107 protein-coding genes and 2 pseudogenes (1 of these 109 only partly in view) are annotated in these 111,459 nt (G+C 71.3%); 31 read left to right on the top strand and 78 right to left on the bottom strand.

All coding sequences use genetic code 11. The annotated features are described in order from the left end of the window. The 7 genes and pseudogenes from cobT to ACFYZZ_RS31180 form a co-directional block, all read right to left on the bottom strand. On the bottom strand, positions 1-3,312 hold the 5' portion of the coding sequence (gene cobT, locus ACFYZZ_RS31210) for a nicotinate-nucleotide--dimethylbenzimidazole phosphoribosyltransferase (protein ID WP_389182968.1). It extends 570 nt beyond the left edge of the window; the window shows 3,312 of its 3,882 coding nt (coding positions 1-3,312); it begins with the start codon at positions 3,310-3,312; its stop codon lies beyond the left edge, outside the window. A 345-nt stretch (positions 3,313-3,657) separates the two neighbouring features. Then, positions 3,658-4,896 (bottom strand): precorrin-6y C5,15-methyltransferase (decarboxylating) subunit CbiE, encoded by a 1,239-nt coding sequence (cbiE, locus tag ACFYZZ_RS31205; RefSeq protein WP_389182965.1) that lies wholly within the window; start codon positions 4,894-4,896, stop codon positions 3,658-3,660. Positions 4,897-5,032: 136 nt separating this feature from the next. After that, positions 5,033-5,671 (bottom strand): GNAT family N-acetyltransferase, encoded by a 639-nt coding sequence (locus ACFYZZ_RS31200; RefSeq protein ID WP_389182962.1) that lies wholly within the window; start codon positions 5,669-5,671, stop codon positions 5,033-5,035. Between the two features lie 160 nt (positions 5,672-5,831). After that, positions 5,832-6,668, bottom strand: a complete 837-nt coding sequence (locus tag ACFYZZ_RS31195) for a MetQ/NlpA family ABC transporter substrate-binding protein (protein ID WP_389182959.1) — start codon at positions 6,666-6,668, stop codon at positions 5,832-5,834. Positions 6,669-6,752: 84 nt separating this feature from the next. After that, positions 6,753-7,475 (bottom strand): methionine ABC transporter permease, encoded by a 723-nt coding sequence (locus tag ACFYZZ_RS31190; RefSeq protein WP_389183492.1) that lies wholly within the window; start codon positions 7,473-7,475, stop codon positions 6,753-6,755. A 20-nt stretch (positions 7,476-7,495) separates the two neighbouring features. Then, positions 7,496-8,539: a methionine ABC transporter ATP-binding protein gene (locus tag ACFYZZ_RS31185; RefSeq protein ID WP_389182956.1), complete on the bottom strand. Its 1,044-nt coding sequence runs from the start codon at positions 8,537-8,539 to the stop codon at positions 7,496-7,498. Between the two features lie 328 nt (positions 8,540-8,867). Further along, a pseudogene (locus ACFYZZ_RS31180) lies at positions 8,868-9,491 on the bottom strand (HAD-IA family hydrolase); the annotation flags it as partial. A gap of 57 nt (positions 9,492-9,548) precedes the next feature. Here ACFYZZ_RS31180 and ACFYZZ_RS31175 point away from each other — a divergent pair. Both ACFYZZ_RS31175 and ACFYZZ_RS31170 read left to right on the top strand, forming a co-directional pair. Next, complete coding sequence (locus tag ACFYZZ_RS31175; protein ID WP_386574801.1) at positions 9,549-9,908, top strand: hypothetical protein; 360 nt, start codon at positions 9,549-9,551, stop codon at positions 9,906-9,908. Between the two features lies 1 nt (position 9,909). After that, a complete protein-coding gene (locus ACFYZZ_RS31170) occupies positions 9,910-10,329 on the top strand; it encodes a hypothetical protein (RefSeq protein WP_389182953.1) in 420 nt (139 codons plus the stop codon). Between the two features lie 93 nt (positions 10,330-10,422). On the opposite strand, the gene ACFYZZ_RS31165 is transcribed toward ACFYZZ_RS31170, so the two are convergent. The 3 genes from ACFYZZ_RS31165 to ACFYZZ_RS31155 form a co-directional block, all read right to left on the bottom strand. Further along, positions 10,423-10,920 (bottom strand): GNAT family N-acetyltransferase, encoded by a 498-nt coding sequence (locus ACFYZZ_RS31165; protein ID WP_389182951.1) that lies wholly within the window; start codon positions 10,918-10,920, stop codon positions 10,423-10,425. Between the two features lie 45 nt (positions 10,921-10,965). After that, positions 10,966-11,472 carry an RNA polymerase sigma factor gene (locus tag ACFYZZ_RS31160; RefSeq protein WP_389182949.1) on the bottom strand — a complete coding sequence of 169 codons (507 nt, stop codon included), beginning with the start codon at positions 11,470-11,472 and terminating at the stop codon, positions 10,966-10,968. 102 nt (positions 11,473-11,574) lie between these two features. Next, positions 11,575-12,765: a glycerophosphodiester phosphodiesterase gene (locus ACFYZZ_RS31155; protein ID WP_389182946.1), complete on the bottom strand. Its 1,191-nt coding sequence runs from the start codon at positions 12,763-12,765 to the stop codon at positions 11,575-11,577. Between the two features lie 358 nt (positions 12,766-13,123). Here ACFYZZ_RS31155 and ACFYZZ_RS31150 point away from each other — a divergent pair, with 358 nt between their 5' ends. Further along, the gene (locus ACFYZZ_RS31150; RefSeq protein WP_386574796.1) at positions 13,124-13,795 is read left to right on the top strand and encodes a lysophospholipid acyltransferase family protein; all 672 of its coding nucleotides are present in this window, start codon (positions 13,124-13,126) and stop codon (positions 13,793-13,795) included. A 110-nt stretch (positions 13,796-13,905) separates the two neighbouring features. On the opposite strand, the gene ACFYZZ_RS31145 is transcribed toward ACFYZZ_RS31150, so the two are convergent. The 6 genes from ACFYZZ_RS31145 to ACFYZZ_RS31120 form a co-directional block, all read right to left on the bottom strand. Next, a complete protein-coding gene (locus tag ACFYZZ_RS31145) occupies positions 13,906-15,429 on the bottom strand; it encodes an MFS transporter (protein ID WP_389182943.1) in 1,524 nt (507 codons plus the stop codon). Next, on the bottom strand, positions 15,426-15,977 hold the full coding sequence (locus tag ACFYZZ_RS31140; RefSeq protein ID WP_389182940.1) for a TetR/AcrR family transcriptional regulator: 552 nt from the start codon (positions 15,975-15,977) through the stop codon (positions 15,426-15,428). Before ACFYZZ_RS31140 ends, ACFYZZ_RS31145 begins: the two co-directional genes overlap by 4 nt. An 85-nt stretch (positions 15,978-16,062) precedes the next feature. Next, positions 16,063-17,034 carry an aldo/keto reductase gene (locus tag ACFYZZ_RS31135; RefSeq protein ID WP_389182937.1) on the bottom strand — a complete coding sequence of 324 codons (972 nt, stop codon included), beginning with the start codon at positions 17,032-17,034 and terminating at the stop codon, positions 16,063-16,065. A 91-nt stretch (positions 17,035-17,125) separates the two neighbouring features. Next, positions 17,126-17,944 (bottom strand): alpha/beta fold hydrolase, encoded by an 819-nt coding sequence (locus tag ACFYZZ_RS31130; RefSeq protein ID WP_389182934.1) that lies wholly within the window; start codon positions 17,942-17,944, stop codon positions 17,126-17,128. 195 nt (positions 17,945-18,139) lie between these two features. Then, positions 18,140-19,570: an argininosuccinate lyase gene (gene argH / locus ACFYZZ_RS31125; protein WP_389182931.1), complete on the bottom strand. Its 1,431-nt coding sequence runs from the start codon at positions 19,568-19,570 to the stop codon at positions 18,140-18,142. A 57-nt stretch (positions 19,571-19,627) separates the two neighbouring features. Beyond that, the gene (locus tag ACFYZZ_RS31120; protein ID WP_389182928.1) at positions 19,628-20,830 is read right to left on the bottom strand and encodes an argininosuccinate synthase; all 1,203 of its coding nucleotides are present in this window, start codon (positions 20,828-20,830) and stop codon (positions 19,628-19,630) included. 168 nt (positions 20,831-20,998) lie between these two features. Between ACFYZZ_RS31120 and ACFYZZ_RS31115 the strand changes: the two genes are divergently transcribed. From ACFYZZ_RS31115 to ACFYZZ_RS31105, 3 genes are all read left to right on the top strand, one after another. Next, positions 20,999-21,859 (top strand): hypothetical protein, encoded by an 861-nt coding sequence (locus ACFYZZ_RS31115; RefSeq protein ID WP_389182925.1) that lies wholly within the window; start codon positions 20,999-21,001, stop codon positions 21,857-21,859. 123 nt (positions 21,860-21,982) lie between these two features. Beyond that, positions 21,983-22,570, top strand: coding sequence for a pyridoxamine 5'-phosphate oxidase family protein (locus ACFYZZ_RS31110; RefSeq protein WP_389182922.1), 588 nt, complete (start codon positions 21,983-21,985; stop codon positions 22,568-22,570). A gap of 3 nt (positions 22,571-22,573) precedes the next feature. Next, positions 22,574-23,272: a L,D-transpeptidase gene (locus ACFYZZ_RS31105; RefSeq protein ID WP_389182919.1), complete on the top strand. Its 699-nt coding sequence runs from the start codon at positions 22,574-22,576 to the stop codon at positions 23,270-23,272. Here the strand turns inward: ACFYZZ_RS31105 and ACFYZZ_RS31100 are convergent. Then, positions 23,259-24,755, bottom strand: a complete 1,497-nt coding sequence (locus tag ACFYZZ_RS31100) for a sensor histidine kinase (protein ID WP_389182916.1) — start codon at positions 24,753-24,755, stop codon at positions 23,259-23,261. The two genes, ACFYZZ_RS31105 and ACFYZZ_RS31100, sit on opposite strands and share 14 nt — an antisense overlap. Next, positions 24,752-25,492 (bottom strand): response regulator transcription factor, encoded by a 741-nt coding sequence (locus tag ACFYZZ_RS31095; protein WP_389182913.1) that lies wholly within the window; start codon positions 25,490-25,492, stop codon positions 24,752-24,754. The genes ACFYZZ_RS31100 and ACFYZZ_RS31095 overlap by 4 nt, the downstream gene beginning before the upstream one ends. 154 nt (positions 25,493-25,646) lie before the next feature. Between ACFYZZ_RS31095 and ACFYZZ_RS31090 the strand changes: the two genes are divergently transcribed. The 8 genes from ACFYZZ_RS31090 (at position 25,647) to ACFYZZ_RS31055 (ending at position 33,630) form a co-directional block, all read left to right on the top strand. Continuing rightward, positions 25,647-26,999, top strand: coding sequence for a ferric reductase-like transmembrane domain-containing protein (locus ACFYZZ_RS31090; RefSeq protein WP_389182910.1), 1,353 nt, complete (start codon positions 25,647-25,649; stop codon positions 26,997-26,999). A 34-nt stretch (positions 27,000-27,033) separates the two neighbouring features. Further along, positions 27,034-27,492 carry an FMN-binding protein gene (locus tag ACFYZZ_RS31085; protein ID WP_389182907.1) on the top strand — a complete coding sequence of 153 codons (459 nt, stop codon included), beginning with the start codon at positions 27,034-27,036 and terminating at the stop codon, positions 27,490-27,492. Between the two features lie 59 nt (positions 27,493-27,551). Next, positions 27,552-28,934, top strand: a complete 1,383-nt coding sequence (locus ACFYZZ_RS31080; RefSeq protein WP_389182904.1) for a ferric reductase-like transmembrane domain-containing protein — start codon at positions 27,552-27,554, stop codon at positions 28,932-28,934. 17 nt (positions 28,935-28,951) lie between these two features. Continuing rightward, complete coding sequence (locus ACFYZZ_RS31075; RefSeq protein ID WP_389182902.1) at positions 28,952-29,773, top strand: FMN-binding protein; 822 nt, start codon at positions 28,952-28,954, stop codon at positions 29,771-29,773. Positions 29,774-29,828: 55 nt separating this feature from the next. Further along, positions 29,829-30,569 (top strand): FAD:protein FMN transferase, encoded by a 741-nt coding sequence (locus ACFYZZ_RS31070; RefSeq protein ID WP_389182899.1) that lies wholly within the window; start codon positions 29,829-29,831, stop codon positions 30,567-30,569. A gap of 132 nt (positions 30,570-30,701) precedes the next feature. Continuing rightward, positions 30,702-30,872: a hypothetical protein gene (locus ACFYZZ_RS31065; RefSeq protein ID WP_389182896.1), complete on the top strand. Its 171-nt coding sequence runs from the start codon at positions 30,702-30,704 to the stop codon at positions 30,870-30,872. A gap of 74 nt (positions 30,873-30,946) precedes the next feature. Beyond that, positions 30,947-32,767 carry an ABC transporter ATP-binding protein gene (locus ACFYZZ_RS31060; RefSeq protein ID WP_389182893.1) on the top strand — a complete coding sequence of 607 codons (1,821 nt, stop codon included), beginning with the start codon at positions 30,947-30,949 and terminating at the stop codon, positions 32,765-32,767. Beyond that, positions 32,764-33,630, top strand: a complete 867-nt coding sequence (locus tag ACFYZZ_RS31055; RefSeq protein WP_389182891.1) for a serine/threonine-protein kinase — start codon at positions 32,764-32,766, stop codon at positions 33,628-33,630. The genes ACFYZZ_RS31060 and ACFYZZ_RS31055 overlap by 4 nt, the downstream gene beginning before the upstream one ends. 24 nt (positions 33,631-33,654) lie before the next feature. Here ACFYZZ_RS31055 and ACFYZZ_RS31050 read toward each other — a convergent pair whose 3' ends face one another. From ACFYZZ_RS31050 to ACFYZZ_RS31005, 10 genes are all read right to left on the bottom strand, one after another. Further along, on the bottom strand, positions 33,655-34,431 hold the full coding sequence (locus tag ACFYZZ_RS31050; RefSeq protein ID WP_389182888.1) for a hypothetical protein: 777 nt from the start codon (positions 34,429-34,431) through the stop codon (positions 33,655-33,657). Beyond that, on the bottom strand, positions 34,421-35,008 hold the full coding sequence (locus ACFYZZ_RS31045) for an RNA polymerase sigma factor (protein ID WP_389182885.1): 588 nt from the start codon (positions 35,006-35,008) through the stop codon (positions 34,421-34,423). Before ACFYZZ_RS31045 ends, ACFYZZ_RS31050 begins: the two co-directional genes overlap by 11 nt. Positions 35,009-35,104: 96 nt before the next feature. Next, positions 35,105-35,650 (bottom strand): arginine repressor, encoded by a 546-nt coding sequence (locus ACFYZZ_RS31040; RefSeq protein ID WP_386574773.1) that lies wholly within the window; start codon positions 35,648-35,650, stop codon positions 35,105-35,107. 7 nt (positions 35,651-35,657) lie between these two features. Next, a complete protein-coding gene (locus tag ACFYZZ_RS31035) occupies positions 35,658-36,875 on the bottom strand; it encodes an acetylornithine transaminase (RefSeq protein ID WP_389182883.1) in 1,218 nt (405 codons plus the stop codon). After that, on the bottom strand, positions 36,872-37,786 hold the full coding sequence (argB, locus tag ACFYZZ_RS31030) for an acetylglutamate kinase (RefSeq protein ID WP_389182880.1): 915 nt from the start codon (positions 37,784-37,786) through the stop codon (positions 36,872-36,874). The genes ACFYZZ_RS31035 and argB overlap by 4 nt, the downstream gene beginning before the upstream one ends. Beyond that, positions 37,783-38,934 (bottom strand): bifunctional glutamate N-acetyltransferase/amino-acid acetyltransferase ArgJ, encoded by a 1,152-nt coding sequence (argJ, locus tag ACFYZZ_RS31025; RefSeq protein WP_389182877.1) that lies wholly within the window; start codon positions 38,932-38,934, stop codon positions 37,783-37,785. The genes argB and argJ overlap by 4 nt, the downstream gene beginning before the upstream one ends. Beyond that, a complete protein-coding gene (gene argC, locus ACFYZZ_RS31020) occupies positions 38,931-39,959 on the bottom strand; it encodes an N-acetyl-gamma-glutamyl-phosphate reductase (RefSeq protein WP_389182874.1) in 1,029 nt (342 codons plus the stop codon). Before argC ends, argJ begins: the two co-directional genes overlap by 4 nt. 45 nt (positions 39,960-40,004) lie before the next feature. Then, entirely contained in the window at positions 40,005-40,376 is a 372-nt protein-coding gene (locus tag ACFYZZ_RS31015; protein ID WP_389182872.1) for a GtrA family protein, read from the bottom strand. Further along, a complete protein-coding gene (locus ACFYZZ_RS31010) occupies positions 40,373-41,323 on the bottom strand; it encodes a glycosyltransferase family 2 protein (protein ID WP_389182869.1) in 951 nt (316 codons plus the stop codon). The genes ACFYZZ_RS31015 and ACFYZZ_RS31010 overlap by 4 nt, the downstream gene beginning before the upstream one ends. A 22-nt stretch (positions 41,324-41,345) precedes the next feature. Beyond that, a complete protein-coding gene (locus tag ACFYZZ_RS31005; protein ID WP_389182867.1) occupies positions 41,346-44,144 on the bottom strand; it encodes a YfhO family protein in 2,799 nt (932 codons plus the stop codon). Positions 44,145-44,442: 298 nt separating this feature from the next. On the opposite strand from ACFYZZ_RS31005, the gene ACFYZZ_RS31000 reads away from it, so the two are divergent. Next, on the top strand, positions 44,443-44,883 hold the full coding sequence (locus ACFYZZ_RS31000) for a carboxymuconolactone decarboxylase family protein (protein ID WP_389183489.1): 441 nt from the start codon (positions 44,443-44,445) through the stop codon (positions 44,881-44,883). Here ACFYZZ_RS31000 and ACFYZZ_RS30995 read toward each other — a convergent pair. Together ACFYZZ_RS30995 and ACFYZZ_RS30990 are read right to left on the bottom strand one after the other, a co-directional pair. Next, complete coding sequence (locus ACFYZZ_RS30995) at positions 44,870-45,106, bottom strand: alpha-L-arabinofuranosidase C-terminal domain-containing protein (protein WP_389183486.1); 237 nt, start codon at positions 45,104-45,106, stop codon at positions 44,870-44,872. The two genes, ACFYZZ_RS31000 and ACFYZZ_RS30995, sit on opposite strands and share 14 nt — an antisense overlap. Positions 45,107-45,138: 32 nt before the next feature. Continuing rightward, positions 45,139-45,546: pseudogene (locus ACFYZZ_RS30990) on the bottom strand (alpha-N-arabinofuranosidase); the annotation flags it as partial. Positions 45,547-45,670: 124 nt separating this feature from the next. On the opposite strand from ACFYZZ_RS30990, the gene ACFYZZ_RS30985 reads away from it, so the two are divergent. Beyond that, complete coding sequence (locus ACFYZZ_RS30985) at positions 45,671-46,114, top strand: DUF6314 family protein (RefSeq protein ID WP_389182864.1); 444 nt, start codon at positions 45,671-45,673, stop codon at positions 46,112-46,114. Here the strand turns inward: ACFYZZ_RS30985 and ACFYZZ_RS30980 are convergent. From ACFYZZ_RS30980 to ACFYZZ_RS30970, 3 genes are all read right to left on the bottom strand, one after another. Further along, complete coding sequence (locus ACFYZZ_RS30980) at positions 46,096-46,689, bottom strand: histidine phosphatase family protein (protein WP_389182862.1); 594 nt, start codon at positions 46,687-46,689, stop codon at positions 46,096-46,098. The two genes, ACFYZZ_RS30985 and ACFYZZ_RS30980, sit on opposite strands and share 19 nt — an antisense overlap. 62 nt (positions 46,690-46,751) lie before the next feature. Next, positions 46,752-47,189 (bottom strand): GNAT family N-acetyltransferase, encoded by a 438-nt coding sequence (locus tag ACFYZZ_RS30975; protein ID WP_389182859.1) that lies wholly within the window; start codon positions 47,187-47,189, stop codon positions 46,752-46,754. Between the two features lie 41 nt (positions 47,190-47,230). After that, positions 47,231-48,694 (bottom strand): PLP-dependent aminotransferase family protein, encoded by a 1,464-nt coding sequence (locus tag ACFYZZ_RS30970; RefSeq protein WP_389182856.1) that lies wholly within the window; start codon positions 48,692-48,694, stop codon positions 47,231-47,233. On the opposite strand from ACFYZZ_RS30970, the gene ACFYZZ_RS30965 reads away from it, so the two are divergent. Together ACFYZZ_RS30965 and ACFYZZ_RS30960 are read left to right on the top strand one after the other, a co-directional pair. After that, the gene (locus ACFYZZ_RS30965; RefSeq protein WP_389182854.1) at positions 48,693-49,604 is read left to right on the top strand and encodes a DMT family transporter; all 912 of its coding nucleotides are present in this window, start codon (positions 48,693-48,695) and stop codon (positions 49,602-49,604) included. The two genes, ACFYZZ_RS30970 and ACFYZZ_RS30965, sit on opposite strands and share 2 nt — an antisense overlap. 16 nt (positions 49,605-49,620) lie before the next feature. After that, positions 49,621-49,818, top strand: a complete 198-nt coding sequence (locus ACFYZZ_RS30960; RefSeq protein ID WP_389182851.1) for a DUF1918 domain-containing protein — start codon at positions 49,621-49,623, stop codon at positions 49,816-49,818. A 1-nt stretch (position 49,819) separates the two neighbouring features. Here ACFYZZ_RS30960 and ACFYZZ_RS30955 read toward each other — a convergent pair whose 3' ends face one another. Continuing rightward, positions 49,820-51,064, bottom strand: a complete 1,245-nt coding sequence (locus ACFYZZ_RS30955) for a glycoside hydrolase family 10 protein (RefSeq protein WP_389182849.1) — start codon at positions 51,062-51,064, stop codon at positions 49,820-49,822. Between the two features lie 167 nt (positions 51,065-51,231). On the opposite strand from ACFYZZ_RS30955, the gene ACFYZZ_RS30950 reads away from it, so the two are divergent. Next, complete coding sequence (locus ACFYZZ_RS30950; protein ID WP_389182847.1) at positions 51,232-52,107, top strand: 3-hydroxybutyryl-CoA dehydrogenase; 876 nt, start codon at positions 51,232-51,234, stop codon at positions 52,105-52,107. A gap of 193 nt (positions 52,108-52,300) precedes the next feature. Next, entirely contained in the window at positions 52,301-52,558 is a 258-nt protein-coding gene (locus ACFYZZ_RS30945) for a hypothetical protein (protein WP_389182844.1), read from the top strand. On the opposite strand, the gene ACFYZZ_RS30940 is transcribed toward ACFYZZ_RS30945, so the two are convergent. From ACFYZZ_RS30940 to infC, 10 genes are all read right to left on the bottom strand, one after another. Next, the gene (locus ACFYZZ_RS30940) at positions 52,555-53,091 is read right to left on the bottom strand and encodes an NUDIX hydrolase (RefSeq protein WP_389182841.1); all 537 of its coding nucleotides are present in this window, start codon (positions 53,089-53,091) and stop codon (positions 52,555-52,557) included. The genes ACFYZZ_RS30945 and ACFYZZ_RS30940 overlap by 4 nt on opposite strands. Before the next feature lie 81 nt (positions 53,092-53,172). Further along, a complete protein-coding gene (locus tag ACFYZZ_RS30935; RefSeq protein WP_386574752.1) occupies positions 53,173-54,513 on the bottom strand; it encodes a transcriptional regulator in 1,341 nt (446 codons plus the stop codon). A 165-nt stretch (positions 54,514-54,678) separates the two neighbouring features. Further along, positions 54,679-55,722 (bottom strand): PP2C family protein-serine/threonine phosphatase, encoded by a 1,044-nt coding sequence (locus ACFYZZ_RS30930; RefSeq protein ID WP_389182838.1) that lies wholly within the window; start codon positions 55,720-55,722, stop codon positions 54,679-54,681. 185 nt (positions 55,723-55,907) lie between these two features. After that, the gene (pheT, locus tag ACFYZZ_RS30925; RefSeq protein WP_389182835.1) at positions 55,908-58,421 is read right to left on the bottom strand and encodes a phenylalanine--tRNA ligase subunit beta; all 2,514 of its coding nucleotides are present in this window, start codon (positions 58,419-58,421) and stop codon (positions 55,908-55,910) included. After that, the gene (gene pheS / locus ACFYZZ_RS30920; protein ID WP_389182833.1) at positions 58,421-59,566 is read right to left on the bottom strand and encodes a phenylalanine--tRNA ligase subunit alpha; all 1,146 of its coding nucleotides are present in this window, start codon (positions 59,564-59,566) and stop codon (positions 58,421-58,423) included. The genes pheT and pheS overlap by 1 nt, the downstream gene beginning before the upstream one ends. Positions 59,567-59,694: 128 nt before the next feature. Beyond that, positions 59,695-60,834, bottom strand: a complete 1,140-nt coding sequence (locus ACFYZZ_RS30915) for an ATP-binding protein (RefSeq protein ID WP_389182830.1) — start codon at positions 60,832-60,834, stop codon at positions 59,695-59,697. A 50-nt stretch (positions 60,835-60,884) separates the two neighbouring features. Next, positions 60,885-61,745 carry a TrmH family RNA methyltransferase gene (locus ACFYZZ_RS30910; RefSeq protein WP_389182827.1) on the bottom strand — a complete coding sequence of 287 codons (861 nt, stop codon included), beginning with the start codon at positions 61,743-61,745 and terminating at the stop codon, positions 60,885-60,887. Positions 61,746-61,838: 93 nt separating this feature from the next. After that, positions 61,839-62,222, bottom strand: coding sequence for a 50S ribosomal protein L20 (gene rplT / locus ACFYZZ_RS30905; RefSeq protein WP_055492778.1), 384 nt, complete (start codon positions 62,220-62,222; stop codon positions 61,839-61,841). 98 nt (positions 62,223-62,320) lie between these two features. Next, positions 62,321-62,515: a 50S ribosomal protein L35 gene (gene rpmI, locus ACFYZZ_RS30900; RefSeq protein ID WP_004933563.1), complete on the bottom strand. Its 195-nt coding sequence runs from the start codon at positions 62,513-62,515 to the stop codon at positions 62,321-62,323. A gap of 111 nt (positions 62,516-62,626) precedes the next feature. Further along, positions 62,627-63,298, bottom strand: a complete 672-nt coding sequence (gene infC / locus ACFYZZ_RS30895) for a translation initiation factor IF-3 (protein ID WP_389182825.1) — start codon at positions 63,296-63,298, stop codon at positions 62,627-62,629. A 360-nt stretch (positions 63,299-63,658) separates the two neighbouring features. On the opposite strand from infC, the gene ACFYZZ_RS30890 reads away from it, so the two are divergent. Continuing rightward, entirely contained in the window at positions 63,659-64,015 is a 357-nt protein-coding gene (locus ACFYZZ_RS30890; RefSeq protein ID WP_145881329.1) for a DUF1844 domain-containing protein, read from the top strand. A gap of 42 nt (positions 64,016-64,057) precedes the next feature. Here the strand turns inward: ACFYZZ_RS30890 and ACFYZZ_RS30885 are convergent, their stop codons facing one another. Further along, positions 64,058-64,789, bottom strand: a complete 732-nt coding sequence (locus ACFYZZ_RS30885) for an SseB family protein (protein ID WP_389182822.1) — start codon at positions 64,787-64,789, stop codon at positions 64,058-64,060. A 150-nt stretch (positions 64,790-64,939) separates the two neighbouring features. On the opposite strand from ACFYZZ_RS30885, the gene ACFYZZ_RS30880 reads away from it, so the two are divergent. After that, positions 64,940-65,896 carry a serine hydrolase gene (locus tag ACFYZZ_RS30880; RefSeq protein WP_389182819.1) on the top strand — a complete coding sequence of 319 codons (957 nt, stop codon included), beginning with the start codon at positions 64,940-64,942 and terminating at the stop codon, positions 65,894-65,896. Here ACFYZZ_RS30880 and mycP read toward each other — a convergent pair. Next, positions 65,893-67,080 (bottom strand): type VII secretion-associated serine protease mycosin, encoded by a 1,188-nt coding sequence (mycP, locus tag ACFYZZ_RS30875; protein ID WP_389182816.1) that lies wholly within the window; start codon positions 67,078-67,080, stop codon positions 65,893-65,895. The genes ACFYZZ_RS30880 and mycP overlap by 4 nt on opposite strands. Continuing rightward, positions 67,077-67,958 (bottom strand): hypothetical protein, encoded by an 882-nt coding sequence (locus tag ACFYZZ_RS30870; protein WP_389182813.1) that lies wholly within the window; start codon positions 67,956-67,958, stop codon positions 67,077-67,079. Before ACFYZZ_RS30870 ends, mycP begins: the two co-directional genes overlap by 4 nt. 1,576 nt (positions 67,959-69,534) lie before the next feature. Here ACFYZZ_RS30870 and ACFYZZ_RS30865 point away from each other — a divergent pair. After that, positions 69,535-70,737, top strand: a complete 1,203-nt coding sequence (locus tag ACFYZZ_RS30865; protein ID WP_389182810.1) for an amino acid deaminase/aldolase — start codon at positions 69,535-69,537, stop codon at positions 70,735-70,737. Between the two features lie 15 nt (positions 70,738-70,752). On the opposite strand, the gene ACFYZZ_RS30860 is transcribed toward ACFYZZ_RS30865, so the two are convergent. From ACFYZZ_RS30860 to ACFYZZ_RS30845, 4 genes are read right to left on the bottom strand one after another with little or no spacing between them, the layout of a single operon-like run. Beyond that, on the bottom strand, positions 70,753-71,985 hold the full coding sequence (locus ACFYZZ_RS30860) for a haloacid dehalogenase-like hydrolase (RefSeq protein ID WP_389182808.1): 1,233 nt from the start codon (positions 71,983-71,985) through the stop codon (positions 70,753-70,755). A gap of 25 nt (positions 71,986-72,010) precedes the next feature. Then, a complete protein-coding gene (locus ACFYZZ_RS30855; protein ID WP_389182805.1) occupies positions 72,011-72,793 on the bottom strand; it encodes a 3-oxoacyl-ACP reductase in 783 nt (260 codons plus the stop codon). Beyond that, positions 72,790-74,163 (bottom strand): aldehyde dehydrogenase family protein, encoded by a 1,374-nt coding sequence (locus ACFYZZ_RS30850; RefSeq protein WP_389182802.1) that lies wholly within the window; start codon positions 74,161-74,163, stop codon positions 72,790-72,792. The genes ACFYZZ_RS30855 and ACFYZZ_RS30850 overlap by 4 nt, the downstream gene beginning before the upstream one ends. A gap of 11 nt (positions 74,164-74,174) precedes the next feature. Beyond that, a complete protein-coding gene (locus ACFYZZ_RS30845; RefSeq protein WP_389182799.1) occupies positions 74,175-75,539 on the bottom strand; it encodes a glutamine synthetase family protein in 1,365 nt (454 codons plus the stop codon). Between the two features lie 95 nt (positions 75,540-75,634). On the opposite strand from ACFYZZ_RS30845, the gene ACFYZZ_RS30840 reads away from it, so the two are divergent. Both ACFYZZ_RS30840 and ACFYZZ_RS30835 read left to right on the top strand, forming a co-directional pair. Beyond that, positions 75,635-76,387: a FadR/GntR family transcriptional regulator gene (locus ACFYZZ_RS30840; protein ID WP_389182796.1), complete on the top strand. Its 753-nt coding sequence runs from the start codon at positions 75,635-75,637 to the stop codon at positions 76,385-76,387. Between the two features lie 52 nt (positions 76,388-76,439). Continuing rightward, on the top strand, positions 76,440-77,126 hold the full coding sequence (locus ACFYZZ_RS30835; RefSeq protein WP_389182793.1) for a gamma-glutamyl-gamma-aminobutyrate hydrolase family protein: 687 nt from the start codon (positions 76,440-76,442) through the stop codon (positions 77,124-77,126). A 2-nt stretch (positions 77,127-77,128) separates the two neighbouring features. Here the strand turns inward: ACFYZZ_RS30835 and ACFYZZ_RS30830 are convergent, their stop codons facing one another. Beyond that, complete coding sequence (locus ACFYZZ_RS30830; protein ID WP_389182790.1) at positions 77,129-78,058, bottom strand: LysR family transcriptional regulator; 930 nt, start codon at positions 78,056-78,058, stop codon at positions 77,129-77,131. Positions 78,059-78,128: 70 nt separating this feature from the next. On the opposite strand from ACFYZZ_RS30830, the gene ACFYZZ_RS30825 reads away from it, so the two are divergent. Next, a complete protein-coding gene (locus ACFYZZ_RS30825) occupies positions 78,129-79,277 on the top strand; it encodes a TDT family transporter (RefSeq protein WP_389182787.1) in 1,149 nt (382 codons plus the stop codon). On the opposite strand, the gene ACFYZZ_RS30820 is transcribed toward ACFYZZ_RS30825, so the two are convergent. The 4 genes from ACFYZZ_RS30820 to ACFYZZ_RS30805 all read right to left on the bottom strand — a co-directional run bounded on the left by ACFYZZ_RS30820 (position 79,189) and on the right by ACFYZZ_RS30805 (position 83,751). Next, positions 79,189-79,908 (bottom strand): helical backbone metal receptor, encoded by a 720-nt coding sequence (locus ACFYZZ_RS30820; protein ID WP_389182784.1) that lies wholly within the window; start codon positions 79,906-79,908, stop codon positions 79,189-79,191. The genes ACFYZZ_RS30825 and ACFYZZ_RS30820 overlap by 89 nt on opposite strands. After that, positions 79,908-80,480 (bottom strand): helix-turn-helix domain-containing protein, encoded by a 573-nt coding sequence (locus tag ACFYZZ_RS30815; RefSeq protein WP_386574729.1) that lies wholly within the window; start codon positions 80,478-80,480, stop codon positions 79,908-79,910. The genes ACFYZZ_RS30820 and ACFYZZ_RS30815 overlap by 1 nt, the downstream gene beginning before the upstream one ends. A gap of 387 nt (positions 80,481-80,867) precedes the next feature. Further along, complete coding sequence (locus tag ACFYZZ_RS30810) at positions 80,868-82,682, bottom strand: ABC transporter permease/substrate binding protein (protein WP_389182780.1); 1,815 nt, start codon at positions 82,680-82,682, stop codon at positions 80,868-80,870. After that, positions 82,675-83,751: a glycine betaine/L-proline ABC transporter ATP-binding protein gene (locus ACFYZZ_RS30805; protein ID WP_389182776.1), complete on the bottom strand. Its 1,077-nt coding sequence runs from the start codon at positions 83,749-83,751 to the stop codon at positions 82,675-82,677. The genes ACFYZZ_RS30810 and ACFYZZ_RS30805 overlap by 8 nt, the downstream gene beginning before the upstream one ends. Positions 83,752-83,890: 139 nt before the next feature. Between ACFYZZ_RS30805 and ACFYZZ_RS30800 the strand changes: the two genes are divergently transcribed. The 3 genes from ACFYZZ_RS30800 (at position 83,891) to ACFYZZ_RS30790 (ending at position 86,805) form a co-directional block, all read left to right on the top strand. After that, complete coding sequence (locus ACFYZZ_RS30800) at positions 83,891-84,811, top strand: 5'-3' exonuclease H3TH domain-containing protein (protein ID WP_389182774.1); 921 nt, start codon at positions 83,891-83,893, stop codon at positions 84,809-84,811. A 113-nt stretch (positions 84,812-84,924) separates the two neighbouring features. After that, on the top strand, positions 84,925-85,773 hold the full coding sequence (locus tag ACFYZZ_RS30795; RefSeq protein WP_389182771.1) for a siderophore-interacting protein: 849 nt from the start codon (positions 84,925-84,927) through the stop codon (positions 85,771-85,773). 78 nt (positions 85,774-85,851) lie between these two features. After that, positions 85,852-86,805, top strand: coding sequence for an RluA family pseudouridine synthase (locus ACFYZZ_RS30790; protein ID WP_389182768.1), 954 nt, complete (start codon positions 85,852-85,854; stop codon positions 86,803-86,805). 15 nt (positions 86,806-86,820) lie between these two features. On the opposite strand, the gene ACFYZZ_RS30785 is transcribed toward ACFYZZ_RS30790, so the two are convergent. The 16 genes from ACFYZZ_RS30785 to ACFYZZ_RS30710 all read right to left on the bottom strand — a co-directional run bounded on the left by ACFYZZ_RS30785 (position 86,821) and on the right by ACFYZZ_RS30710 (position 103,278). Next, positions 86,821-88,314 carry a cytochrome P450 gene (locus tag ACFYZZ_RS30785; protein ID WP_389182765.1) on the bottom strand — a complete coding sequence of 498 codons (1,494 nt, stop codon included), beginning with the start codon at positions 88,312-88,314 and terminating at the stop codon, positions 86,821-86,823. A gap of 46 nt (positions 88,315-88,360) precedes the next feature. Beyond that, a complete protein-coding gene (locus ACFYZZ_RS30780; protein ID WP_386574722.1) occupies positions 88,361-88,981 on the bottom strand; it encodes an ATP/GTP-binding protein in 621 nt (206 codons plus the stop codon). Further along, complete coding sequence (locus tag ACFYZZ_RS30775; RefSeq protein ID WP_389182761.1) at positions 88,962-89,378, bottom strand: DUF742 domain-containing protein; 417 nt, start codon at positions 89,376-89,378, stop codon at positions 88,962-88,964. Before ACFYZZ_RS30775 ends, ACFYZZ_RS30780 begins: the two co-directional genes overlap by 20 nt. Then, a complete protein-coding gene (locus tag ACFYZZ_RS30770) occupies positions 89,375-89,779 on the bottom strand; it encodes a roadblock/LC7 domain-containing protein (RefSeq protein ID WP_145882813.1) in 405 nt (134 codons plus the stop codon). The genes ACFYZZ_RS30775 and ACFYZZ_RS30770 overlap by 4 nt, the downstream gene beginning before the upstream one ends. Next, positions 89,776-91,443 (bottom strand): sensor histidine kinase, encoded by a 1,668-nt coding sequence (locus tag ACFYZZ_RS30765; protein WP_389182758.1) that lies wholly within the window; start codon positions 91,441-91,443, stop codon positions 89,776-89,778. The genes ACFYZZ_RS30770 and ACFYZZ_RS30765 overlap by 4 nt, the downstream gene beginning before the upstream one ends. Positions 91,444-91,840: 397 nt before the next feature. After that, a complete protein-coding gene (locus tag ACFYZZ_RS30760; RefSeq protein ID WP_389182755.1) occupies positions 91,841-94,693 on the bottom strand; it encodes a DEAD/DEAH box helicase in 2,853 nt (950 codons plus the stop codon). 84 nt (positions 94,694-94,777) lie between these two features. After that, on the bottom strand, positions 94,778-95,722 hold the full coding sequence (gene tatC / locus ACFYZZ_RS30755; protein WP_389182752.1) for a twin-arginine translocase subunit TatC: 945 nt from the start codon (positions 95,720-95,722) through the stop codon (positions 94,778-94,780). A gap of 48 nt (positions 95,723-95,770) precedes the next feature. Then, positions 95,771-96,070, bottom strand: coding sequence for a Sec-independent protein translocase subunit TatA (tatA, locus tag ACFYZZ_RS30750; RefSeq protein ID WP_389182749.1), 300 nt, complete (start codon positions 96,068-96,070; stop codon positions 95,771-95,773). Positions 96,071-96,284: 214 nt separating this feature from the next. Beyond that, complete coding sequence (locus ACFYZZ_RS30745; protein ID WP_386574713.1) at positions 96,285-96,479, bottom strand: hypothetical protein; 195 nt, start codon at positions 96,477-96,479, stop codon at positions 96,285-96,287. 20 nt (positions 96,480-96,499) lie between these two features. Next, positions 96,500-96,760 (bottom strand): hypothetical protein, encoded by a 261-nt coding sequence (locus ACFYZZ_RS30740; RefSeq protein ID WP_386575014.1) that lies wholly within the window; start codon positions 96,758-96,760, stop codon positions 96,500-96,502. Between the two features lie 92 nt (positions 96,761-96,852). Continuing rightward, the gene (locus ACFYZZ_RS30735) at positions 96,853-97,896 is read right to left on the bottom strand and encodes a helix-turn-helix transcriptional regulator (RefSeq protein WP_389182745.1); all 1,044 of its coding nucleotides are present in this window, start codon (positions 97,894-97,896) and stop codon (positions 96,853-96,855) included. Between the two features lie 19 nt (positions 97,897-97,915). Then, positions 97,916-98,893 carry a helix-turn-helix transcriptional regulator gene (locus ACFYZZ_RS30730; RefSeq protein WP_389182742.1) on the bottom strand — a complete coding sequence of 326 codons (978 nt, stop codon included), beginning with the start codon at positions 98,891-98,893 and terminating at the stop codon, positions 97,916-97,918. A 146-nt stretch (positions 98,894-99,039) separates the two neighbouring features. Then, positions 99,040-99,411: an FKBP-type peptidyl-prolyl cis-trans isomerase gene (locus ACFYZZ_RS30725; RefSeq protein ID WP_386574710.1), complete on the bottom strand. Its 372-nt coding sequence runs from the start codon at positions 99,409-99,411 to the stop codon at positions 99,040-99,042. A 94-nt stretch (positions 99,412-99,505) separates the two neighbouring features. Beyond that, entirely contained in the window at positions 99,506-100,504 is a 999-nt protein-coding gene (locus tag ACFYZZ_RS30720) for an FKBP-type peptidyl-prolyl cis-trans isomerase (protein WP_389182739.1), read from the bottom strand. A gap of 143 nt (positions 100,505-100,647) precedes the next feature. Further along, on the bottom strand, positions 100,648-102,009 hold the full coding sequence (gene pafA, locus ACFYZZ_RS30715; protein WP_381668611.1) for a Pup--protein ligase: 1,362 nt from the start codon (positions 102,007-102,009) through the stop codon (positions 100,648-100,650). 9 nt (positions 102,010-102,018) lie between these two features. Next, the gene (locus ACFYZZ_RS30710; RefSeq protein ID WP_389182736.1) at positions 102,019-103,278 is read right to left on the bottom strand and encodes an MFS transporter; all 1,260 of its coding nucleotides are present in this window, start codon (positions 103,276-103,278) and stop codon (positions 102,019-102,021) included. A 90-nt stretch (positions 103,279-103,368) separates the two neighbouring features. Between ACFYZZ_RS30710 and ACFYZZ_RS30705 the strand changes: the two genes are divergently transcribed. Then, positions 103,369-104,385 carry a LacI family DNA-binding transcriptional regulator gene (locus ACFYZZ_RS30705; RefSeq protein ID WP_389182733.1) on the top strand — a complete coding sequence of 339 codons (1,017 nt, stop codon included), beginning with the start codon at positions 103,369-103,371 and terminating at the stop codon, positions 104,383-104,385. Between the two features lie 59 nt (positions 104,386-104,444). Here the strand turns inward: ACFYZZ_RS30705 and prcA are convergent, their stop codons facing one another. From prcA to arc, 6 genes are all read right to left on the bottom strand, one after another. After that, positions 104,445-105,209, bottom strand: coding sequence for a proteasome subunit alpha (gene prcA / locus ACFYZZ_RS30700; RefSeq protein ID WP_389182730.1), 765 nt, complete (start codon positions 105,207-105,209; stop codon positions 104,445-104,447). Between the two features lie 61 nt (positions 105,210-105,270). Continuing rightward, positions 105,271-106,116, bottom strand: a complete 846-nt coding sequence (prcB, locus tag ACFYZZ_RS30695; RefSeq protein WP_389182727.1) for a proteasome subunit beta — start codon at positions 106,114-106,116, stop codon at positions 105,271-105,273. Then, positions 106,097-106,579 carry an endonuclease VII domain-containing protein gene (locus tag ACFYZZ_RS30690; RefSeq protein WP_389182725.1) on the bottom strand — a complete coding sequence of 161 codons (483 nt, stop codon included), beginning with the start codon at positions 106,577-106,579 and terminating at the stop codon, positions 106,097-106,099. The genes prcB and ACFYZZ_RS30690 overlap by 20 nt, the downstream gene beginning before the upstream one ends. A gap of 121 nt (positions 106,580-106,700) precedes the next feature. Then, the gene (locus tag ACFYZZ_RS30685; protein WP_030608326.1) at positions 106,701-106,919 is read right to left on the bottom strand and encodes a ubiquitin-like protein Pup; all 219 of its coding nucleotides are present in this window, start codon (positions 106,917-106,919) and stop codon (positions 106,701-106,703) included. Between the two features lie 172 nt (positions 106,920-107,091). Next, positions 107,092-108,603 carry a depupylase/deamidase Dop gene (gene dop, locus ACFYZZ_RS30680; RefSeq protein WP_389182723.1) on the bottom strand — a complete coding sequence of 504 codons (1,512 nt, stop codon included), beginning with the start codon at positions 108,601-108,603 and terminating at the stop codon, positions 107,092-107,094. A gap of 232 nt (positions 108,604-108,835) precedes the next feature. After that, positions 108,836-110,602 carry a proteasome ATPase gene (arc, locus tag ACFYZZ_RS30675; protein WP_389182720.1) on the bottom strand — a complete coding sequence of 589 codons (1,767 nt, stop codon included), beginning with the start codon at positions 110,600-110,602 and terminating at the stop codon, positions 108,836-108,838. A gap of 441 nt (positions 110,603-111,043) precedes the next feature. Here arc and ACFYZZ_RS30670 point away from each other — a divergent pair, with 441 nt between their 5' ends. Then, the gene (locus tag ACFYZZ_RS30670) at positions 111,044-111,346 is read left to right on the top strand and encodes a ferredoxin (protein ID WP_389182717.1); all 303 of its coding nucleotides are present in this window, start codon (positions 111,044-111,046) and stop codon (positions 111,344-111,346) included. Positions 111,347-111,459: the final 113 nt, after the last annotated feature.

The following is a 111,459-nucleotide window of genomic DNA, read 5'->3' as shown; positions in this document are numbered from 1 at the left end:
GCGGGCGGTCTCGATGCCCACCTCGATGGCCGCCTTGGCCTCCTCGCGGGTCATCGCGGGACCGGTGGTCATGTCGGACGTGCCGCCGCGGATCTTGCGGGGCAGCAGACCCGGCGTGGCCGGCAGGTCGGCGGCGACACCGACGTCCACGACGCACACCTCGGCGCCGACCTGGTTGGCGAAGGCGTTGCAGACCGCTCCGCCGCCCAGGAAGTTGGCCACCATCTGGGCGGTGACCTCCTGCGGCCAGGGGGTGACGCCCTGGGCGTGGACCCCGTGGTCGCCGGCGAAGATGGCGACGGCTGCGGGCTCCGGGATCGGCGGCGGGCACTGCCGGGACAGGCCCGACAGCTGTGCGGAGATGATCTCCAGCATGCCGAGCGCGCCGGCCGGCTTGGTCATGCGCTTCTGGCGCTCCCAGGCCTCGCCGAGCGCCTTGGCGTCCAGCGGGCGGATCTGTGCGACGGTCTCGGCAAGCAGGTCGTGGGGTTCCTCTCCGGGCAGGGCGCGGCGGCCGTACGTCTCCTCGTGCACCACCCAGGACAGCGGGCGCCGCTTGGACCAGCCGGCCTGCATCAGCTCGGGCTCGTCCGGGAACTCGTCGACGTACCCGACGCACAGGTAGGCGATGACCTCCAGGTGCTCGGGCAGACCGAGGGCTCGGACCATCTCGCGCTCGTCGAAGAAGCTGACCCAGCCGACGCCGAGGCCCTCGGCGCGGGCGGCGAGCCACAGGTTCTCGACGGCGAGCGCCGCGGAGTACGGCGCCATCTGGGGCTGGGTGTGCCGGCCCAGGGTGTGGCGGCCGCCGCGGGTCGGGTCCGCGGTGACGACGATGTTCACCGGGGTGTCGAGGATGGCCTCGATCTTCAGTTCCTTGAACTGCTTGGCCCGGCCCTTGGGCAGCGACTTGGCGTACGCCTCGCGCTGGCGCATGGCCAGTTCGTGCATGGTGCGGCGGGTGTCGGCGGACCGGATGACGACGAAGTCCCAGGGCTGCGAGTGGCCCACGGAGGGCGCCGTGTGGGCGGCCTCCAGGACGCGCAGCAGGACCTCGTGCGGGATCGGGTCGCTGCGGAAGCCGTTGCGGATGTCGCGCCGCTCGCGCATCACCTTCAGGACGGCCTCGCGCTCGGCGTCGTCGTAGGCCGGAGCGGCCGGTCCGGTGGACTGTCGTGCCTCTTCCACTGCGGCCGTGCTCTCTTCCTGGTCGGCGGCCCTGGTCTCCAGGTCCTCCGCGTGCTGTACGACGTCGGGGGCGTGCTCGGCGTCCGAGGTGTCCGGTCCGGCGGCGGGCTCGGCCTCGCGCGGCGCGGGCACCGTGGCGACGGGCTCCTGCTGCTCCTGGGCGGGCAGGACGAGGGGGTGCGGCGGGGTCGGCGCCAGGTGCGGGGTGGTCGGCACCTGGCCCTCGACGGGCACGAACTGCCCGAGCGGCTGCTCGGGGTGCGGCTGCAGCGGAACGCTGGAGGGCAGCGGCTCGGTGGCGCCTGCGGGGGTGGACTGCGCGGCCTCCGCGGCCGGGTCCGGCCCGACGGCCGGCGCGGGCGGCGGCACGGCCTCGGCCTCGGGCGCCACCGGAGCGGCCTCGGCGGGCTGGAGCTGCGGGCCGGCGGGTGCGGCGAAGCCGTTGTCCGGGGCCGGTGCCACCACGGCCTGCTCGGCGGCGGCCGGCGCCTGGGGCTGCGGCAGCGGCTGCTGCGGGGCGGTCGGGGCATCGCCGTCCTGCGGGACGGGACCCGCGAGCTGCGGGCCCTGGGCCTGCAGGAGGGCGGGCTCGGACGCCTCGGGCATGGCCTCCGGAAGCGGTACCTGTACGACGTCCTGCGCCGGGGCGAGGGGCTCCGGGGACTCGACCGGTTCGGCTGCGTTCGCCGGCACCGGGGTCGGTACCTGCTCGGCGGCCGCCACGGGCTCGGGCGCCTGCGCCGGCTCGGTGGTGGGCGGGACCTGGGCGGCAGCAGGGGCGGCGGGGTCGGGGACGGCGGCGGGCTGGGCCTCGACGGGGCCGGCTGCGTGCGGGGCGGGCTGGGCCGGAGCGACCGGGGCGACTTCGGTGACGCCCTGAGCGACGGCGGCGTCGGCTTCCTCGGCCACAGCCTGCGCCGGAGCGGCGACGACAGCCTCGGCCGGCGCGTCCACAGCCGCGGGGACCTCCGCCTGTACGGCGTCGGCGATGGGTGCGACCTCGACCGGCTGAACGGACTCGGCCTGCTGAACGGGCTCCGGCTGCTGGACGGGCTCGGAAACCTGGACGGGCTCCGCGACCTCCGCCATTGGCGCGGCCTCCACGACCGGCGTGACCGGCGCGGCCTCCGGCGCCAGGACCGGTACGGCCTCGCCCTGTGCCTGCTGAACCGGAGCGCCCTGCTCCACCACGTCAGCCGCGGGAGCCAGCTGGCCGGTCTCCGCGGCATGAACCGCCTCGGCGACCTCGGCCTCGGGCGCGGGGACGACCCCGCCGTCGGCGGCCCCGCCGGCAGCGGCATCAACCGCTGCGGCTGCGTCCTCGGGCCCCTGGCCCAGGTCCAGATCCCCCTGGGGGACGTACACACCGTCGTGACCGTGTACCGGCTGCACCCCGTCATGACCGTGCACGGCCTGCGCCTGGACCGCCTCGCCGGGTACCTGCGCGACCGCCTGCGCGGCCAGGCGGGTCATCGTGGCCTGGGCGGCGTCGGGCACGTCAGCGACGGCCTCGGGGGCCGCGGCCGGAGCAGCCGTTTCGGCGGCCGGGGCTTCCGTGCCGACCTGGGCCACGGCGACCGGCGCGGCGCCCCAGGGGGCCGCGTTCTGCGGGGCCAGGTCGCCCAGCGGCTGGGCGTCGAGGTACTCGGGTCCGGTCATGGCCGGTCCCGGCTGCCGTACCGGCGCGCCGGCGGGCCCGCGGTCGGCGAGGGAGCGGACCGGGCTGGCGGTGGTGTTGGGGATCGGCGGACCGAGATGCAGCGGCCGGCGCGCCTGCTGCTGCGCGGCCGCCGCGTCGTGCGGGGCCGAGAGGATGGGCGACGGCGGCACGGACGCCGGCGTCGGATTCGGCAGCCGGACGCCGCTGAGGTCGACGGAGCCGCTGTCCCGGCCGGCCGTCTCGTGCGGGCCCGGCTGGTGGACGGCCTCGACGACCGGTTCCGGGGCGGGGGGCTGCACCTCGTTGCCCCATGCGCCCTGGGCTCCCGGCAGCAGCAGGTCTTCGTCCTCGGCGGGTGCCTCGGAGAGGTAGGTGTACGCGCCGTGCGCGGGGGCGCCCGGCTGTTCCACCATGCCTGCGCTCTCCGGCTGTCCCTCGCCCGGGACCTGGCCGGTGTCGGTCATGCGTACCCCTCGCCCATCGGTTAGTGCTTCTACGACCAGCTCACCCGGAACGGCGCACCGACCGCCCCGTAGTGAAGAACGAGCGTGCGTGCCCAGCGGCACGAACGACCCACCCAAAAAAGGCGACAAAGCCATTCAGTGGCATTGTCCCGGCCGTTCAGCCGTCGCGACAGCATGATCCGCGACAGTCCGCTGTGGACTGCGCCACGTTGCGCGTCCTCAGGTTCTGCCGTACCACACCCACCCCAAAACGGGCACGCTTTCCGGACATTGGCGAACGAAGTTCCGGGCCACCGATGCGGTACAACGATCGGCCAGCCTACCGCGCGCAGTACGACAACAGGATCAGGGGGCGCGATCCGGGACAACTCCGCTGAGCAGGAACGCAACGTTCCGCTCGGTCTCCGTCCAGGCTCTGGTGTCGAGTTCGACGGACTGCAGCAGGGCGCACTCGACCTGGTATCCGTGTTCGGTCAGGCCGCGGCCGACGAGTTCGGCCTCGTCGCGGGTCGCGGCGTGGGTCACGATGCGCTGCGGGCGGCGGTCGGCGACCGCGGAGACCACGGCCGCTCCCCCGCCGCCGACCCGTACGACGTCCGGTTCGGGCAGGTTCTCCAGAACGTGCGGGGCGGTGCCCTGCACCACCTGGAGCTGGACGCCGAAGCGGCGGGCGGCCGCCTCGGTCCGGGCGCAGGCGTCGGACAGCCGGTCGACGGCGATGACGGCGGCTCCGGCGCGCGCGGCCTCGGTGGCGAAGGCGCCGCTGCCGCAGCCGATGTCCCAGACGAGGTCGCCGACCCGGGGGCCGAGACGGGCGAGTTGGGCGGCTCGGAGCAGCTGGGTCTCCCCTTCACCGAGGCCGCCGCCGGGCGCGCCGTACGCCCCGTGCGCCGCGTATGCCTCGTCCGGCTGCACCCAGCCGCGCGGTCCGGCACCCGGGTCGCGTCCGGCGATCCAGCCGCCGCCCTCGGCGGCGCCGACCGGGCCGCCGATGACGATGACGACGTTCGGGTCGCGCCAGGTGTGGTCGGGAGCCTTGTCGGAGGTGACGACGGAGACCTGCTCGCGTTCGGTGCCCAGTTCCTCGCAGATGACGAAGGTCCGGTGGATCCCGTCCATGAGCAGACCCAGTTCGGCGGGGCCGGCGCCAGGTGAGGTGAGGACGGCGACCTTGGTGTGGGCACGGCACACGTTCACGGCGCGGCGCAGGGTGCGCCGGTGGGCGACGACCACCTGGGCGTCGTCCCAGGGCATGCCGGCGCGGGCGAAGGCGGCGGCCACCGAGGAGACGGCGGGGACGACCTCGACCTCCAGGCCGAACTCCGGTGCGTGCAGGGCCCGTACGACGCCGAAGAAGCCGGGGTCGCCGTCCGCGAGCACGACCGCGGTGCCGCGGTGGGCGGCGATGCGGCGGGCGGCCAGCGCGAGGCTGCCGAGGCGGATGCGCTCGGCGGTGGGCGGGACCTCGGGGAGCGCCAGGTGGTGGGCCGCGCCGGCCACGAGCGTGGCGGCGCCGAGGGCGGCGCGTGCCGTGGCGGTCAGCGGCGAGCCGTCCCAGCCGATCACCGTGACCCGGTCGGCCATCGTCGTCAGTCTCCAGGTTTTCGCAGCTCGTTAGGGGTACGGGCCCGTTGGGCGGGCTCCGTGAGAGTACCTGGTGAAGGTAGCGGACGCGCGGCGCGGCGGGGCCGTGCGCGAATCCGGGTGTGCCTCGCCGGGGTCAGTTCCAGTCGGCGTACGAGGTGAAGCCGCCGGCGTCGGCGACCTGCCCGTCGGCGCCTTCGAGGTCCTCCGGGAGGAGGCTCCACACGATGAAGTCCGTACGCAGGTCGGTCCAGGTGCCGTCCTCGGCGCGGACGTGGACTATGCAGGCGTTGCGCAGAACGCCCTCGCTGATGCAGCCGATCTTCTGGGCGACCTGCTGGGAGGCCGTGTTGTCGGCGGCGGTCCGGATCTCTATGCGCTCGAACTTCTGGTCGCCGAAGAGCCACTGGGCGGTGGCGAGGGCGGCCTCGGAGGCGTAGCCCTCGCCGCGGGCCCAGGGGGCGACGATGAAGGACAGTTCGCTGGAGCGGATGTGCCAGTTCGTCTTGCCCAGTTGGACGATGCCGACGAGGCGCTGGGTGAGGAACTCGGTGACGGCGAGGTCCAGCCCGCGGCCGGCGGTGCGCTCGGTGGGCGCGTACTCGGTGATCCAGTGCCGGGCGTCGTCCTGGGTGAACGGCTGGGGGACGTCGGTCCAGGCGCCGATGTGCTCGTCGTTCATCATCTCGGCCAGGGCGGGCACGTCGTCCTCGTCGAGGGGACGCAGCACCAACCGCTCCGTGCTGATGGAGATGTTGGGGAAGGTGCTAGTCATGCGCCGCTCCGTAACCGTTGACAAACCTTCGGTGCCTGCTGAACTGCCCAGCATGCAGCATGAAACCACTGAACGACACGAGGGGGCCCACCCCGGGTGAGGGAGTGGACCCCGTGCGTGGCGATACGCCGTATACGTGCCGTCGGACGAGCCGTCAGGTTCAGAAGGACGGGATGACCGAGCCGTCCTGGTACTTGTCCTCGATGAACTTCTTGACCTCGGGCGAGGTGAGGAGCTTGGCGAGCTTCTTCACCCGCGGGTCCTTCTCGTTGCCCTTCTTGACCGCGAGGAAGTTGCCGTTCGGGTTGTTCTTCGCGGGCTCCAGGACGAGGGCGTCCTGCGCGGGCTTGAGGCCGGCGGAGAGCGCGAAGTTGCCGTTGACGACGGCGGCGTCCACGTCGTCCAGGGAGCGCGGGGTCTGGGCCGCCTCGACCTCCTTGAACTTGAGGTTCTTGGGGTTCTTGACGATGTCCTGCGGGGTGGCCTCGGTGCCGACGCCGTCCTTGAGGGTGATGAGGCCGCCCGCGGCGAGCAGCTTCAGCGCGCGGGCCTCGTTGACGGAGTCGTTCGGGACGGCGACGGTCGCACCGCTCTTGAGGGCGTCGGTGCTCTTCACCTTGTGGGAGTAGAGGCCGAGCGGCTCCAGGTGCACCGTGACGACGGGCACGATGTGGGTGCCGCGCTTCTTGTTGAAGTCGTCCAGGTACGGCTGGTTCTGGAAGTAGTTGGCCCCGACCGAGCCGTCCTCGGTCGCCGTGTTCGGCGTGATGTAGTCGCTGAACTCCTTGACCTCGAGGTCCAGGCCCGCCTTCTTCGCCAGGTTCTGCTTGACGAAGTTCAGGATCTCGGCGTGCGGGGTCGGGCTCGCGGCGACGACCAGCGGGCCGCTGTAGTCGGCGGAGCCGGCGGAGTCGTTGCCGGAGCCGCAGGCGGTGAGCCCGAAGGTGAGGGCTCCGGCGGCGAGGACGGCGGTGGTGAGCTTGGCGGTGTTACGCACGAAAAGTGCCTTTCCTTAAGGGTGGTGCGACCCCGTGATGGGTGTACGGGGAGTCTTTGGGGGGCGCCCAGGGCCGAGCGGCGTTCAGGCGACCTTGGCGATGTCGGCGGCCTCGGGCTCCTCGGCCTTCAGCAGGCGCAGCTTCGGAGCGGGGCCGGAGCGGGCGCCGCGGTGGTGCAGGGCGCGGGCCGCGTAGTCGCCGGCGAACTGGATGAGCGAGATGACGACGGCGAGGATCGCGACGGTGATCCACATCAGCTCGGTCTCGAAGCGCTGGTAGCCGTAGCGGACGGCGAGGTCGCCGAGGCCGCCGCCGCCGACCGTGCCGGCCATGGCGGAGTAGCCGATCAGGGCGATGATCGTGGTGGTCGTGCTGGCGATCAGCGAGGGCAGGGCCTCCGGGACGAGGACCTTGCGGACGATCGTCCAGGAGCTGCCGCCCATTGCCTGTACGGCCTCGACGAGACCGTTGTCCACTTCGCGGACAGCCGTCTCGACCAGGCGGGCGAAGAAGGGGATGCCGCCGATGGCGAGCGGCACGATGGCGGCGGTGGTGCCGATCGTCGTCCCGGTGACCCAGCGGGTGAAGCTCATCAGGGCGACCATCAGGATGATGAACGGCATCGACCGGCCGACGTTCACGACCTGGCCGATCACCTTGTTGGCGACGACGTTCTGCAGCAGGCCGCCCCGGTCGGTGAGGACGAGGAGGACGCCGAGCGGAAGGCCGGCGGCGACGGCGATCAGGGTGGACCAGGCCACCATGGCGAACGTCTCGCTACACGCCTGGGACAGCAGCGGCTGCATCGCAGACCAATCAGTCCAGGTCACTTGGCACCTTCCTTCACCAGCACGGGCTCCTGGGCCGTGTGGTCGACGACGTCGATCTGCAGGCCCTGCTCGCGCAGGAAGCCGATGGGCACCACGTTGTCCTCGTAGCGGCCGGGCAGTTCGATGCGCATGCGGCCGATCTGGAGACCGCCGACGGTGTCGATGGCGGCGCCGAGGATCGAGATGTCGATGTTGTAGGTGCGCGAGAGCTGGGAGATGACCGGCTGGGTGGCGGCCTCGCCGTGGAAGGTGACGTCGAGGACGGTCCGGTCGGCGCCCGTGGCCTCGCCGCCCACCGGGAACAGGGCGGCGGCCAGCTCGGAGCCGGGGGTGGCCAGCAGTTCGCTGACCGTGCCGGATTCCACGATCCTGCCCTTCTCCATGAGGGCGGCGGAGTCGCAGATGGACTTCACGACGTCCATTTCGTGCGTGATGAGCAGGACGGTCAGGCCCAACTGCCGGTTCAGGTCGCGCAGCAGCTGGAGGATGGAGCGGGTGGTCTCCGGGTCGAGGGCGCTGGTGGCCTCGTCGGAGAGCAGCACCTTGGGGTCGCCGGCCAGCGCGCGGGCGATGCCGACACGCTGCTTCTGGCCGCCGGAGAGCTGGGCGGGGTAGGCCTTGGCCTTGTCGGCGAGGCCTACCAGGTCGAGGAGTTCGAGCGCCTTGCGGGAGCGTTCCCTGCCCGACGTGCCGAGGATCTCCAGCGGCAGCTCGACGTTGTCCTGCACGGTCCGCGAGGACAGCAGGTTGAAGTGCTGGAAGACCATGCCGATGCGGCTGCGCGCCCGGCGCAGTTCCTTGCCGGCACGTGGGCCGCGCCCGGCGAGCGCGGTGAGGTCCTGTCCGGCGACGCTCACCGTCCCGGATGTCGGACGCTCGAGCAGATTGACGCAGCGGATGAGCGAGGACTTTCCGGCGCCGGACTGGCCGATGACGCCGTAGACCTCGCCTTCGCGGACGTGGAGATCGACGCCGTCGAGGGCGGTGATCTCGCGGCCGCGGGAGCGGTAGACCTTGGTCAGGCCCGATGTGGTGATCACAGGGGTTTCCGTCACTGTCGAGTACGCGGGCGTGGGTGTGCCCGGGCACGGGTGCAGTTGCATTCGTTCAGGGACGCGGCACGGTTCTCGCTCAGGCAGTGAACCGGGAGAACGTCATGTGCGCGGGGCGGCGTCAGTCACGCAGGCCGGGGATCCGGCGTGGGACAGGCCACGGCTCTCGCTTCGGGGCGCGAGGCTCAGGTGGTGCGGGGGCCCTCTAGAAGGCGCACATTCGGCGCGTACACATACAACGAGCACCGGGCGTCAGGGTCGCCTCGGTCGCAAGGGTGCGGCAGCTCGTCGTGGTCATGCGATCAGTAAACCAGACCTACGGTGCTGACCGGCCGCCACTGTCCGCATGCTGGACAGCGGCGGACAGTTCTCGGTCGCGAACGGTGATTTCCACTCCGGCATCGGTGACCAGTGCGGACAAGCCCGACAGGTCCCTCACCACCAGGTCGGCGTCCAGCTCCTCGGCCCGGTGAGTTGTGGCCAACGCCACGGTGGTCATGCCGGCCGCGCGGCCCGCCTGGAGTCCGGCGCGGGCGTGCTCGAAGACGACACAGTGGGCCGGGTCCACGCCGAGCTGCCGGGCGGCGAGCAGACAGGGCTCGGGGTCGGGCTTGCCGCGGGTGATGTCGTCGGCGGCGACGAGCGTCTTGGGCACGATGCCGACGGCGTCGAGGCGGGTCTCGGCGAGCCGCCGGGTGGCGGAGGTGACGACGGCCCAGCGGTCGGCGGGGAGCGAGTCGAGGAAGTCCCGGGTACCCGGCAGGAGCTGCACGCCTCCGTCGGGTACGTCCTCCACCTCCAGCTGTTCGACCCGGGCGACCGCCTCCGGCACGAGGTGGGCGGGCAGCAGGTCGCCGACCATCTCGGCCGCGGGCCGCCCGTGCAGTGCCACGCACCGGAACTCCTCGGCGGTGATGCCGTACTCCCGCGCCGTGGGGGTCCCCCCCGCGACGGGGTCGGCTGCGTCGGACCATTTCGGCCGTAATAAGGTCACCGCATGCTCAACGCCCTGACGCTGGTGACCGGAGTCGCCGCGCTGCTGCTCGCCGCCTGGTGCGGCTGGGCCGCCTACCGGGACCAGCCGACCAAGGACTGGCACTTCATCGGCATGGCCGTGGTGTCGCTGCTGGCCGTGATCCAGCTGGTGGCCGGGATCGTGCTGCTGGCCCGGGGCGAGAAGCCGGAGCAGGGCACGACCATCTTCGTGGCGTATCTGCTGGGCGCGTTCGCGTGCGTGCCGGCGGCGGGCTTCATGTCCCTGGCCGAGCGGACCCGCTGGGGCTCGGTGACGGTGGCGGCGGGCGGCGTGGTGCTGGCCGTGCTCGAGGTACGGCTCTACGACATCTGGGGAGGCTGAGATGACGGCTGTCGAGGAGAAGCCGACCCGGCTGATCAGCGGGCCGGGGATGCTGCTCGTCTGGTTCTACGGCGTGATGGTGGTCGGCGCGGTGTCGCGCTCGGCGTACCAGATCGCGACGGACTTTCAGCGGGCGCCGCTCGCCTACTCGTTGTCGGCGGTGGCGGGTGTCGTGTACGGGTTCATCACGTACACGCTGATCCGTGGCGGCGAGACGGCCCGCAGGGCGGCGCGGGTTTGCTGCGCGGCTGAGCTGGTGGGTGTGCTGGTCGTCGGCACGTGGACGCTCGTGGAGCCCTCGGCGTTTCCCGACGCGACCGTGTGGTCGGACTACGGGATGGGCTACATCTTCATCCCCGTGCTGCTGCCGCTTTCTGCCATGTACTGGCTGCGGAAGGCGCGCATTCAGCAGGGCGCCTGAGGAGCGCGGGCGACTGCGCGGCGGTCGTGGCGGTCGCGCCCACGCGGCAGAGCCGCATATCAATACAGCCCCGCGCCCCTTTGGGGGCGCTCCTCACGCGGTGGTTGCGTAAGTACCGGCCGGCTTCTCCAGGATGATCATCTCCACGCCGTCCGCGCCCTTGGACCTACCCACCGTCTCGTAGCCGGACCGGCGGTACAGGCGGAGGTTGCCCTCGCTGCGGTGGCCGGTGAAGAGGCGGAACTTGGTGGCGCCCCGCTCCCCCTCAAGCGCCGCTTCGGCCGCGCGCAGCAGCCGTGCGCCGATGCCGTGGCCCTGGAGGCGCGGGTGGACGCAGAGCCTGCCGATGGCGGCGGCGCCGTCCTCGGTCACCTTGCCGCGCACCGCGCCGACCACCTCGTCGCCGAGCCGGGCCACGAAGACGCAGTCGGCGACGACCTCCTGACGGACCGAGTCGAGACTCTGGACGAGCGGGTCGATGCGGTAGTTGCCGTACAGCGCCGCCTCGCTCTGGAAGCACAGGTACTGGAGCTTGAAGATCTGCTCCGCGTCCTGCTCGGTCGCCACCGAGATGGTCACGCTCATGCCCATGTGCGCATGCCTCCCGCTCACCTGATCGCCTGTCGTTCCCCACTCCTATCCCCGCACTTCGCGGGCCGCAACCTCCGGCGTGAGCAATCGACGCAGACATCCCAGACATCTGGAACGTTCCGGTCCGAGACTGCCCTGTGAGATACCCAACTCCCCCGCGATCTCCCGGTATGTCAGGTCCTTCGGGGAGAGCAGCGCCTCGATGAGCCGGGGGCAGCGGCCGGGCAGCCTGCGGGCCGCGTCGCGCAGGGCGCGGTACCGGGCGGCCGTGAGCGCCAGCTGTTCCGGGTCGGGGCGGCTGTCGTCCACCGGCTCGGTACCGTACGGGCGTTCGAGGCGGATGGTGCGACGGCTGCGGCGGGCCTCCGCGCGGACGGCCTTGCGCAGCCAGCCCTGCGGGTCGGACGGCGGCCCGGTGGTCTCCAGACGCTCCAGGAGACGGAGCCAGACGGCCTGCTCCAGATCACCCGGCTCACCCCCGGAGGCATATGCCTCGGCGGAGGCCTCGGCGGCGAGGAGCGGGCGCAGGGTGACCACCAAGTCGTGCGTCATATGCGGAACGACGCGCCGCCCCGGCGGCAGGTTTCCGGGGCGGCGCGGAGTCACCCGTAAAGGGGTGCGGTACGACCTTGGTGTTGACGAGGGCGGCGCGGCTCAGCCGGCCACGAAGTCGGCGCGGGCCAGCACACCGGTGTCGGCGTTGTCGGTGAAGACGCCGTCGATGCCGGTGGCGAAGTACGTCTTGAAGGCGCCGAAGACATCGCCGTAGGCGTCCGCGGCGCTGCCCTTGCGGTACTCGGCCGGGAGGAAGGGGTTCTCGTTGCGCATGGTGTAGGGGTGCAGGACGAGACCCACCTTGTGCGCGTCGGAGACCAGCGCGGTCGGCTGGGCCAGGGTGCCGTCGGCGTTCTTCGGGATGATCAGGTCCAGCGTCGGGCCGATGCCCTGCGCGTAGCCGGCGATCTCCCGCAGCCCCTTGGGCGTGATCAGGTCGGCGACCGTGCGCGGGTCGCCCGCCTCGACGAAGTCGTAGGGGCGGCTGGTGGCCGAGGAGAGCAGCACGACGAGCGGGTTGTCCACCAGCTGGTTCAGCTTCTGGATGCTGCTCGGCTCGAAGGACTGCAGGATGACCGGCGAGTTCCGGCCGTCCTTGCCGTACTTGCGCAGCAGCTTCGCCACCCGCTCCTCCAGGCCCAGGCCCAGCTTGCGGAAGTAGGTGGGGTGCTTGGTCTCGGGGTAGATCCAGACCTGCTTGCCGCGCTTGCGGGTCTGCTCGTCCTGCCACTTCAGGACCTCTTCGAACGTGGGGATCTCCCAGCGCCCGTTGTAGAGGGTGTTGTGCGGACGGTTGGCCGGGATGCGCTCGACCGCGCGAAGCGTCTTCAGCTCGGCGAGGGTGAAGTCCTCGGTGAACCAGCCGGTGACGGGCACGCCGTCCAGGACCTTGGTGGTCTTGCGGTCGGCGAACTCGGGGTGCGAGGCGACGTCCGTGGTGCCGCCGATCTCCGGCTCGTGGCGGCAGACGAGGTGTCCGTCCTTGGTGGGGACCAGGTCACCCGCCTCGACGACGTCGGCGCCGAGGTCGAGGGCCAGGTTGTACGAGCCGAAGGTGTGCTCGGGGCGGTAGCCGCTGGCACCCCGGTGGCCGATGATCGTCGGCACCGGCAGGCTCTTCAGCCCCCGCCCGCCGTACCCGGCCGTCCGGGCGTCGGCCGTCCGGGCGTCGGCCGCTCGGGCGGTTCCGGGCAGCCCGAAGACCGCCCCGCCCGCGCCGAGCACCGCTGCGCCGAGGAGCGCCCGCCGTCCCGTGCCCTGCGTCTGTTCGTTCGTCTGGTCGCTGTCCATGAGCGCCCTCCCGCTGTCCTGCCTCTGCGTCCTGCCTCTTCAATGCGCGCCGATCGTAGGGGCGTACACATGACCGACGGGAGACCTCGGTTCGAACACACGGGTGACGCCGTCTGTCGTGTGTGAGGCGGGACATGACGGCCCGTCGGCTTCGGCCGCGGGCGTTTCGCGCGACCTCCGTCACACTGTCGCCGTACGTCACTGACGGGCACCGGGGCGTCACCGCAGGTAAACCAGTGTCAACAGTGCGTAAGACCTCGGTGAACCGGCCGCACCCGATGTGCGCATCCCCCGGGGCCGCGAGTAATGTCCTCACCTGCACAGACACATATCGCTTCCCTCGACATCGGAGGACCCGTTGTCCCGCTTCGCGCTCATCAAGGCAGTGCTCGGACCGATCATGCGCCTGATGTTCCGCCCACAGGTGGAGGGCGCGGAGCACATCCCCGGGGACGGGCCGGTCATCCTGGCCGGCAACCACCTGACCTTCATCGACTCGCTGGTGCTGCCGCTGGTCACCAAGCGGCAGGTGTACTTCATCGGCAAGGACGAGTACGTCACCGGCAAGAGCCTCAAGGGCCGGCTGATGGCATGGTTCTTCACCGGCGTCGGCATGATCCCGGTCGACCGGGACGGGGCCAACGGTGGCGTCGCCGCGCTGATGACCGGGCGGCGGATCCTGGAGGAGGGGAAGGTCTTCGGGATCTACCCCGAGGGGACGCGGTCGCCCGACGGCCGGCTGTACCGGGGGCGCACCGGTATCGCGCGACTGACGCTGATGACCGGTGCGCCGGTGGTTCCGTTCGCGATGATCGGCACGGACAAGTTGCAGCCGGGTGGGGCGGGGATGCCGCGGCCCGGGAAGGTCACCGTTCGCTTCGGCGAGGCGATGGAGTTCTCGCGGTACGAGGGGATGGACCGGGACCGGTATGTGCTGCGGGCTGTGACCGATTCTGTGATGGCTGAGGTCATGCGGCTGTCTGGGCAGGAGTACGTGGACATGTACGCCACGAAGGCCAAGGCCGCCTAAGCGCCGTAGGGGTTCCTGCCGTCTTGCGGGCGCGGGATGCGTTGTGGCTTGTCGCGCCCACGCGGCGGAGCCGCAAATCGAAACAACCCCGCGCCCCTGAGGTACTCACCTCACCCAGTGCTTTCCAGTTTCTGCCCCCTCAGCAAGAACCACGCTGCCGCCGCCGTTGCCAGCAGGACTGCTGCTCCTGCGCCGGAAGCTAGCTGCAGGCCCCGGACGAAGGAGCCGGTGGCCGCGTCCAGGAGGGACTCCGCCGCGTGCGGGGGCATCTTCGTCGAGGCCTCCACCGCCGCTCCCAGTGACTCGTGGGCGGCTGCCGGGGTTCCGGCCGGGCCCGTGAAGTCGCGGTAGACGCTGGTCACGATCGTGCCGAGCAGGGCGATGCCGAGGGCCGCGCCCAGTTCGTACGCCGTCTCGGAGACCGCGGAGGCGGCGCCCGCCTGGTCCTTGGGCACGCTGGAGAGGATCACGTCGGCGGTCACCGTGAAGGAGAAGCCGGCGCCGATGCCGACGACCAGGAGTGCGGCGCCGAGGAGCGGGTAGCCCGTCGACCTGCCCACGGTCGTGAGGACGGCGAGGGCGATGCCCACGGCGGCCAGACCGCCCGAGACCACGGCCCGTACCGAGAAGCGGCGGGCCGCGCGGCCCGCGATCAGGCCGGCCGTCACCGCGCCGACGGCGGCGGGCAGTTCGGCCAGGCCCGCCTCGAAGGGGCTCCTGCCCTGGACCAGTTGCAGGAACTGGGAGAGGAAGAACACCAGGCCGGACATGCCCAGCACGGTCAGCAGGTCGGCGAGGACCGCTCCGCTGAAGCCACGGCGCCGGAACAGGCGCATGTCCAGCAGCGGGGCCGGCATGGTGAGCTGGCGGTGCACGAAGCCGTAGAGGGCCGACGCGCCCAGCAGGGCCGTGGCGAGCGTGGGCCAGGTGAAGCCGTGGGTGGCGGCCTCCTTGACCGCGTACACCAGGCCGATCATGCCGACCAGCGACAGGACGACGCTGATCAGGTCCCAGGGGCCGGGGTTCGGGTTGCGGGACTCGGGCAGCGAGCGGATGCCGACGAGTACCAGGACCGCCATCACCGGCAGGTTGATCAGGAAGACCGAGCCCCACCAGAAGTGCTCCAGCAGGAAGCCGCCGACGATGGGGCCCACGGCCGTGCCGGCGGAGGCGGTGGCGCCCCAGATGCCGACGGCGAGGCTGCGCTCGCGCGGGTCGTGGAAGAGGTTGCGGATCAGGGCGAGGGTGGCGGGCATCAGGGTCGCGCCGGCGACGCCGAGCAGGGCCCGCGCCAGGATCATGAGTTCAGGGGTGGTCGCGTACGCGTTCAGGACGGATATCGCGCCGAACGCCGCAGCGCCGACCAGCAGGATGCGCTTGCGGCCGATGCGGTCGCCGAGGCTGCCCATGGAGACCAGCAGACCGGCGATGACGAAGGAGTAGACGTCACCGATCCACAGGAGCTGGGTGCCGGAGGGGTTGAGGTCTTCGCTGATGTACGGGGTCGCGAGGCCGAGGACGGTGGCGTCGACGGCCACCAGCAGCACGGCCAGGACGAGGACGGAGAGCGCGAGCCAGCGGCCCGGGCGCTTCTCCACCTCCACCGCAAGTGCCGGCTGCAGGGTGCTGGTCATGATTCCTCTCTTCGTAGTGCGCCGCCGAGCAGCAGCTCGACGATCATGTGGGTGAAGTCCTTTGGGGCGACTCGGCCTTCCGAGACCGCCCAGGCGCCGGAGGCCAGCAGGCCGTACAGCGCCTCGGTGAGCCAGGCCGGGGTGAGGTCGATGCGGAACTCGCCGTTCTCCTGGCCGCGCCGGAACAGGGCCGTGACGCGCTCGTCGATGCGGGCCCAGCCCTGGTTCTGTTCCTCGCCCTCGAACAGCTGGTTCTCGGTGTAGAGGAAGGCGAGCAAGGCGGCCGAGGGTTCGACCGCCCGGACCAGGCGGTGCACGGCCTCGCCCGCGGAACCCTCGTCCAGGCGGGCCGTGTCCAGGGCCGCCTCGCACTCCGCGATGCCGAGCGCCTCCAGCGCCCTTACGAGCGCGTCGCGCCCGGCGAAGTGGCGGTGCAGTGTGGCCCGGCTGATCCCGGCGGCCTTGGCGACCTCGTCCATGGTCGCCGTGGACTTACGGGTCAGCAGGGCGGCTGCGCTGCGCAGCACGTGGTCACGATCCAGGGCCATGAGACAACCATAGCCCATCTGAGACATCTTTGTCTCATCATAGGCGTGCACGACTCATAGATGCTGGTCAGCAGGGGGTGATCAGTCAGTGCCAGGGCAGCTGTGCGCGCCGCTCCCAGTAGGCGCCCGGGTCCTCAACCAGCGTGGCGAGGCGGGTCAGCTGGTCGGCGTCCAGGTCCACGACGGGCGCGTGGAGGTTGGAGGCGAGCTGCGTGACGGTCGCGGCGCCGGAGAGGACGACACCCGCCCAGGGCCGGCGCAGGATCAGGGCCAGGGCGACGGCGTCGCAGCCGAGGTCGGTCTCCTCGGCCACGGCCTTCAGCGCGTCCGGGGCGTGCTGCGCGGAGAGGCGGCCGTTGGCCATGCCCTCCTTGACGATCACGGTCAGTCCGGCGTCGTGCGCCTCGGCGAGCGCGGGTTCGGCCGAGGTCTCCAGGGCGTTGTACGTCGACTGGACGGTACGGAAGAGGGGCTCGCCGTCGACCTGCACGGCGAGAGCGGCGCGGATCGCGTCCGCCTGGGCGGGGCCGCTGGTGGAGAAGCCGATGGTCAGGCCGCCGGCCGCGGCCTCGGCGAGTGCGGCGTGGAGTTCCTTGTCGGTGAGGGCAGGGCTGTCCGGGGTCAGCGAGTGGATCTGGTAGAGGTCGAGCCGGTCGCCGAGCAGCGCGTCGGTCTCGGCGCGCTGGCGTTCGTACGTCGCCAGGCTGTGGTCCTTCACCTCGTGCTGCGCGGCGTCGGTGGACCAGCCGGCGGTGTAGGTGTAGCCCCACTTGCTGCCGACGACCACGTCGTCGATGTCCGGGCGGGCGTTCAGCCAGTCGGCGAGGAACTCCTCGGAACGGCCGTAGGAGCGGGCGACGTCGAAGTACCGCACGCCCTGGGCGTAGGCGGCGTCGAGCAGGTCATGGGTGCGGTCGCGCAGGGCGTCGACGCTGCGGACCGGCGGGAGGTCCTCCTCGCGGCCAAGGTTGATGTAGCCGGGGCGGCCGACGGCGGCGAGGCCGAGGCCGATGTGCGCGGTGGGCGTGGTCGCGTGGGCCAGGCGGCTGAAGGGCATGGCGACTCCCTGCACGATCGGCGGCGGAGATCCCGCACCAGGAGCGGGAATCTCGCACCAATCTACCCAGCCCCGTACGGTTCAGCCCGCCCTAGACACAGCGCGGCACGAAGGCGGGGTCGGCCGGTCCGTCGTGCTCCAGGGCGTTGAGCACCCACCGCTGGACCAGCGGCGACTTGGGCGCCTGGTCGTGTTCGGTGATGTCGAGCGGACAGCGGTCCTGCAGGAGGACGTTGGTCACGTACGAGTCCCGGCCTTTGAGGAAGGCGCTGGTGTAGGGCACCACGACCTCGTCGTACTTGGTGGCGATCGCCGTGTAGTCGGGGCCCACCGGGGTCTCCGGGTCGGAGTTGAGCTTCTGCAGGAAGTCCGAACCGGCGGTCTGGTCGACGCAGGAGGGGCAGACGGTGGCGCCGGCCGCGAGGGCGAGCGGGTTGGTGGTGCCGTGGTTGGAGGGCACGATGCCCACGAGGTCGTCGACCTTGGTCGCGCCGCCGAGGTACTTGACGTAGTAGCGGGGCATCATGCCGCCCTGACTGTGTCCGACGATGTCGACCTTCTTCGCGCCGGTCGCGCCGAGCACGGCGTTCACGAAGTCCCGCAGTTCGGCCGCCGAGTCCGGGATCGGGGCGGTCTCCAGGTCGCCGTACTCGAAGGAGAAGACGCAGTAACCGGCGTTCGCCAGCGCGGGCGACAGGGTCAGCCAGTTCTCGTACGACGTCTTGAAGGTGCCGTTCACCAGGACCACAGGCTGCGGGTGGGCGGAGTCCGGCTTGCAGGACCAGTCGTTGGCGCCGGGCGGCGGGGTGCCGGCGGCGCTCGCGGGGGCTGTGAGGCCGAAGGAGCACAGCGCCGCTACGGCGGTGACGGCGAGAAGGCGGGCCGTTCGTTTTGTACGTCGTGCGCGCATGACGTCCCTTTCATGCTCGGCTGCGATCGACCGGCGTTCGGCATTGCCGACCGGGTGACCGGAATACTTACCTCCGAGTAAGGGCAAGTCAAGGTTTCGGCCAGTGGCCGAATTCCATCCGTTATCGAGCGGTCCGGACAGCAGGCAGGGCCCGGACGCGATGTCCGGGCCCTGCTGTCCACTGCGGTCCGGCCGTCAGGCCTGCTTGGCCGTGGCCCACCCGTGCTGTGCCGCCACGTCCGCCTTGACCTCGGTGAGCTGGACGGCCACCGCGCTGGGTGCCGTACCGCCGCGGCCGTCGCGGGAGGCGAGGGCGCCGGGGACGTTGAGGACCGTGCGGACCTCGGGGGTCAGATGGGCGGAGATCTTCGCGAACTGCTCGTCGGTCAGCTCGTCCAGCTCCTTGCCGTCGGCCTCCGCGACCTTCACGCACTCCCCCGCGACCTCGTGGGCCACGCGGAACGGTACGCCCTGCTTGACCAGCCACTCGGCGATGTCGGTGGCGAGCGAGAAGCCGGCCGGGGCCAGCTCCTCCATGCGCTCGCGGTTGACCGTGAGCGTGGCGATCATGCCGGTGAAGGCGGGGAGCAGGATCTCCAGCTGGTCGCAGGAGTCGAAGACCGGCTCCTTGTCCTCCTGGAGGTCGCGGTTGTAGGCGAGGGGCAGCGCCTTGAGCGTGGCCATGAGACCGGTCAGGTTGCCGATCAGGCGGCCCGACTTGCCGCGCGCCAGCTCGGCGATGTCCGGGTTCTTCTTCTGCGGCATGATCGACGAGCCCGTGGAGAACGCGTCGTGCAGGGTCACGAAGGAGAACTCCTTCGTGTTCCAGATGATGATCTCCTCGGAGATCCGGGAGAGGTTCACGCCGATCATCGCGGTGATGAAGGCGAACTCGGCGACGAAGTCACGGGAGGCCGTGCCGTCGATGGAGTTGCCGACGCTGCCGTGCTCGAAGCCGAGGTCCTCGGCGACCGCCTCCGGGTCCAGGCCGAGGGAGGAGCCCGCGAGGGCGCCGGAGCCGTACGGCGACACGGCCGTCCGCTCGTCCCACTGGCGCAGCCGCTCGGCGTCCCGGGACAGGGACTGGACGTGGGCCAGCACGTGGTGGGCGAAGAGCACCGGCTGGGCGTGCTGGAGGTGGGTGCGGCCGGGCATGGCCACGTCCGGGTGGGCCTCGGCGAGGCCGATCAGCGCGTCCTGGAGGTCGGCGATCAGGCCGCCGATGATCCGGGCATGGTCCCGCAGGTACATCCGGAAGAGGGTGGCGACCTGGTCGTTCCTCGACCGGCCCGCGCGCAGCTTGCCGCCGAGGTCGGGGCCGAGTCGCTCCAGCAGGCCCCGCTCCAGGGCGGTGTGGACATCCTCGTCGGCGATCGTGCCCACGAAGGAGCCGTTCGCGACGTCCGCCTCCAGCTGGTCGAGCCCGGCGATCATGCGGGTCAGCTCGTCCTCGGAGAGCAGCCCCGCCTTGTGCAGCACGCGCGCGTGGGCGCGTGAACCGGCGATGTCGTAGGGCGCGAGCCGCCAGTCGAAGTGGACGGACGCGGACAGCTTCGCCAGGGCCTCGGCGGGTCCGTCGGCGAAACGGCCGCCCCAGAGCCGTACGTCACCGCTGTTGCTGCTCACTTGCGCTGCTCCTAGAGAAGGTGTGGATGTCCGAACCGTACTCAGGCCAGGTAGGCGTCAGGCTCCGCCGGCGAGATCACGCCGTGCCGCGATCTTCGACGACAGGCTGTAGATGTCGATGAAGCCCTTGGCCGCCGCCTGGTCGAAGGTGTCGCCGGTGTCGTAGGTGGCGAGGTTGAAGTCGTACAGGGACGAGTCCGAGCGCCGGCCGGTGACGACCGCGCGGCCGCCGTGCAGGGTCATCCGGATGTCGCCGGAGACCTGCTGGCTGGCCTCGTCGATGAAGCCCTCCAGGGCGCGCTTGAGCGGGGAGAACCACTGGCCGTCGTAGACCAGCTCGCCCCAGCGCTGCTCGACCTGCCGCTTGTAGCGGGCCAGCTCGCGCTCGACGGTGACGTTCTCCAGCTCCTGGTGGGCGGTGATCAGGGCGATCGCGCCGGGAGCCTCGTACACCTCACGGGACTTGATGCCGACGAGGCGGTCCTCGACCATGTCGATGCGGCCGATGCCCTGGGCGCCGGCGCGCTCGTTGAGCTGCTGGATGGCCTGCAGGACGGTGACCGGCTTGCCGTCGACGGCCACGGGGACGCCCGCCTCGAAGGTGATGATCACCTCGTCGGCGTCGCGGGCCACGGCCGGGTTCTGCGTGTACTCGTAGATGTCCTCGATCGGCGCGTTCCAGATGTCCTCCAGGAAGCCCGTCTCGACCGCGCGCCCGAAGACGTTCTGGTCGATGGAGTACGGGGACTTCTTGGTGGTGGCGATCGGGAGCTGCTTCTCCTCGCAGAAAGCGATCGCCTTGTCCCGGGTCATCGCGTAGTCGCGGACCGGGGCGATGCACTTCAGGTCGGGGGCGAGGGCGACGATGCCGGCCTCGAAGCGGACCTGGTCGTTGCCCTTGCCGGTGCAGCCGTGGGCGACCGTGGTGGCGCCGTGCTTCTTGGCGGCGGCGACGAGGTGCTTGACGATCGTCGGCCGGGAGAGTGCGGAGACCAGCGGGTAGCGGTCCATGTAGAGGGCGTTGGCCTTGATCGCCGGGAGACAGTACTCCTCGGCGAACTCGTCCCTGGCGTCCGCGACCTCGGCCTCGACAGCACCGCAGGCGAGGGCGCGCTTGCGGATGACGTCCAGGTCCTCGCCGCCCTGGCCGACGTCCACCGCGACGGCGATGACCTCGGCGCCCGTCTCCTCGGCGATCCAGCCGATGGCGACGGAGGTGTCCAGACCGCCCGAATAGGCGAGTACGACGCGCTCGGTCACGGGTTTCTCCTCACACTGCACTTGCTGACATGCATGAGTATGCAGAGGTCTGCATGATTCGTCAATTCTCGGACCGCTTGAACAATGGCAACCGCTTTCTCGTACTCCCCACCGAACGCCGGCGCCACGTTGATCACAACCCACTCCTGACCCAAGTGAGGCAGTCGCATGTCCAGGGCACTTCCGAAGTACAACAAGCGTCGTGTGGCGATCATCGGCGGCGCTGCCGCCGTGGTGCTCTCCGGCGCGGTGATCGCCGGTTCCGCCCTCGCCGGGACGCCCGCCAAGAGCAACGGCGCCGCGAACGCCCGCACCCTCGCGAGCCCCGGCACCATCACCTGCCCCGACGTGAAGTCGAAGCTGCCCGCGGTTCCGGCCTCCGCCCAGGCCGAGGTCGACCGCAACCTCGCCCTCCTCCAGACCCAGATCCAGGAGGCCAACACGCGGCTGAAGAACACCGTGGGCCAGGGCGGGCCCAACTTCGTCAACAACGCGATCCTCGGCCCCCTCAAGGACAAGCGCGTCTCCACCATCGACCGCATCGCCATCTCCATCGGCCGCAAGGGCACCAAGCCGACGGGGCTGGACGCGCTGGCGCCCTGCACTCTGAACGCGGGCGGGGTCGGGGGCGGTGGTGCGAACGCGGGCGGCGGCCGGGCGTCCGCCTCCACGGCCCCGGGCACCGCGGCCGGCCGGCAGTCGGGCGGCGGGGCCGCGGCGGGCGGGAGCACCGCGGCGGGCACGATCACCTGCCCGGACGTGGCCTCCAGACTGCCGGCCGTCCCGGCATCCGCGAAGGCCGAGGTCGACCGCAACCTGGCCCTGCTGCAGACGCAGATCCAGGAGGCCAACACGCGACTGAAGAACACCGTGGGCCAGGGCGGGCCCAACTTCGTCAACAACGCGATCCTCGGCCCGCTGAAGGACAAGCGGGTCTCGACCATCGACCGCATCGCCATCTCCATCGGCCGCAAGGGCACCAAGCCGACGGGGCTGGACTCGCTGGCCGCCTGCACGCTCACCAAGTGAGATGACCGGCAGCCGTGGCCGCCCCGTCGGACAGCGCCGGCCGGGGCGGCCGCGGCGAATCCGGTCGAGCGAATCCGGCAATTCCTTAGACAGCCGAACGACTACCGTCAATAATCGTTAGACATGGGAAAGATCTATGAGCGCATAGACGGAAGGCTCCGGACGTTCATCGAGGAGCAGCCACTCTTCTTCACGGCGACCGCGCCACTCTCCGCAGAGGGCACGGTCAACCTCTCCCCCAAGGGTCTCAAGGGCTCGTTCGTGGTGCTGGACGAACTCACGCTGGCGTACCTCGACTTCGCCGGGTCCAACGCCGAGACCGTCGCGCACCTGCGGGAGAACGGGCGCATCACCCTCATGTGGTGCGCCTTCCAGGGCCCGCCGAACATCGTGCGGGTGCACGGCCGGGGCGAGGCGGTCTTCCGGGACGACCCGCGCTTCCAGGAACTGGTCGCCCGCTTCCCGGACATCGACCCGAGCCTGCACGGCCTGCGCGCGGTCATCGTCGTCCACGCCGAACTGGTGCGGGACAGCTGCGGATACGCCGTCCCCCATATGGCCTACGAGGAGGACCGCGATCTGCACGCCAAGCGGTTCGCCCGCGAGGACGACGACTCGCTGAGTGCCTATTTCACCAAGAAGGAGCACATCGCGACCAGCCTGGACGGACTGCCCGGACTGCCGTTGCCGCTCCCTCCGTCTACCGTCTGAGCCATGCGCCCCAGTGCCGTCGTCGCCCTCGTGTCCGCGTCCGTCTGCCTGCTCGGCTTCATGCCCGGGCAGGCGCCGGTTCCGTTGCCCGCGCAGCTGGCGGACACCGGGGGCGGCACCCAGCTGATCACCGCTCAGGCGCCGGACACCGACGCGACGTCCGGCACGCTCACGTGGTGGGACCTGCGGGACGGCCAGTGGGTCCAGGCCGGGTCCGCGCCCGCGCGGTTCGGGGCGAACGGGCTGGTGGAGGGGCAGTCGCGGACGCAGGGCACGAAGACCACGCCGACCGGGCTGTACCGCCTTCCGTTCGCCTTCGGCATCAAGGCGGCGCCGAGCGGGACGCGGTTCGAGTACCGGGCGGTGAAGGGGAGTTCCTGGTGGTGCGAGGACCCCGACTCGACCGCGTACAACCGCTGGGTGGATCCCCTTCCGGCCGACTGCCGGGCCGCGGAGTCCGAGCAGCTCAGCTCCTACGGGACGTACGCGTACGGGCTTGTCATCGGGTTCAACTACGACGAGCCGGTGCGGGGGCGGGGCGCCGGGATCTTTCTGCACGTCAACGGGAAGGCGGCCACCGCCGGTTGCGTGTCCGTACCCGAGGATGCGATGCAACGGATCCTGACGTGGGCGGACCCCGACAGGAAGCCGCATGTAGCGATCGGCACCACGGACGGCGCCACGGCCATCACGCGTTACTGACCTCGCCGAGGGGCAGCCGTACGGTGAACGTCGTCGACCCCGGCCTGCTCTCCAGCCCGACGCTCCCCCCGTGCGCCTCCACCACCGCCGCCACGATCGACAGGCCGAGGCCCGCACCTCCGCCGGGGGCGTCCCGGCGGCGGCGGTGTTCCGCGCGGGTGAAGCGTTCGAAGACGCCCGGCTGGACTTCCTCGGGGACGCCGGGGCCGTCGTCGTGGACCGAGAGGTGGGCCGAGCCGTCCCCGGTTTCCAGGGTCACCGTCACCTTGGTGCCAGCGGGTGTGTGCACACGCGCGTTGGCCAACAGGTTGGCCAACACCTGTTGGAGGCGGTGGGTGTCGCCCGTGACCGTGACCGGTTCCTCCGGGAGGTCCAGGGTCCAGCGGTGGTCGGGGCCGGCGGCCCGGGCGTCCGTCACCGCGTCCAGGACCAGATGGGTCAGGTCGACCGGGCGGCGCTCCAGCGGGCGGCCCGCGTCGAGGCGGGCCAGCAGGAGCAGGTCGTCGACCATCTCGCCCATGCGGGAGGACTCGGCGGCGATGCGCTCCAGGGCGCGGGTCACCTCCGGTGGGACCGGCCCCGGGTGCAGCAGGGCCAGCTCGGCGTGGCCGCGGACCGAGGCGACCGGGGTGCGCAGCTCGTGGCTGGCGTCGGCGGCGAAGCGGCGCAGCCGCTCCTCGCTCGCGTGGCGTTTGGTCAGGGCATCCTCGACATGGCCCAGCATGCGGTTGAAGGCGGCCGCGACCCGGCCGACCTCGCTGCGGGTGTCGGGTTCCGGGGCCCGGGGCGGCAGGGCCACCTCGCCGCTGGCGAGCGGCAGTTCGCTGACCCGGGTGGCGGTCGCCGCGACCCTGCTGAGCGGGCGCAGCGACCAGCGGACCCAGAAGGCCCCGGCCACGCCGGTCGCCACCAGCGCGAGGCCGAAGACGATGCCGGCCACCAGTTCCAGACGGTGGACGGCGGCCTGGACGGGCTCCAGCGGCAGGCCGACGACCAGGACGTCACCGTCCCGGCCCGGGGTGGCCACGACCCGGTAGTCGTCCAGGGCGGAGAGTTCGACGGTGTGCGGTCTGCCGTCGGCCGGTACGGCGGCCAGCCGCTTCCGGTCCCTGGCGGTGAGGTCGACGCCCAGGTCTGCGGACGGGTCGCCGGAGCGGATGAGGCCCTTGCTGGTGACCTGACCGTTCAGCAGGCGGGCGCCGAAGGTGCCGGTGGCCAGGCGGCGGGTGTCGCCGTGCTCGTCGCCGTCGTGGTCGTCGGGCACCCGGCCGTCCTGCCCCGGGCCCGGGTGCTCCAGGCTCTCCGGGAACCGGGTGCCGACCTGGGTGAGCTGCTCGTCGAGACGCTGGGTGAGGAAGCCGTTCAGCTCGACGACCGCGGCGAGTCCCACGGCCGCGCAGCTCACGGCGAGCAGGATCACCAGGGCGAAGGTGAGCCGGGCGCGCAGGGTGCGGGGCCGGGGCAGGCGTCGTACGGGCCTCACCGGGGCACCGGCTTCATGACGTATCCCGCCCCGCGGACCGTGTGGATCATGGGTTCGCGGCCCGCGTCCACCTTTTTGCGCAGGTAGGAGATGTACAGCTCGACCACGTGGGCCCGGCCGCCGAAGTCGTACGACCACACCCGGTCGAGGATCTGCGTCTTGCTCAGCACCCGGCGCGGGTTGCGCATCAGGAAGCGGAGGAGTTCGAACTCGGTGGGCGAGAGTTCGATCAGCTCGCCGTTCCGGGTCACCTCGCGGGCCTCCTCGTCCATGACCAGGTCGCCCACGGTCAGCCGCGGCCCCTCCTCCAGCTGGCGGGCCATGCCGGCGCGGCGCAGCAGTCCGCGCAGCCGGGCGACGACCTCCTCCAGGCTGAAGGGCTTGGTGACGTAGTCGTCGCCGCCCGCCGTGATGCCGGCGATGCGGTCCTCGACCGCGTCCCGGGCGGTGAGGAAGAGCACGCAGACGTCCGGCTTCACCTCGTGCAGGCGGCGCAGCACGGCGAAGCCGTCGGTGTCCGGGAGCATCACGTCCAGGACGACGGCGTCGGGCAGCAGCTCGCGCGCGGCGGTGACCGCCGAGGCGCCGTCGCCGGCCGCGCGCACCTCCCAGCCCTCGTAGCGCAGGGCGCCGGTGAGCACCTCCGCGAGGTCGGGGTCGTCGTCGACGACGAGGACGCGCAGCGGGGTGCCGTCGGGTCGGGTGAGGGCGGGGCGGCCGGAGCGGGTGGTGTTCATCGCGTCTCCCAGCATCGCTCGTGCGCGGGCCGGCCGGCCGCCCGGGCGGCTCTGAGTTTCCTCTGAGTCGGCTGGGTACGGCGCCCGCTCAGAGGTCCCTCAGAGCTTCGGACCGCACAGTGGCCTGGCACGACGGACGAAGGGACGACCATTCATGAGCACCGTGGACGCGGGGCGGGCGACACCGCCCCTGCCCCTGACCGCACCGCGTTCCCCCGCGGGGCCCGTGCTGGCCGTGCTGTGGGCGGGTGCGGCGGCCGTGGTCGCGCTCTGGTGGGCGGACACGGGCGCCGTGGTCGGTACGGCGGGCCGGCTGACCGGGGCCGGGCGCATCGCCGGGCTGCTGTGCGGGTACGCCTGCGCGGTGCTGGTCGGCCTGATGGCGCGGGTGCCGCTGCTGGAGGTGCGGATCGGCTCCGACCGGGTGGCCCGCTGGCACGCGATGGCCGGCCGGTACACCGTCTGCCTGCTCGTCGCGCACATCGCGCTGATCCTGGCCGGGTACGCCGCCCAGGACCGGGCCTCGCTGTGGCACGAGGCGGTCACCGTCGTGCTGGACTACCCGGAGATGCTCAAGGCCACCGCCGGCACGGTGATCCTCTTCGCGGTCGGCGTCACCTCGGTGCGCGCCGCGCGCCGCCGCACGAGCTACGAGTTCTGGTACTACGTCCACCTCCTCACCTACGCGGCCGTCTTCCTCGCCTTCGGGCACCAGCTGGCGCTGGGCGAGCAGTTCAACGGCAGGCCGGTGGCCACCGCCTTCTGGTACGCGCTGTACCTCGGGGTGGCGGCCCTGGTGCTGTGGTTCCGCGTCCTCGCCCCGGTCCGGCTCAACCGGCGGCACCGGCTGCGGGTGGGGTCGGTGCACAAGGAGGCGCCGGGCGTGTACTCGGTCGTCGTGCACGGGCGGCACCTGGACGGGCTGGGCGCGCGGCCGGGTCAGTTCTTCCGCTGGCGGTTCCTCGGCGAGGGCATGGGCTGGACGTCGACGCCGTACTCCCTGTCGGCGCCGCCGCGCCCGGACCGGCTGCGGATCACGGTGAAGGCGCTCGGCGACCACAGCGCGGCCGTCGCACTGCTGCGGCCGGGCACCCGGGTGTGGGCGGAGGGCCCGTACGGTTCCCTGACCGCCGACCGGGCCACCGGGCAGCGGTCCCTGCTGATCGCGGCCGGGGTCGGCATCACCCCGCTGCGGGCGCTGTTCGAGACGCTGCCCGGCGAGGTCACCCTGCTCTACCGGGCGCGCGGTGCCGAGGACCTGGCGCTGGGCGGCGAGCTGGAAGCGATCGCCCGCCGGCGGGGCGCGCAGCTGCTGTACGCGCTCAACGGGCCGCGCGGGGAGCGGCCGAGCATCACGGCGCAGTCGCTGCGCGCGACCTTCCCCGATCTGGCGGACCACGACGTCTACATCTGCGGCCCGCACGGCTTCGCGCAGGACGTGTACGGCGCGCTGCGGGCGGCCGGGGTCCCGGACCGTCGTATCCACCACGAGTCGTTCGAACTGTGAGAACCGTGAGAGCTGTGAGAGCTGTGAGGCCCGCGTGCACGCGTTGAACAAGAACCGCCCGCTCCGCCGCATCGTGCTGGCGAGTGCCGCCACCGTCTCCGGGATGGTGCTGCTGCTGTCGCTGAAGCCGCACACCAGCCCCACTCTGGCGACGGCGGACACCAAGTCACCCACGACGTCGAGCAGTTCGAGCCCGACGGCCGGTTCCAGCTCGGGGACCAAGCGCGTCACCGGCGACACCGTCCAGACCCGGTGGGGACCGGTCCAGGTGCGGGTGACGATCGAGAGCGGCAAGCTCACGGACGTGACGGCGGTCAGCTATCCGCAGGACAACCCGCGCGACCAGGAGATCAACAGCTACGCCCTGCCGCAGCTGCGGCGCGAGGCGCTGGCCGCCCAGAGCGCGCAGATCGACACGGTCTCGGGGGCCACGTACACCAGCGAGGGTTACCGCCAGTCACTCCAGTCCGCCCTCGACTCGGCGGGGCTCTGAACACTCAGCGCATGCGGCACGTATCAGTGGACCAACGGTCAAGTCCCGACGGAGGAACCGTGACCACCACGCTCGCAGGCGGACGTGCCGCCCGCCGCCAGACGATGCGCCGCATCCGCCCGCGCCGCTCACCGGCCGTTCCGCTGCTGCTCGCGGTGTGGGCCGGTGCGGCGGCCGTGCTGTGGCTCTGGTGGCACAACACACCGTCCATAGCCGACGACAACAGCAGGATTCTGAACGCGGGCCGCATCACCGGTCTGCTGGCCGGCTACCTGATGGCGCTGGTCGTGCTGCAGATGGCGCGCGTACCGGCGCTGGAACGGCGCGTCGGCTCCGACCGGGTGGCCCGCTGGCACGCGATGAGCGGCCGGTACACGCTCTGCCTGATCGTCGCGCACGTCTTCCTCACCATGTGGGGGTACGCGCTCCAGGCCGGCAAGTCGCTCGGCGACATCGTCCAGCAGACCATCGACTCCATCAACCAGCTGCCGGACATGGGCAAGGCCGCCATCGGCACGGGCCTGTTCGTGGTCATCGGCCTGACGTCGATCGGCCCGGTCCGGCGCCGGCTGCCGTACGACACCTGGTACCACGTCCACCTGCTGACGTACGCGGCCGTGTTCCTGACGTTCTGGCACCAGATCACCACCGGCAACGACTTCGCGGTCGAGCCGTCCGCCAAGACCTTCTGGTACGTGCTCTACGGCACCGTCACCGCGCTGGTGCTCTGGCACCGGATCCTCACCCCGATCCGGCTGAACCTCCGTCACCGCATGCGTGTCGAAGCGGTCATCGAGGAGACGCCGGGCATCGTGTCCGTGCTGATCGGCGGCCGGAAGCTGCACCGGATGGGCGCGGAGGCGGGCCAGTTCTTCCGCTGGCGGTTCCTCGCTCCCGGGATGCGGTTCAGCTCGCACCCGTACTCGCTGTCGGCGGCACCCCGCCCCGACATGCTGCGGATCACGGTGAAGGCGATCGGCGACCACAGCGCCCGGCTGCGCGAACTGACGCCCGGCACCCGGGTGTGGGCGGAGGGCCCGTACGGCGCGCTCACCGCCCAGCGGCGCAGCAAGGGCAAGGTGCTGCTGGTCGCGGGCGGGGTCGGCATCACGCCAATGCGGGCGCTGTTCGAGACGCTGCCCGGCGCGGCCGGTGACATCACCCTGCTCTACCGGGCCAACACCACCCAGGACCTGGCCCTGTGGGACGAGTTGGCCGCGATCGCCGAGGAGCGCGGGGCCCGGCTGATGTACGCGGTCAACAGCCCCGAGGGCGAGCGGCCGGACATCTCGGCGGAGAACCTCCAGCGGAAGATCCCGGACATCGATCACCATGATGTCTTCATGTGCGGCCCGCCCGGGTTCGCGCAGTCGGTGTACGAGGCACTGCGCGGCGCGGGAGTCCCCGCGCGCCGTATCCACCACGAGTCGTTCGAGATGTGAGCGGGAGCTGCGAAGCGATGAGGAAGAGCCACCCCATTCGGCGCGTCGTGCTGGCCACGGCCGCCACCGTGTCCGGTGTCGTGCTGCTGCTGTCGCTGAAGCCCGCCTCGGATCCGGCGGCCGCTGCGGCGGCGGGCGCGGCACCCCAGCAGACGGCGGCGGCGCAGGAGTCACCGCAGGGCGGGGCGCAGGCCGCCGGCACCGGCACGGTGACCGGAGACGCGGCGCAGACCCAGTACGGGGCCGTGCAGGTGCGGCTGACCGTCGCGGGCGGCAAGATCACCAAGGCAGAGGCGGTGCAGGCGCCCAAGGGCGGACTCAGCGACCAGAAGACCCAACTCGCCGTGCCCAAGCTCAACCAGGAGGCCGTGGCGGCGCAGAGTGCGCAGATCGACGCGGTGTCCGGGGCGACGTACACGAGCACGGGGTACAAGAAGTCGCTGCAGTCGGCGCTGGACAAGATGAAGGCGTCCTCGGGGTCTTCATCCGGCTCGTCGTCCGGCTCGTCTTCCAGCTCCTCCTCCGGGTCGTCCTCCGGCTCCTCCGCCGGATCGGGCGCTGCGCAGGCCCGTACCGTCACCGGCAAGGCCGTCCAGACCCAGTACGGCACGGTCCAGGTCCGGATCACGGTCAGCAACGGGAAGATCACCAAGGCGGACGCGGTGCAGGCGCCCAAGGGCGGACTGAGCGACCAGAAGACCCAGCTCGCCGTGCCCAAGCTCAACCAGGAGGCGGTGGCGGCCGGAACCGCGAACATCGACTCCGTCTCCGGGGCCACCTACACCAGCACCGGCTACAAGCAGTCGCTGCAGTCGGCGCTCGACCAGGCCGGTGGCTGACGCGGTGGCCGAGTCGGCTGAAGCTCCCGCCGCGGTGCGTCATGCGGAGGAGGTCATGGGGACCGTCTTCTCCTTCGACGTCCGCGGCGGGGAATCCGGTGCGGTACGGCAGGCCTTGGACGAGGCGGTCGCGGGCCTGCACCGGGTCGACGCGCTCTTCTCCACCTACCGCGAGGACAGCGAGGTGTCGCGCCTGGCCCGGGGTGAGCTGACCGTGGCGCAGTGCGCTCCCGAGGTGGCCGAGGTGCTGGAGCTGGCGGCCGAGGCGGAGCGGGTGAGTGACGGGTGGTTCAGTACCCGGTACCGCGGGTCGCTGGATCCGACCGGGATCGTGAAGGGCTGGTCGGCGGAGCGGGCGGCGCGGCTGCTGGCGGCGGTGGACGGGGTGTGCGGGGTCAGCGTGAACGGGGGCGGTGACGTCCAGATGCTGGGCGCGCCGCAGCCGCAGCGGCCGTGGCGGGTCGGGGTGTCGGATCCGCTCCGCCCCGGTGGACTGGCGGCGGTGATCTCGGCGGCCGGAGTGGACGAGCTGTCGGTGGCGACGTCCGGCACGGCGGAGCGGGGCGACCACATCGTGGATCCGCGTACCGGCAGGTCCGCGGTGACGGACCTGGTCGCGGTGACCGTGGTGGGGCCCCGGCTGACGTGGGTGGACTGCTGGGCCACGGCGGCGTTCGCGATGGGGTCGCGGGCGGGGCTGGCATGGCTCGAGTCGCTGCCGGACGTGGAGGCACTGCTGATCACGGCGGGTGACGAGGTGCGGTGCACGGGCGGGCTGGCGGCGCGGCTCGGCTGAACGGCAGTTCGGTTGAACATCGGACACTGGAACGGGGAATTTTTGACGTTTCTACCAAGTTGTCCCCATTACGCCATCCAACACCCGCGTTGGGACGTATCCCCTGTGGGGCAAGTTTCAGGAGGAACGCATATGGCCATCTTCAGCAGTCTCATGCCGGCGAAGGGCCACGGCCACGACGACGACTCGTCGAGGCACGACTCCTCGCGGCACGGGCACCGCCACGACCACGGCGACCGCCACGACCACGGCGACCGTCACGGCCACGGCGACCACAACGACCACGGCCACAGCGGCCACTGATCGCACACGGAGGGTGAGCGGACCGGATTCGGAAGAACCCGGTCCGTTTCGCCGATCCCCGAGGGACGCATGCCATGGCGCATGTCCTGCGGCGGCTGCTGTCGGTGGGCGAGACGTCCGACGCCGTGGTCGCGGCCGCGCCTCCGGTGCCCCCGCGTGAGGTGTTCCGGCGGTTCTGGCCGTACACCCGCGGTGGCCGGCGCTGGCTCGTGCCCATCGTGTTCTTCAGCCTGATCGGCCCCGTCGTCGACGCCGGGGAGATCTGGCTCTTCAAGATCGTCGTGGACGACGTACTCGTCCCCCGTGATCTCCGGCCGCTCCTGTGGATCGCGCCGACCTATCTGGGACTCATCGTCGGTTCCGGCGTGCTCGCCTACGCCGACGACGTGACGTCCACCTGGGTCGGCGAACGCTTCCTGCTCACTCTTCGCGCCGATGTGTTCCGGCACGTCCAAGGGCTGTCGCTCGGATTCTTCGAACGCCGGCGGCTCGGGGACGTGCTCTCGCGTGTCACGGGCGATGTCGACGCGGTCGAGACGTTCCTGCTCTCCGGCGTCGCGGACGCCCTCTACTACGTGATCAGCCTGGGCGTGTACCTCGGCCTGCTGTTCTACCTGCAGTGGGATCTCACCCTCCTCGCCCTCGTCATCGTGCCGCTGTTCTGGGGCACGGCCCGGCACTTCGCCAAGCTGATCAAGGCGGCGTCGCGGGAGCGCAGGCGCCGTAGCGGCTCGATCAGCGCCATCGCCGAGGAGTCGCTGGGCAACGTCGCGCTGGTGCAGGCGTACAACCGGCAGGGCTGGGAGGAGCAGCGGTTCGAGCGGGAGAACGTCGGCAGGTACCGGGCGGCGATGGCCTCGGCGCGGATCCGTGGCGTGTACGGCCCCCTCGTCGACGTCATCGAGGTGGCCGGCGGGCTCGCGGTCATGGGCCTGGGCACCTGGAAGCTGGCCCAGGGCCAGCTCACGCTGGGCGGGCTGCTGGTCTTCCTGGCGCTGATCGGCAAGCTCTACGGCCCGGTCCGCAACCTGTCCCGCCTCGGCACCACCTTCTACGCGGCGTCCGCCTCGGCGGAACGGATCATCGAGCTGCTGGACCAGCGGCCGCAGGTGACCGAGGCCGCGGACGCCCGGCGGATCGGCCGGGCCCACGGTGACCTGGAGTTCGACGGCGTCTGGTTCCGCTATCCGGGCCTCCCGTCCTGGGCGCTGTCCGACGTGTCCTTCCATGTGGCACCCGGCGAGACGCTGGCGCTGGTCGGGGCCAGCGGGGCCGGCAAGTCCACGGTCGCGAAACTGCAGTTGCGCTTCTACGACCCCGACCGGGGAGCGGTCCGCCTCGACGGGACCGACCTGCGCTCGCTGCGCCTGGCCGACGTACGGGAGAGCATCGCGGTGGTGCTGCAGGAGACGCTCGTCTTCCACGGCACCGTGCGGGAGAACATCGCCTACGGCCGGCCGGAGGCGACGCAGGCGGACATCGTGGCGGCGGCGCGCGCCGCGGACGCCCACGAGTTCATCGAGGCGCTCCCGGACGGCTACGACACGCTGGTCGGCCAGCGCGGCCGGACGCTCTCCGGCGGACAGCGCCAGCGCCTGGCGATCGCCCGCGCAATGATCAGGGACGCGCCCGTGCTGCTGCTGGACGAGCCGACCACGGGGCTCGACGTCCGGTCCGGCCGGCGGATCATGGACCCGCTGCGCCGGCTCATGGCCGGGCGGACGACCGTCGTCATCTCCCACAACCTGCTGACCGTCCGCGACGCCACACACATCGTGGTGCTGTACGGCGGCCGGGTGGTCGAGCACGGCACCCACGAGGACCTGCTGCGGCGCGACGGCAGGTACGCCCGGCTCCACCGGCTGCACGCGCCGGGGGGGAGGGTCCTGTCGTGAGCGACACCCCGCCTCCCCGCCCACCGGGCGCGAGACCGGCCCCGGGTTACGAGGTCCTGGCACACCTGACGCGCACCGGCTGGCTGGACGTCTACGACGCCTGGAGCGAGGAGCGGGCCTGCCGCTGTGTGATCAAGACGGTGCGTCCCGACCGGCTGGGCGAGGAGCGGCTGCGGGCCCGGCTGCTGCGGGAGGGCCGGTGGCTGCGCGAGTTCACCCATCCCCACCTGGTGCGCGCCTACGAGACCTTCGAGTCGCCCGAGCCGCTCGTCGTCCTGGAGACACTGACCGGTGAGACGCTGTCCCACCTGATCGGCCGGCTGCCGCGGCGCGCGGCCGGCGCCGACGTGGCGCTCCTCGGGGTGCAGCTGTGCTCCGCGGTCCACTACCTGCACGGACAGGGCCTGCTGCACCTGGACCTCAAGCCGTCCAACGTGGTGGTGGACTGCGGCCATGCGAAGGTGCTGGACCTGAGCCTCGCACGGCCGCCCGGCAGCGCGCCCGCGGGTCTGGGCACGCTCCGCTACCTGGCTCCGGAGCAGGCCCGCGGCGGGTCGCTGACGGCCGCTGCCGACGTGTGGGGCATCGGCATCACGCTGTACGAACTCGCTTGCGGTGACGTGCCGTTCGGCCGCGTCGGGACCGCGGCCGAGTCCTCCGAGGGGCGGCGGGTGGACCGCTGTCCGCAGCTGGAGCAAAGTGCCCCGCCCATCGCGTCCAAGCGGCGGCTGTCGGCCGCTCTCGCCGCCGCCGTCGACAGCTGTCTGCGCGCCGACCCGACGTCCCGGCCCACCGTCGACGAGCTGGCTGCCGCCCTCGACGCGACGGCGCCCGCCCATCGGCGCCACAGCGCGCGCGCCTGAGGCCGTCCCGGGGGTGGGCCGGGTTCACGCCTCCTCGGGGGCCTGGACCTGGCCGATGCGCAGGTCGGCCGTGGCCAGGACGGTGCCGTCGGGCGCGGTCAGCCGGGTGCCCGTGACCGTGGTGGGGTCGATCGGGGTCGCCGTACCCCAGTGGCCCTGACCGTCGCGCAGGGCGAAGTCACCGACGCGGGTGGTGGTGCCGTCCGCGTGCTCCAGGAGACAGGTGACCTTGCCGGTGTACGAGGCGTGGGTGCCGGTGAGGTCGACGGACATGAAGAGCCAGCCGGGGGGCCCGGGGTGGGCGTAGACCTCGCCGGCCGACGGCTCGGCCCCGTGGGGCGAGGCCAGGTCTCCCACCAGGACGGGTTCGACCTCGACGGCGGGGCCCGGCGAGGCTGTGATCGCCTCGACGGCGGTACCGATCCCCCAGCCGGCAAAGCCGCAGGCGATGGCGAGCGCGGCCACGGCGGAGGCCAGCCGCAGCCGGGCCCGGCGGGCGCGGCCGCGGAGGCCCTTGTGCTCGGCTGCCGACGGGTGCGGGTGCGCGCGGCCCTCGGACGCGGTCGCGGCGCGGGTCAGTCCGCGTGCCACCCGGGTCTCGAACCCGTTCGGCGGCTCGGCCGGCGGCAGCAGGCCGAGCAGCCGGTCGCCGACGAGCGTCAGATGCCCGACGTACTCCCGGCAGTCGGCGCACCGCTCCAGGTGCTCGACCGCTTCGGCCCGCTGGCGCCCGAAGAGCACGCCGAGTGCCAGCTCGGCGCCGCTCTCCCGGAGCTTCTCGCAGGTCACATCACTGGCCATGGTCGCCTCGCTTCGGAGACGTGAGCGTGTTCCGCAGCTTTGCCATCGCGGTTCTGATCCGCGTCTTGGCGGTTCCCAGCGGGATCTTCTCCCAGTCGGCGATCTGCTGAGCCGTCATTCCGTAGATGCCCGCCATCACCAGGGCACGACCCTGTTCCCGTGGCAGCTGTGCCACGGCGGTCCGCAGCCGGGCCGAGGCCTCGTCGGCCAGCGCCCACTGCTCGGGCGTCTCGCTGACGACGTCGAGGAGCACGTCGAGGTCCTCCGGCGCCATCGGCTCGCTCCGCCGCGCCCGGAGCGCGTCCACGGCGAGGTTGTGCGCGATGGTCGTCAGCCAGGTCGCCACCGAGCCACGGCGCGGGTCGTAGATCTGGGCATGACGCCACGCGCGCTCGAACGTCTGCTGGGCGATGTCCTCGGCGAGCTGTGGGTCCCCGGTGACGGCGATGGCGACGCCGAAGACCGTGTGCTGGAACCTCCGTACAAAGGTGGCCGCGAGTTCCGGATCACCGGTGGCCAGCCCGGACAGCAGAGCCTCGTCCGGGAGCCGGCCCACCGGGAACCGAATCCCTTGCATACCTCCATATACGGTCCGCCCCCGCCAGGAGATTGCCCGGCCTTCGCGACGGAAGATCACATTCCCATTCTCCGCCCGTACCCCCGGCGGCGCCCGTCAGTGGCCGTTCTGGGCCAGCCGCAGGAGGTGGTCCGCCAGGGCCTGCCCGCCGGTGGGATCCCGGCTGATCAGCAGCAGCGTGTCGTCGCCCGCGATGGTGCCGAGGATGTCGTGCAGCTCGGCCTGGTCGATGGCGGAGGCGAGGAACTGGGCGGCCCCCGGAGGGGTCCGCAGGACCACGAGGTTGGCGGAGGCCTCGGCGGAGATCAGCAGCTCCTGGGACAGGCGCCGCATCCGCTCCTCCTTCGCCGACTCCCCGAGCGGCGCCCGGGGCGTGCGGAAGCCGCCCTCGCTCGGCACCGCGTAGATCAGGTCGCCCTCGTTGTTGCGGATCTTGACCGCGTTCAGCTCGTCGAGGTCCCGCGACAGCGTCGCCTGGGTCACGCTCAGCCCGTCGTCGGCGAGGAGCTTCGCCAGCTGGCTCTGCGACCGCACCGGCTGCCGGTTGAGGATGTCCACGATCCGGCGGTGCCGTGCGGTGCGGGTCTGCGGCACGGCGGGCCCGGCGCCCGCCGCGTGCTCGTGGTCCTGCGCCTGGCTCATCGTCGTCTCATTCTCCGGATCGTCCGTCCCCGTTCGCCGGGCTCGCCGCGTCGAGGATGCCGGGCAGCGCCCTGAGGAAGGCGCCTGTCTCGTCGTCGCTCAGGTTCAGCGGCGGCATGAGCCGCACGACGTCGGGAGCGGGCGCGTTCACCAGGAACCCGGCCTCCTGGGCCGCCTGCTGCACCTGCGGTGCGAGCGGCCCGGTGAGCACGATACCCAGGAGGAGGCCCGCACCCCGGACATAATCGATCAACGGGTGGTCGATCGCCTCGATTCCCTCGCGCAATGCTGCGCTCTGCCGCTTCACGTTCTCCAGCAGCCCCTCGTCCGCGATGGTGTCGAGGACGGCGAGCCCCGCGGCGCAGGCGACCGGGTTGCCGCCGAAGGTCGTGCCGTGCTGGCCGGGCTGGAGCAGGTCGGCGGCGCGCCCGAAGGCCACGGTGGCACCGAGCGGCAGCCCGCCGCCGAGTCCCTTGGCGAGCGTGACGACGTCGGGCAGCACGCCCTCGTGGGCCTGGTACTCGAACCAGTTGCCGGTGCGGCCGATGCCGGTCTGCACCTCGTCCAGGACGAGCAGCGCCCCGGTGGCCGCGGTGATCGCGCGGGCCGCCTTCAGATACCCGGACGGGGGCACCACGACCCCGTTCTCGCCCTGGATCGGCTCGATGATGACGAGCGCCGTGTCCTCCGTGACCGCCGCGGCCAGCGCCTGGGCGTCGCCGTAGGGCACGTGGGTGACGTCGCCGGGCAGTGGCAGGAACGGCGCCTGCTTGGCGGGCTGGCCGGTGAGCGCCAGGGCGCCCATGGTGCGGCCGTGGAAGCCGCCGGTGGTCGCCACCATGTGGGTGCGCCCGGTCAGCCGGCCGATCTTGAAGGCGCCCTCGTTGGCCTCGGCGCCCGAGTTGCAGAAGAAGACCTTGCCGTCCCGGCCGAAGAGCTGCAGGAGGCGTTCGGCGAGGGCGACGGGCGGCTCGGCGATGAACAGGTTGGAGACGTGCCCGAGGGAGGCGATCTGCCGGCTCACCGCCGCCACCACGGCCGGGTGGGCGTGGCCGAGCGCGTTGACCGCGATACCGCCGACGAAGTCCAGGTACTGCCTGCCCTCGGCGTCCCACAGCTTGGCGCCCTCGCCGCGCACGAGGGGCAGTCGGGGGGTGCCGTAGTTGTTCATGAGCGCGCCCTGCCAGCGCGCGGTCAGCTCTGCGTTGGTCGCGGTACCCGTCATGACTGCTCCCCCTCGGCTTCGTCGGGCACGACCATCGTGCCGATGCCCTCGTCGGTGAAGATCTCCAGCAGGATCGAGTGCTGGACCCGGCCGTCGATGACGCGGGCCGTGGTGACGCCGTTGCGTACGGCGTGCAGGCAGCCCTCCATCTTCGGCACCATGCCGGAGGACAGCTCCGGCAGCAGTTTCTCCAGCTCGGACGCCGTGAGGCGGCTGATCACCTCGTCGGAGTCCGGCCAGTCCTCGTAGAGGCCCTCGACGTCGGTGAGGACCATGAGGGTCTCGGCGCCCAGTGCCGCAGCGAGAGCCGCAGCCGCCGTATCAGCATTGACGTTGTAGACATGTCCGTCGTCCTGGGATCGGGCGATCGAGGAGACGACCGGGATGCGGCCGTCGGCCAGCAGGGCCTCGATCGCGCCCGTGTCGATCGCGGTGATCTCGCCGACCCGCCCGATGTCGACGAGTTCGCCGTCGATCTCGGGCTGGTGCTTGGTGGCGGTGATGGTGCGGGCGTCCTCGCCCGTCAGACCCACGGCGAGCGGTCCGTGCTGGTTGAGCAGCCCGACCAGCTCGCGCTGCACCTGCCCGGCCAGCACCATCCGTACGACGTCCATGGCGTCCTCGGTGGTGACCCTGAGGCCCGCCTTGAACTCGCTGACGATGCCGTGCCGGTCGAGGGCGGCGCTGATCTGGGGGCCGCCGCCGTGCACCACGACCGGCTTGAGTCCGGCGTGCCGCAGGAAGACGACGTCCTGGGCGAAGGCGGCCTTGAGGTCCTCGTTCACCATGGCGTTGCCGCCGAACTTGATGACGACGATCTTGCCGTGGTGCCGGGTCAGCCAGGGCAGCGCCTCGATGAGGGTCTGAGCCTTGGGCAGGGCGGTGTGCTTACGCGTCGTTCCAGTGCTCATGAGGAGTAGGCGCTGTTCTCGTGGACGTAGTCGGCGGTGAGGTCGTTGGTCCAGATGGTGGCGGTCTCGGAGCCTGCCGCCAGGTCGGCGACGATGTGCACCTCGCGGTAGCGCATGTCGACCAGCTCGCGGTCCTCGCCGACGCCGCCGTTCTTGCACACCCAGACGCCGTTGATGGCGACGTTCAACTGGTCCGGCTCGAAGGCGGCCTTCGTCGTGCCGATCGCGGACAGGACGCGGCCCCAGTTGGGGTCCTCGCCGTGGATCGCGCACTTGAGGAGGTTGTTGCGGGCGATGGAGCGGCCCACCTCGACGGCGTCGTCCTCGGACGCCGCGTTGATCACCTCGACCTTGATGTCCTTGCTGGCGCCCTCGGCGTCCCGGATCAGCTGCTGGCCGAGGTCGTCGCAGACCTGGCGCACGGCCTCGGCGAACTCGTCGTACTCCGGGGTGATGCCGGAGGAGCCGGAGGCGAGCAGCAGCACCGTGTCGTTGGTGGACATGCAGCCGTCGGAGTCGACGCGGTCGAAGGTGACCTTCGTGGCCGCTCGAAGGGCCCTGTCCAGCACCTCGCCGTCGAGGTCGGCGTCGGTGGTGAGGACGACCAGCATGGTGGCCAGGCCCGGCGCGAGCATGCCCGCGCCCTTGGCCATGCCGCCGACGGTCCAGCCGTCCCTGGTCGCCACGGACGTCTTGTGGACGGTGTCGGTGGTCTTGATGGCGATGGCGGCCTTCTCGCCGCCGTGCTCGGAGAGCTGGGCCCCGGCCGTCTCGACGCCCGGGAGCAGCTTGTCCATGGGCAGCAGGACGCCGATGAGGCCGGTGGAGCAGACGGCGACCTCGATGGCGCCCCGGCCGAGCACCTCGGCCGCCTTCTCGGCGGTCGCGTGCGTGTCCTGGAAGCCCTTGGGGCCCGTGCAGGCGTTGGCGCCGCCGGAGTTGAGGACCACGGCCGTCACCTGGCCGCTCCTGAGGACCTGCTCGGACCAGAGCACCGGCGCGGCCTTCACACGGTTGGAGGTGAAGACGCCCGCGGCGGCACGGCGCGGCCCGTTGTTGACCACGAGGGCCAGGTCGGGGTTGCCGTTCTCCTTGATCCCGGCGGCGATGCCCGCCGCCGTGAATCCCTTGGCTGCCGTGACACTCACGGTGCGACTCCGATCGTGGAAAGTCCCGTGGTCTCGTCGAGACCCAGGGCGATGTTCATGCTCTGTACGGCACCGCCCGCGGTGCCCTTGGTCAGGTTGTCGATGGCGCTGATCGCGATGATGCGGCCCACCGCCGCGTCGTACGCGACCTGCACCTGAACGGCGTTGGAACCGTAGACGGACGCCGTGGCGGGCCACTGTCCCTCGGGGAGCAGGTGGACGAACGGCTCGTCGGCGTAGGCCTTCTCGTAGGCTGCGCGCACGGACTCGCCGGTCACCCCGTCCCGGGCGGACGCGCTGCAGGTGGCGAGGATGCCACGGGGCATCGGCGCGAGGGTCGGCGTGAAGGAGACGGAGATCCGCTCGCCGGCCACGCCGCTGAGGTTCTGGATCATCTCGGGGGTGTGCCGGTGGCCGCCGCCGACGCCGTACGGCGACATGGAGCCCATGACCTCGCTGCCGAGCAGGTGGGGCTTCGGTGCCTTGCCCGCGCCGGAGGTGCCGGACGCGGCGACGATCACCGCCTCGGGCTCGGCGAGTCCGGCCGCGTAGGCCGGGAACAGGGCGAGGGTCACGGCGGTCGGGTAGCACCCGGGCACCGCGATGCGCTTGGACCTCGTAAGCCGGGCGCGGGCGCCCGGAAGTTCGGGAAGGCCGTAGGGCCAGGTACCGGCGTGCGGGGAGCCGTAGAACTTCTCCCAGTCGGCCGCGTCCGCGAGGCGGAAGTCGGCGCCCATGTCGACGACGAGGACGTCCGGACCGAGCTGCTCGGCGACGGCGGCGGACTGCCCGTGCGGCAGCGCAAGAAAGACGACGTCGTGCCCGGCAAGTGCCTCGGCCGTGGTCTCGGTCAGCACCCGGTCGGCCAGCGGCAGCAGGTGCGGCTGGAGCGCGCCGAGCCGCTGCCCGGCGTTGGAGTTGCCGGTCAGGGCACCGATCTCGACCTCGGGGTGCGCGAGGAGCAGGCGCAGGACCTCTCCGCCCGCGTATCCGCTCGCTCCGGCCACCGCCGCACGTACCGCCATGTCCACCCTCCTCTGGATGGCATGACTATACGTATCGATGCACGTTTATGCAATCGATCGGGGGAGCATCACCCAGCGGGACACGACGAACGTCACGGGGATGGCGGCCGCCGAGGCGAGCAGCGGGGCGAAGCGGCTGCCGGCGTGCAGGACGTCGACGATCACGTACACCCCGGCGGTCGTGATCAGGAAATTGGTGGCGTTGGTCAGCGGGAACAGCAGGAATTTCCGCCAGGTGGGCCGCGTCCGATAGGTGAAGCGCGCGTTGAGGAAAAAGGATCCGATCATACTGAACAGAAAGGCTAGAATATGCGCGGCCAGATAGGGCAGCCAGGTGAGGAACAACAGGTAGAGACAGTAATAAGTGGCGGTGTTGATCACACCGACCGCGGCAAAGGTGACGATCTGTCGCTTCAAGGAATGAGGTCTTTCGTCCGTTCCACATTGGTCGCCTGCACCAGGAAGTGCGGGCGCCCCTTCACCTCGTAGTAGATGCGGCCGGTGTACTCCCCGATCACTCCCAGCATGACCATCTGCACGCCGGCGAGGGCCGTGACGGCGGTGATGATGGTCACGTAGCCGGGCGTCTGGACCCCGTTGACCAGCGCGGCACCCACGATCCAGGCGGTGTACAGCCCGGCGCACAGCAGCAGGCCCATGCCGAGCCAGAGGGCGGCGCGCAGCGGACGGTTGTTGAAGGAGAGCAGGCCGTCCAGGCCGTAGTTGAGCAGGCTGCGGAAGGACCAGGAGCTGCTGCCGGCCTCGCGCGTCGCGTTCTCGTACTCGAAGGTGGTGCTCGGGAAGCCGACCCAGGCGAACAGGCCCTTGGAGAAGCGGTTGTACTCGGTGAGGTTCAGGACCGCGTCCACCACCCGGCGCGACAGCAGGCGGAAGTCGCCCACGCCGTCGACGAGTTCGACGTCGACCATGCGGTTGATGAGCCGGTAGTACAGGCGGGCGGTGACGGTGCGGGTGAGGCGGTCGCCGGTGCGGCTGCGCTTGGCGATGACCTGGTCGTAGCCCTGGCCGCGCAGCTCCACCATCTGCTTGATCAGCTCCGGCGGGTGCTGGAGGTCGGCGTCCATGACGACGACCGAGTCGCCCGAGGCGTGCCTGAGGCCCGCGAGCAGGGCCGCCTCCTTGCCGAAGTTGCGGCTGAAGGAGACGTACCGCACCCGCGAGTCGCGGTCGGCGAGGCGCCCCAGCACGGCGAGCGTGCGGTCGCGGCTGCCGTCGTCGACGTACACGAACTCCATGTCGTGGCCGAGCGGCAGCAGCTCGTCCGCGATCTTCTGGACCTCCTCGTGGAAGCGTTCGAGGACGTCCTCCTCGTTGTAGCAGGGCGCGACGATCGATATGAGCATGGCGTTCCCCCCAGGGGCGCGGTCAGAGTGCGGTGGTCACGCGCTCGCGTGGTGGTGTGGTCGTGGACGGTGCCGGGGCGCGTCTGCGGCGCACGGCGGTGAGGGTGCCGAGCAGCGCGAGCGTGAGCAGCGAGGCGCCTCCGACGGCCGTGCCCAGCCGCAGGCCGGGCGGGTGGAAGGTGCAGGTCAGCGTGGTCGAGGTCGCGGCGGTGCCGTCGGTTGCGTCGAGGGGTACGGCGATCAGCCCGTGGTACTCCCCCGCCGGCCGGGCCGGGCCGCCGCCGGTGGCGCACCGCCAGCCGGCGATCCGGGGCGCGGCGACGACCGCGATCCCCTTGCTGCCCGCGGGCAGTTGGGCCCGGACGGTGCCGTCGGAGACGGTGACCTCGGTGGCGCCGGTGGCCTTCAGGCGGGCGGCCGCGGTGCGCAGGCGTGCGGTGTCCAGGCAGCCGATCGCACCGGCCGGGATGTGGCCGGGGCGGTCCGGGGTCAGCTCGATGCGCACCCGGCCGGACGCCGGGGCCGGGCCGAGCGGCGCCATGGCGGCGCGGTTGCGCGGGTACTCGAAGCGGAAGCGCGCGGCGGCGTGGGCACCGTGCTGCCGTGCCGTGCCCGAGTAGTGCGGGGCCCACAGGTAGACCTGGGTCCCGGCCGGGCAGCGGGCCGTGATCGTCGGGCTCGTGACGGCGTTCCCGGAACCGACCCGGCCTCCCCGGGCCGGCTTTCCGGTGTCGCCGTGCACGGCGAGTCGGGGCACCGTGTAGACGCGGCTGCCGAGCAGCAGTTCCTGGTTGCGGTACGGCGACGGCCCGAAGGCGGCCCGGTCGGGAGCGGTCCGCACGGTCACCAGCGGCGGCACGTCGCGCCGGGTCACGGTCACCGGGTCGCCGTCCTGCGGCTGGTGCTTCTGGTGCGGGTCCGGCGGCGAGTGGACCCGGGCGCCGACCGAGAAGATGACGTCGGTGACGGCGTTGTCCAGGCTCTGCACGCTGCGGCCGCGCGAGGTCCAGCCGTCGCCGAGCGCGGTCAGCGTACGGCTGAGGACGTCGGAGGTCAGGCTGCTGTAGTACTGGGCGCCCTGGCCGCCCACCAGCATCGGGTCGTTGCCGACGGTCTGCTCGCGTCCGGGGTCGGTCCGGTACCGGGGCCAGTCGTCGGCCCCGGCTATGGCGTCCGCCTGCCGCTGCTGCCGCTGGCCCCAGGGCGCATAGTCGTCCAGGTGCCCGAGGCGCAGCCTGGTTGCCACGGCGGAGGTGGCGGCCGTCTCCCCGAGCTGCGCACCGAGCAGGAGGACGACGGCCAAGCCGGCCAGCCGGGTGCGCCGGCCTGCGTCGGCGCGGGCGAGCAGGGCCAGTCCGCCGAGGGCGCCGGCGGTGGCGAGCAGCAGCACCGGCCAGGCGAAGGCCCGCACCAGGTCGCTGCGGCTCGCCACGAGGGCGATCAGGGCGAGCAGCCCGGCCGCCGCCGTGAGCGCGCGCCGGTCGGGCAGGCCGTACGACAGCGCGTGCCAGGCGGCGATCACCAGCAGCCCGCAGAGCACGAAGGCCTGGCGGTAGGGGCTGCCCTGCGGGGTGGCGAAGGCGTGCCAGACCAGGTGGGTCGGCGCCCACTGCAGCGACAGGGTCACCGCGAGCACGAGGAGCGTCCAGCCCGCACGCACCCGGACGGGGACCGCGCGGTGGAACGGCAGCGCGAGGGCGAGCAGCAGGGCCGTGATGCCCACGTAGACGGCCGGCGAGCCGAAGCCGTACGTCGCCGGCAGCAGCCTGGCCAGCACGTCCTCGCTCGCCACCGGGGCGAACTGGCGGACGCGGCCCGGGTAGGCGTGCTTGGTGCCGAAGTAGATGACGGTCACCAGCGGGGCGGCGAGGCCCACGCCGAGGACCACGGTGAGCACGGCGCGGCCGGCCGCCGCGAGCGCCCGCCGCCGGGGCAGGTCCGCCAGCAGCAGCCGGAGCAGCAGGACCAGGGCGGCGCCGAGGGTGGCCATGTAGGCGGTGTAGAAGTTCGCGGTCCAGGCGAGGGCCACGACGAGGACGCCCAGGTAGCGGCGGCGCCCGGCGATGGCCCACTCGCCGACCAGGCACAGCAGCGGCAGCGCGATGAGGCCGTCCAGCCACATGGGGTTGTAGGAGGCGTCGGCGACGCTCCAGCCGCACAGGGCGTAGGACGCGCCGAGCAGTCCTGCCGCCCACCAGCGGCCGGGGGGTGTCTTCTGGGTCAGGTCGGCGGAAAGCGACGGCGCGTTCCGGCCGACCCGAGCGGGGTCTGGTGCGTGCAGCTGCAAGGCGGAGGAGGGCGTCGACGCGATGGGGGTCCCCCCGCGCGAGCGCAGCCGAGCGTGGGGGAGTCGGCAACCGACGACAACGCGGCAGATGCGCGTGCCAGACCCCGCGTCGCCGGCATGATCCAGAAGAGACCCCCTAGGTCGCAGGGTGAGCAGCAGGCAGGCCATGGCGGCTGCGGCGGCCGCGGTCTTCAGTCCGGTGACGACGTACACCGCGAGGTCGATCTCGTCCCGCGGGAAGAGGGCCACGAGCAGCGCGAACGGGCTGCCCAGGTAGGTGCCGACGTCGGGCAGGAAGCTGGAGCCGTAGCCGGACTGCCAGTTGACGAGGAAGCCGCCGTCGGCCCTGCCGTGCAGCAGGTCCCACAGGTGGGCGTGGAAGGGCACGTACTGGTTGCCCAGGTCGTTGACGCTGCGGGTGCGGGGGCCGAACGGGTAGCTGCGGGCAAGGGCGTCGGCGGCGCAGAACGCCGTGATCGTGACGGCCGCGGCGAACAGTGCAGCGGCCCGCCTCGGCCGGGATATCTCTTTCACACCCAGTTCCTGTCCGGGTGCCGCCGCGCGTTCCCATGCATTTTCGGTGCTCCCCCACGGAATGTATGCCTCGTCGATTCGCCGTCTTAGACGGGACACGTTTCCTGTTGGTTGTGCGCTCACTGAAAAGTGAGGCGACTTCTTCCGAATACGGGAAACACCGTGTGAATTTCATGACGCCCAGGAAAACAAAGGCTTTCCGGGTGGTGTTTTCAAGGTGAACCGAGCAGCGCTTGACTTGGAGCGCACTCCAGGTTCTACGGTTCCTGCCATGACAAGCGGACAGCCCATAGCCGGCATGAGCGAGAGCACCACCCGTGACGAACGTTTCGCACACGGCCTGGAGGTTCTGAAGCAGGTCGACGGCGAAGCCGGGCAGCGGGTCGTCGACTCGCTCGCCGACATCAGCCCGGAGCTGGGGCACCAGATCGTCGCGTGGGCCTTCGGGGAGGTCTACGACCGGCCCGGGCTCGCCCCGCGCGACCGTCAGCTGGTCACCCTGGGCATGCTCACCGCGCTCGGCGGCTGCGAGGCCCAGCTGGACGTGCATGTGAACGCGGCACTCAACGTGGGCCTCACGGCCGAGCAGATCACCGAGGCGCTGCTGCACTCCGCCGTCTACTGCGGCATGCCGAAGGCGCTGAACGCGACCTTCGCCGCGAAGAAGGTCTTCGCCGAGCGCGGGCTGCTGCCGCTCGGGCAGCAGCCCGCGGGCGGCTCCGTGGCTACCTCTGCTTGATCCGCAGGAAGGTGACGGAGTTCGCCGGGAAGGTGTACGTGAACTTCCCCGCCACTCCGGTGAGCGTGGAGGTCTTGGGGGCGACCGTCGTGGACGTCTCGGTGTTCACCGCGTCGGGGGCGGCGGCGAGCGTGGTCACGGCGGCCTCGGAGGCGACCTTCGCACCGCCCAGGTCGATCGCCGTACGGGCCGCGGAGGCCTGGGCGTTGACGACCTTGACGATCAGCTCACCGGTCCTCGCGTCCCGGGTGACGCGATGCCGGTGTTGTAGCCCGCGTTGGTGACGGACGAACCGGCGCCCAGGGAGAGGTAGTTGCGGTTGCGGTCGCCCAGGCGGCCGATGTCGTTCACGACCTGCGCGGCGCCGGAGACCGTCCAGGCGGTCAGGGGCGTGTACGACCTGTTGTCGTCGGTGGAGTACTCGAAGGACCGGTTCTGCACGAGTTCGGCGTACAGGCCGCCGTCGGCGGCGCGGTTGATGTCCTCGAAGAAGACGCCGTACATCGTCTTGTCGATCGCGGCGCCCCGGGCTGTGGGGTCGACGGTGATCGAGTAGTCGGTGACGTCGGCGGCGTGGGCGGGGACCGGGACGACGGTGGCGGCCAGCAGGAAAGCGCTTGCCGTGAGGCCGAGTCTCAGCCTGGTACGGGTGGTGCGTGACATGGATGCTCCGCGGCTCGATGGATCTCTATGATCGTTCGAAATATCGGACAATGGTCAGCACTTCGAACGGCAAGATAGGGAAGGGGTATGAGCACGTCAATGGGGCGGACAGACAGGGGTGATGATGGGCGGGTTCTGGCCCGTGGCCGACGTCCTGGCCCACCTGGCAGGACGCTGGCGGGTGGAGCGGACCGTGCGTGATCTGGCGAGCGGGGACGAAGGGCGGTTCGAGGGAGTCACCGTCTTCAGCCCGCTCGACGGCGGCGGGCTGCTGCACGAGGAGTCGGGGACCTTCACCTGGCAGGGCGTGACACGGCCCGCGACGCGCACCCTGCGCTTTCTGCCCGGGGCCTCGCCCGGCACGGCCGACGTCCGTTTCGCGGACGGCCGGCCCTTCCACCACCTGGACCTGACCTCGGGACGGTACGTCGCCGACCACCCCTGTGCGGCCGACCTCTACCGGGGCGAGTTCACGGTCACGGACGCCGACCACTGGCGCTCGGTGTGGCGGGTCGGCGGTCCGGCGAAGGACCTGGTGCTGACCACCGACTACGTGCGCGAGATCTGAGTGGACCCGCCGTCCAGGCGGAGGTTCCAGCGGCCCGAGCGGCCCGTCACCGTGGACGTGGACAGCGGGCGCACGTCGATGTTCCAGTACGTCGCGGGGGGCGCCTGCAGGGCGTACACCAGGGCGGCGCGGATCACCGAGGGTTCGGCGACGGCGACGATCCGGCCGCCGTCGCCCACCGGGCGCGTGTCGAGCCAGCTCGCGACCCGGGAGATGAAGGCCAGCAGCGACTCGCCGCCGTGCGGGGTGGAGCGCGGGTCGGCGAGCCAGGCGTCCACGGCGTCCGGTTCGCGGGCCATCGCCTCGCCCAGCGTCAGCCCGCGCCAGCGGCCCATGTCGCAGTCGCGCAGCGCGAGCTGGACGAGCGGGGCGTACCCCAGGGCGTCGCCGGTGGCACGGCTGCGCGGGGTCGGGGAGCAGTAACGCAGGTCGGCGGCCCTCAGCGGCAGCAGGTCCCAGGCCATGCGCTGCACCTCGTCCCAGCCGGCCTGGTCCAGCGGCCGGTCGTCCTCGAAGCGCTCCGCGAGCAGCGAGGAACTGCGCGCGGCGGCGACGAACGTGACCCGAAGTGGCATGCGGTGATGGTGAGCCTCGGGTGTGCGCAGGTCAAGAGCCGTTACCCAGGGTGTGTGCGCACTTACTCGAAGGGGTGGATCATCCACTGGCCGGGGCGGTCGAGCGGCCGGAAGCCCACCTTCTCGTACACCCCCTGGGCGTCCTCCGTGGCCAGCAGGATGCGCCGCAGCCCGAAGGGCCGCAGGTGGTCCCGGATATGGCCGACGAACGCCGTGCCGACGCCCTTGCCGCGCACCGAGGGGTCGACGTACACGTCGGCGAGCCAGGCGAACAGGGCCCGGTCGGTCACCACGCGCGCGTACGCGACCTGCTCGCCGGAGGCCGTCGCATACACGCCGAAGTTGATCGAGGACGCCATCGCGCGCTCATGCTTCTCCCGCGGGCGGTCGATCGCCCAGTACGCGTCGGTCGACAGCCAGCCGTGGACCCGGTCGACGTCCACACGGGCGGTGTCGGCGGAGAACTCGTAGCCCTCGGGAAGATCGGGTGCGTCGCTCATGCGGGGATCCTCACAGGGCGGACCGACGGCGTCGAATCGATTTACCGGGTCGGAGCGACCGTCGTCCCGCTCTGGAGCACCTCGTCACACGCGGCTCTGAGTCGCCGAATCCCCTCCTTGATCTCCCCCACCCCCGCCACCGCCGCGAAGCTCAGGCGCAGGTGGGCCGCGGGGGGTTCGGCGCTGAAGTAGGGGCGGCCGGGGGTGAGGGCGACGCCCGTGCGGAGGGCTGCCGCGGTCAGGGCGGACTCGTCGGCCCCGTCGGGGAGACGGAGCCAGAGGTGGTAGCCGCCGGAGGGGATGTGGGGCAGGGCGAGTTCGGGGAGATGGAGGGCCAGCTCGGTCGTCATGGTGTCGCGGCGGGTCTTCAGCTCGGCCGACAGGGCCCGCAGATGGCGGGGCCAGGCCGGGGCTCCGACGAGTTCCAGGGCAGCCTCCTGGAGTGGCCGGGGCACGAAGAAGCTGTCCACGACCTGGATCGCGCGCAGGCGTTCCAGCACGGGCCCGCGCGCGGCCAGCGCGGCCACCCGGAAGCTGGGCGAGGTCGCCTTGGTCAGCGAGCCGACGTGGACGACCACGCCGTCGGGGTCGTCGGCGGCCAGCGTGCGGGGCAGCGGGCCGGAGTCCGCGTGCACGAGGCGTCGTACGAAGTCGTCCTCGATGACGAACGCGCCCGCGGCGCGGGCGATGCGCAGCACCTCCGCGCGGCGGTCGGGGGCCAGGACCGCGCCGGTCGGGTTCTGGAACAGGGGCTGGCAGACGAAGACCCGGGCGCCGGTGGCCCGGAAGGCGTCGGCGAGGAGGTCGGGGCGTACGCCGTCGGGGTCGACCGGCACCGGGACCGGGCGCAGTCCGGCCGCGCGGGCCAGGGCCAGCATGCCCGGGTAGGTGGGCGACTCCACGAGGACCGGGGCGCCGGGCGGGGCCAGCGCCCTGAGGGCCGTGGCCAGTGCGGCCTGGCCGCCCGCGGCGATCAGCACCTCGGCCGCGGTGACCGACCCGCCGATGCCGCGCGCGAACCACTCGCGCAGTTCGGGCAGCCCCTCCAGCGGCGGTCTGCCCCAGGCGCCGGGCCGCCGCCCGGCCCGGGCGAGAGCCGCGGCCATGGCTCGCTCGGGCTGCAGCGAGGGGTGCGGATAGCCGCCGTTGAACTCCAGTACGCCCGGGGGCGGGGTGGTGAGCGAGACGGTGACCCCGGAGGCGTCCACCGTGCGCGGGACCAGCTCGGCGATGCCGTCGGCGCTCAGCGCGACCTCCTGCCAGGAGGTGTCCCCGGCGGGCTCGGCGACAGCGTGCGGCCGCGCGCGGAAGGCGCCGGCGCCGGGCCGGGTGACCACCAGTCCCTCGGCGGCCAGCTGGGCCAGGGCCCGGGAGACGGTCACCGGGCTCACCCGGAACCGCTCGATCAGGGCCCTGCTCGACGGGAGCTTTCCACCAGGCGAGTAGCGGTCAAGCTCCCGTCGCAGCTGTTCTGCCAGTTCGCCGACACTGCTACGCTCATGCATGAGAGCACAGAGTAGCGCTACTACCGCGACGGCGATAGCGGTCCCCGCTCCCCGTGAGCACCGGTCCTTCGGTATCGGGCTGGCCGCCCTCGGCGTGACCGCCTTCTCCCTCACCTTCCCGTCCACCGCCTGGGGTCTGGAGAGCTTCGGCCCCTGGTCCCTGGTGGCGGTGCGCAGCGTCCTCGCGGCGCTGGTCGCGGGCGCGTGTCTGCTGGTGCTCCGGGTGCCGCTGCCCGGCCGCCGGCATCTGCCGGGCCTCGCGGTCGTCGCCGCCGGGGTGGTGTTCGGCTTCCCGCTGCTGACCACGCTCGCGCTGCAGACCTCGACCACCTCGCACGCCGCCGTCGTGGTGGGCCTGCTGCCGCTGACCACCGCCGCCTGCTCGGCGCTGCGCATGGGCCACCGGCCCTCGCGGCGGTTCTGGCTGGCGGCGCTGGCGGGCGCGGCGGCCGTGCTCGCCTTCACCGTCGGCCAGAGCGGCGGCGCGCTCACCGCCGCCGACGGCTACCTGTTCGCCGCCCTGCTGGTGTGCGCGGCCGGCTACACCGAGGGCGGGCGGCTGGCCCGGGTCATGCCGGGCTGGCAGGTCATCGGCTGGGCGCTGGTGCTGTGCCTGCCGCTGAGCCTGCCGGCCGCCCTGCTGGCGCTGTCGTACGAGCCGGTGCACTTCACCTGGCACGGGGTGACGGGTCTGCTGTGGGTCTCGATGGTGTCGCAGTTCCTCGGGCTGGTCGTCTGGTACCGGGGAATGGCAGCCATCGGGATCCCGAAGGCCAGCCAGTTGCAGTTGGCTCAGCCGCTGCTCACACTGGTGTGGTCGGCGCTGCTGCTGGGCGAGCACCTTACGGCGGCCGCTCCCCTGACCGCCGTCGCCGTGCTCGTCTGCATCGCCGTCACCCAACGGTCGTGACCGCGAGGAGGGCCTGATGCGCGCAACCGTCGGCGACCAGCTTGTCCAGCACGGCAGGGTGGTCGGCGAACACGACAAGATCGGCGAGATCGTCGAAGTGATGGGCCAAAAGGGCGAGCCGCCGTTCCGCGTCCGCTTCCAGGACGGGCACGAGGGCATCTGCTCCCCCGGCCCGGACACCGAGATCCGGCACAAGGAAACCCGACCGTCGTAGCTCAGCGCGGTGGCTTCGCCGGCTGCCCGTAGTGGTCGGCGACCACCCGCGCCATCGCTCCCACCGGATCCGTCGCCACGTCCTTGGCGGCGAAGAACACGTGCCCGCGCACCTGCGGGTATCCGGCGGCGAGCGTGAGGTGCCGGGACAGCTCGACCGGGTCCTGCCACTGCGAGGGCTGCCCGGCGGCCCCCGCCTTGTACAGCGCCTCGCCGATGTACAGCTGCGTCCTGGTGCCCTCGGCCGCCTTCGCCCACCAGTCGACGAGCGTCGCGTAGTCGGCGGCGGCGAAGCCGATGTGCCAGTAGAGCTGCGGGACGATGTAGTCGATCCAGTGGTTGCGCACCCACGTGCGGGTGTCCGCGTGCAGGTCGTCGTACGTCTGCACGCCCGCCCGGGTGTCCGAGCCGCGCGCGTCGGTCGTGGCGTTGCGCCACACCCCGAAGGGGCTGATCCCGAAGCGGGTGCCGGGCCGTACCTGTTTGACGGCCGCGGCCGTCTCCCGCACCAGCTTGTCGATGTTGTCGCGGCGCCAGGCGGCCCGGGTGTCGAACTCGCCGCCGTACGCGTCGTACGCGGCGTCGTCGTCGAAGGTCTGCCCGGCGACCGGGTACGGGTAGAAGTAGTCGTCGAAGTGGACGGCGTCCACCGGGTACCTGACGACCGCGTCGAGCATGGCCTGCTCCACGAAGGCACGGACCTCGGGCAGGCCCGGGTTGTAGTAGAGCTTCCCGGCGTAGGGCACCACCCAGTCCGGGTGCCTGCGGGCCGGGTGCCAGGCGGCCAGCCGGGTCGGGTCGGTGTGCTGGGCGACACGGTACGGGTTGAACCAGGCGTGCAGTTCCAGGCCGCGGGCGTGCGCCTCCCGCACGGCCGTGCCCAGCGGGTCCCAGCCGGGGTCCCGGCCCTGGGTGCCGGTGAGGTACTGGGACCAGGGCTCGTACGGCGAGGGCCACAGGGCGTCCGCCGTGGGCCGGACCTGGAGGATCACCGTGTTGAGCCGGTCGCGGACCGCCCGGTCCAGGTGGGCGATCAGCTCCGTGCGCTGGGCGTCGGCCGTGAGGCCGGTCTTCGAGGGCCAGTCGCGGTTGGACACGGTCGCCAGCCACACGCCCCGCATCTCGGTGGCCGCGCGCGGCCACGGCCAACGCGGGTCCGGCCGCCCCGGCGCCGCCGTCGCGCCCTGGGCCGTCGCCAGCGTCGACAGCCCCGCCCACGCGAACGCGCGCCGTGTCAGTCGCCCCATCTGCACACCCCCACACGCTCCGGATCCGCGCCGTCACGGATCGTTCCGCGCCCCAGGATGCCCCCACCCGGACGATCGATCATCGATACTTGGCGGTAACGTGCACGATCGGAGCAGGCGCCGAACCCGGAGGTCTGCCAGAGCCGGAAACCAGCGAAGGGGACGATGTGACAGGCTTCCCATCGGGAGATATTGCGCGCGTCGGAGTCGTGGGCTGCGGCCAGATGGGCGCGGGCATCGCCGAGGTGTGCGCCCGCGCGGGACTGGACGTGAAGGTCGCCGAGACCACCGGCGAAGCCCTGGAGATCGGCCGTACCCGGCTATACAACTCCCTGGCCAAGGCCGCCGAGCGCGGCAAGATCACCGAGGAGGAGCGGGACGCCACGCTGGCGCGCCTCAGCTTCACCACGGACCTCGGCGAGTTCGCCGACCGCGATCTGGTGATCGAGGCGGTCGTCGAGAACGAGCAGGTGAAGACGGAGATCTTCCAGGTGCTCGACCAGGTGCTGACCCGCGCGGACGCGATCCTGGCCTCCAACACCTCCTCCATCCCGCTGGTGAAGCTGGCGGTCGCCACCTCCCGCCCCGACCACGTGGTCGGCATCCACTTCTTCAACCCGGCCCCGGTGCAGCAGCTGGTCGAGCTGATCCCGGCGCTCACCACCTCCGAGGGCACGCTGAGCCGCGCCCAGGTCTTCGCCGAGAAGGTGCTCGGCAAGCACGCCATCCGCGCCCAGGACCGCTCCGGGTTCGTCGTCAACGCGCTGCTGGTGCCCTACCTGCTGTCCGCGATCCGGATGTTCGAGTCCGGCATCGCGAGCCGCGAGGACATCGACAACGGCATGGAGATGGGCTGCGCCCACCCGATGGGCCCGCTGAAGCTGTCCGACCTGATCGGTCTGGACACCATCGTGTCCATCGCCAACTCGATGTACGCCGAGTACAAGGAGCCGCTGTACGCCGCTCCCCCGCTGCTCCAGCGCATGGTCGAGGCGGGCCGGCTCGGCCGGAAGACCGGCTCGGGCTTCTACACCTACGGCTGATTACCGTCCGCTACACCTGTGGGCCCGGCACCAATTTCGGTGCCGGGCCCATCTGTTTCACACACCGTGTGCACGCCGGGCACGCATATGCCCTTCGCACACGCTCCCCACGCGCCCACCAGGCGAGTTGACTCCTCATGCGCATGCAAGGGATGCGGAACAACCAGATTCGACTACGGAAAGGAGTGGACCCGTGACCGTCGATCCGGAGCATCCCGTGGTCCATGGAGAACTCGCAGAGTTACGGCGCCGCCTCGACGTGGCGTACGCCCGAGTCGAGGGAGGACTCGCCCTGCTCAGTCATCGCACCGAGGAGACCGCCAAGGAACTGGACGAGCTGCACACGCGCATGAGTTCGCTGGAACACGCACGCTGGCCGCTGCCCTCGGTGGCCGCGCTCACGGCTCTGGGAGCGCTGGTCGTGACGGTCTGGCAGACGCTGGCCCACTAACCGTCCGCGAGCCTCATGTGGTGCAGCAGGAGTAACGCGGCCGCCATGTTGGCGGCCGGGACCTCCCCTCGGGCGATCAGGTCGGGGACGACTTTGAGCGGGACCCATTCCCGGCGGTCCGACTCGAAGTCGTCCACGGGGTGACCGACGTACTCGCCCCGGTCGGACCAGTAGATGTGGTGCCGGGCGTCGGTGAGACCGTTGGACGGCTCGACGGTCATCAGGTGATGCAGGGGCCCCGGCCGCCAGCCGGTCTCCTCCTCCAGTTCTCTGGCGGCCGCGCTCGCGATGTCCTCGCCGTCCTCGACCACACCCGCGGCCAGTTCCCAGCCCCAGCTGTCGGTGATGAACCGGTGGCGCCACAGGAGCAGGACTTCGCCCGCCTCGTTGACCACCGTGGCGACGGCGACCGGCCGCAGCCGGATCAGGAAGTGGTCGAGGTGCCGGCCGTCCGGCAGCTCGACATCTGCGAGGTTGACGCTGAACCAGCGGTTTTCATACACAGTTTGTTCGTTCTGTTTCGTCCACTGCACGGTTCTGCCACCTTCCGACGAGTAAGTGGCAATATCGCAGCAGGGACTCTCCAGGCCTACAGCGCAGACCCCGGCCCGGGGCTACAGCGGTACGCGCAGTGCGCCGTCGATGAGTTCGGCGGCCTCGGCGGTTCCGGCCGAGCCGCAGTTCACCAGGTGCTCGCGTACCGCGCGGAGTCTGTCGCGCAGCCGCTGGGACTCCATCCCGCGGGCCTGCTCGGCCATCTGCACGGCGGTGACCACCGCCTTGTCGGCGTTGCCCTGACGCAGCTCGATCGTGCTGAGCATGGCGAGCCGGTGCACCCGGCCCCGGTCGTGGGCGGGGTTGTCGACCGCGGCCGCCGCGTGCTCCCGCGCGGCGGCGAGTTCACCGAGGCTGAGCAGCGCCTCGGCCACCTGGACGTTGACCAGGCCGGGCTGGACGTAGCCGGTCTCGTCGGGCTCGTACCCGCGCCGGATGCGGTCGGCGGCCGTCTCGGCCCGGCGGATGCAGGACAGGGCGCTGCTGCTGTCGCCGAGGTGGGCGTACGCCTTGGCCTGCATCGCGTACAGGTCGGAGGCGAGCGCCGGGGTGATGTGCTTGCCCGCGGCGCGCAGCGCGGCCTCGGCGAAGGCCACGGCCTGCCGGTACTCCTTCATGAACAGGGCCTGGTTGACGAGCAGCGCGATCACGTACGCGCCAAGTCCGCGGTCCCCGCTGGCCTTTGCCAGCCTGAGCGCCTGGTGGAAGTAGCGCTGGGCGAGACCGTGCGCGTCGGAGTCGTACGCGCAGATGCCCGCGATCGCCACCAACCCGCCGGTGGCCCGGTGCAGTTGCCGGCCGGTGGCGTCGGTGTAGCTGCCGCGCAGCAGCGGAGCCGCCTCGGCGTTGAGGAACCCGACGATGCGGGTGCGGGTCGCCATGCCGCCGGCCTTGCGGTACATCTGCTCGTAGTGGGTGCGGGCGGCGCGCAGCATCTCGATGTCGGCCGCGGTGACCCGGTGCCGGCCGCCCCGGGAGACGTCCACGTCCTCGGGCGGGTTCTCCCACTCCCACACCGGCATGACCGCCGGGGTGCCGGTGACCGCGGGAGCGCCCAGCACATGCGGGCGCTGCTGTTCGTCCGAGCGCCACAGGGCGGTGGCGCGCTCCACGAAGCCGGAGAGCGAACCGGTGTGCGCGGTGCTCGGCTCGCCGGGGACTCCGAGGCCGATGTCGTCCAGGGTGACCGGCCGGTGCAGCCGACCGGCCAGCACCTCGCAGATCAGGTCGGGCACCTGGCCGCGCGGCCGCTGGCCCTTCAACCACCGTGCCACAGCGGTGTGTTCGTACCGGAGCGCGAGGCCCCGTCGCCGGCCCGCCTGGTTGACGTGGGCGGCGAGACCGGCGTGTGAGATCCCCGCCTCGTCCAGGATCGCGTCGAGCAGAGTGTTGGGCTGCATGGGTTGCCCCCCGAGTGGCCTGGTGCCGTCAGCGTAGTGCGTCCGCTTTCACACGGGGTGTGAACGGAGTGCGCGCATCCGCAGTGTGTGCACGCTGTTGCGGAGCGTGTTCTGCCGGTTGACTGAGAGTCCTCGCAAGAGGATGGCCAAGCCGCCGGCTCCCCCTCAGAAAGCGGCGGCTTGGCCTCTGGCTGTGCCTTGCCGGGACAGCTCGAACGTCCTTCGGTCGTTCCGCAGGACCAGTACCGCCACATCGTCCGTGGGTCTGCCGGCCGTGTGGTGCAGGAGGGCCTTGAAGACCGTGCGCAGGACTGTCTGGGGCGTCACCGGTTGATCGCACACGACCTCTCGCAGCACTGTCGGCAGCGAGAAGAACCGGCCGCGGGCGTCTCTGGCGTCCTCCGCTCCGTCCGTGAAGAGGACCAGGGACTCGCCCGGGAGCAGCCGGCCGCACGAGGCTGCCTCCAACTCGCCTGGGAGCGGAAACGGGCCCAGGGGCGGGAGCGGGTCGGCGCCCGTGAGGGGCTCCACCCGGGTGCCGCTGAGCAGGTACGGCCACGGGTGACCGCAGTTGAGGGCGCGCATCTCACCGTCCCGGGCGATCTCCAGGAGCAGGACGGTGACGAACTCCTCGGCCACCGGCGGGCCCGGGTCCTGCCCGTTCGCCGGATGGTCGGCACGGGACCTCTCACGCAGATGACGGGCGTGGGCCCGCTCCAACCGCCGCAGCACATCGCTGAGTTCGGCCTCGTCATGGGCTGCCTCACGGAAGCTGCCGAGGACGGCGGCGACGGTCCCGAGCGCGGCGAGTCCATGACCGCGCACATCGCCCATGATCACGCGGACTCCGTACTCGGTGGCGACGGCCTCGTACAGATCACCGCCGATGGCCGCGCCACGGTCGGCGGACAACTGGGCCGCCGCCAGGTTCAGCCCGTCGAGTCGGGGCGGCAGCGGCCGTAACAGCACACTCTGGGCGACGCCGGCGACCCTGCGGGCCTGCCTGAGTTCGCGCAGCAGGGCATGGCGGACATGGAATATCAGTCCGGTGCCGACGGCGAAGAACACGACGCTGGTGACGATGCGCGCGCCGAGCCCGTCCTGCTGGGCGAGCGGGCAGCCGAACTTGTACGTGACCGCCACGGATCCCCAGACCGTGGGCAGTACGGCTCCCCGCGCGGTGGGTGCCCGTGCCTTGATGCGGATCATGCCTCTGGTCCCCCATGTGGGCCCTGACAGAGCAGACGGACCGACCCCGAAAGGCCGGTCCGATTCTGTCGAGAGGCACGGCTCGGAAGGACCAGATCCCTCCCGATTCCCACCCGAACGAGTGAGAACCCCCAGGCCAACCCGCATTTATGCAGGTTGACCCGGGGGTTGAACTCCTCAGAGGGTCAGCCCCTCAGGACAGCACCCGTACGCTCGCCCGCCAGGGCAACAGCCGCATCCCGAGCGGCAGACGCCTCATCCACGGTCAGCGTCCGATCCCCCGCACGGAACCGCAGCGCATACGCCAGCGACTTCTTCCCGTCACCCAGCTGCTCCGCGTTCTCGTACACATCGAAGAGCCGAATGGACTCGAGCAGCTCACCCGCACCGGAACGCAGCGCCGCCTCGACCTCCGCGGCCGGCACCGGCTTGTCGACCACGAGGGCGACATCCTGCGTGGCGACCGGGAAGGACGAGATGGAGGGCGCCTGCGGAGCGCCGTCGCCCACCGCCTCCAGCGCGTCCAGGTTCAGCTCCATCGCGCAGGTGCGCTCGGGCAGGCTCAGCGCCTTGGTGACCCGCGGGTGCAGCTCACCGGCGTGGCCCACGACCTGCTCCGTGCCGTCGGCGACGACGAGCAGCTCGGCGCAGCGGCCGGGGTGCCAGGGACCGTACTGCCCCTTGCGCACGACCAGCTCCGCACCGGCCTCACGCGCGACGACGCGCGCCGCCTCGACCGCGTCGGCCCAGCCGGCCGGACGGCCGGCGCCCCACCAGCCGGCCTGCTCGCGGGCGCCCGCGAGGACGACGGCCACGTGCCGCGGCTGGTCGGGCAGCGCGGCGTTCAGCTCCGCGATCTCCTCGACGGTGGGACGCCGGTCCACGGGCAGGTGCCCGGCGACGCTCCGCTCCTCGCGGGGCTGGAAGACCAGGCCCGTCTCGAAGAGCGCCAGGTCGTGCGAGCCCCGGCCGTCGTTGCGCCGCAGGGCACCCAGCAGGCCCGGCAGCAGGGTCGTACGGAGCGCGGGCTCCTCGTCGTTGAGCGGGTTGACCAGCTTCACGACGCGGCGGGCCGGGTCGTCGGCCTCCAGGCCGAGCTGGTCGAAGACCTGCTCGCCGACGAACGGGTAGTTCGGCGCCTCGACGTAGCCCGCGCCGGCCAGCGCACGGCCGACCCGGCGGTGCAGCCGCTGGCGGTGGGTCAGGCCGCGGCCCGAGGGGAGCTTGGGCAGCGTGGAGGGCAGGTTCTCGTAGCCCTCCAGCCGGATGACCTCCTCGGCCAGGTCGTTCGGCTCCAGGAGGTCGGGCCGCCAGGACGGGACGGTGACGATCAGCTCGTCCTGCCCGTAGACGTCGCAGCCGATCTCCTGCAGGCGGCGGACGACGGTCTCGCGGCCGTAGTCGACGCCCGCGACCTTGTCCGGGTGGTTCGCCGGGATGGTGATCGTGTGCGGGGCGGAGGGCGCGCTGACCTCCGTGACGCCGGCCTCGGCGGTACCGCCCGCGAGCAGGACCAGCAGGTCCACGGTGCGCTGCGCGGCGGCAGCGGCGGCCTGCGGGTCGACGCCCCGCTCGAAGCGGCGGGAGGCCTCGGAGGACAGCTTGTGACGGCGGGCCGTACGGGCGATCGCAACCTCGTCGAAGTGGGCGGCCTCGATGACCACGTCGGTCGTGGCGTTCTCCACGTCCTCGTGGTCGGCGATCTCGGTGTTGGCGCCGCCCATGACACCGGCGAGGCCGATCGGGCCGCGCTCGTCGGTGATGACGAGGTCCTCGGCGTGCAGCTTGCGCTCGACGCCGTCGAGGGTGACGAGCTTCTCGCCCTCCTCGGCCCGGCGCACGCCGATCGTGCCCTGGACCAGCCTTCGGTCGTAGGCGTGCAGCGGCTGGCCCAGCTCCATCATCACGTAGTTCGTCACGTCGACGGCGAGCGAGATCGGGCGCATGCCGACCTTCTGCAGCCGGCGCTGCAGCCAGATCGGGGAGCGCGCCTCGGGGCTCAGACCGGTGACGGTGCGGGCGGTGAAGCGGTCGCAGCCGGCCGGGTCGGAGACCTGCACCGGGTAGCCGAACGCGTTCGGGCCGGGGACGTCGAGCAGCGCCGGGTCGCGCAGCGGCAGGCCGTAGGCGATGGCAGCCTCGCGGGCCACACCGCGGATGGACAGGCAGTCGCCGCGGTTGGCGGTGACGGCGATGTCCAGGACCTCGTCGACCAGCTCCAGCAGCTCGATGGCGTCCTTGCCGACCTCGGTCTCCGGCGGCAGCACGATGATGCCGTGGCCGCCGTCGTCGCCCATGCCCAGCTCCTCGGTGGAGCAGATCATGCCGTGGGACGTCTTGCCGTAGGTCTTGCGGGCGGAGATCGAGAAGCCGCCCGGCAGCGTGGCGCCGGGGAGGACCACGACGACCTTGTCGCCGACGGCGAAGTTGCGGGCGCCGCAGACGATCTCCTGGGGCTCGCCGGTGCCGTTGGCCTGGCCGACGTCGACGGTGCAGAAGCGGATCGGCTTCTTGAAGCCCTCCAGCTCCTCGATGGTCAGCACCTGGCCCACGACCAGCGGGCCCTTGAGGTCGGCGCCGAGGTGCTCGACGGTCTCGACCTCAAGGCCTGCGGAAATGAGCTTGGCCTGGACGTCGCGGCCGGTCTCCGTCGCCGGCAGGTCGACGTACTCCCGCAGCCAAGAAAGCGGGATCCGCATCAGATCTCCATCCCGAACGGCCGGGTGAACCGGACGTCACCCTCGACCATGTCTCGCATGTCTTCCACGTTGTGGCGGAACATCAGCATCCGCTCGATGCCGAACCCGAAGGCGAAGCCGCTGTACTTCTCCGGGTCGACGCCGCAGGCGGTCAGCACCTTGGGGTTGACCATGCCGCAGCCGCCCAGCTCGATCCAGCCCTCGCTGGAGCAGGTGCGGCAGGGGCGGTCGGGGTTGCCGACGGACTCGCCCTTGCAGACGTAGCAGAGCATGTCCATCTCGGCGCTCGGCTCGGTGAACGGGAAGAAGTTCGGCCGCAGCCGGGTCTTCATCCCCTCGCCGAACAGCGACTGGACCATGTGGTCCAGGGTGCCCTTGAGGTCGGCCATGGTCAGGCCCTCGTCGACGGCGAGCAGCTCGACCTGGTGGAAGACCGGCGTGTGGGTGGCGTCCAGCTCGTCGGTGCGGTACACGCGGCCCGGGCAGATCACGTAGACCGGCAGCTCGCGGTCGAGCAGGGAGCGGATCTGGACGGGCGAGGTGTGGGTGCGCAGCACGACACCGGACTCGGAGCCGCCGGAGCCCGCGGCGGAGCCGCTATCGGATGCGGTCTGCACGAAGAACGTGTCGGCCTCGCCGCGGGCCGGGTGGTCCGGGCCGATGTTCAGGGCGTCGAAGTTGAACCACTCCGCCTCGACCTGCGGACCCTCGGCGACCTCGTAGCCCATGGCCACGAAGATGTCCTCGATCCGCTCGGAGAGCGTGGTCAGGGGGTGCCGGGCGCCGGGCGGGACGCGGTCGTGGGGGAGCGTGACGTCCACGTCCTCCTCGACCAGCACGCGGGCGTCGCGCTCGGTCTCCAGCTCGCCCTGGCGGGCGGCGAGGGCCTTGTTCACCGCGCCGCGGGCCATGCCGACGCGTTTGCCGGCCTCGGCCTTGGCGTGCGGGGGCAGGGCGCCGATCTCGCGGTTGGCGAGGGCCAGCGGGGAGGCGGGGCCGGTGTGAGCGACCTTGGCCTCGTGGAGCGCGTCGAGGGAGTCCGCGGCGGCGAAGGCGGCGAGCGCCCCGTCCCGCATGCGCTCGATCTCTTCCGGTTTCAACGCCTCGACCTCTACAGGGTCGTACGACTTATTCGGTGCCGACATCTCTTCCCGTGCTTCCGATTGGCTGGCGGATGGTCCCCGTCACCGACTCGCGAGGGCCGCGTGAAGGACACAAAGGTGCCAAAGGCCGAGTCTAACGGGGTGGGGGTGGACGAATGGCCCGTGGGCCGCTAAGCGAGATACGCCGGGGCTGCCACGGGCAACGTAAATCGGAACTCGGCGCCGCCGCCGGTGGCGCGGCCGACCGTGATGAGGCCGCCGTGGGCCTCGACGATGCCCTTGACGATGTACAGCCCCAGCCCCGTGCCGCCGCGCTTGCTGCCCCGCCAGAAGCGGGTGAAGACGCGGTTCATGGATTCCTCCGGGATGCCGGGCCCCTCGTCGCTCACCGTGACCGACGTGCCGGTTTCCTCGCCTTCGCGCGGGGATGCCGAGGGCGTGACATCAATGGTGACGGTTCCCTCGCCGTGCCGCACGGCATTTTCCAGCAGGTTGCTGAGCACCTGGTCGACCTTGTCGGGGTCGGCCCACAGGGCGGGCAGCGGCTGCTCGATGCGCAGCAGGAAGCGGTCGGCGGGCTGCCCGGCGGCGACGTAGGCCTGGATGTGCCGGCCGACGGCCGCGCCTATGTCCACGGGCTGTCGTCTGACCTCCAGCCGCCCGCTGTCGATCCGGGAGATGTCCAGCAGCTCGGCGATGAGCCGGGTGACGCGGTCGGCATCGGCGTCGACGGTCTCCAGCATCAGCCGTTTCTGGTCGTCGGTGAAGCGTTCCCACTTGGCGAGGAGCGTGGCGGTGAAGCCCTTCACGGAGGTCAGCGGGGAGCGCAGCTCGTGGGCGACGGTGGCGATCAGCTCGGCGTGGCTGCGCTCGGTGCGGCGGCGGGCCTCGGTGTCCCGCAGCGAGACGACGACACGCTGCACGGCCCCGAGGGGTTCGGCGCGCACGTACCGGGCCGAGACCAGCACCTCCCGCCCGCCGGGCAGCAGCAGGTTGCGCTCGGGCTGCCGTACCCGGATGGCGAGACCGCCGTAGGGGTCGGTGAGCTGCCACCAGCGCCTGCCCTCCAGGTCCTCCAGGGGCAGGGCCTTGTCCAGCTGCTGTCCGAGGGCGTCGGCGGCACGGACGGCGGTGATGCGTTCGGCGGCGGCGTTGAAGCAGATCACCCGGCCGTGGTCGTCGGCGACGACCAGGCCGTCGGGCAGCTGGTCGGGGTCGATGCCGAGGCCGGTCCCGTCGCCGTGCCGGGGCGCGGGTGTGCGGCGCACGTCCCGCCCGTCCGGCGCAGTGCTGGTGCGGACCACACTCATCCCCGTACCTCACCTCTCAGAAGGCGCAGGGCCCCGAGCTGGTCACCTTACTAGCTCTCGGTGACGGAGCGGCACCCTCCGGAGGCGCGCTGTGCACGGGCCGAAGCATAGAGACATACGGCGGCGGCGGTGGCGAGGTTCAGGCTCTCGGCCTTTCCGTGGATGGGGACGCGGACGACGGCGTCGGCGAGGTCGCGGGTCTCCTCCGGGAGCCCCCAGGCCTCGTTGCCGAACACCCAGGCGGTGGGTCCGCCCATCGTGCCCTTGTCCAGTTCCTCGTCCAGGTCGCGGTCACCGGCTCCGTCGGCGGCGAGGATCCTGACGCCCGCGTCCTTCAGTCCCGCCACGGCGTGCTCGACAGGTACGCCGACGGCGACCGGCAGGTGGAAGAGGGAGCCCACGGAGGCGCGTACGGCCTTGGGGTTGTAGAGGTCGACGGAGGCGTCGGTGAGGACGACCGCCTCGGCGCCGGCGGCGTCGGCGCAGCGCAGCACGGTGCCGGCGTTGCCCGGGTCGCGGACGTGCGCGAGCACGGCGACGAGCCTCGGCCGGGCGGCGAGGACGTCCTCGAAGGGGGTGTCCAGGAACCGGCAGACACCGACCAGTCCCTGCGGGGTGACGGTGGTGGAGATGTCGGCGATGACGTCCTCGGAGGCGAGGTGCACCCGGGCGCCGGCGCCGCGGGCCTCTCCGATGATGTCGGCGTACCGCTCCGCGGCCTCCACGGTGGCGAACAGCTCGACGAGGGTCGCCTGCCCGCCGGCCCGATGCCCGGCGGCCTCCCGCACGGCCTGCGGCCCCTCGGCGAGGAACAGCCGGTCCTTACCCCGGAAGTTCCGCTTGGCGAGCCGCCGCGCGGCGCTCACACGGGCGGACCGGGGGGAGATCAGCTCGGGGCTGACGGGGGGCATGAAAGTCACCTCTGCTTCGAAACACAAGCGGACCCGCAGGCTTCCGCAGCCTGCGGGTCCCTTCAGTCACGTCGGCCTGGAGCCGGCGCGGCGTCACGCAGCCTTGGGGGCGTTCACGTCCGCCGGCAGGGCCTTCTGGGCGACCTCGACGAGGGCGGCGAAGGCACCCGCGTCGTTGACGGCCAGCTCGGCCAGGATCTTGCGGTCGACCTCGACGTTCGCGGCCTTCAGACCCTGGATGAAGCGGTTGTACGTGATGCCGTTGGCGCGGGCAGCGGCGTTGATGCGCTGGATCCACAGCTGACGGAAGTCGCCCTTGCGCTTCTTGCGGTCGTTGTAGTTGTAGACCAGCGAGTGGGTGACCTGCTCCTTGGCCTTGCGGTACAGGCGCGAACGCTGACCGCGGTAGCCGGAGGCCTGCTCGAGGATCGCCCGGCGCTTCTTGTGGGCGTTGACTGCCCGCTTGACGCGTGCCACTTGTTAACTCCTTGTAGCGGGGTCGTGGGGGTACTCACACGACCCGGAAACGATTGGGTCCCGGTCCAGACGTACGGCGCTCAGGCGGCGCCGCGACGTCACTTGCCGAGAAGCTTCTTGATCTTCGCGGCGTCGCCCGGGGCCATCTCGGCGTTGCCGGTGAGGCGACGCGTCACGCGGGACGACTTGTGCTCGAGCAGGTGGCGCTTGCCGGCGCGCTCACGGAGCACCTTGCCGGAGCCGGTGACCTTGAAGCGCTTGCTGGCACCGCTGTGCGACTTGTTCTTCGGCATAGCGCCGTTCTCTCCTCGTCGGTGGCGTTCCGGTGCCCGGTCGCGAAACCGGGCACGGTGGAACGTCGTTCTTGTATCGGTTACATCCTCGGAGACTCGCGTCCCCCGGGATCACGCCTCGGCGGAAGCCTCGGCCGGAGCCTCTTCAGACTGAGCGTCGGCGGCGTTCTGCGAACGACCGGGGTTCGCCTTCGCTTCGGCCTTGCGGGCCTCCTGCGCCTGACGCGCCTCGGCCATCGCCTCGGTCTTCTTCTTGTGCGGACCGAGAACCATGATCATGTTGCGGCCGTCCTGCTTCGGGTTCGACTCGACGAAACCGAGGTCCTGGACGTCCTCCGCCAGCCGCTGCAGCAGTCGGTAGCCGAGCTCCGGCCGGGACTGCTCGCGACCACGGAACATGATCGTGATCTTGACCTTGTCGCCCTGCTTGAGGAACCGGACGACGTGACCCTTCTTGGTGTCATAGTCGTGCGGGTCGATCTTCGGCCGGAGCTTCATCTCCTTGATGACCGTGTGCGCCTGGTTCTTGCGCGCCTCACGGGCCTTCATGGCCGACTCGTACTTGAACTTCCCGTAGTCCATGAGCTTGCACACGGGCGGACGGGCGTTCGCCGCGACCTCGACCAGGTCCAGGTCGTACTCCTGCGCAAGCTCCAGTGCCTTCGCGAGCGGGACAATGCCCACCTGCTCGCCACTGGGACCGACAAGTCGCACCTCGGGAACGCGAATCCGGTCGTTGATGCGGGGCTCGGCGCTGATGGATCCTCCTCGGTAGCACCACACGGCGGTCTGGCGGACAGCCGCGTATGTCTCTTTTCGTGAGACCTAACCGCGCCGAAGCACAAAAAATGCCCCGGACGATCACAGGCGGGGCTCCAAACAACAACCGGAGCACGCCGCGATGACCGCGGGGCGCACATCGGGCGGCTCCATCGTCCGTACGGAACGATGGTGGCCACCTGACCGGATGACCCGCCGTCCCTCAGGACGGTCAGGTGGGAGATCGGAGCCTCCACTTGTTGGCTGGGCACAGTCATGTCCAGCCGGTCGCCCACCAGATTAGCAGGATCGCTTGACAAGGGCTAATCGAGGCCGGACGGGGCTGATGAAGACAACCGCCCGCCCTCGCCTATCGTGTGGGGCATGAGTGAGACCCCTCCTGAGAACACCGACTTCGACGCGATGACCCGGGACATCGCCGAGGTCCCCGCCGTCGAGGTGATCGTGACGGTCGCCGTCAACCTGATGAGCGCCGCCGCCGTGAAGCTCGGGCTGAGCGAGGAGGGCGACAAGTACAAGGACCTGGACGAGGCCCGCAAGCTGATCACCGGTCTCGCCGGCCTGCTGGACGCGAGCGCGACCGAGATCAGCTCCTTCCACGCGGCCCCGCTGCGCGACGGCCTGAAGTCGCTGCAGCTGGCGTTCCGCGAGGCGTCGATCGTCCCGGACGAGCCGGGCCAGGGTCCGGGCGAGAAGTACACGGGACCGGTCTACGGCTAGACCGGCTCCCCGTCTACGGCTGACTGATCCCCGTACGACGACTCATCCCCGCACGAACAAGGGCTCGCCCGGAGGCGTGGTCCCGGCCGGCAGCAGTGCCAGGTCGAGGCCGCGCACCAGGCGGGCCCGCAGTGTTTCGTCGGCGGCCAGCCGCTCGGCGACCGCCCGGGCGGCCTCGGCGGGCGCGGCGGCCGGGTCGAGGACGAGGGCGAGGGTGCCGTCGGCCTGGCCGGGACCCAGGTGCGCGCGCAGGACGGCGGGTTCGGCGGCCACGGCGGCGCGGACGGCCTCGACGACGGCCGGGTCGGCGAGCGGGTCGGTGCTGGTCCGGCCCTCGGCGAGGGCGAGCAGCGCGGGGCCGGTCAGTTCGAAGGGCACCGGTCCGGCCAGGTCCAGGACGACCGTGTCCGCCTTCTCGTGCGCGGCGGCCTGCAGCGCCTGGTGCAGGGGTACGGCGACCGGGCGGCCCGCCGGATCCCAGCGGGCCAGGGAGTCGGTCGAGGTGAAGGCGGGCAGGGCGGTGCGGCCGCCTGCCTTCAGTGTGGGCACGGCCATGTCGCTGGTCTTCTCGCGCCGCAGCCCGTTCTCGTCCTCCTCGACCTCGCCGAGCACCGCGACCACGGGCACGAGCAGCCGGGCGCCCTTGAGCGCCTCCAGGACGGGCCCGACGGCGGTGCGGTCCTCGGCCCAGGCGGCGAGCGCGGCGCTCAGCCGGGGGTCGGCGGAGCCGTCGTCGTCGGAGAAGCCAGGGTCGGGAATGTTCTTGTTCGCCACGGTCACCGACCTTATAGGGGGGAAGCTTCTGGGCTTGTGCGGGGCCGGAAACCGGGCCGTCACCGACCTCACAGGAATCTCAGCATTCCCTGACGCAGATCTAACGTCCGTCTAACCGAGCGCACAGTCCTCGCCCCGAGCATCGCGGGCATGGAGTCCCCCAGAGCCAGTCGTCGCCGCCGTGCCCGCCGCTCCCGCCGCCCGCTGCTCTTCACCGCGCTCGCCGTGGTCGCCGTGAGCGGGGTCACGGCGGGCGGCACGGTCTATGTGAAGGCGCGGGCGCACTCCGGTGCCGGGGCCGTATCGTCGGCGGGGTCGCCGTCGGCCTCCTCCTCGGCCACGGCGGGCGAGGAGGCATCGGTGGAACCCGCGACTTCGCCGTCGGCCGTCGACCGGAAGGCGCTGCTGTCCAAGGCCATGGCCGCGCTGAGCGTGCCGTCCGGCGCCGAGGTGTCGGCGGCGGTGCTGGAGCTGGACTCCGGGGAGAGCGCCGGGTACGGCGAGGCTGCCTTCGACACGGCGAGCATCGTCAAGGTGGACATCCTGGCGACGCTGCTGCTGCAGGCGCAGGAGGCCGGGCGGCATCTGACGGCTGCCGAGAAGGCCTACGCCACGAAGATGATCGAGAACAGTGACAACGCGTCTGCGACGGCCCTGTGGCACACGATCGGGCGGGCGGACGGGCTGGACGCGGCGAACGAGCGGTTCGGACTCTCGGCGACCTCGGGTGGTGACGGTGAGCTGTGGGGGCTGACTCAGACCACGGCGGCCGATCAACTGGTGTTGCTTCAGCAGGTGTTCGGGGAGGATTCGGTGCTGAGCGCGGCCTCGCGGACGTATGTGCAGGGGCTGATGAAGGGTGTGGAGGCCGATCAGCAGTGGGGGGTTTCGGCTGCGGCCGTGGGGTCTTCGTGGGCGTTGAAGAACGGGTGGCTGGCGCGTAGTACGACCGGGTTGTGGGACGTCAACAGCATCGGGCGGGTGACGGTGGACGGCTCCGAGTACCTGGTGGCCGTGTTGTCCAAGGGGACGGTGAGTCAGGCGAAGGGGATCGCGTTGGTGGAGGCTGCCGCGAAGGCGGCGGTGTCTTCGTTCGCCTCGTCCTAGGTGGTTGTCCTGCGGTTTCTCCACAGGACCACGGCCGCCACCAGCAGGACTCCACCGATGCTGCCTGCCAGGGGGCCCGCCCAGTCGGAGGTGGACGTGCTGGACCTGGGAGTGTCCGGGCCGGGGCCGAAGTACTTCTTGTCGTACGACGCCGGGTCCAGGTGCTGTGGCTTGAGCCTGGCCGCTGCCTTGAGGGCTGCCGCGGGGTCGATCATGCCGAAGCCCCGGGAGTCGTCGCGGCCGCCCACCGGGGCGTCTCGGGCCGTGTCCTCGAGGAGCTTCTTGACCTGGGCCGGGGTCAGGGTGGGGTGGGCCGCCTTGATCAGGGCCGCGGCGCCCGAGACGAAGGCGGAGGCGGCCGAGGTGCCCCAGCCTTCGTAGTACTTGTGGTCGGGGTCGGCGATCACGACGTCCACGCCGGGTGCGCTGACGGCGGCGTACCAGCGGCGGGTGGAGAAGGAGGCGCGCGTGCCGAACTTGTCCACGGCGGTGGCGGCGATGACGCCCGGGTAGGCGGCCGGGTAGGAGACGTGGTCGCCCTTGTCGCCGCCGTTGCCCGCGGAGGCCACGACCACCACGCCCTTCTTCAGGGCGTACTGCACGGCCTCGTCCTCGCTCGGCTCCGGGTGGGCGGAGTTGGAGTCGTCGCCGAGGGAGAGGTTGATGACGTCGGCGCCGTGGTCGGCGGCCCAGCGGATGCCGTCGGCGAGGGCGTTGCCGCGGGTGGTGCGGGCCTTGGCGCGGGCGGGGTCGCCGTCCTCGAGGATCACCCGCACGGGCAGGATCTTCGCCTCGGGTGCGACGCCCATGACGCCCTCGGTGTTGCCGGGTCCGTGGCCGTGCCCGGCGATGATGCCGGCCATGGCGGTGCCGTGCCGGGCCCAGGCGCGGTCGCCGGCCTCGGCGCCGAAGCCGATCATGTCCTTGGTGGACAGGACGTTGCCCGCCAGGTCCGGGTGGTCGGCCTCGACTCCGGTGTCCAGGACGGCGACGGTGACGCCCTGGCCCTTGGTGGTGCGCCAGGCCTCGTCGAGGTGGAGGGCGGACAGGCCCCACTGCTGGGCGCGGATGCTGTCGGCGTGGGCCGCGGCGGACGGCAGCAGGACGAGGGAGCCGGCGAGCAGGAGGCTCACCGCCGACCCGGTCACTCGCATGCGGCGGTGGCCGCGCATCGGTCGCCTCATGAGGGTTTCTCCGTGGCCGAGCTGACGGTCTGGCGCAGTCGCCGTTCGACGCGGTCGGCCAGGCCCTGGGCCTCGTTGCCGAGACCGGCCTGGGCGGGTGCCGAGGTGGCGCCGGAGCGGAGGGCGTCCGCGGCGGGCTGGGGCGAGTCGACGGTACGCCCGTCGGCCCAGCCGGAGACGGAATAGGCGACGACGGGGGCGTCGGTGAGGACGGAGAGGGTCCAGCTGGCGCGCTGCTTGTCGCCGAAGCCGGCCGCGGCGGTGCCCTTGGCTGCGTACGGCCTGGGCATCAGGTCGCTGCGGCGGTCCAGGTGCTCGTCGCGGAAGCGGGCGGCGAGCGAGGACATGGCGGCGGAGTCGCCCTTGGTGAAGAGCAGGCCGACGGTGGTGACGTAGGTCTGGGTGGCATCCGTGTAGGTGGCGCGCAGGAGCCGCTGGCAGCCGACGGGGGCGAGCGCCTTGTGCAGCAGCGGGTCGAAGGCGTCGGCGCACTTGGTGTCCGGGGCGACGGCGATCCGTGTCCAGGTCCGGTCGGCACCGCCGGGTCCGGCACCGGTGCCCTGGAGGGTGGGCGGGAAGAGCCGGTCGACGGGCACGTTGTGCCACAGCGTCGCGGCCGCGGTGAACCCGTTTCCGGCCGGGCTGTCCCCACCGTCCCCGGTGAGCCAACTCCCGGTCACGGCACCGCCGATGAGGCCGAGTCCGAGGACCAGACAGGCGGCGGCAGCGGCGGTCCGGGAACCTACCCGCACGCCCAGCGGCCGCGCCCGCATGCGCTCGTCGTACCCCTCGGGCTCCCCGAACGACACGACGGGCCGAGCGGCGGCCCCGGCACTCCAGGAGAGCGCCGGGTCCGGCGAGGCCGACGGAGGGCTCACAGGGTGCGCGGGGTCGTTCGGACTCCAGGCACTGCGGAGGTCGCGCGCCGGGGGCCTGGGTGGTGGCAGCGGGGAGGCCGGGCGGGCACCGGCAGGGGCCTGCGCGGAGGCCGGACGGCCGACGGCCGACGTGGCCGCGGAGGCCGGACGGCCGGGAGCGGACTCCCCGGATCGGCCGGCGGCCGACGTGGCGGCAGAACCTGCACGGCCCGCAGACTCCGCCGCACGACCAGCGGCCGACGTGGCCGCAGAACCCGCACGGCCCGCAGACTCCGCCGCACGACCAGCGAACGGCGCGGACGCAGAACCCGCACCACCCGAAGCGGACTCCCCCGAACGCCCGGCGGCCGGCGTGGCTGCGGGGCCAGGGCGCTGCGGCTCGGCCGCCGACCGGATCGGCCGCAGCGGTGCCGTCGTCTCCGAGAGGGATTCCGCCGGCGCTGCGGGGCGGCGGGGCGGTGTGCCCGTGTACGGCGCCGCCACGGAATCGGCACGGCCGCGAGCGGACCCGTCCGGACGACCGGCCGGCGGCATGGCCGCGGAACCCGGGCGGCCAGGAGCAGACTCCGCCGAACGCCCCGCGGACGGCGTCGCCGCAGAACCCGGACGGCCCGGAGCAGGCTCCGCCGGACGACCAGCGAACGGCGCGGACGCAGAACCCGGACGGCCAGGAGCAGACTCCCCCGAACGCCCCGCACCCGGCGTCGCCGCGGGGTCAGGGCGCTGTGGCTCGGTCGGCGGGCGGAGCGGGCGGAGTCGGGTCGTCGTCTCCGTCAGGGAGTCCGTGGGTACTTCCGGGCGGGGCGGCATGGTTGTGGCGGCCCGTTCGGCGCGTGCCCTGCGGCCCGTGCTCGGTGCCGTGTCGGGGAGGCGGCCCGCGCTCGGCGGGGTGTCGGGGAAGCGGGCCGACGCGGGGGGCGGCGGCGGGCTCACCAGGTCGGGGGCCTCGGGTACGGCGGAGGGCTGGAAGGCGGTGAAGCGGGTGGGGCCTGCGCCGGAAGCCTGCCCCGGGTGGTCGGGCTGGTCCTCACCCGGCGCCCGTGTGGTCGCGTTCCGTGTGGCGCGGGGTGCGAAGACGGAGGGCTCTTCGTCGAGGTCCGCGGAGCCCGGTGCGGCCGGGATCGGCGCCGGTCCTGCGGAAAACGTCCGGTACCCGGCCGGTTCGCGGGGGCCCGTCGGTGCCGACGGTCCGGCCGTCGGCGCGCCTGCGGGCGTGGCCGGTGACGGGGGTTCGGGGGTGGGGCCGGGAGGGGGATTCGTCGGGCGTGGCGGTACGGGGGCGCGGCGCGCTTCCGTGCTCATGCACCCCCCGTTTCCTCGTGCCCGGGCCGTTTCCTCGTACGCGGGCCGTCGTTCTCCTCGGCCGCGCCCGGTGCGGAGACTCCGTCCGGGCACGCATACCCGTACGGCTGGACCGGCATCCCGGTTCAGGTGAAGTGGCCGGGCACGTTCCGCCGTACGTGCGCGTCACTCTACGGGTTGTCCGGGAGAGAAAGAGAACCAGTCCACGAGCCCGGGGGCATCTGCCCGGAACGTCCCCCTACCCTGCGGTAATCCTGTCTGGCAGGCTTCCGTCATGACTGCGCCTGCCGCTGATCGGGCCCGTTACGACCGGGCCACCGCGCATCTCGACGCCCCGCTGGCGATCGTGGACCTGGACGCCTTCGACGCCAACGCGGACGATCTGGTCCGCCGTGCCGCCGGAAAGCCGGTCCGGGTCGCGAGCAAGTCGGTTCGCTGCCGGGCTCTGCTGGAGCGTGTCCTGGCCAGGGACGGGTTCCAGGGCATCATGTCGTTCACCCTCGCCGAGTCGCTGTGGCTCGCGCGTTCCGGGTTCGACGACATCCTGCTGGCCTATCCGTCCGCGGACCGGTCCGGTTTCGCGGAGCTGGCCGCCGATCCCAAGCTCGCGGGCGCCGTCACCGTGATGATCGACGACGTCGCCCACCTCGACCTCATCGACGCGGCCCGCGACGGCGGGCGTGAAGTGGTGCGGGTCTGCCTGGAGTTGGACACCTCGCTGAAGCTGCTGGGTGGCCGGGTCCGGGTGGGTGCGCTGCGTTCGCCGCTGCACTCGCCCGCCCAACTCGCCGAGCTGGCCCGGGCAGTGGCCCGGCGGCCGGGCTTCAGGCTGGTGGGGATCATGGCGTACGAGGGGCACATCGCCGGGGTCGGGGACTCCGTGACGGGACGGCCGCTGCGGTCACGGGCGATCCGGCTGATGCAGGCCGCCGCGAGGCGTGAACTGGTCGAGCGGCGCGCCGCCGTGGTGCGGGCGGTGCGGGCCGTGGCGCCCGGCCTGGAGTTCGTCAACGGCGGTGGTACGGGCAGTGTGCAGCACACCGCCGCCGAGGACGCGGTCACGGAGATCGCGGCGGGCTCCGGTCTGTATGTGCCGCGGCTCTTCGACAACTACACGTCCTTCAGCGGCCGTCCGGCCGCCCTGTTCGCCCAGCCCGTCGTGCGGCGGCCGGGCGTGGGTGTCGTCACCGTGCTCGGCGGCGGCTATCCGGCCTCCGGCGCGGCCGGTCCCGACCGGCTGCCGGTGCCCTGTCTGCCGGAGGGGCTCAGGTACGACCCGCAGGAGGGCCCCGGCGAGGTGCAGACGCCGCTGCTGGGCTCGCCCGCCGACGATCTGCTGATCGGCGACAAGGTGTGGTTCCGGCACGCCAAGGCGGGCGAGCTGTGCGAGCGGTTCGAGGTGCTGCAGCTGATCGAGGGGGACGCGGTGACGGCGACCGTGCCCACCTATCGGGGTGAGGGGCAGACCTTCCTCTGAGGTCCGTTCAGCCGTTCAGTAGACCGTGTCGGACCGGTCCGGCACCAGCGAGCCGTCGGCGCGCCGGAGCGGTCCGAGCGTGCCGTCGGGGTCGGTGCGGGCGGTGGTCGCGCACGGGTACGGCTCAGGCCGGCGCGGCAGCGGGGCGATGAACATGGGGTTCACCAGCCAGTGGCCGTCGGCGTCGTCGTACGCCCGGCACATCAGCTCCGGCTTGTTGCGGTTGATCACGAGGTGAGCGCCGGTGGCGTCCCCGACGAAGGTGACGTCGGTGTCGGCGTCACCGGCCGCGAGCACGGGCCTGAGTTTCCAGGGCTGTTGTTCCCAGGCCGCGGCGCCCCGGACGCCGTAGACCTCCTGGTTGATCCAGCAGCGCTTGCCGTCGATGTACGGGATCACCGCGCCCCGGGTCGCCGGGACGCCGCCGCAGCCCTCGTTCCACACGGTGGTCCGGCCCCGGCGGTCCAGGACCGGGCGGATGGCGATGGTGTGGGCCGCGTCGACGCCGACCGCCCGGGACCAGACCTCGGTGACGGGTTCCGCGCCCGCGGAGACGACGTACACCTCGAAGCCGGCTCGCCGCAGGGTGCGGATCAGGTCGCGCTGCTGGTCGTAGTAGCGGACGTAGGCGGGGACCGTGTGGGTGCCGAGGGTGCGGGTCGCGCCGACGGGGGCGGTCAGGGCCTCGTGGCGGGCGGACCTGGCGTAGGAGGCGAGTTCGGCGGGGGTGCGGCCGGCGAAGAGCTGGGGGACCCAGGCGTACTGCGGGACCGTGCGCCGGTGGTTCCAGTGGCCGGCGAAGGCGGGGGCGCCGCTCGTCGTGGTGCCGGTCTCGCGGATCTGCACGATCTCGTCCGTGCAGCGGGGCTCGGAAGAGGTGCGCAGAGGTGCGCCCGCGCCGGTGCCGCAGGCGGCCGTGAGGGTGCGGTCGGCGGCGTCGGTCAGCCAGGCGCTGGTGTCCTTCCAGCGGGCGGGGCGCAGGAGCCGGTCGTGGCGCAGGGCCCAGGAGAGGGTGGCGTCGGTGACGTCGTTCTTGGTGACCGTGTTGTCCCAGTCGAACGTGGCCACCGCGCCCCGGTGACCGGAGCAGGTGCCGTGGGCGTCGATGACCTGCTGGAGGCGGGCGCGGTTGGCGCCGTACCAAGTACTGGTCAGCCGGGGGCAGTGGTGAGCGGCTGCCGGCGATGCGGTGGGCGCGGCCGCCAGGACGGCGGCCGCTGCCAGGGTCCACGCGAGGTGCTGTCGCATACGCGCGGACCGTACACCTTTGTCCCTACAGGGGCGTGACGTACGCGCCCGCGATTCCGCCGTCCACCAGGAAGTCGGTGGCGTTGACGAAGGAGGAGTCGTCGCTGGCCAGGAAGGCGACGGCGGCGGCGATCTCCTCGGCCTCGGCGAACCGGCCGACGGGGATGTGGACGAGGCGGCGGGCGGCCCGCTCCGGGTCCTTGGCGAACAGCTCCTGCAGGAGCGGGGTGTTCACCGGGCCCGGGCAGAGGGCGTTGACCCGGATGCCCTCGCGGGCGAACTGCACGCCCAGTTCGCGGGACATGGCGAGCACGCCGCCCTTGGAGGCCGTGTACGAGATCTGGGACGTGGCCGCGCCCATCCTCGCCACGAAGGAGGCCGTGTTGATGATGGAGCCCTTGCCCTGGCGGCGCATGTAGGGGATGGCGGCCTTGCAGCACAGGTAGACGGAGGTGAGGTTGACCTCCTGGACCCGCTTCCAGGCCTCCAGGCCGGTCTCCAGGATGGAGTCGTCGTCGGGCGGGGAGATACCGGCGTTGTTGAAAGCGACGTCGACGCTGCCGTAGGTGTCGTAGGCGGTCTTGAACAGCGCCTCGACCTGCTCGGGGTCGGTGACGTCGACCCTGACGAAGATCCCGCCGACCTCGTCGGCGGCGGCCTTGCCGCGGGCGTCGTCGACGTCGCCGCAGACCACGTGCGCGCCCTCGGAGGCGAGGCGGCGGGCGGCGGCGAGGCCGATGCCGCTGCCGGCTCCGGTGACGACGGCGGTACGGCCGACCAGGCGGCGGCAAACGATGGTGTCGGTCACAGTGCGGGGCCCTCCGTGCTGATGAAGACGTTCTTGGTTTCGGTGAAGGCGGTCAGGGCGTCCGGGCCCAGCTCGCGGCCGAGGCCGGACTGCTTGAAGCCGCCGAACGGGGTCCAGTAGCGGACGCTGGAGTGGGAGTTGACGGACAGATTGCCCGCGCGGACGGCCTGGGAGACGCGCAGGGCGCGGCCGACGTCCCGGGTCCAGATGGAGCCGGAGAGGCCGTAGGGGGTGTCGTTGGCGAGGCGGATCGCGTCCTGTTCGTCGGTGAAGGGGAGGAGGACGGCGACGGGGCCGAAGATCTCCTCGCGCGCCGCCGCGCTGTCATGGCGCTCCCCGGTGAGGACGGTCGGCGGGAACCAGAAGCCGGGTCCGTCGGGGGCGCTGCCGCGCAGCGCGGGGGCGCCCTCGGGGACGTACGCCCGTACGCGGTCGAGCTGCTGACGGGAGATCAGCGGGCCCATCTGGGTCTTCTCGTCGGCCGGGTCGCCCACCACGACGCCGGCCAGCGCGTCGGCGAGGAAGTCGCGGGCCTCGTCGTACACCGACTCCTGGACGAGGATCCGGGTGCGGGCGCAGCAGTCCTGGCCGGAGTTGTCCAGGAAGGAGAAGGGATCGAGGGCGGACTTGAGGTCGGCGTCGGCGAAGACGACGTTGGGGCTCTTGCCGCCGAGTTCCAGGGTGACCGGCTTGACGAGCTTCGCGCAGCGCTCCATGACCTCACGGCCGGTGCGGGTGGAGCCGGTGAACACGATCTTGGCGACGTCGGGGTGGTCGACCAGGGCGCGGCCCGCGGTGTGGCCGTAGCCGGGGAGCACCTGGAACACCCCCTCGGGCAGGCCCGCCTCCAGGGCGAGTTCGGCCAGTCGCAGCGCCGTCAGCGGGGTGGTCTCGGCGGGCTTGAGGACGACCGCGTTGCCCGCTGCGAGGGCCGGGAAGGAGCCCCAGGCGGCGATCGGCATGGGGAAGTTCCAGGGAGCGATCACGCCGACGACGCCCAGGGGTTCGTGGAAGGTGACGTCCCAGCCGCCGGGGGCGGGGATCTGCCGGCCGAGAAGGCGCTCGGCGCCGCCGGCCGCGTACAGCAGCAGGTCGCGGGCGTTGCCGGCCTCCCAGCGGGCGTTGCCGAGGGTGTGGCCGGCCTCGCGGACCTCCAGCCGGGCCAGTTCGTCGATGTGGGCGTCGACCACGTCGGCGAAGCGGCGCAGCCCGCGGGCGCGGTCGGCGGGAGGGAGGGCGGCCCACTTCTCCTGGGCGCGCGAGGCCCGTACGACGGCCGCGTCCACCTCGGCCGCGTCGGCGGCGGGGACGGTGGCGACGACCTCCTCGGTGGCGGGGTTGAGGACCTTCAGCTCGTGCGGGTCGGACACGTGATGACCTTTCACAGGCGTTCGAAGGAGCGGCGCAGCTCCCAGTCGGTGACCGCGGCGTCGAAGGCCTCCAGCTCGACGCGTGCCATGTTGCGGTAGTGCGCGACGACCTCGTCACCGAAGGCGGCCTTGGCGATCGGGCTGTTCTCCCAGAGTTCGGCGGCCTCGCGCAGGGTGGTCGGGACGTGCTCGAAGTCGGCGGTGTAGGCGTTGCCGGGGCAGGGCTCGGGGAGTTCCAGCTTCTGCTCGATGCCGTACAGGCCGGCGGCCACCAGGCCGGCGACGGCGAGGTACGGGTTGACGTCACCGCCGGGGAGACGGTTCTCGAAGCGCAGGGAGCGGCCGTGGCCGACCACGCGCAGGGCGCAGGTGCGGTTGTCGTGGCCCCAAGCGACGGCGGTGGGCGCGAAGGAGCCGGGCTGGAACCGCTTGTAGGAGTTGATGTTGGGGGCGTAGAGCAGGGAGAAGTCGCGCAGGGCGGCGAGCTGTCCGGCGAGGAAGTGCCGCATGACGTCGGACATCCCGCCGTCGCCGGCCCGCGCCATCGCGTTGTCGCCGTCGGCGTCCGCGAGCGAGAGGTGGATGTGGCAGGAGTTGCCCTCGCGCTCGTTGTACTTGGCCATGAAGGTGATCGAGACGCCCTCCTGGGCGGCGATCTCCTTGGCGCCGGTCTTGTACAGGGCGTGCTGGTCGCAGGTGCGCAGGGCCTCGTCGTAACGGAAGGCGATCTCGTGCTGGCCGGGGTTGCACTCGCCCTTGGCGGACTCGACGGTGAGGCCGGCGCCGGCCATGTCGTTGCGCAGGCGGCGCAGCAGGGGCTCGATGCGGCCGGTGCCGAGGATGGAGTAGTCGATGTTGTACTGGTTGGCCGGGGTCAGGTCGCGGTAGTTCGCGTCCCAGGCCTGTTCGTAGCTGTCCTTGAAGACGATGAACTCCAGCTCGGTGCCGACCTGGGCGGTGTAGCCGAGTTCGGCGAGGCGGTCGAGCTGGCGGCGCAGGATCTGGCGCGGGGCGGCGACGACCGGGGCGCCGTCGTTCCAGGCGAGGTCGGCGACGAGCAGGGCCGTGCCGGGGTGCCAGGGGATGCGGCGCAGGGTGGCGAGGTCGGGGTGCATGGCGAAGTCGCCGTAGCCTCGGTCCCAGGAGGACATCGCATAGCCGTCGACGGTGTTCATCTCGGTGTCGACGGCGAGGAGGTAGTTGCAGCCTTCGGTGCCGTGCTGCAGGACCTCGTCGAGGAAGAAGCGGGCGGCGAACCGCTTGCCCTGGAGCCGCCCTTGCATGTCGGGGAAGGCCAGGACGACAGTGTCGATCTCACCACCGGCGACGAGGGCATGCAGCTCCTCGACGCTCAGCGGGGGTGTGCGGTCTGCCACGGGAGAGCCTCCTTAGGCTGCTTCGCGTTTTACGGCGGGGCCGGGAGCCATAAGGTATTGCGGAGAACCATTGCTTGGGAAGGGGGTACGGCCGGATGTCGCAGGAGACGGACGTACAGGGCGTGCATGCACAGGGAGTCGACGACCGGCTCGCTCCGGTGCTGCGGCCGGTGCGGGCGGGCAACGGCTTCGAGGAGGCGCTGGAGCAGATCCTCCAGGTCGTACGGCTCGGCCTGGTGGCGGGCGGCGAGCGGCTGCCCGCCGAGCGGGAGCTGGCGGAGCGGCTCGGGATCAGCCGGGTGACCCTGCGCGAGGTGCTGAAGGTGCTCCAGGACCAGGGCCTGGTGGAGGCGCGGCGCGGGCGGTACGGCGGAACGTTCGTGCGGCCGCGCACGGACGCGGGCGGCGAGGACGAGCTGCGGCGGCGGATCGCCGAGGTCGACATCGAGGACGTGCTGCGCTTCCGCGAGGTGCTCGAGGTGGGAGCGGCGGGGCTGTGCGCGGCGCACGGGCTGACCGACGAGCAGGCCGACCGGTTGCGGGAGGCGCTGGACCGGACCCATGAGGCGCCGCTCGCGGACTACCGGCGGCTGGACACGCTGCTGCATCTGACGCTGGCCGAGCTGTGCGGTTCGCCGTCGCTGACCGCGCAGTACGCGGCGGTGCGGGCGAGGGTCAACGACCTGCTGGACTGCATCCCGCTGCTGGTGCGCAACCTGGAGCACTCGCAGCGGCAGCACATCGCACTGGTGGAGGCGGTGCTGGACGGGGACGCGGACGGGGCGCGGGAGATGATGCGGGAGCACTGCGCGGGTACGGCGGCGCTGCTGCGGGGCTTCCTGGCGTGAGCCCGCTCTGCAAAGGTATACACGTGGACCTTTGAATGCCTGGGAGGGCGGCATGACCGTACGACCGCTGATCGGTGTGAGCACGTACCTGGAGGCCGGTGCGCGCTGGGGTGTGTGGGAGCTGGACGCGGCGCTGCTGCCGGCCGGATATCCGCGGCTGGTGCAGCGGGCCGGGGGGCTCGCCGCCATGCTGCCGCCGGACGCGCCCGAGCGGGCCGCCGAGGCGGTGCAGCGGCTGGACGGGCTGGTGATCGCGGGCGGGCCGGACGTCGATCCGTCGCGGTACGGGGCCGAGCGGTCGCCGCGTACGGGGCCGCCCGCAACGGAGCGGGACGCGTGGGAACTCGCGCTGATCGAGGCGGCGCTGGCGGCGCGGGTGCCGGTGCTGGGGATCTGCCGGGGGATGCAGCTGCTGAACGTGGCGCTCGGCGGGACGCTGGTGCAGCACATGGACGGGCACGCGGAGGTGGTCGGGGTGTTCGGGGGGCATGCCGTGAAGCCGGTGCCGGGCACGCTGTACGCGCAGATCGCGCCCGAGGAGACGACCGTGCCGACGTATCACCATCAGGCGGTGGAGCGGCTCGGTACGGGACTGGTGCCCTCGGCCCACGCGGCGGACGGGACCGTGGAGGCGATCGAACTGCCGTCGGGCGAGGGATGGGTGCTCGGGGTGCAGTGGCATCCGGAGATGGGCGAGGATCTGCGGGTGATGCGGGCTCTGGTGCTGGCCGCGTCCTGAGGTCACCCCCTCGTCAGCGACAGCAGGTCCCGCGCCGGACCCGTGGGCCGGTGCCCCGTCGGCCACACCGCGCGCAGATCCCGGCGCAACGACACCTCCTCGACCGGGATGACCACCAGCCGTCGCATCGCCAGCTCCTCCCCCACGGCCAGTTCGCTGAGCACCGAGGGGCCCGCGCCGCTGACCGCCGAGGCCTTCACGGCCGTGGTGGAGGAGAGTTCCATCAGGGGGCGGGCCAGGCCGCCGAGTGCACTGTCCAGGACCTGGCGGGTGCCGGAGCCGCGTTCGCGCAGGATCAGGGGCGTGGCGGCCAGTTCCTCGGGGGTGAGGGGGCGCCGGCGGCGGGCCCAGGGGTGGCCGGGGGCCGTGACGACGATCAGGCGGTCGTGGGCGATCACCGTGGAGTCCAGGCCCGCCGGGACCGTGAGGCCCTCCACGAAGCCCAGGTCCGCCTCGTCGGCCAGCAGGAGCTCCGCGACCTTCGCCGAGTTGCCCGCGAGCAGCGAGACCGCGGTGTCGGGGCGCTCGGCGTGCAGGGCGAGGAGCCAGCCCGGGAGCAGGTACTCGGCGATGGTCATGCTCGCCGCGACCCGCAGCCGCGAGTCCCGCCGGTCCCGCAGCGCCCGCGCACCCGCGTCGAAGGCGGCCGCCGCCTCCACCACCCGGCGGGCCCAGTCCGTCACCAGGGCGCCCGCGTCCGTGAGCCGGGAGCCGCGCGGGGAGCGGTCGACCAGGGCGACGCCCAGTTGCCGCTCCATGGAGCGGATGCGGCTGCTGGCGGCCGGCTGGGTGATGCCGACCTCCCGCGCCGCAGCCCCGAGACTGCCCAGACGGGCCACGGCCAGCAGCAGTTCCAGCGCGCCGAGGTCCGGCACCCGGTGCGCCAGTGAGCCGGCGGGCCGGCCGTCGTCCGTCGCATACTCCTCGCTCATAAGGCCAGTTTATGCCCTCATAGACAGGAACTCCCTGGTCAGCGGTGCCCGGGGGCGGAACGGTGAGGTCATGGTCATCGCAGCCCATTCCCTGCCCGCCGCCCGCGTCCGGCACCTCGGTCCCAACTGGTACGCCTCCGTCATGGGGACCTCCGTCGTCGGCACGGCCGGTGCCGCACTGCCCCTGCGCCTTCCTGGGCTGCGCGAGGTGTGCACGGCCGTCTGGGCGCTGGCCCTCCTCATGCTGCTGGCCCTGCTGACCGCCCGGGCCCGGCACTGGGTCCACCACCGCGACCAGGCCCGCGCCCACCTCCTCGACCCGGCCATGGCCCCCTTCTACGGCTGTCTGTCCATGGCCCTGCTGGCGGTGGGCGGCGGTGCCCTGACGGTCGGCCGGGACTGGATCGGCACCGGTGCGGCCGTCGCGCTCGACACGGTCCTGTTCAGTGCCGGTACGGCGGTCGGGCTCGCGGCCGCCGTGACCGTGCCGTACCTGCTGGCCGTGCACCACCGCGTCCAGGCCGCCCAGGCCACCCCGGTCTGGCTGCTGCCGCTCGTCGCGCCGATGGTCTCCGCCGCGCTCGGCCCGCTGCTGGTGCCGCATCTGCCGCCCGGGCAGCCCCGGGAGACGCTTCTGCTGGCGTGCCTCGCGCTGTTCGGGCTGAGCCTGCTCGCGACGCTGCTGATGCTGCCGCTGGTCTTCGCCCGGCTGATCACCTCGGGCCCGCTGCCGCTCGCCCTCACCCCGACCCTGTTCCTGGTCCTCGGTCCGCTCGGGCAGTCCACCACCGCCGTAGGCCTGATCGCGGACGCGGCTCCCCGGGTCGTACCGGCCCCGTACGACCGCGGTTTCGCCGTGTTCGTGCTGCTCTACGGTGTGCCGGTCATGGGGTTCGCGATGCTGTGGCTGGCCTTCGCGGCCGCGCACGTGGTGCGGGCCCGGCGGCAGGGCATGGGCTTCGCCATGACCTGGTGGGCGTTCACCTTCCCCGTGGGCACCTGTGTCACCGGCGCCGCCGCCCTGGCCCGGCACACCGGGCTCGCCGTGTACGAGGCCCTCGCGGTCGGCTTGTACGTGCTGTTGGTCGCCGCCTGGCTCGCGGCCGCGTCCGGGACGGTGCGGGGGCTGCTCAGCGGTGAGCTGCTCGCAGGGCCTCGGCCAGCACCCGTGGCGCCTCTGCCAGCGACGGTCCGTACCAGGTCAGGTGCCGTCCGCTGACCAGGGCGCAGGGCAGGCCCGGGAAGGCCTCGGGGCCGTCGGCGGCGGTGAAGCGGTAGGGCTCGTCCGGCAGCACCACGACATCCGGGGCCGCCGCCCGCAGTTCGTCCAGGGGCACGCGGGGATAGCGGTCGGGGTGCGTGGCGTACAGGTGGTGCACGCCGAGACGGGCCAGTACGTCACCCGCGAAGGTGTCCCGGCCCAGGACCATCCAGGGGCGGCGCCAGACCGGCACCACCGCCGTCGTACGGCTCCCGGGATCGGGAAGGCCGGTCCAGGCGGCCTCCGCCTCGTCCAGCCAGGGCGGCCTGGCCGGTGCGCCGCACGCGGTCAGCACCCGCTCCAGCTCCCGGAAGGCCTGCGGCACGGTCCGCACCTCGGTGACCAGCACCTTGAGGCCGGCCGCGCGCAGGGCGTCCAGGTCGGGGGCGCGGTTCTCCTCCTCGTTGGCGATCACCAGGTCAGGGGTGAGGCCGAGGATCCGCTCCGTGTCCGGGTTCTTCGTGCCGCCGATCCGGCTGACGTCGAGGTCCGCGGGACGGCTGCACCAGTCGGTGGCCCCGACGAGGACTCCGGACAGCGTCTCGGCGACGGCCTCGGTGAGCGACGGGACCAGGGAGACGACGCGCACTAACGGGGCCGGTCCTGCACGGCCTCGATGTGTTCGGCGACCGCGACCACGATGACCCGCGTGTCGGGCACGGTCGCCCGCCAGCGATGCCGGACTCCGCCGGTGAGGTAAAGGGTGTCGCCGCGGCCGAGGCGATACGCGCGGCCCTCGGCCTCGATCTCGACGGCGCCGTCGGCGACGTACATCAGCTCGTCGTTGCGGTGCTGGAACTCGCGGCCGGCGTCGTGGTCGCCGGTGAACTCGGAGGCGTGGAGCTGGTGGTGGCCGCGCACCAGGGAGCGGGTGCGCGCGTCGAAGTCGCCCTCGTCGACCGGCTCGGCGCGGACGACGTCCACGCTGCAGGCCGGGTCGGCGGCGGCGAGGAGTTCCACGGCCGTGGTGCGCAGGGCGTCGGCCAGCTTCTCCAGGGAGGTGCGGCTCGGGCGGGCCCGGTCGTTCTCGACCTGGCTGAGGAAGGGCACCGAGAGGCCACTGCGCTCGGCCACGACGGCGAGGGTGAGTTCCAGCGCACGGCGACGCCGCCGGACGGCCGCGCCCACCCGCACGGGCTGTTGCTCTTTGTGGTCGCCCATCGCTCCGGCTCCCTCCTTCACTCGTCGTGCCGCCGACAGGGTGTCCACCGCCGGACACACCCCTGATGAGTTGTCTGCACCCTACGCATGTTCGGCAAACCGTTTCATGCGGGTGTCACATCCCTGACACGCCGGTGGGCCCGCACCCCCATGGTTCACGCCAGTGCGGCCGCTCGCCGTGCGGGACGGGTCTCTCCTGCTTCAAGGCCGAAGCGGGCCTCCGTGTTCCCGCCGCGGCGCAGCCATAGCGCTCCGTGGTTGGCCGGATCCTTCCCGTAGGGGAATCTCGCGGAAGCCGGTCGCCCGGATATGCCACGAGGGGTGGGCGGCGCCCGCCCGCAGGCGTACGGCGCCGCCCACCCCTCGGGTGGCGGTCCGGAGGTCAGGTCACCCGGCCGCCCCGCTCCCGGCACCCTTGCGGGCCACCGGCGCCCACCGGTCGACCAGGTCCGGGTGCTGCCCGAGCCAGCTGCGCACGGCGTCCTGTTCCCCGCCCTTGCCGGACTTCTGGATCTGCGCCTCCAGACCGGTGAGCTGCTCCTCGGTCATCGAGAAGTTCTTCAGCCAGGAGCCGACCTCGGGGTTGTCGGCGGCGAAGCCCTTGCGGGCCAGGGTGTGCACGCCGTCGCCCGCGCCCCAGGCGCCCTTCGGATCCTTCAGCTTCTTCAGGTCGTAGTCGCTGTACGCCCAGTGCGGGGACCACAGGGTGACGACGACCGGCTGCTTCTTGGCGTAGGCGCGCTTCAGCTCGGCGAGCATCGCGGGCGTGGAGCCGTCGACGACGTCGTACGTGCCCTCCAGACCGTACTCCTTGAGGACCTTGGTCTTGAGCAGGCCCATCATGCCCGCGCTGGGCTCGATGCCGACGATCTTCCCGCCGAACCCGGAGGCGTGGTCCTTCAGGTCCGCCAGGGAGTTCACGTCCTTGACATAGGACGGGACGGTCAGCTCCAGAGAGGTGGGTCCGTACCACTTGCCGAGATCGTCCAGCTTGTCGCCGTACTTCTTCCAGTACTCGGCGTGCGTGGCGGGCAGCCAGGAGTCGGTCTGGAAGTCGACCTGGCCGGCGGCGAGGCCGGTGTAGAGGGGGCCGGCGGCGTACTGGGTGGTCGTCACCTTGAAGCCGCGCTCCTCCAGCAGCTCCTTCCAGAGGTAGGTGGAGGCGATGCCCTCGTCCCACGGGATGTAGCCGATCCTGATCTCCTTGCCCTTGCCGACGTTCGTGGCGGAGGCCTCGGAGGTGCCGGAGGAGGAGCCGAAGATCCCCATGCCTGCGGCGACGAGCGCGAGGACGACCACGCCGATGACGGCGACCTGCGGGCGCGGGCTGTACGACCACATGGTCGTCCGGTCCTTCGCGGCGGCCCTGCGGCCCTGCGGGGAGAGCTGGGTGCCGAGGGCGCTGGTCACGCGGTCCAGGTAGATGGCGAGGACGACGATGCCGACGCCCGCCTCGAAGCCGAAGCCGATGTCGAGCTGCCCGATGGCCTCGTTGACCGCGCCGCCCAGGCCGCCCGTGCCGACCATGCCGGCGATGACGACCATGGACAGGCCCAGCATGATCACCTGGTTGACGCCGGCCATGATGGTCGGCAGGGCGAGCGGCAGCTGGACGCGCAGCAGGGTGTCGCGGGGCGGTGTGCCGAACGCCTCGGCGGCCTCGACCAGTTCGGGGTCGACCTGGCGGATGCCCAGCTCGGTCATGCGGACACCGGGGGCGAGCGCGAAGATCAGGGTGGCGATGACACCGGCGGCGGTGCCGAGGCCGAAGAAGAGGATCGCGGGGATCAGCAGGACCATCGACGGCATGGTCTGGAGCAGGTCCAGGACGGGCCGAACGGTCGCGCTGACCGCGCGGTAGCGGGCGGCCCAGATGCCCAGCGGGAGCGAGATCACCAGGGCGATGACGGTGGCGACCAGGACCAGCGCCAGGGTGGACATGGCCCGGTCCCACAGGTCGAGCGAGTCGACGAGGGCGAACCCGGCGAAGGCGAGGACGCCCGCGACCAGTCCGCGCAGCCACCAGGCGACGACCGCGAGCATGCCCGCCAGAAGCAGGGGCGCGGGCGCGGTGAGGACCGCGTCGATGCCGTCGTACATGCCCTCCACGACCGCGCGGATCGCGTCGAACAGCCAGGAGAGGTGGGCGACCAGCCAGTCGACGCCCGAGTCGACCCAGTCGCCGAGGTGCAGCCTAGGCACGGGCGATCACCTTCTTCCCGTTGTTGTCGCATCCCGTGGGCTCGGCCGGTTCGTCGCCGAGGAGGCCGACGAGGCGCTGCCGGGACACGACGCCGACGAGCGCGCGGTCCGCGTCGAGGACGGCGACCGGGTGGGTCAGGCGGGCGCTGATCGCGCACAGCTCGGCGAACGGCGTGCCCGGGGCGGCCGTCTCGCAGCCGCAGTCGGCCTCGTCGCCGCGGACGTCGGTGTCCATGACGGCGGCGGCGGTCAGCACGCGGGAGCGGTCGACGTCCTGGATGAAGGAGGCGACGTAGTCGTTCGCGGGGCGCAGCAGGATGTCCTCGGCGGTGCCGGTCTGCACGATGCGGCCGTCGCGCATGACGGCGATGCGGTCGCCCAGGCACATGGCCTCGTTGAGGTCGTGGGTGATGAAGACGATGGTCTTCTTCAGGGTCTTCTGGAGCTCCAGGAGCTGGTCCTGCATGTCGCGGCGGATCAGCGGGTCCAGGGCGCTGAAGGACTCGTCCATGAGGAGCAGGTCGGCGTCGGTGGCGAGGGCGCGGGCGAGGCCCACGCGCTGCTGCATGCCGCCGGACAGCTCGTCGGGCCAGGAGTCCTCCCAGCCGGCCAGGCCGCACAGGGCGAGCGCCTCGTCGGCGCGGCGCTCGCGCTCGGCGCGGGGCACGCCCTGCACGCTCAGGCCGTAGGCGGCGTTGTCGCGGACGCTGCGGTGCGGGAAGAGCGCGAAGTGCTGGAAGACCATGCTGATCTTCTTCGAGCGCAGCTCGCGCAGGGCGCGGTCGCCGAGCGCGGTCAGGTCCTGGCCGTCGAAGCGGACCTGGCCGGCGGTCGGCTCCAGCAGGCCGTTGAGCATGCGCAGCAGGGTGGACTTGCCGGAGCCGGACAGGCCCATAACGACGAAGATCTCGCCGGCCTCGACCCCGAAGGAGGCGTCGATGACGGCGGCCGTGGTGCCGTCGGCGCGCAGCTCCTCCCGGCCGGCGCCCTGGCGCAGCCGTTCCACTGCCTGGTCCGGTCGTCTGCCGAACACCTTGAACAGGTGTTCCGCCTCAAGCCTGGATGACACGCGTACCTCTCGTCTCGGTGGACACAACAAAGGCCGCGCCTCCCCAGGTCCGCTTTGGTCAAACTTTTCAGTGGCCCAGCTCACAGGGGTGGATCCGTGGCGGCAGGAGACCGTCAGTGCCGTACGGCATGATGCGACCGTGACCGGACGACTCATGCTTCTCGACACCGCCTCGCTGTACTTCCGCGCCTACTTCGGCGTGCCGGACTCCGTACGGGCGCCGGACGGCACGCCGGTGAACGCCGTGCGGGGACTGCTGGACTTCATCGACCGGCTGGTCCAGGACCACCGGCCGGCGAAGCTGGTGGCCTGCATGGACGCCGACTGGCGGCCGCAGTGGCGGGTGGACCTGATCCCCACCTACAAGGCGCACCGGGTCGCCGAGGAGCACGAGGGCGCGCCGGACACGGAGGAGGTGCCGGACACGCTCACCCCGCAGGTGCCGGTCATCGAGGCCGTGCTGGACGCGGTCGGCATCGCCCGGGTAGGTGTCGCGGACTACGAGGCCGACGACGTGATCGGCACGTTCACCGCGCGCGCCGACGGACCGGTGGACATCGTCACCGGCGACCGCGACCTGTACCAGCTCGTCGACGACGCACGCGGCATCCGCGTGCTGTACCCGCTGAAGGGCGTCGGCACGCTGCAGCTGACCGACGAGGCCGTGCTGCGCGAGAAGTACGGGGTCGACGGGCCCGGGTACGCGGATCTGGCGCTGCTGCGCGGCGACCCGAGCGACGGCCTGCCGGGCGTCCCGGGGATCGGCGAGAAGACGGCCGCCAAGCTGCTCGCCGAGTTCGGCGACCTGGCCGGGATCATGGCGGCGGTCGACGACCCGAAGGCGAAGCTCACTCCGTCGCAGCGCAAGCGGCTGACCGAGGCCCGGCCGTATGTCGCGGTCGCGCCGAAGGTGGTGCGGGTGGCCGACGACGTCCCGCTGCCGGACGTCGACACCACGCTGCCGCGCACCCCGCGGGACCCGGCCGGACTGGAGGCGCTGGCGGCGCGCTGGGGGCTCGGCGGCTCCCTGCAGCGGCTGCTGACGACGCTGGGAGAGTGATCCCGACCGGAATATTCCGGCAAAAACGCGTTCACCGAGGCTTCGTGGAAGCCGTGTTCACCAGAGAGAGATGCTAACTTAGGTAAACCTAACCAATGCAGCAGGAGGCCGTGATGGCAGAGCGTCCGGGACGAAAGGCGCGGGGGCCCCACATTGCCCAGGTGGTGCGCACCGAGCGACTGACCCCGCACATGCAGCGTGTGGTGCTCGGCGGCGAGGGCCTCGTCGATTTCGCCGCGGACACCTGCACCGACCACTATGTGAAGCTGCTGTTCGGCCCTCCTGGCGTGACCTACCCGGAACCCTTCGACCTGGAGCGGATCCGCGCGGAGTTCCCCCGTGAGCAGTGGCCGGTGACGCGGACGTACACCGTGCGCGCCTGGGACCCCGAGCACCGCGAGCTGACCTTGGACTTCGTGATCCACGGCGACGAGGGTCTGGCCGGGCCGTGGGCCACCCGGGTGCAGCCGGGTGAGAGCGTGCGCTTCATGGGCCCCGGGGGTGCCTACGCGCCCGACCCGAGCGCCGACTGGCATCTGCTCGCCGGTGACGAGAGCGCGCTGCCCGCGATCGCCCGCGCCCTGGAGACGCTGCCCTCCGGCGCCCGGACGCACGCCTTCGTGGAGGTGCCCGGCCCCGCGGAGGAGCAGAAGATCGACTCCGAGGTGGCGGTCGTCTGGGTGCACCGCGGGGACCGGCCGGTGGGCGAGGCCCTGGTGGAGGCCGTGCACGCGCTGGAGTTCCCCGAGGGCCGGATGCACGCGTTCGTGCACGGCGAGGCGAGCTTCGTGAAGGAGCTGCGCCGGCTGCTCCGGGTCGAGCTGCAGATCCCGCGCGAGGACCTGTCGATCTCCGGCTACTGGCGCCTCGGCCACAACGAGGACGGCTGGCAGGCCTCCAAGCGGGACTGGAACGCCCGCATCGAGGCCGAGCAGGAGAGCGGCGGCGCGGCGGCGGCCTGAACACGTCGAGGGCGGCGGCACCCTGACGGGGTGCCGCCGCTCTCGTCTGCCGTCCGAGCAGCCTCGTACCCTTGACCGATGAGACGCCGTACCCCGCCCCCGCCCGCCCCGCTCCCCCAGCGTGACGGTGTCGACCCGGTGCGGGTGCGGCTGCCGTTCGGCGGGGTGTGGGCGACCGTGCGGGAGCATCTCGTGGAGCGGCTGACGGGGGCCGGGCCCGGGGTGATCGAGGAGATGTTCGACGCGGGGCTGATCGTGGGCGCCGACGGGCGGGCGGTGGCACCGGACGCGCCGTACCAACCGGGGATGTTCGTGTGGTTCCACCGGGAGCTGCCCGCCGAAGTGCCGGTGCCCTTCCCGGTGGAGGTGGTCCACCGGGACGCACACATCGTCGTGGCCGACAAGCCGCACTTCCTCGCGACGACCCCGCGCGGCACGCATGTCACCCAGACCGTGCTGGCCCGGCTGCGGACCGAGCTGGGCATCCCCTCGCTGTCCGCCGCACATCGGCTGGACCGGCTCACCGCCGGTCTCGTGCTGTTCACGGTGCGGCCCGAGGAGCGCGGCGCTTATCAGACGCTGTTCGCGGACCGGCTGGTCCGCAAGGAGTACGAGGCGATCGCGCCGTACGACGCCTCGCTCGCCCTGCCCCGGACCGTGCGCAGCCGGATCCTGAAGGAGCGCGGCATCCCGGCCGCGCGGGAGATCGAGGGCGAGCCGAACGCCGTGACCCGGGTGGAGCTGGCCGAGCACCGGGCCACGCTGGGCCGGTACCGGCTCGTCCCCAAGACGGGGCAGACCCACCAGCTGCGGGTGCACCTGAGCGCGCTGGGTATCCCCATCCTCGGCGACCCGCTCTACCCGGAGGTGACCGCCCCCGTACCGGACGGCGACTTCCGGCGTCCGCTGCAACTGCTCGCACGGAGGCTGGAGTTCACCGATCCGGTGACGGGGGCGGAGCACACGTTCGTCAGCGGGCGGACGCTGGAGGCCTGGCTCTCGCCCGAGCGGTGGGCCGGCCAGGAGCCCTGACCGCGCTCCCCTCGCTCACTCCCCCCGCCACCAGCGCAGCATCCGCTGCCACACGTTCTGGCGGCGGGGCTGCACCGGTGCCGCGGGCGCCGGCTCGGGGGCGGGGCGCGGGATCGCCGGGGCGGGCTCCGGCATGGGGGCCGGTTCCGGGCGGACGGAGCCGACCTGCCAGGTGGCGCGCTGGGTCGGGATGTGCGACGCGCTGGGCGGCAGGCCGGCGTCCTGCTGGGGCTTCGGTTCGAAGCGCACCGGCAGGGCCACCAGGTGCCGGGAGGCGATGGACGACCGCCAGCGCAGGTCCTCCTCGGGGCAGTCCAGCTGGATGTCCGAGAGCCGCGTCAGCAGGGCGTCCACGCCGACGTCGGCGATGGCACGGCCGATGTCCTGGCCGGGGCACTCGTGGGGGCCGCCGCCGAAGGCGAGGTGGGACCGGTTGCCCTGCATGTTGGCGGACAGGTCGGGCCGCACCCGCGGGTCCACGTTGCCCGGGGCGGGCGCGAAGAGCAGCCCGTCGCCCTTGCGGATGCGCTGGCCGCCCAACTCGGTGTCCTGCTTCGCGAAGTATCCGAGGACGGTGCTGAACGGCGGCTCGTCCCACAGGGACTGCTCGATCGCCTCCGGCACGGTCATCTGGCCGCCGTTGAGCTGGGCGCGGAAGCCCGGCTCGGTGAGGACCATGCGCAGCGCGTTGGCGAGCAGGTTGGCGGTGGCCTCGTAGGCCGCGAAGAAGACGAGGCGCAGGTGTTCGCGGACCTCGTCGTCGGTCAGTCCCGCGGGGTGGGTGATGAGGTGACTGGTGAAGTCGTCGTCGGGCCGGGCACGGCGGCGGGTGGTGAGCCGGCTCAGCGCGTCCATGACGTAGCCGTGGCTCTGGATGGCGGTCTCGGTGCCCTTGAGCGCGTCGCGGGCGGCCTGCACCATCCGGTCGTTGTACTCCTCGGGCATGCCGAGGATCTCGCACATGACGGCCATCGGCAGGTGCTCGGCGAACTGGGAGACGAGGTCGGCCCGGCCGAGTTCGCAGAAGTCGTTGACCAGTTCCTGGGTGTAACGGCCGATGTGGCGGCGCATGCTGCGGTGGTCGATGGTCGACATGGCGCCGGTGACCGCCGCGCGCAGCCGCTGGTGTTCGTCGCCCTCGGCGAACGCGCAGATGGGCTGCCAGGCGATGTGCGGCATGAGCGGGTGGTCGGGCTTGACCATGCCCTCCTGCAGCGCGGTCCAGATCCGGCTGTCGCGGGCGTACTGGGAGGGGCTGCGGACCATGTGCAGGTTCTCGGAGTGCCCGAGGACCACCCACACCGGTACGTCCTCATGGAGCAGCGCGGGCGCGACGCTGCCGTGCTCCTCCCGCAGCCGTTCGTAGAGGTCGTCCAGGTCCGCCGCGTCGGGGCCGTAGAGCCGGTGCAGTCCTCCGGGACCGAGGCCGTGCGCCGGGCAGCCGGGCGGCGGGCCGGCAGTGGCGTCGGTGGCGTCGGTGCCGGTGAGGGATGGGGGTTCAGGCGTCACAGTGTCGCTCCGGAACGGGAGATGTGGGGGTCGGGTCGGATGGGGGTCAGGTGAGGGCGCCGGACATGGCGAGCGAGTGCAGGAAGCGCATCAGGGTCATCAGCACGTCCTTGCTGGAGGCCCGGCGGCGCACGTCGCAGTCGATGATCGGGATCTCCGGGGCCAGGTCCAGCGCGGTGCGCAGTTCCTCGGTCGGGTAACGAGGCGCGTCGGGGAAGGAGTTGACGGCGACGACGAACGGGACGCCGCGTTCCTCCAGGCGTCCCATGACGTCGAAGCTGACTTCCAGGCGGCGGGTGTCGACCAGGACGACCGCGCCGAGCGCGCCCTCGAACAGGCCGTTCCACAGGAACCAGAAGCGTTCCTGGCCGGGGGTGCCGAAGAGGTAGAGCACCAGCTTGTCGGTGATGCTGATGCGGCCGAAGTCCATGGCCACGGTGGTGGCGGTCTTGGACTCGGAGCCGTAGTTGTCGTCGACCCCGATCCCGGCCTGGGTCATGGTCTCCTCGGTGGTCAGCGGCCTGATCTCGCTGACCGAACCGACCATGGTGGTTTTGCCGACGCCGAAGCCGCCCACGATCACGATCTTCACCGCGGCCTGGGCCGTCTGCGGGAGGTGATCCTCGGTGCGTGGGCCGGGGATGGTGTCAGAGCCGTTGAAGTCCATGCATCACCGCTTCGAGGAGAGAACGGTCCGGGAGCGCCTTGCGGACGATCGGGGCGCGCGCCTGCACCAGTTCGTTCGTGATCAGCTCGGTGATCAGGACGGTCATCGCGCTGAACGGCAGGTTGAGGTAGGCCGAGAGCTCGGCCACGGACAGGGGGGAGGTACAGAGCTGGATCACGGCCGCCTCCTCCGGTGAGGCCGACGGCGGTGGCGCGGATCGCGCCACGATCAAGGTGACCAGGTCGAGTTCGGCCCGGCCGCCGTCGGCGGTGTCGGCGATGGCGTACAGCCGCTCGGGGTTCCCGGGCTTCTCCTTGCCGTCCGCCGGTGCGGGCAGCGGCGGCGGTGGAGGCTGCAGTTGCTGCGGCAGGCGCCGTTTGCGTTGCGGAGGAGTCATACGGTCTGCCCGTTCCGCCGGGGCGGACTGGTGAGGTGGGCTCCGATCCGGACGACGAGGTCGCGCATCATGCCGGCCATCCGGCCGGGCTCGCAGGTCACGTCGGCGAGCACGGCCAGGTAGGCGTTGGCGCCGGCGTCCATGAGGTAGAAGTAGCCGCCCTCGATCTCGATGACGACGAGCTTCATGTCGCCGGCACCCTCGATCTCCTGGATGATGGCACCGGCGAGGCTCTGAACGCCCGCGCAGGCGGCGGCCACCCGGTCGGCCGCGTCGGGGTCGCCGCCGTAGCGGGCGATGCGCAGTCCGTCGGCGGAGAGGACCACGATCATCTGGACGCCCGGTACGCCGTCGTTGAGTTGCTTGAGCATCCAGTCGAAGTTGCCTCGCTGCTGGATCACTTGAGGTTCCCCTCGTCGTCGTCGGTGGCGCCCTCGATGGGGGTGTCCGAATCGTTGAGCAGGTGCAGGTACTTGGTGGGGTTCCGGGTGAAGTCGGTCAGTTCGGGTGCGGTGGCGTCCTCGGGCATGCCCTTGCGCAGGCCGTTCCAGAAGTCGTCGACCCACATGCCCGGCGGCCGGTCCCGGAGCTTTTGGATCTCGGGGTCGATCTCGGGCCCGGGCTCGGGTTCGGGCTTGGGCTGGGACCAGATGGTCGGCTTGCCCTCGCGCTCGGCGCGCTCGATGGCGGCCTGTTCGGCGTACCGCTGACTGAGCGGGGTCTTCACCCGGCTGCGGCGCTGCGGAAGACCGCCCGCCGTCCACTCGGTGACCTCGGGGACGTCGTCCTCCATCGAGATCCCGGCGGGGATGCGGGGGCTGGTGGGGCGGCGCTTCTTGGGCCTGCGCTTCGGGCCCTCCACCGCGCCGAGTTCGGGCTTGGGTACACCGGTGGCACCGATGCCGTGGGCGGCGCCGACGCCGGGCTCGGTGGTGGTCATGACGCGCGGTACGACGAGGATCGCGCGGACGCCGCCGTAGGCGGAGGCGCGCAGCGAGACCTGCATGTCGAAGGCCTTGCACAGCCGGCCGACGACGGCGAGGCCGAGGCGCGGGTTCGAGCCCAGGTTCTCCGCGTCGTCGCCCGCCATGGCGTCGTAGATCGCCTTCTCGATGCGGGCACGGCCTTCCTCGCTGAGGCTGACGCCGGCGTCCTCGATCTCGATGACGAGGCCGGACTGCACCTCGGCGGCGGTGACGTGCACCTTGGTCGACGGCGGCGAGTAGCGGGTGGCGTTGTCGAGGAGTTCGGCGGCCGCGTGCAGGAGCGGCTCGACGGACGTGCCCTTGATGTTGATGTTGACGATGGAGTTCAGCTCGATGCGCCGGTACTCCAGGATCCGGGACATGGCACCGCGCAGCACGCTGTAGAGCGAGACGGGCAGCGGCCACTGACGGCCGGGGCGGCCGCCGCCGAGCACGGAGATGGTGTCGGCGAGACGGCCGATCAGCGCGGTGCCGTGGTCGATGCGCAGCAGGTCGTCGAAGACCTCGGGGTTGCGGCCGTGGTCCTCCTCCATCTCCCGCAGTTCGTTGGCCTGCTGGTGGACGATGGCCTGGATGCGGCGGGCGATGCTGACGTAGGAGCGCTCGGTGGCGTCGCGCATCGAGATCTCGAAGTCGGCGCCCTTCAGCGCCGTGCGCAGCAGGGTGCGCTGCGACTCGGGCATGTGGCGCAGTTCGGGCTCGTTGTCGACGACCTTGCGCATCACCTCTCTGACCGGTTCTCCGTGGCGCAGCCGGAGAAGCGCGGTGGGCAGGACGTCGGCGCCGAGGCGGACGATCTCCGCGTCGTGGGCGGCGAGGCGGCGCTCCAGATACGCCGTGTGACGAGCGTGCTCGGCCTGTGTCTCGCGGAGTCTGCGTCCGCGGCGGACGGCTTCGACGGCCGTGGCGAGGACCAGCAGCAGGGCCACGGCCCCGCACCCGCCGACGGCGATCCGGGCCGAGGCCGGAGCCAGGGCGACGGCCGCCGCGGTCGCCGCGGCCATCGCTATGGCCGGCAGCAACAGCACGCGCGCATAAGGACGTTCACGGCCACCGGGAGGCTTTTGAACACTCACCATGGATGCCTTCTGAGACGAATCGGCTGGGTGTCAGGAGAGCTTGCGGGGGGAAGAGTCATGGAACCGAAGGGATCATCGGGAAGTTTGGGAACAGACGCACGATTTCAGCTCAACTCGGTGCGCCGCGGGCGAGCTTAGTCCGACCGGATCATCGCCGTGTCATATTCGGCAAGCACCTGAAATCGCCCATGCAACAGGAGTACGCTCGGCCCATTTGCACGCTCGGCAATCATTCGAACGCGACACGTGACGACGTACGGGCGTACGAAAACTACTCACCGTGATGAGTGAAAAGGGGGCTCGGACTCCGGCGCTCAGGCTGGGCATCGAGCAGCACGCGGACGGGCGCCGAGCCACGCTCGGCGCCCGTCCGGCGTCGGCACTCGCCGACGAGACATCACCCCACCGACGAGTAGGCGACAACCCCTCGCAGCAACTGATCGACAGCCTTGCGCGCGGCCTTGGCCACCGTCGAGCCCGCCACCGGAGATGCCGCCGAGATCTGCCCGAGGACATCGATGACCTGCTTGCACCACCGCACGAAGTCACCCGCGGGCATCTCCGCCTCGCGCAGCACCTCGTCGAGCCCCGTCCCCGAGGCCCACATGTACGCGGCCCAGGCGAAGCCGAGGTCCGGCTCGCGCTGGCCGACGCCCTCGGTCTGGGTGATCCGGAACTCCTCCTCCAGACCGTCCAGCCGGCCCCAGATCCGGACCATCTCGCTGAGCGCGGCCTTCGCCTTGCCGGAGGGCAGCTTGGGCGTCATGGCGTCGTCGCCGACCCGGGCCTCGTACACCAACGCCGAGACGCAGGCGGCGAGTTCGGCCGGGCCCAGACCCTCCCAGACGCCCTCGCGCAGGCACTCGCTGGCCAGCAGGTCGAGTTCGCCGTAGAGCCGGGCGAGCCGCTTGCCGTGCTCGGTGACCTCGTCGCCGCGCAGGTAGTCCAGCTCCGTCAGCAGCGCGACGATCCGGTCGAAGGTCCGCGCGATGGTGTTCGTGCGGCCCTCGATGCGCCGCTCCAGCTGCGAGGTGTCGCGCAGCAGCCGGTGGTACCGCTCGGCCCAACGGGCGTGGTCCTCACGGTCGTTGCACCCATGGCACGGATGTGCCCGGATCTCCGTGCGCAGCCGGGCGATCTCACGGTCGTCGGCGGCCTGCGAGCGCTTCTTGCGGGCCCGCTCCGGCGGGATGTGCCCGGCCTTGCTGCGCAGCGCGGAGGCGAGGTCCCGACGGGACTGCGGCGAGCGCGGGTTGAAGGACTTCGGGATCCGCATCCGGTCCAGCGGCTCGACCGGCACCGGGAAGTCCATCGACGCCAGCCGCTTGACCTGCCGTTCGGCGGTCAGCACCAGCGGGCGCGGGCCGTCGTGGTGGTCGAAGCCGCGGTGGCCGTTGGAGCGGCCGGCGGGCAGGCCGGGGTCCAGCACCAGGGCCAGCCCGGCGTACTTGCCCGTGGGGACGTGGATGACGTCACCCGGCTTGAGCTTCTCCAGCGCCACGGCCGCCTCGGCCCGGCGCTGGTTGGCGCCCTGCCGGGCCAGCTCGGTCTCACGGTCCTTCAGTTCGCGGCGCAGCCGCGCGTACTCGTCGAAGTCGCCGAGGTGGCAGGTCATGGAGGCCTTGTAGCCCTCCAGGCCCTCCTCGTTGCGCTGCACCTGCCGGGAGATCCCGACGACCGACTTGTCGGCCTGGAACTGCGCGAAGGAGGTCTCCAGCAGCTCGCGCGAGCGGTGCCGGCCGAACTGCTCGACCAGGTTGACCGCCATGTTGTACGACGGCTTGAAGCTGGAGCGCAGCGGATACGTACGGGTGCCGGCAAGTCCCGCGAGGTGCTCGGGGCTCATCCCGCGCTGCCACAGCACCACGGCATGACCCTCGACGTCGATGCCACGCCGGCCCGCACGCCCCGTCAACTGGGTGTACTCACCGGGCGTGATGTCGGCGTGCTGCTCGCCGTTCCACTTGACGAGCTTCTCCAGGACCACCGAGCGGGCGGGCATGTTGATGCCCAGGGCGAGGGTCTCGGTCGCGAACACGGCCTTGACCAGCCCGCGTACGAACAGCTCCTCGACGACCTCCTTGAAGGTCGGCAGCATGCCCGCGTGATGGGCGGCGATGCCCCGCTCCAGGCCCTCCAGCCACTCGTAGTAGCCGAGGACGTGCAGGTCCTCGGACGGGATCGCGGCGGTGCGCTCCTCGACCAGCGCGCGCACCTTCTCCCGCGCCTCCTCGTCGTTGAGCCGCAGGCCCGCGTACAGGCACTGCTGGACGGCGGCCTCGCAGGCGGCGCGGCTGAAGATGAAGGTGATCGCGGGCAGCAGGCCCTCGGAGTCGAGGCGCTCGATGACCTCGGGCCGGCCCGGCGTCCACACGCGCGAGCGCTGTCTGCGCTCCCGCTCGCGGTCGGCCTCGCGCATCGCACGGCCGCGCCGGCGGTCCTGGTACGACGGCCGGGTCGACTCCATGCGGGCGAGGCGGACGAGGTCGGGGTTGACGGCCTTCTTGTGGCCCTCGCCCTCCTCGAACAGGTCGTACATCCGGCGCCCGGCGAGCACGTGCTGGAACAGCGGCACGGGCCGGTGCTCGGAGACGATCACCTCGGTGTCACCACGGACGGTGTCCAGCCAGTCACCGAACTCCTCGGCGTTGGACACGGTCGCCGACAGCGACACCAGGGTCACCGACTCGGGCAGGTGGATGATCACTTCTTCCCAGACGGCGCCGCGGAAGCGGTCGGAGAGGTAGTGCACCTCGTCCATGACCACGTAGCCGAGGCCGAGGAGGGTCTGCGAGCCGGCGTACAGCATGTTCCGCAGCACCTCGGTGGTCATCACGACCACCGGGGCGTCGGAGTTGATGCTGTTGTCTCCGGTGAGGAGGCCGACCATGCCGTCTCCGTAGCGGCGGCACAGATCGGCGTACTTCTGGTTCGACAGCGCCTTGATGGGTGTCGTGTAGAAGCACTTCTTGCCCTGCAGCAGGGCGAGGTGGACGGCGAACTCGCCCACGATCGTCTTGCCCGAGCCGGTGGGGGCGGCCACCAGGACGCCCTTCCCCTCTTCGAGGGCCTGGCAGGCCTCGATCTGGAAGGGGTCGAGGCCGAAGTCGTACATCTCGCGGAAGGACGCGAGCGCGGTGGCCTGCTCGGCTGCCCGCCTCCGGGCTGCCGCGTACCGCTCGGCCGGTGAGAGATCCTCTGTCATCGTGCTTTCGAGCGTACCGGGCGGCACTGACAACAGGACGATCATTATCCGGATCTTGGGTTGTTCGACAACGACGGACGGCCCCGTCCTCGAGGGCGGGGCCGTCGCGTCATGCTGCTCGGTGCGGTCTCAGGTCACGTCGTCGTAGCCGTTGACCCGGTCCGTGCTCGTCTGCTCGGGCAGGGCGCGGGCGGCCGGGACGGGCTCGATGGAGCCGATGTCCTCGGGCGTGAGGTCCAGGTCGGAGGCCTCGTCGTCCCCGGGGCCGTCGGCCTCGCGGCGGGCCCGGCGCCGGTCGTTGATCAGCGCGATGCCCACGGCGATGAAGTAGAGCGCCCAGATCGGAGCCGCCAGTGCCAGCATCGTCATCGGGTCGGGGCTGGGCGTGGCCACGGCCGCGAAGCCTGTGATGCCGACGACCATGCCGCGCCACCAGCCCAGCATGCGCCGCCCGGACAGGACGCCTGTGAGGTTGAGCATGACCAGCAGCAACGGCATCTCGAAGGCGAGGCCGAAGACGACGATCATGCGGGTGACCAGGTCCAGCAGATCGTCCAGCGGCAGCAGGTTCTCGGCACCGCTGGGCGTGAGGTCGATCATCACCCGCGCGGTGGTGGGCAGCACGTGGAACGCGAGGTAGCCGCCGCCGAGGAAGAGCGGGAAGCCGAAACCGACGAAGGCGTAGGCGTACTTCTTCTCGGCGCGGTGCAGGCCCGGCGCGACGAACGCCCACAGCTGGTAGAGCCAGACCGGGGAGGCGAGCACGACACCGGCCATCAGGGCGACCTTCAGGGCCAGGGTGAACGGCGCCAGCAGGCCGCTGACGGTGATGTGCGCGCAGTGGACGTTCTTGGCGTTGGCCAGCTCACCGAAGGACTGATGGCAGCCGATCTCGTCGAGCACCGGCTCGGTGATGAAGTTGACGATGTCCCTGTAGAAGAACGCTGCCACGATCGTGACGACCACGATCGCCAGGACACCCTTGGCGAGCCGGTTGCGCAGCTCACGCAAGTGATCCACGAGCGGCATCCGCCCCTCGGGATCCCTTTCCTTCTTGCGGGCAGACTTGAGCAACCCACATCCTCATCTCGTGCAGCGGACCGGATGCCCCCGGCCCTCGCGTCAGCGCTGGGTCGTGTCCGTCGGCTCGTTGACCGGGCGGGAGCTGGTCACGTCGCCGGGGGCGGCCTGGATCGTGCGCTGAGCCGGAGCGGGCTCCTCGGTGGACTGGGCGGTGCCGGCGGACTGGGCGGTGCCGGCCTGCTTGCCGTCGTCCTTCATCGCCTTCGCCTCGCTCTTCAGGATGCGCGCGGACTTGCCGAGCGAGCGCGCCATGTCCGGAAGCTTCTTGGAGCCGAACACCAGGAGGATCACCAGAACGAAGAGCAGCAGGTGCCACGGCTCAAGTCCGTTGCGGAACATAAATCTTCACCTTCTCACCGAGGCGGGATGTCCGACAGGTCGGACACTTGTCCGGACGTCATGCTGGCTGCGATCGTAACGCCTGGGGATGAACGCGGGACAATCCCCGGGCGTACTCCTGCTCTGCGGACCGCGCTGCGTCCATGGGCCGCGATCAGCAGCGTACCTGGCCGGGAGGGCAGGGTGACAGGGCGAAGCGACGCAGGAGGGAAGCTCACAGGGACTCCACGGCGCGGGCCGTGCTCACCGCCGCCCGCTCCAGATCCTCGGCCGCCCTGTTGATACGCCGCGCGGAGTCGGAGACCTGCTCCCCGAGGCGCCGCGCCTCCAGGAAGACCCGGACGGCGAGCACCCCCAGCACGGCGAGACCCAGGAAACCCACGGCTACCGCGAACATCGGCCAGAACATGACGTCGAGCCTAGACGGTCCTACACCGTGGAGTGCAGCCGCAGGGTCCTGACACCGCCGCCGGTGAGCAGCTCGACGATGCGCTCCCCGGCGGGCTTGCGCACCGAGGAGCCGCAGTCGGGGCAGGTGAACGAGTAGAACGTCGTCCGGCTCGTGGCACCGATGGCCAGGCGCAGGGCGCTCGCGGCGAGTTCGAAGCGGCCCCGGCAGTCCGGGCAGCCGGCCTTGAACACCACGGGGACCACTCTCCTCATCCCGGCGAAGGCGGCCGCCACCGTCATTTCCCCAGCACCGGACCCCGGAGACTCGTTCAAAGCCGTCGCTCCTCTTTTTTTCTGGTCGTTCGCCTTCGGGGCGCCACAGCCCCGGCGGCTCACTCCTGCCTCTCGTACTGCCCGTCGTTCCCATCGTCGTGACCACCGGGCGCCGCCGGGGGCGGTGTGTCGTACGCCGCCAGGGCCTCGCCGGCCGCCGTGCGGGCGCTGTCGGCCAGCTCGGGCGGCGAGACGATCCTGCCGTCGCGGCCCAGACGCAGGGCCAGCCGGCGCAGGGAGGCCGGATCGGGGGTGCGCAGAGTGATACGCAGCCCGCCGTCGGGAAGCTCATCGGCGCTGTCGTGCGGGTAGTACTCGGCCACCCAGCGGCCACCGGGGCCGACCTCGATCACGACCTCCGGATCCTCGGCGGCCGGCTGCACCAGGGCCTCGGACAGGTCCCGCAGCTCGATCTCCGGCGGTGCGGAGGGCTCGTCCAGGATCCTGATCTCGGCGACCCGGTCGAGCCGGAACGTACGCCGGGCCTCGGAGCGGCGGCACCAGGCCTCCACATAGGTGTGTCCGACGCTGACCAGGCGGATGGGGTCGATCTCGCGCTCGGTGACCTCGTCACGGGCGGGTGAGTAGTAGCGGATCCACAGCCGGCGGCGCTCCGAGATCGCCCGGTCGACGTCGGCGAAGACACCGCCCTCGGACTCGAAGGTCACCGAGAGACGGGAGCTGGCACCGGCGACCTCACCGGCCGCCGCCTCCACCTTGGCCGTCGCCCGCAGCAGGGCCTGGCGGTCGCTCTCCCGCAGGCCGGGCAGGGTCGACACCGCGCGGGCGGCCACCAGCAGGGCCGTGGCCTCGTCGGCGGCGAGCCGCAGCGGCTCGGCCGCCTCCTCGCCGAGCGCGGCCGCGTTGTGCCACCAGATGCGCTCGCCGTCGGTGTCGATGTCCAGCAGGTCGCCGCCGCGGAAGCTGGTGCCGCACATGGGCAGCAGATCGAGGTCGGAGACCAGCTCGTCCTCGGTGATGCCGAAGGCGCGCGCGACGTCCGCGATCCGGGCGCCGGGGCGCTCCCTGAGGTACGTGACCAGGGAGAGCATCCGCCGGGTCTGGTCGATGGCGTTCACGGGCCTGACCGGTTTGCCTGCCATGGTTGTGCTCCGCTTCCCCTCAGCCCTTGGCCACGGCACGCAGCCGGTCCACCACATCGGCCCGCAGCTCGGCCGGCTCCACGACGACCACGTCCGGCCCGAACTCCACCAGCCAGGCGTCCAGGCCGTGCCCGTACGGAATCTCCAACTCGTCCCAGCCGTCACCGAGTTCCCGGACCTTGGTGGCTTTCGCCCGAAGGGGGTAACCGGCGCCGGCACGCAGCCTGATCAGCGCCGAACGGTCGGCGATCTCGCCCGCCCAGCCCGCGACGGTCTCGCGCACGGTGACGACGTCCGGAACGGGCGCGGTGAAGCCGGTGCCCCGCGAGCGCACCCGCCCGGTGATCCGGGAGAGCCGGAAGACACGCTCGGCGCCCCGGTCGCGGTCCCAGCCGGCCAGATACCAGTGGCCGCGCCAGCACTCAAGGGCCCACGGCTCCACATGCCGGGTTTCGGGGTGGGCTGCGGTGGCCTTGCGGTAGTCGAAGACGACCGGGCGGCGGTCGCGGCAGGCCAGCATCAGCGGCTCGAACGCGGCCTCGTGCACCGGGATGCGCGGCTCCAGGGCACCGTGGGCCTCGTACGGGTCGACGTCCTCGGGCAACCCCGCCGCGCGCAGCTTCTGCAGGGCGCCGCTGGCCGCTCCGGCCAGGCGGGCCTGCTGCCAGACCTTGGCGGCGAGACCGAGGGCGGCGGCCTCCTCGGCGTCCAGGGTGATGGGGGGCAGGCGGTTGCTGTCGCGGCGGGCGAGGTAGCCGACCTCCCCGTCGAGGTTCTCGACGGTCTCGATCACCAGGCCCAGCTCACGCAGGTCGTCCTTGTCCCGCTCGAACATCCGGTTGAAGGAGTCGTCCGAGCCCGCCGCGCCCTTTTCCGGCCTGACAGCCTCGACGTAAGCCTCGATCGAATCGCGAAGCTCCCGCTTGCTGAGCGGCCGCCGTGTCCCGAGCAGACACAGCGCGAGGTTCATCAGCCGCTCTGCCTTGGCAATGGCCATCGACGCCCTTCGCCTTCCTGTGGTGCTTACGGACGACGACCGTACCGCTCGCAAGTGGCCTGGCAAAGCCGAGGGCCCATGCCCGGACAGGCATGGGCCCCAGTCGATCGGGTCCGGTCGGATCCCGAACACTGGCCGTACGACGATCAGACCGCGATCAGGTCCACCACGAAGATCAGCGTCTCGCCGGGCTTGATCGCCGGGGTCGGGCTCTGGTTGCCGTAGGCGAGGTGCGCCGGGATGGTCAGCTGGCGGCGGCCGCCGACCTTCATGCCCTGCACGCCGAGGTCCCAGCCCTTGATGACCCGGCCGCCACCCAGCGGGAAGCGGAACGGCGTGCCGCGGTTCCAGCTGGCGTCGAACTCCTCGCCCGTGCTGAAGGCAACACCCACGTAGTGGACGGTGACGTTCTGGCCCGCCTCCGCAACGGCGCCGTCACCCTCCCAGATGTCCTTGATCTCGAGGTCCGCCGGGGGCTCGCCGCCCGGGAAGTCGATCTCGGGCTTGTCGATGCTCACGTCAAAAGCTCCTGCTTGTGTACGACACGAAACACGGACAGTCTTTCATCCCCGCTGGTCTGCCGCCTGCCATCGCCACCACGGCGCGGCACGGCTACATCGCGGCCAGGATGTCCACCGAGAACACCAGCGTGGAGCCCTTCTTGACGGCACCGCCGCTCGGCGGGTTGTCGCCGTAACCCAGCTCCGGCGGGACGACGACGAGGACCCTGCTGCCCACCTTCTTGCCGGTCAGCCCCTCAGCCAGGCCCTTGACGGCCTGCTGCATCTGCTCCAGCGAGAACTGGCTGAGCCGCCCGGAGCCGTACGTCTGCTGGAACGTCTTTCCGCCGTCCCAGACCACGGCCTTGAACTGGCACAGGATCGCCTGGTTCGCCTTGAGCTCGTCGCCGTCCCCCTCCAGGACGTAGTTCGACACCAGCTTCTTCGGCGGCTCGGACTTCGGGACGGTGATCTCGGGTGCCTTGCCGTCGGTGTTGGTGCCGACCTTGGGCAGGGCGGCGTCGGTCTGCGGGACCGGCTTGCCGTGGGAGGAGCTCTTGGAGTTGAAGGAGTCCATCAGGTCGATGACGAAGACCAGGGTGTCGGTGCCCTTGATGCCCGCCTGCGGGTTGCCCGACTTGCCGTAGCCCAGCTCCGGCGGGACGGCCAGCTCAATCCGGCTGCCCACCTTCTTGCCCGCGATCGCGTACCGCCAGCCGTCGATGATGCTGCCCTGGGCGAGCTGGATGACCAGCGGGTTGCGGTCGTAGGAGTTGTCGAAGACCTTGGCGGTGCTCCAGATCTGGCCCAGGTAGTTCGCCTGGATGAAGTCGTTCTCCGCGACCGTGCGGCCGCTGCCCGCGATGACCGTCTTGACCGCGAGGTTCTTCGAGGGCTCGCCCGTCCCCTTGGCGACCGTGGGCTTCTCGCCGAACTTCGTGCCCGCCGTGATCGCCGGCAGCGGCCCCTCCACGATCTTGGGCGGGGGTGTGGACTTCGAGGGCGACGGTGACGCACTGGCCTTGCTGGAGTCGGACTTGTCGTCGCCGCACGCGGCGAGCGTGACCAGCCCTGCGGGTACAGCGGCGAGGAGGAGGGAGCGTCGGCGCACGGAGATGCCTCGTAATCGGTCGATCTTGTGGATTGGCGTGCGCGCAACTCTACGACGCGAGAAGGGCGCCGTACGGAAAACGTACGACGCCCGTGTGGCGTTCCGGCAATCCGGTGCGGAAACGCTTGACTCACGTACCTTTGTCACATTCCGGCGATGAGCTTCTCCACCCGGTCGTCCACCGAACGGAACGGGTCCTTGCACAACACGGTGCGCTGTGCCTGGTCGTTGAGCTTGAGGTGCACCCAGTCGACCGTGAAGTCCCGGCGCTGTTCCTGTGCCCTGCGGATGAAGTCGCCGCGCAGCCGGGCCCGAGTGGTCTGCGGGGGAACCGACTTGCCCTCGAAGATCTTCAAGTCGTTGCAGATCCGGGTGGCTTGGCCCCTTTTCTCCAGCAGGTAGTACAGACCACGACGGCGGTGGATGTCGTGGTAGGCGAGGTCTATCTGGGCGACCCGCGGGTGCGACATGGTCATGTTGTGCTTGGCCCGGTACCGCTCGATGAGCTTGTACTTCATGACCCAGTCGATCTCGGTGCCGATGCGGTCGAGTTCCTCGGTCTCGATCGCGTCGAGGGTGCGGCCCCACAGCTCCAGGACCTGAGCGACGGTACCGGTGCGGATGCCGCGGCGGTCGCAGAAGTCCACGGCCTTGTCGAAGTACTCGCGCTGCACCTCCAGCGCGGAGGCCTCCCGGCCGCTGGCCAGGCGCACCTTGCGCCGGCCGGTGATGTCGTGGCTGACCTCGCGAATCGCCCGGATCGGGTTCTCCAGGGTGAGGTCGCGCATCACGGTGCCCGCCTCGATCATGCGCAGCACCAGGTCGGTAGCGCCGACCTTGAGCAGCATGGTCGTCTCGGACATGTTGGAGTCGCCCACGATGACGTGCAGGCGGCGATAGCGCTCGGCGTCCGCATGCGGTTCGTCGCGGGTGTTGATGATGGGCCTGGAGCGGGTCGTCGCCGAGGAGACGCCCTCCCAGATGTGCTCCGCGCGCTGGCTGACGCAGTAGACGGCGCCGCGCGGGGTCTGCAGGACCTTGCCCGCGCCGCACAGCAGCTGCCTGGTCACCAGGAAGGGGATGAGGATGTCCGCGAGCCGGGAGAACTCCCCGTGCCGTGCCACCAGATAGTTCTCGTGGCAGCCGTAGGAGTTGCCCGCCGAGTCGGTGTTGTTCTTGAAGAGGTAGACGTCGCCCGCGATTCCCTCCTCGTGCAGGCGTCGTTCCGCGTCCACCAGGAGTCCTTCGAGAATGCGCTCGCCGGCCTTGTCGTGGGTGACCAGTTCGATCACGTTGTCACATTCGGGTGTCGCGTATTCCGGATGTGACCCCACGTCGAGATAGAGCCGGGCGCCGTTTCGCAGAAAGACATTGCTGCTGCGGCCCCATGACACGACACGGCGGAAGAGGTACCGCGCCACCTCGTCAGGAGACAGGCGCCGCTGTCCCCTGAACGTGCACGTGACGCCGTACTCGTTCTCCAGCCCGAAAATGCGGCGGTCCATGACTGAACATTACGCCCGATCCCCTGAGCTGAAACGGGGTTCGGCAGCACGATTTGGATCATTTTCCGATGAAGCCGCAACAACCCCGCTCCGCGCGGGAGCTGCGAGGACCCGTCCGGTGGCGAGCAGGACCAGCAGGGACACGGCCCCCGCGACGCCCGGGAGGGCGAATCCCCACAGCGCGCCACCGGCCTGGACCACCGGGCCCGCCAGCCCCGTTCCGACCGAGGCACCCACGGTGAACGTCGTCACAAGCCAGGAGAACGCCTCGGTGACGGTTCCGCTCGGCGCGTGCCGGTCGACGATGATGAACGCGCAGGCGATGCAGGGGGCGAGGAACACTCCGGAGACCACGGTGAGCAGCACCATGGCGACCGCTCCCGGCATCAGCATCAGCGGCAGGTAACACACCGCCAGAAGCGCCACCAGGATCCGCAGTCGCCGCTCGGGCGTGCCGCTCCACTGGCGCGCGCCGTAAACGGTGCCGCCGAGAAGGGCCCCGAGGCCGAGCGCGGCCATCAGCCAGCCGTAGACGGCGTCACCGCCGTGGTCGTCGGCGTACGGCACCGAGGCCACGGTGATGGAGCCGAGCGCGATGCCGACGAAGAAGAAGGCGCCGAGCAGCACGAGCAGGCCGGGCGAGCGCAGGGCGCCGAGCCAGTGTGCCTCGCGCGGGGCCGAGCGCCACGCGCGCGAGGGCGGCGAGACGACCACCGAGAGGGCACCGAGGACGCCGACGGCGTTGAGCACCAGCAGGGCCGCACGCTCCGACCACAGGGACACGCACAGGGTCACCAGCAATGGGCCGACGGTGAACATCACTTCCTGCGCGACGGCGTCCATGGCGTACGCGGTGTGCACCTGCTCCTCGCGGCGCAGCACGGAGGGCCACAGGGCGCGCAGGCCGCCCTCCAGGGGCGGCGTGAAGAGGCCCGCGGCCGCGACGGCGGCGTACGCGAAGGACAGCGGGTCGGTGCCGGAGAAGGCGAAGGCCGTCATGGCGAGGGCGGAGAGGACGGCGGCGGGCAGCTGGACGCGCGGCTGGCCGTACAGGTCCACGAGGCGGCCGAGCACCGGCTGGCCCACGGCGTTGGCGACGCCGTACACGGCCGCGAGGGCGCCCGCCAGGCTGTACGTGCCGCCCTCGCCGCGGACGAACAGCACCAGGGCGATCGCGGCGGTCGCGTTGGGCAGCCGGCCCACCAGGGTGCCGGTCAGCAGACGGGCCGCGTGTCTCGCCCTGAGGATCTCCAGGTATCCCGCGGCCATGTCCCGCCTCCAAGTGTTACGTATAACGTCCCCAGTCATACGTACCATGTGCGCTGTTCGCACGTCCACATGAAGGAGCAGGCCCCCGCCGTGGCACGCAGCAGTACGCGCCCGACCAGCCGTGACGTCGCGCAGGCGGCCGGGGTCTCCCAGGCGGCCGTCTCGCTCGTCCTGGGCGACAAGTGGCGCGGCCGGGTCTCGGAGGCCACCGCCGAGCGGGTCCGGGAGGCCGCGCGCGAACTGGGCTACCGGCCCAACCTGGCCGCCCGCAATCTGCGCCTGGGCCGCACCCGCACGGTCCTGCTCGTGGTGCCGGCGCTGACCACCGAGTTCTTCGCCGGCGTCTACACGGGCGCGGCACGAGTGGCAGCCCGGCACGGCTTCGGCGTCGTGCTCTACCCCTCCCCCGAAGGCATCGGCCCGGCCCGCGACCCCTTCGCCTCCGCCCAGGCCGCCCTGGACGGCGTCATCGCCTCCTCGATGGCAGCCGACGCCCTCACCGCGATCCGCGGCGACCAGCTCCCGCTGGTCATGCTCGACAGCGACCCCGAGGGCAGTCTGGGCGCGGCAACGGTGAACCTGGACATCGCCGACGGCGTCCGGCAGGTCGCCGAGCACCTGCTGGGCCTCGGCCACCGCCGCGTCCTGCACCTGGCCGCCGACGTGCCCTCCTGGACGTTCGAGATGCGTGCGCGGGAGCTGGCAACGCGCCTGGCCGCCGTGCCGGGGACGCAGATCCGTACGGCCCCCGCGCCGATCTCCATCGAAGGCGCCCTGGCCGCCACCGAGGCCGCGTTCACCGCGCCCGGCCCCCGGCCGACGGCAGTGGTCTGCGACGACGACAAGCTGGCGGCCGGCGCCTACAAGGCCCTGCGCCGCCTGGGCCTGCGCGTGCCGGACGACGTCTCGGTGACCGGCCTGGACGACCTGGCCCTGGCCACGGCCCTCGACCCCGAGCTGACGACGGTACGACTGGACGCCGAGCTGTTCGGGGAACGCGGGATGGAGGCCCTGCTGGCCGTCCTGGAAGGCCGGGAGCCCGAGCGCGGGGACATTCCGGTGGAACTGGTCGTACGGGCGTCCACGGCGCCGCCTCGCACGTCCTGAACGCCGTGTGCCCCGGCCGCAGGACCGGTCGGGGCACACGGGAGCGGGATGCGGACGGGCTACTCCTCGGAGCCCTCTGCCTCGGAGCCCTCCTCCTCGGAGCTCTCCGCCTCGGTGGCCGCGCCGTTCTCCTCCAGGAGGCGCGCGAGCTGACGGCCGACGATGCGCTTGAACTTGCGGGTCTGCGGGCGGGTACGGTCCAGGACCGCGACCTCCAGACGCTCGGCGGGAATCTCCCGCTGAGTGCCGTTCGACTCGCGGGACAGAGCCTGAACGGCCAGCTTCAGCGCCTCGGCCAGGGTCATGCCGTCCTGGTGGCGCTGGTCCAGGTAATTGCTGATCAACTCCGCGTTGCCGCCCACCGCGACCGAGCCGTGCTCGTCGACGATCGAGCCGTCGTGCGGCAGCCGGTAGATCTGGTCGCCCTCGGGGGTGTCCCCGACCTCGGCGACTACCAGCTCCACCTCGTACGGCTTCTCTGCGGCACTGGAGAAGATCGTGCCCAGGGTCTGGGCGTAGACGTTGGCCAGACCACGGGCGGTCACGTCGTCCCGGTCGTAGGTGTAACCGCGCAGGTCGGCGTAGCGGACGCCGCCGATGCGGAGGTTCTCGTACTCGTTGTACTTACCGGCGGCCGCAAAGCCGATCCGGTCATAGATCTCGCTGAACTTGTGCAGCGCGCGGGACGGGTTCTCGCCGACGAAGACGATGCCGTCGGCGTACTGCAGCACGACCAGGCTGCGACCGCGGGCGATGCCCTTGCGGGCGTACTCCGCCCGGTCGGCCATGGCCTGCTGAGGTGAGACATAGAACGGCGTCGACACCGGTTATCCGTCCCTTTCTGTCATGGTCACTGGATCACCTTGATAAGAACCGGGCCCGCGCTCAGAGCAGGGCGGCCTTGGGACCGTCCGGCTCCTCCAGGCGGCGCTGCAGCACCGCGCGGGACAGCTCGGAGGCCTCGTCCTCGGAGAGCCGGCGGAAGCCGTCCTCGGTGATCACGGTGATGATCGGGTAGATCCGGCGGGCGACATCGGGACCACCGGTCGCCGAGTCGTCGTCAGCCGCGTCGTACAGGGCCTGGACCACCAGGGTCGTGGCCTGCTCCTCGGTCAGGTCGTCACGGAACAGCTTCTTCATGGCACCCCGGGCGAAGATCGAGCCGGAGCCCGTAGCGGCGAAGTTGTGCTCCTCGGAGCGGCCGCCCGTGACGTCGTAGGAGAAGATGCGCCCCCTCTCCCGGTCCAGGTCGAACCCGGCGAACAGGGGCACCACGGCCAGGCCCTGCATGGCCATGCCGAGGTTGGAACGGATCATGGTCGACAGCCGGTTCGCCTTGCCCTCCAGCGACAGCTGGGCGCCCTCGACCTTCTCGAAGTGCTCCAGCTCCAGCTGGAAGAGCTTGACCATCTCGACGGCCAGACCGGCGGTGCCGGCGATACCGACGGCCGAGTACTCGTCCGCCGGGAAGACCTTCTCGATGTCCCGCTGGGCGATGACGTTGCCCATGGTCGCGCGACGGTCACCGGCGAGCACGACGCCCCCGGGGAAGGTCGCGGCGACGATCGTCGTCCCGTGCGGCGCCTCCATCACCCCCTGGGTGGGCGGCAGCTGCCGCTTGCCGGGCAGCATCTCCGGTTGGTGCTCCGACAGGAAGTCCATGAAGGAGGAGGAGCCTGGCGTCAGGAAGGCAGCTGGTAGACGCCCGGTGCTACGAGTGTTGGCTTCCACGCGTTTCCTTCCAGGTAATCGGCAGTCGGTTCATCGCTTCGGGGTCGTCCCTCAACAGGCCGAGGCCGGAATTGCAGTTGAAGCACAGTACGCCACGGACCCTACCCGTCTTGTGGCAGTGATCCACATGCACGGCTGGGGCATCCAGGCAGATCGCACACAAGCCCCGCTGGGAGGCGATCAACGCGTCACGCTCGGCTTCGGTGAGGCCGTACTTGCGCTTGAAGTAGCTGGCCCGATTCCGCTCCGCGCGGCACGCCCGGCAGTAGCTCGCCCAGCCGTCGGACGTGGTCTTGTTCCGCTCCCACTCCGAGTACGGCTTCACGACGCCACACTGCGGACACCGCTTGTGACCCGGCGGCACGGAAACCTTCTCCCGCACCTTCTTGCCCTTGGCCTCTTGGCGCTCCCGGTAGTACTCGGCCGAGCACTCCCGGCAGTAGGCCTGAAGACCATCAGACATACCCCTGTTACTGGCGAACGCTGCCCTCGGCAGGTGCTCCCTACACCGAGAGCAGCGCTTCACCCCAGAATCTTCGCTCACCCCACCGCCCCCGGAACCTTCGAATCGAAGGCAAAAGGGTCTACTGGCCTCCCTTTTGAACGAATGACCGAACGAAATCCTCTGCGTTCTCCTCCAGGACATCGTCAATCTCGTCCAGGACGGAGTCCACGTCATCGCTCAGCTTCTCGTGCCGCTCCTTGAGGTCCTCCGAAGCCTGCGCGTCCTGCGCCTGCTCCTCGACCTCCTCGGTAGAGCGCGTGGCCTTCTGCTGGCCGCCGCCGGTGTCCTTGGTCGCCATAACCCTCACCCCGCTCAGTTCGCCTGCCGATCGGTGATGATCAGACCCTACAAGCCGGGTCCGACATCGGCCCCGCAGTTTCGACAACGTGCGGGGGCCACCTCGATGATTCCCGGGCGGCGGGATTTCCACCCTGTCCGCCCGGGCCGGTACGAGCGCCCGCTGAGCGCGCTCAGCTGCCTGACAGGACCCTGACCAGGTCTTCCGCCGTGCGGCAGCGGTCCAGCAGCTCCTTGACGTGATTTCGCGTTCCGCGTAGCGGTTCCAGGGTTGGAACGCGCTGCAACGAATCTCGGCCGGGGAGATCGAAAATGACCGAGTCCCAGCTCGCCGCGGCCACGTCGTCCGCGTACTGCTCCAGGCAGCGGCCGCGGAAGTACGCGCGCGTGTCCTCCGGCGGCTTGGTGCGGGCCCTGTCGACCTCGGACTCGTCCAGGAGCCGCTTGATGCGCCCGCGGGCCGCCAGACGGTTGTAGAGGCCCTTCTCGGCGCGTACGTCGGCGTACTGCAGGTCGACCAGGTGCAGCCGGGCGGCGTCCCAGTCGAGGCCGTCACGGCGGCGGTAGCCCTCCATCAGCTCCCGCTTGGCGACCCAGTCCAGTTCGCCGGCCAGGCTCATCGGGTCGTTCTCCAGCCGGTTGAGCGTGTCCTCCCAGCGGGAGAGCACGTCCTTGGTCTGCTCGTCTGCGTCCGCCCCGAAGCGTTCCTCGACGTACTTGCGGGACAGCTCGAAGTACTCCATCTGCAACTGGACCGCGGTGAGTGTGCGGCCGCTGCGCAGGGTGACCAGGCGCTTGAGGGACGGGTCGTGGGAGACCTGGTGGAGGGTGCGGACGGGCTGGTCCACGGCGAGGTCGACCGCGATGAAGCCGTCCTCGATCATGGACAGGACCAGGGCGGTCGTGCCGAGCTTGAGGTAGGTGGAGATCTCGGAGAGGTTGGCGTCGCCGATGATCACGTGCAGGCGGCGGTACTTCTCCGCGTCCGCGTGGGGTTCGTCGCGGGTGTTGATGATCGGGCGCTTGAGGGTGGTTTCGAGGCCGACCTCGACCTCGAAGTAGTCCGCGCGCTGGCTGAGCTGGAAGCCGTGTTCGTGGCCGTCCTGGCCGATGCCGACGCGGCCCGCTCCGGCGAAGACCTGGCGGGAGACGAAGAAGGGCGTGAGGTGGCGCACGATGTCCGAGAAGGGGGTCTCCCGCTTCATCAGGTAGTTCTCGTGCGTGCCGTAGGAGGCGCCCTTGTTGTCGGTGTTGTTCTTGTAGAGGTGGATGGGCTGGGCGCCGGGCAGCTGGGCGGCTCGCTCGGCGGCCTCGGCCATGATCCGCTCGCCGGCCTTGTCCCAGAGGACGGCGTCGCGGGGGTTGGTGACCTCGGGGGCGCTGTACTCGGGGTGGGCATGGTCCACGTACAGGCGCGCACCGTTGGTGAGGATCACGTTGGCGAGGCCGATGTCCTCGTCGGTGAGCTGGCTGGCGTCGGCGGCCTCCCGGGCGAGGTCGAAGCCTCGCGCGTCCCGTAGCGGATTCTCCTCCTCGAAGTCCCAGCGGGCTCGGCGGGCCCGGTGCATCGCCGCCGCGTAGGCGTTGACGATCTGGGACGAGGTGAGCATGGCATTGGCGTTCGGGTGGCCGGGGACGGAGATCCCGTACTCCGTCTCGATGCCCATTACTCGCCGTACGGTCATGCGGCCCTCCTTGCCCGGCGGCACCCTCGGTCGTGGGCGCCGCTCAAGTACCGCTGGAGCTCCGGTGCGTGTGCGGTGCCCGTCCCCGCACTGCGCGACTCGGCGGTAGGAACGAGCCTAGAACGCCTTTGCGCTGGTGGGGAGATCATTTGCGTCATTGCCTGCTCCGGTCGTGGCCAGAAAAACAGTCGGCTGCGGGTACCCGCCGAGGGCACCCGCAGCCGCCCTGCCTTTACAGGTACTGACCGGTATTCGCCACCGTGTCGATCGAGCGGCCGGTGTCCGCACCCTGCTTTCCGGTGATGAGCGTACGGATGTAGACGATCCGCTCGCCCTTCTTTCCGGAGATCCGGGCCCAGTCGTCCGGGTTGGTGGTGTTGGGCAGGTCCTCGTTCTCCTTGAACTCGTCCACGCAGGCCTGGAGCAGGTGGGAGACGCGGAGACCCTTCTGGTTCTTCTCCAGGAAGTCCTTGATCGCCATCTTCTTGGCGCGGCCCACGATGTTTTCGATCATGGCGCCGGAATTGAAGTCCTTGAAGTAGAGGACTTCCTTGTCGCCATTGGCGTAGGTGACCTCCAGGAAGCGGTTCTCCTCGGATTCGGCGTACATGTGCTCGACCGCCGTCTGGATCATGCTCTGGACGGTCGTCTCCTTGCTGCCACCGTGCTCGCCGAGGTCGTCGGCGTGCAGCGGGAGCCGCTCGGTGAGGTACTTGCCGAAGATGTCCTTAGCCGCCTCGGCGTCGGGACGCTCGATCTTGATCTTCACGTCGAGCCGGCCGGGGCGCAGGATGGCGGGGTCGATCATGTCCTCGCGGTTGGAGGCGCCGATCACGACCACGTTCTCCAGGCCCTCCACGCCGTCGATCTCGGCGAGCAGCTGCGGGACGATGGTGTTCTCCACGTCCGAGCTGACACCGGAGCCGCGGGTGCGGAAGAGGGACTCCATCTCGTCGAAGAAGACGATCACGGGGGTGCCCTCGCTGGCCTTCTCACGCGCACGCTGGAAGACCAGGCGGATCTGCCGCTCGGTCTCGCCGACGTACTTGTTGAGCAGTTCGGGGCCCTTGATGTTGAGGAAGAAGCTCTTGCCGGCGGCCTGGCCGGTCACCTCGGCGACCTTCTTGGCCAGCGAGTTCGCGACGGCCTTGGCGATCAGCGTCTTGCCGCAGCCGGGAGGCCCGTAGAGCAGGACGCCCTTGGGCGGCCGCAGCTCGTGCTCCTTGAAGAGGTCCGGGTAGAGGTAGGGCAGCTCGACCGCGTCGCGGATCGCCTCGATCTGGTTGCCGAGGCCGCCGATCTGCTCGTAGCCGATGTCGGGGACCTCTTCGAGGACGAGCTCCTCGACCTCGCTCTTGGGCACGACCTCGTAGACGTAGCCGGAGCGGGGCTCGAGCAGCAGGGCGTCGCCGGCGCGGATGGTGACGTCCAGCAGCGGCTCGGCGAGCCGTACCACCCGCTCCTCGTCGGTGTGCCCGAGCACGAGGGCGCGCTCGCCGTCCTCGAGGATCTCCTTGAGGGTGACGATGTCGCCGACGCTCTCGTACTCCATGGCCTCGACCACGTTGAGCGCCTCGTTGAGCATGACCTCCTGGCCGCGCCTGAGGTCGTCGAGTTCGACGCTCGGGCTGACGTTCACCCGCAGTTTGCGGCCGCCGGTGAAGATGTCGGCCGTGCCGTCCTCGTTGGCCTGCAGGAAGACGCCGAAGCCGGCCGGCGGCTGGGCGAGCCGGTCGACCTCCTCCTTGAGGGCCACGATCTGGTCGCGGGCCTCGCGGAGTGTGTTGGCCAGTCGCTCGTTCTGCGCGGAGACGCCGGCCAGGTTGGTCTGCAGCTCGACGATCCGCTCTTCGAGAATCCTCGTGTGTCGCGGAGAGTCGGCGAGCTTGCGTCGCAGGACGGCGATCTCCTGCTCAAGGTAGGCAATCTGCCCGGCCGGGTCGTCGGACCCTCGTCCCGGGCGGATGCCGCGGTTCATGTCGTCGTCGTGGGCTGCCACGGTCCTCACCTCCTCCAAGGGGAGCTGGACGCTTCCAGACCCTACCTGGGTGGGTGACGATTGAAACCCCTAGATCACAGAGACTGTCAAGGTGTGTCGTCGGTCACCCGGTGCGCTCCCTCTCGCAGGGAGGGAATACCCACTCAACGTGATTCGGAAGCGGGTTGTTCCTTGTCGGGAGCGGTCAAAACCCTTCAGGACTGGCCGGAGTTGTCCCTTCCGGGCCGGTCGGCCGGTACGCGGGCGGGCCTGCGGACGCTCCTGTGATCATCACGCAGAGCGACGATACGAGCGGTCGGTGTCACCGCCTGGCCGGCCTGAAGTGCTTCTCCGTCGGCGCAAAGGAGGCGGAGGTAGGGTCGAGGTGTTCAACAGCCGCTGGAGCGGACCCGGCTGGCCTTCGCGCCTCGGGCACCGCCCGGCGAACCGAAGGCAGGAGAGATGACCGTGCAGCAGGAGGCCCCGGGCGGCGAGGCGCTGGAGGTCTGGATCGACCAGGACCTGTGTACCGGCGACGGGATCTGCGCCCAGTACGCCCCCGAGGTGTTCGAGCTGGACATCGACGGGCTGGCCTATGTGAAGGGCGCGGACGACGAGCTGCTCCTGCACCGGGGGGCCACGACGCCGGTGCCGCTGCCGCTGCTCACGGACGTCGTGGACTCGGCGAAGGAGTGCCCCGGCGAGTGCATCCATGTACGCCGGGTTTCGGACAAGGTCGAGGTGTACGGGCCCGACTCGGAGTGAGCCGGGCCTCGGACAGGCCTAGACGAGTAGTTCCGATTGCGGGGTTCACGGACGCAGGGAGGGTGTCCAACATCGGGTTGTGACGACCGAGTTAGACACCCTCTTGACCGCAC

The organism is Streptomyces sp. NPDC001816 (genome assembly GCF_042892235.1).
Classification (GTDB): domain Bacteria; phylum Actinomycetota; class Actinomycetes; order Streptomycetales; family Streptomycetaceae; genus Streptomyces.
The sequence above is the reverse complement of the archived record's forward strand: the minus strand, read 5'-3'. Positions and strand labels throughout refer to the sequence as shown.

Coding starts and splice junctions, on each gene's coding strand:
- cbiE (WP_389182965.1), bottom strand. CDS start 4,896: ATGGCCGACCGGGTCACGGTGATCGGCTGGGACGGCTCGCCGCTGACC.
- ACFYZZ_RS31200 (WP_389182962.1), bottom strand. CDS start 5,671: ATGACTAGCACCTTCCCCAACATCTCCATCAGCACGGAGCGGTTGGTG.
- ACFYZZ_RS31190 (WP_389183492.1), bottom strand. CDS start 7,475: ATGCAGCCGCTGCTGTCCCAGGCGTGTAGCGAGACGTTCGCCATGGTG.
- ACFYZZ_RS31175 (WP_386574801.1), top strand. CDS start 9,549: ATGCTCAACGCCCTGACGCTGGTGACCGGAGTCGCCGCGCTGCTGCTC.
- ACFYZZ_RS31170 (WP_389182953.1), top strand. CDS start 9,910: ATGACGGCTGTCGAGGAGAAGCCGACCCGGCTGATCAGCGGGCCGGGG.
- ACFYZZ_RS31165 (WP_389182951.1), bottom strand. CDS start 10,920: ATGGGCATGAGCGTGACCATCTCGGTGGCGACCGAGCAGGACGCGGAG.
- ACFYZZ_RS31160 (WP_389182949.1), bottom strand. CDS start 11,472: ATGACGCACGACTTGGTGGTCACCCTGCGCCCGCTCCTCGCCGCCGAG.
- ACFYZZ_RS31155 (WP_389182946.1), bottom strand. CDS start 12,765: ATGGACAGCGACCAGACGAACGAACAGACGCAGGGCACGGGACGGCGG.
- ACFYZZ_RS31145 (WP_389182943.1), bottom strand. CDS start 15,429: ATGACCAGCACCCTGCAGCCGGCACTTGCGGTGGAGGTGGAGAAGCGC.
- ACFYZZ_RS31140 (WP_389182940.1), bottom strand. CDS start 15,977: ATGGCCCTGGATCGTGACCACGTGCTGCGCAGCGCAGCCGCCCTGCTG.
- ACFYZZ_RS31135 (WP_389182937.1), bottom strand. CDS start 17,034: ATGCCCTTCAGCCGCCTGGCCCACGCGACCACGCCCACCGCGCACATC.
- ACFYZZ_RS31130 (WP_389182934.1), bottom strand. CDS start 17,944: ATGCGCGCACGACGTACAAAACGAACGGCCCGCCTTCTCGCCGTCACC.
- ACFYZZ_RS31115 (WP_389182925.1), top strand. CDS start 20,999: ATGTCCAGGGCACTTCCGAAGTACAACAAGCGTCGTGTGGCGATCATC.
- ACFYZZ_RS31110 (WP_389182922.1), top strand. CDS start 21,983: ATGGGAAAGATCTATGAGCGCATAGACGGAAGGCTCCGGACGTTCATC.
- ACFYZZ_RS31105 (WP_389182919.1), top strand. CDS start 22,574: ATGCGCCCCAGTGCCGTCGTCGCCCTCGTGTCCGCGTCCGTCTGCCTG.
- ACFYZZ_RS31095 (WP_389182913.1), bottom strand. CDS start 25,492: ATGAACACCACCCGCTCCGGCCGCCCCGCCCTCACCCGACCCGACGGC.
- ACFYZZ_RS31090 (WP_389182910.1), top strand. CDS start 25,647: ATGAGCACCGTGGACGCGGGGCGGGCGACACCGCCCCTGCCCCTGACC.
- ACFYZZ_RS31075 (WP_389182902.1), top strand. CDS start 28,952: ATGAGGAAGAGCCACCCCATTCGGCGCGTCGTGCTGGCCACGGCCGCC.
- ACFYZZ_RS31070 (WP_389182899.1), top strand. CDS start 29,829: ATGGGGACCGTCTTCTCCTTCGACGTCCGCGGCGGGGAATCCGGTGCG.
- ACFYZZ_RS31065 (WP_389182896.1), top strand. CDS start 30,702: ATGGCCATCTTCAGCAGTCTCATGCCGGCGAAGGGCCACGGCCACGAC.
- ACFYZZ_RS31060 (WP_389182893.1), top strand. CDS start 30,947: ATGGCGCATGTCCTGCGGCGGCTGCTGTCGGTGGGCGAGACGTCCGAC.
- ACFYZZ_RS31050 (WP_389182888.1), bottom strand. CDS start 34,431: ATGGCCAGTGATGTGACCTGCGAGAAGCTCCGGGAGAGCGGCGCCGAG.
- ACFYZZ_RS31045 (WP_389182885.1), bottom strand. CDS start 35,008: ATGCAAGGGATTCGGTTCCCGGTGGGCCGGCTCCCGGACGAGGCTCTG.
- ACFYZZ_RS31040 (WP_386574773.1), bottom strand. CDS start 35,650: ATGAGCCAGGCGCAGGACCACGAGCACGCGGCGGGCGCCGGGCCCGCC.
- ACFYZZ_RS31035 (WP_389182883.1), bottom strand. CDS start 36,875: ATGACGGGTACCGCGACCAACGCAGAGCTGACCGCGCGCTGGCAGGGC.
- argB (WP_389182880.1), bottom strand. CDS start 37,786: ATGAGCACTGGAACGACGCGTAAGCACACCGCCCTGCCCAAGGCTCAG.
- argC (WP_389182874.1), bottom strand. CDS start 39,959: ATGGCGGTACGTGCGGCGGTGGCCGGAGCGAGCGGATACGCGGGCGGA.
- ACFYZZ_RS31010 (WP_389182869.1), bottom strand. CDS start 41,323: ATGCTCATATCGATCGTCGCGCCCTGCTACAACGAGGAGGACGTCCTC.
- ACFYZZ_RS31000 (WP_389183489.1), top strand. CDS start 44,443: ATGAGCGAGAGCACCACCCGTGACGAACGTTTCGCACACGGCCTGGAG.
- ACFYZZ_RS30985 (WP_389182864.1), top strand. CDS start 45,671: ATGGGCGGGTTCTGGCCCGTGGCCGACGTCCTGGCCCACCTGGCAGGA.
- ACFYZZ_RS30980 (WP_389182862.1), bottom strand. CDS start 46,689: ATGCCACTTCGGGTCACGTTCGTCGCCGCCGCGCGCAGTTCCTCGCTG.
- ACFYZZ_RS30975 (WP_389182859.1), bottom strand. CDS start 47,189: ATGAGCGACGCACCCGATCTTCCCGAGGGCTACGAGTTCTCCGCCGAC.
- ACFYZZ_RS30965 (WP_389182854.1), top strand. CDS start 48,693: ATGAGAGCACAGAGTAGCGCTACTACCGCGACGGCGATAGCGGTCCCC.
- ACFYZZ_RS30970 (WP_389182856.1), bottom strand. CDS start 48,694: ATGCATGAGCGTAGCAGTGTCGGCGAACTGGCAGAACAGCTGCGACGG.
- ACFYZZ_RS30960 (WP_389182851.1), top strand. CDS start 49,621: ATGCGCGCAACCGTCGGCGACCAGCTTGTCCAGCACGGCAGGGTGGTC.
- ACFYZZ_RS30955 (WP_389182849.1), bottom strand. CDS start 51,064: ATGGGGCGACTGACACGGCGCGCGTTCGCGTGGGCGGGGCTGTCGACG.
- ACFYZZ_RS30935 (WP_386574752.1), bottom strand. CDS start 54,513: ATGCAGCCCAACACTCTGCTCGACGCGATCCTGGACGAGGCGGGGATC.
- ACFYZZ_RS30930 (WP_389182838.1), bottom strand. CDS start 55,722: ATGATCCGCATCAAGGCACGGGCACCCACCGCGCGGGGAGCCGTACTG.
- pheT (WP_389182835.1), bottom strand. CDS start 58,421: ATGCGGATCCCGCTTTCTTGGCTGCGGGAGTACGTCGACCTGCCGGCG.
- pheS (WP_389182833.1), bottom strand. CDS start 59,566: ATGTCGGCACCGAATAAGTCGTACGACCCTGTAGAGGTCGAGGCGTTG.
- ACFYZZ_RS30915 (WP_389182830.1), bottom strand. CDS start 60,834: ATGAGTGTGGTCCGCACCAGCACTGCGCCGGACGGGCGGGACGTGCGC.
- ACFYZZ_RS30910 (WP_389182827.1), bottom strand. CDS start 61,745: ATGCCCCCCGTCAGCCCCGAGCTGATCTCCCCCCGGTCCGCCCGTGTG.
- rpmI (WP_004933563.1), bottom strand. CDS start 62,515: ATGCCGAAGAACAAGTCGCACAGCGGTGCCAGCAAGCGCTTCAAGGTC.
- ACFYZZ_RS30890 (WP_145881329.1), top strand. CDS start 63,659: ATGAGTGAGACCCCTCCTGAGAACACCGACTTCGACGCGATGACCCGG.
- ACFYZZ_RS30880 (WP_389182819.1), top strand. CDS start 64,940: ATGGAGTCCCCCAGAGCCAGTCGTCGCCGCCGTGCCCGCCGCTCCCGC.
- mycP (WP_389182816.1), bottom strand. CDS start 67,080: ATGAGGCGACCGATGCGCGGCCACCGCCGCATGCGAGTGACCGGGTCG.
- ACFYZZ_RS30865 (WP_389182810.1), top strand. CDS start 69,535: ATGACTGCGCCTGCCGCTGATCGGGCCCGTTACGACCGGGCCACCGCG.
- ACFYZZ_RS30860 (WP_389182808.1), bottom strand. CDS start 71,985: ATGCGACAGCACCTCGCGTGGACCCTGGCAGCGGCCGCCGTCCTGGCG.
- ACFYZZ_RS30840 (WP_389182796.1), top strand. CDS start 75,635: ATGTCGCAGGAGACGGACGTACAGGGCGTGCATGCACAGGGAGTCGAC.
- ACFYZZ_RS30835 (WP_389182793.1), top strand. CDS start 76,440: ATGACCGTACGACCGCTGATCGGTGTGAGCACGTACCTGGAGGCCGGT.
- ACFYZZ_RS30830 (WP_389182790.1), bottom strand. CDS start 78,058: ATGAGCGAGGAGTATGCGACGGACGACGGCCGGCCCGCCGGCTCACTG.
- ACFYZZ_RS30825 (WP_389182787.1), top strand. CDS start 78,129: ATGGTCATCGCAGCCCATTCCCTGCCCGCCGCCCGCGTCCGGCACCTC.
- ACFYZZ_RS30815 (WP_386574729.1), bottom strand. CDS start 80,480: ATGGGCGACCACAAAGAGCAACAGCCCGTGCGGGTGGGCGCGGCCGTC.
- ACFYZZ_RS30795 (WP_389182771.1), top strand. CDS start 84,925: ATGGCAGAGCGTCCGGGACGAAAGGCGCGGGGGCCCCACATTGCCCAG.
- ACFYZZ_RS30790 (WP_389182768.1), top strand. CDS start 85,852: ATGAGACGCCGTACCCCGCCCCCGCCCGCCCCGCTCCCCCAGCGTGAC.
- ACFYZZ_RS30780 (WP_386574722.1), bottom strand. CDS start 88,981: ATGGACTTCAACGGCTCTGACACCATCCCCGGCCCACGCACCGAGGAT.
- ACFYZZ_RS30775 (WP_389182761.1), bottom strand. CDS start 89,378: ATGACTCCTCCGCAACGCAAACGGCGCCTGCCGCAGCAACTGCAGCCT.
- ACFYZZ_RS30765 (WP_389182758.1), bottom strand. CDS start 91,443: ATGGTGAGTGTTCAAAAGCCTCCCGGTGGCCGTGAACGTCCTTATGCG.
- ACFYZZ_RS30760 (WP_389182755.1), bottom strand. CDS start 94,693: ATGATCGTCCTGTTGTCAGTGCCGCCCGGTACGCTCGAAAGCACGATG.
- tatA (WP_389182749.1), bottom strand. CDS start 96,070: ATGTTCCGCAACGGACTTGAGCCGTGGCACCTGCTGCTCTTCGTTCTG.
- ACFYZZ_RS30745 (WP_386574713.1), bottom strand. CDS start 96,479: ATGTTCTGGCCGATGTTCGCGGTAGCCGTGGGTTTCCTGGGTCTCGCC.
- ACFYZZ_RS30740 (WP_386575014.1), bottom strand. CDS start 96,760: ATGACGGTGGCGGCCGCCTTCGCCGGGATGAGGAGAGTGGTCCCCGTG.
- ACFYZZ_RS30735 (WP_389182745.1), bottom strand. CDS start 97,896: ATGGCAGGCAAACCGGTCAGGCCCGTGAACGCCATCGACCAGACCCGG.
- ACFYZZ_RS30730 (WP_389182742.1), bottom strand. CDS start 98,893: ATGGCCATTGCCAAGGCAGAGCGGCTGATGAACCTCGCGCTGTGTCTG.
- pafA (WP_381668611.1), bottom strand. CDS start 102,009: ATGGACCGCCGCATTTTCGGGCTGGAGAACGAGTACGGCGTCACGTGC.
- ACFYZZ_RS30710 (WP_389182736.1), bottom strand. CDS start 103,278: ATGGCCGCGGGATACCTGGAGATCCTCAGGGCGAGACACGCGGCCCGT.
- ACFYZZ_RS30690 (WP_389182725.1), bottom strand. CDS start 106,579: ATGTCTGATGGTCTTCAGGCCTACTGCCGGGAGTGCTCGGCCGAGTAC.
- ACFYZZ_RS30685 (WP_030608326.1), bottom strand. CDS start 106,919: ATGGCGACCAAGGACACCGGCGGCGGCCAGCAGAAGGCCACGCGCTCT.
- dop (WP_389182723.1), bottom strand. CDS start 108,603: ATGACCGTACGGCGAGTAATGGGCATCGAGACGGAGTACGGGATCTCC.
- ACFYZZ_RS30670 (WP_389182717.1), top strand. CDS start 111,044: ATGACCGTGCAGCAGGAGGCCCCGGGCGGCGAGGCGCTGGAGGTCTGG.